We start from the raw sequence: 113663 nt of genomic DNA, 5'->3' as shown, positions 1-113663 counted from the left end.
TTCTGGCTGGTGCTGCTGTTCGTCACCCCCACCGGCTTCTGGGGCCAGTTCGCGGCGTTCCTGTGGTTCCGCCTGTTCGACATCGCCAAACCGGCGCCCATCGCCTACTACGACCGCACGCTCAAGGGCCCCGGCCTGCTCGGCGCGTTTGGCGTGATGTTCGACGACATCTTCGCGGCCTTCTACACCCTGCTCGTATTCGCGCTCTGGCGCTCGCTCTGAGCGGGCATCGCATCGTCTAATAAGGATTCGCCGATATGTCCGTCAGTCGCCTGCTTGACCAGCTCGCCATCCAGGCCGGTTCCGTCCTTGCGGAACATTCGCTGATGCTTGCCACGGCGGAATCGTGCACCGGCGGCCTCGTCGCGGCCGCGATCACCGATGTGGCCGGGTCGTCCGGCTGGTTCGAGCGCGGCTTCGTCACGTATTCCAACGAAGCCAAGTCCACCATGCTGGGGGTGCCGGCGAAGCTGATCCGCGATCACGGCGCGGTCAGCGAGGAAGTGGCCCACGCCATGGCCGAGGGCGCGCTGCTGAACAGCCGCGCGCAGGTGTCGCTGGCGATTACCGGCGTGGCCGGCCCGGGCGGCGGCACTGCCGACAAGCCCGTCGGCATGGTCTGCTTTGGCTGGAGCAACCGCGTCACCACGCTGACCGGGACGCAGCGGTTCAAGGGCGATCGCGCCCAGATCCGCCGCCAGGCTGCCGAGCACGCCATGCGCGGCCTGCTCGAACTGATCCGAAACGAGCAGTAAGCCGCCCGTTTCGGCCGCTGTCACGGTTTATCCGTGACGATAGCGGTTGATGGTCTCGCGCGTCTGCAACGCCACATTCCGGGCGGCCTTGGCGAAATCCTTGTCACGGCTCGCGTACAGGATGGCGCGCGAGGAATTGATCATCATGCCGGTGCCGTCGGCGGTACGGCCGGCCTTCACGGTCGCCTCGATGTCTCCGCCCTGCGCGCCAATGCCCGGGATCAGCAGCGGCATGTCCCCCACGATCTGGCGCACCTTGGCGATCTCATTGGGGAACGTCGCCCCCACCACCAGCCCCATCTGCCCGTTGGTGTTCCAGCGTTCGCGCGCGGCCTCGGCCACCACCTGGTAGAGCGGCTTGCCGTCCACCTGCAGGAACTGCACGTCCGAGCCGCCCGGGTTCGAGGTCCGGCACAGCACGATCACCCCACGGCCCGGATAGGCCAGGTAGGGCGACATCGAATCGAACCCCATGTACGGGCTGACCGTGACCGCATCGGCGCGGTAGCGCTCGAACGCCTCCAGGGCATAGTGCTCGGCCGTGGAGCCGATGTCGCCGCGCTTGGCGTCCAGGATCACCGGAATCCCCGGGTGGGCGTCGTGGATGTACTCGATCAGTTGCTCGAGCTGGTCCTCGGCGCGCTGCGAATGGAAATAGGCGATCTGCGGCTTGAAGGCGCAGACCAGGTCGGCCGTGGCGTCGACGATCTCGCGGCAGAACGAGAAGATCGCGCCGCCCGTGCTGGTCAGGGACAGCGGCAGCTTGGCCGGGTCCGGATCGAGTCCGACGCACAGCAGGGAATCGTTACGCTGCCATGCGGCGGACAGCTGCTCGGTGAAAGTCATGGGATGCTCGATATGGGTAAGGCCCCGGGGGCCGGACGTTATCCAAGGATAACGCGGCGGCGCGCCGGCTGGTTGTCGCGGGGCGCCGCCAGCGCGGTCCGGCGCACGATATATGGCGTTGGCGCAATTTTACCCGTTGCGTGCTATCGTTTTCGGGTTTTGCGCTTCCGCTTAATAAGAGCGACCCCGCCACGTCGCCAAATCCCGTCTCGCCTCCCATGTCCCTTGATCGCCGCGGTCTCGTCCTGCTCATCATCCTCACACTCGCCTGGGGCATCAACTGGCCCATCATGAAAGTGGGCGTGGCCCATTTCCCGGCCATGGGCTTCCGGCTGCTCTGCATGGCCGGCGGGCTGGTGGCGCTGGGGCTGGCGCTGAAGCTGCGCGGGGAGTCCCTCCACGTGCCGCGCGCCAGCTGGCCGATGGTGATCAAGCTGGCCATCCCGAACATGGTGATCTGGCACCTGTTCGCGATCTGCGCGGTCAAGATGCTGTCCTCGGGCCGCGCGGCCATCCTCGGCTACACCATGCCGATCTGGGCCGTGGTCTGGGGGCTGGTGCTGTTCCGGGACCGCATCGCCCTGTCCGCCTGGGTCGGCATTGCCTGCGCGCTGGCCGGCACGGTGCTGCTGCTCTCGGGCGAGATCGCTGCGCTGACCGGCAGCCCGGCCGGCACCCTGCTGATGCTGGTGGCGGCAGCCGGCTGGGGGCTGGGCACCCAGCTGATGAAGCGGACCCAGGTGGATATTCCCATCGGCGCGCTCACCTTCTGGATGCTGGCCATCACCCTGCCCTTCCTTGGCCTTGGCACGCTGCTGCTGGAGTCGGGCTGGCGCATGCCCACCGCCGTGGAATGGGGCGCCATCGCCTACAACGCGGTGGTGGTCTTTGCCTACTGCCACCTGGTCTGGTTCGCGCTGGCGCGCAGCCTGCCGCCGGTGGTGTCCAGCCTGTCGATCATGTTCATCCCCGTGGTGGGGGTCTTCTCGGGCATGTGGCTGCTCGGCGAGACGCCGCACTGGCAGGACTACGCGGCCATCTTGCTGATGTTCGCGGCGCTGTCTTCGGTGATGCTGGCCCCGCTGCTGCGCCGCCGCCTTTGAGCCGGCCTATTAGCCGGCCCATAAGCTGGCCCATAAGCCGGACCCATAAGCCAGCCTGTAAGCCAAACGTAGGCCGGCGTTCGCGGCGCGCAACGGGCGCCGCGCGGGATGAGATTTCGCTTAACAAGCCCCCCTGCGTTGGATTACACTCGCGGCCATCAGAATCCCGGAGAAAGTACGTGGGCAGTAGCATCGGGTGTTCGAGTTGCCGCGGTCGTGCCGCGACATCGTCGGATGCCATGTCACTGCGGGCTGCGTAACGACGATCCGCGGGGCCCTGCCCTTGCTTATCGCCGTCCTTGCCCGCAGACACCTGCGGGTGAGTGTCTTTCCGTTTCCCCCTGCGGCGGTCGCCCTGACTGCCGTGTCGCGCTTCGGAGCTTCCCTCTCCCGGCCAGCCAGCCAAACCCAGGCAAACGCCATCGCCTTGCCCGCGCGCCGCTTTGTTGCGGCCGCCCGCAGCGCGATCACGCTTGCCCGTGGCCGCGCCATGGTCACCCGGCTGGCTTGCCTTGCCTGCGCCTGTCTTCGATGCATCGACAACCGCGCCATCAGTAACAAGGAACCCAGGGATGATCAACCTGTTCGTCCTGCAGAAAGGCCGGCTTGCCCAGGAGCAGGTCGACGAGCGCAATGAGCTGCTGCAGCACAAGCCCATCTGGATCGACGTCGTCAGCCCCGACGACGAGGAGCTGGCATGGATCAAGGAAGCCTATAACGTCGTCCTGCCGGAACTCGAGGACCTCGGTGACCTGGAGGCGTCAGCCCGGTATTTCGAGGGCGAGGACGAGAACATCCACATCCGCACCGACTTCCTGCTGGCCGAGGACGAGGCGTCGCGCAACGTGCGCGTGGCCTTCGTGCTCACGCGCGACGTGCTGTTCTCCATCCACGACGAGGATCTGCCGGTGTTCCGGCTGGTGCGCCTGCGCGCGCGCATGCGGCCGGGTTCGGTGCGCAACGCCAAGGACGTGCTGATGGACCTGTACGCCACCGACGCCGAGTACTCCGCCGACTCCATCGAAGAGATCTACGAGCGGCTGGAGGAAGCCAGCCGCCGGGTGCTGGCCGAGAACGTGACCGATGCCGCCGCCGCCGACGTGCTGGAAACCATCGCCCGCGAGGAAGACTTGAACGGCCGCATCCGCCGCAACGTCATGGATACGCGCCGCGCGGTATCGTTCCTGATGCGCAGCCAGTTGCTGTCCGCCGAGCAGCAGGACGAGGCCCGCCAGATCCTGCGCGACATCGACTCCATCGAGAACCACACCGCGTTCCTGTTCGACAAGATCAACTTCCTGATGGACGCGACGGTCGGCTTCATCAACATCAACCAGAACAAGATCATCAAGCTGTTCTCGGTGGTGTCGGTGGCGCTGATGCCACCGACGCTGATCGCGAGCATCTACGGGATGAACTTCAAGCTGATGCCGGAGCTGGACTGGGCCGCCGGCTACCCGTGGGCCATCGCGCTGATGGCTGTGTCGGCGGCGATTCCGCTGATCTACTTCCGCCGCAAGGGCTGGCTGAGCTGAGGGCGGCACCAGCGCCCATTGCCGGACACCCTAGTCCGGCAGCGTGGCCGCGCCCATGCGGCGCGCGATGATCGACGCCTTGACGCGGAAGTTGACGTGCACGTTGGCGCAATATGTCTTCTTGTCGAAGCATTTCGGCGCCGGCAGCGCCGCCGCGAGGCGCGCGGCCTGCCCGACGCCTAGCTTGGCGGCCGAGGTGTGGAAGTAGTGCTGGGCGGCGGCCTCGGCACCGAAGACGCCCTCGCCCCACTCCACCGAATTCAGGTAAATCTCAAAGATCCGCTGCTTGTCGAGCCAGAACTCGAGCATCCACGTGATGGCCAGCTCCTGGCCCTTGCGCAGGTAGTGCTGCTCGGGCGCCAGGAACAGGTTCTTGGCCAGCTGCTGGGTGATGGTCGACCCGCCGCGCACGATGCGCCCGCGCTGCTTGTTGCGCTCCCAGGCGGTCAGCATCGCGTCGAGGTCGTAGCCGGGATGATTGACGAAATCCGCGTCCTCGCTGGCGATGACCGCGCGCTTCAGGTGCCGCGAGATGTCGTCGTAGCGCACCCACTCGCGCTCGACCCCGCAACTCCAGAAATTCACGCCGCAGAGCCGCCAGCGCTCGGCGCGCAGGAAGGTCGTGGACGACGGGTTCACGACCTGCCACGCGGCAATCTGGAGGAAGAAGTACAGCTGCATGGCCAGCACGCCCGCCACCAGGCAGCCGGCCAGATAGCCGAGCCAGCGCAGCGGATTGGCCGCGCTGCCGGCGCGCGCCGGCGATCGGGAGGAGGTCCGCTGGCGCGCCAAGCCGGGTGGCCTCAGCGGGCGGCTTCGGCCTGGAGCCCGGCTCGCAATTCAGCGAGAACAGGGACGGTGTTGGGCCGCACGCCGCGCCAGTTGTAGAACGCCTCGGCGGCCTGCTCCACGAGCATGCCCAGGCCGTCGCTGGTGCGCGCGCCGCACTGGGCGGCGTAGGCCAGGAACACGGTCGGCCGGGCGCCGTACATCATGTCGTAGGCCAGCACGCCCTCGCCCAGCAGGTACTCGGGCACGGGCGGCACTTCGCCCTGGAGGCTGCTCGACGAGGCGTTGATCACTACGTCGCAGCGCTCCTCCTCGCTCAGGGCGGACAGCGCGTCGAGCCCGCCGCCCCACAGTTCCACGTTGTACTGGTCGGCGGCCTCGACGAATTCCTCGAGCATGTCGCTCGCCCGGGAAGCGGTGCGATTGGCCACCACGATCCGCGCCGGACGGCACTCGATCAGCGGCAGCATCGCCCCCATGGCCGCGCCACCGGCGCCGAGCAGCAGGATGCGCTTGTCTTCCAGCAGCACGTCCAGGTTGTCCTGGATGTCGCGGACCAGACCCACGCCGTCGGTGTTGTCGCCATGGATCAGGCCGTCCTCGATCCACATCGTGTTGACCGCGCCCGCGGCCTCGGCGCGCGGGGTCAGGCGGTCCGCCAGGTCATACGCTTCCAGCTTGAACGGGGTGGTCACGTTGAAGCCGTGGCCACCTTCGGCCAGGAAACGGCGCACCGTGTCGGCGAAGGCGCCGAGCGGCGCCTCCAGGCGGTCGTACTGCACGGCCTCGCCGGTCTGGCGTGCGAAGGCGGCGTGGATGGCCGGCGAGCGGCTGTGCGAAACAGGGTTGCCCACCACCACGTAGCGGTCTGGCTGCACGGGCGGGTTAGGCTGGGAAGTCGGGTCTGTGGTCATCAACGGGGTTGCAGGCGGACGTCGAGCCCGCTCCGCGTGAACTTGAACGTGGAAATGACTTCCAGGATGTCCTGGCGCTGTTGCATTTCCGGGGTAAAGGCGCCGAACGGCGCGGCGGCGCGCACGATGGCCACGGCCTGGCGGTCCAGCGCGGGGTCGCCCGAACTCTTGGCCACGTCGATGGACTCGACGTTGTAGCCGTCGCGGTTATAGCCGAGCTTGCCGAGCCGGTTGACGTTGATCACCAGGATCAGCTGGCCGTACAGCGGCTTGCCGTTGCGCTGGGGGAAATCGCTCGTGCCGCGCGTCTCGATCTTGCGGCGCAGGCGGTCGTAATACTGGGCGTAGTCCACGCCCTGGGCGCTGGTCGCGGTCAGCTGCATGCGCTTGGGGCGCTTGGCGTACTGCTCCAGGTTGCGGCCGATCTCGGCCTCCAGCCGCGCCATCTCGGTCACGGAGGTGCGGTCGTCCTGGCCGCGCGTGGGGGCCGGCTGCTGCTGTTCGCCCGGCTTCACGGGCTGGCTGCGCACGCTCGGCGCGGCCTCGCGCGATTGCGTCATCAGCCGGCGCTGCTCTTCTTCCAGTTGCTCGATGCGGCGCTGCGTCAGCCGCATCAGGTCGCCATCCTTGGACTCGGTCTGCGCCGGCAGCGGCGTGGTGGCGCGCTGGGCGTCATGGTCGCCGCCGCCGTCCAGGTTGGCCTGGGCCAGCACCGTCGGGTCGCGCGGCCGCTCGGCGGACTTGGAATTGACCAGCACCACGTCAAGCTGCGGATCGGACCGCTTGATCTCGAAGACCTCGGGCGCGGCAATCCGCACCATCAGGAGCAGCGCGTGAATGACCACCGACACGGCCAGCGCCTTGGCCAGCGTGCCGCTGGAATGCCACCACTGCAGGGGATGGCGGGGAGCAACAAGAACGGCGTTCACGATGGCGGCGGGCGGAGAGTCCGGGCAGGGCAGACAGTAAAGACGAAGGGCGGCCGCCCCACCGCAGGCGGGGTTGGCCGGATCAGACTTCGATTGTAAGGGAGCGGATTGCTTTTCCGAAGGGGTCAGGCCGCCGGGCCAGCCCCGGTGTCGCGTGGCGCCGACGCCTCGTCGTCCGAAGCGGGCTCGGCATCCTCCCCGGCCGGGGTTTCCTGGCCTGCCGTACCCCCCTCGGCAGCCGCTTCCGCCGCATCTTCGGCCGCCGCCTCTGCGGCTGCCTCGGCCGACACTTCCGCCGCTTCCTCGTCGGTTTCCAGTTCCTCCTCGGGAACCTCGCCCTCGCCGGCAAAGACCTCAAGCACGCGGCACGACACTTCCAGCGAAATCTCGTCCGTCGAGGCAATCTCGAGCAGCACCTGGGTGCCCCGGGCCGCCTGCGCCAGTTCCGGCACGCGCGTCACCAGCGGAATCTCGGTAAAGCGCACCGCGCCTTCCTTGAGCACCGTCGCCATCAGCTTCTCGCGGCCTTCCTGGGCCAGCCAGCGCAGGCACCAGTAGCGTTCCATGGTGGACTGGTGCTCGGCATACGCCGCATAGGTGCCTTCGAAGTCCGCCACGGCAGCCAGCAGGTCGGCATCCTTGGGCTTGAACGGCGCCACCAGCTTGGCCGTGACGCCATGCTGCGCCACCGCCAGGATCTGCCACTGGTTCACCAGATCGACGTAGCGGCGCAGCGGCGAGGTGCTCCACGCGTACTGCGCCACGCCCAGCCCCTCGTGCGGCGCCGGGTAGGTCTGCATCCGCGTGCGGTGCATGCCCCACGCCTTCTGGGTGCGATAGATGCCCGGCACGCCGTGGTCGGCCAGCAGCTTGCCCCACGTGCTGTTGGCCAGGATCATCAACTCGGCCACGATCTTGTCCAGCGGGGAGCCCCGGCGGCGCTGCTCGATGCGCACGCGCTCGGCGCCGCCTTCGAGTTGATCGATATAGAAGTTGTAGTCGGCCCGGTTGTGCGACTCCGGCCGCAGCCCGCTGGCAAGGCGCGCGCGCTGGCGCTCGTCGTGCAGATGGTTGGCCAGGTGGAACAGGTGCGTCAGCGCGGCCCGGAACGGGTAGTCGCCGGTGCCGTTGGCCAGCGCGGCCTCGGTCACCACGTCCTCGAGCAGGTTGTGGCGCAGGTTGGCGGCAATCGGCACGCGCTCGGCGCGGGTCTCGCTGGCGGTGATGGCGATGCCGTCCGGCGTGTTCGGGTCCACCGTCACATACAGCGACAGCGCCGGGCAGGTGCGCCCTTCCTGGAGCGTGTAGCGCTCCACGATGGGGTCCGGCAGCATGGTGATCTTGTCGCCCGGGAAGTACACCGTGGACAGGCGCTGGCGCGCGATGGCGTCGAGCGCATCGCCACGCTTGATGCCCAGCGCCGGCGCGGCGATGTGGATGCCCACGCGCAGCTTGCCGCCATCGAGTTCGGTGACGGACAGCGCATCGTCGATCTCGGTGGTCGTCACATCGTCGATCGAGAACGCCTGCACGTCGGCCAGCGGCAGGTCGCCGCCCGGCTCGGGCACGTCCACGTCCGGGAAGCCGGTGCCCTTCGGGAAGCATTCGGAGAGGAACTTGGCCTCGTGCAGCGCGCGCGGGCTGGACACGCCGCCCACGGCCACCATCAGCCGCATCGGCGTCATGCCGAGCGCCGTGCAGGCGGCATCCATCGCCTTGAATTCGAGGCTGTTCTTGTCCGGCTTGAACAGCAGTTGCAGCACCTTGCCCCGGAACGCGTCCGGCAGCGTCAGCGCCTTGAGCTGGTCTTCATAGCCGGCCTGCACCAGCGCCTGCTGCTTCTTGCGTTCGACGGCGGCCAGCGCGGCCTGCAGCTGGTCTTCCGGCGCGCGCAGGTAGCGGCCACGGCCCTTGCGGCGGAAGTAGACCGGATTGCCATGCAGCACCATGGCCAGCGCGGCCTGCTGCACCGGGCCGGCATCTGCGCCGTAGTATTCGGCGGCCAGCTCGGCAAAGCCGAATTCCTCGGCCGGCGCGCATTCCCAGAGGAAGTCGAGGTCGATGTCGGCGGTCAGGTCGCCGGTCTGCCGCACCATTTCGATTGCCGACGGCTGGGCAAACTGCAGCAGCACGTCGCGCGCCTTCACCTTGGTGCGCTTGCCTGCCGGCAATTCCACCTGGTAGGCCTCACCCTGCTGGGCGAGCACGGTGCCGGCGCGAATTTCGCCGCCTTCTTCAAACAGCAACTGCATGGATCGGTACTTTCAGAAATGCCGGGCGCCGTCGCAGCGTGAGCGTGGGAGCGGGTTTCCGGGCAGAGTCGACGGACCGCCCGTGATGGATGGGCGCCGTGGGCCGCCATAAGGCAATGGTTCCGGCAGATGTGGCCGGTCGGACTCGGGATGATACCGCACCGCCGCCGGCGCGGGCCGTTGCAGCAGGTCGGGCAGGAAGACCTCGGTCACCAGCATGGCACCGCCGCCGCGCCGGAACACCGAGCGCCGCGCGGGCAGCATCGGCACGTCCCGCATGGCCGGCACCACGCGGGCCAGGGCCTGCCGCAGCGGATGGTCCGGATGCAACCGCGCGAACTGGAACGGCTCGCGCCGCACGCGCGGATCGACGAACAGCGCGCCGCCCAGCGGGCGCTCCCCCAGCCCGCGCAGGAACGGCCAGTCGCGCGGGGCATGATGCGGATCGACGATGCTATGGGCGAAGATGGCTGGCATATCGTCGCAGATGAGCAGCACTTCGCGCGTGATAGCCGGCACCGGGCGGATCAGGCCGATGGCCTGCCATTCATCGGCAAACGGCCGTTGGAGCGACTGGGCCAGCCGCTTGACACGGAACTGCGCGGAAGCGGCCATCAGCCGGGCGGTGAGCGAGCCCTCGCCAATCACCCAGCGGCGCAGGTTGGAGGGGATGTCGGCGTCGAACGGCAAATGCGCCCGCCACGCGCCGGTGCGCGGCGTCCGGTACAGCGCATCGCTCATGCCAGGTCCGGCCGGGAGGCGGAGGCAGGCAGCTTGCCGCCGGGACCATAGCCGCAGAAGGCGAGCACGTCGTCCACGTAGTCTTCGAACTCGCTGATACCGTGGTCGCTGCCTTCGATGATGCGGATGTTGGCGCCGGGGCAGGCCTGGACCATCTCGCGGTAGTCGAGCACCTCGTCGCCCGTGGCAGCCAGCAGGTAATAGCGCGCCGGTTTAGTGATCTGTTCGACACGCAAGTCGAGCAATTCCTGAAGGTGGCTACGCTCCACCACCACCGACCCGCCGCCGTGATACAGCGACTGCTCGCCCAGGTACTTCTCCAGATCGGTCCACGGATGGATTGCCGGATTGAGCAGCACCGCGCGGCAGCCATGGCGCTCGGCCAGCCAGCGCGCGTAGAACCCGCCCAGCGACGAACCGATGATGGCGATGTCCGTCTCGCCCCCGGCGCGGGCGCCCCGGATGGCGGCCTCGGCCTGGGCAATGGCCTGCGCCGGCGAGACATTGAGCGTGGGGCAGGCAAAGGACTTCTCCACGCCCCAGGCGCGCATCCGCTCCTGCACAAGCCGCGACTTGAACGATTGCGGCGAGGAGCGGAAACCGTGCAGATACAGCAGCATCGTCGGACCCTTGTCGATTCTTGATCAGGCGGCGAGCGCGTCGAGCAGCTTCTGATGCACGCCGCCGAATCCGCCATTGCTCATCACGAGCACATGGTCGCCGGGGCGGGCTGCGGCCGTGACAGCCGCGACCAGTTCGCCCAGTTCCTGATAAGCGGCAGCCTTGTCGCCAAGTGGCGCCAACGCCTCACCGAGGTTCCAGCCCAGCGCGTCCTTGCCCGACGGCGCGCCGTAGCCGAACACGAGATCGGCGCCTTCCAGGCTGGCCGGCAGTTGCGCGGCCATGACGCCGAGCTTCATCGTATTGGAGCGCGGCTCCAGCACCGCCAGGATGCGGGCGTTGCCCACCCGGCGGCGCAGGCCTTCGAGCGTGGTCTGGATGGCCGTGGGATGGTGCGCGAAGTCGTCATAGACCGTGATGCCGTTAGCCACGCCGCGCACCTCCATGCGGCGCTTGACGTTGGCAAAACGGCCCAGCGACTCGATCGCCTGTGCCGGCGGCACGCCCACGTGGCGGGCGGCGGCGATGGCGGCAATCGCGTTCATGCGGTTGTGGGTGCCTTGCAAGTCCCATACGACCGTGCCCTGCACCGCATCGCCGAACCAGACATCGAAGGCATCCTTGCCCGCCGGGGCGGGTGTCTGCGCATCGCTCTCTTTCCAGTCGCCCACGCCAAACTGCTCCACCTCGCTCCAGCAGCCGCGCTCCAGCACACGTGCCAGCGCCGGCTCCACGCCGTTCACGAGGATGCGGCCCTGACCCGGCACGGTACGCACCAGATGATGGAATTGCGTCTCGATGGCAGCAAGATCCGGGAAGATGTCGGCGTGATCGAACTCAAGGTTGTTCAGGATGGCCGTGCGGGGGCGGTAGTGGACGAACTTGCTGCGCTTGTCGAAGAAGGCGGTGTCGTATTCGTCCGCTTCGATGACGAAGAAGTCAGATGGCGTCAGTCGCGCGGAGATACCGAAATTCTGCGGCACGCCGCCGACCAGGAAGCCCGGGTTGTAGCCGGCGTCCTCGAGAATCCAGGACAACATCGACGTGGTGGTCGTCTTGCCGTGCGTACCGGCCACGGCCAGCACCCACTTGCCATTGAGCACGTGCTCGCCCAGCCATTGCGGGCCGGAGACGTACGGCAGGTTGCGGTCGAGAATGGCCTCCATCAACGGATTGCCGCGCGAGACCACGTTGCCGATCACGAACAGGTCCGGCTCCAGCGAGAGCTGCGACGGGTCGAAGCCTTCGATCAGGTCGATGCCCTGGGCTTCCAGCTGGGTGCTCATGGGCGGGTAGACGTTGGCGTCGCAGCCGGTCACGCGGTGACCCGCCTGCCGGGCGAGGACCGCAAGGCCGCCCATGAAAGTACCGCAGATGCCGAGGATGTGAATATGCATGGGATGCGTCGGGGGGAGATGGCTTGCGCCCGGGCGCCGGGCGGGATAGCGATCGATTGTACCCGAGCCCTCCGCCCCGACTGCGACACCTCGCCCCGGCACCACGACCAAGCAAGCGGCGTATCATCGCGGCATGTCCAGACGCAACATCCCCGACCCAACCCGCGTACGCGAGGAAATCGCCCAGGCCGCGGCCCGCATGATCGCCGAGGACGGTGCCGACTACGCCACCGCCAAGCGCAAGGCCGCCAGGCAGTTGCTCGGCGATATGCGCGTTGCGGGAGAATGGCTGCCCGATAACGACATGATCGAGGAAGAAGTCCGCGCGTACCAGGCACTGTTCCATGCGGACAGCCAGCCGCGCATCCTCGCGCTACTGCGCCGGCTGGCCGTGCTGGCAATGGAGGATCTGGCCAGTTTCCGGCCCTATCTGGTCGGCGCGGTGCTCAACGGCACGGCCACCGAGCATTCCGATGTCTATCTGCAATGCTTCTGTGACAGTCCCAAGGACGTCGCCCTGCATCTGCTGAACGCCGGCGTGGACTTCGACACCAGCGAAAGCCGGCACTTCGCCGGCCGGAGCGACGTGGAGACGCTGAGCTTCCTGTGGCGCGGCCAATGGCCGGCGGCGCGGGAATGCCGCACGCTGGCTGGCGAGGTCCGCGCGGAACTCGGCGCGCCGGTCGGCATTCATATTGCGCTGTACGATGCCATCGACGAGCGCGGCGCCGTGCGGGCGGATGCCAGCGGGCGCGTCGCGCGTGCCGACCTGGCCGCGGTGCGCGCCCTGAGCACCGCCGAGCCCGCCGAACCGCCCGGGCCCTGATCCTCCGATTCCTCTCTCTATATAGATACCGCCCCAGATGACCGCCTCCGCACCCGGCTCCGCCCCCATCCGCCGCTCCCGCCTGGGCCTGTGGCTCGTCGTTGCCATCGTGGCTGCCGCTGGCGGCGCCATCGTCGGTCATTTCGCGCTATCTCCCAAGCCGGTGGCCGACCAGGCCGTCGAGACCTTCTTCCAGACCAGGCTGCCGGACCCCGCCGGGGCGGAACTGGACCTGTCCAAACTGCGCGGCAAGACCCTGGTGGTGAACTTCTGGGCCCCGTGGTGCGGCCCGTGCGTGGAAGAAATGCCCGAGCTGACCGCCTTGCATGGCGAATATGCCCAGCGCAACGTGGAATTCGTGGGCATCGGCATCGATTCGGCCAGCAACATCCAGCAGTTCCTCAAGAAGGTGCCAGTGGCCTATCCGCTGGCCGTGGCCGGCTTCGCAGGCACCGAGTTGTCGCGCAGTTTCGGCAACGCGCAGGGTGGCCTGCCCTATACCGTGGTCATCAATCCCGACGGATCGGTGAAATATCGCAAGATGGGCCGCGTGCACGCCGAGGAACTGCGCAAGGTGCTACCCGGCGCGTGAAATCGGGCTTCTGGGCCGAAACACGGCCCAACTGCCCGGGATCTCCGGCCAATGGGGTGATTTCCACCCCGATCTGACCGCTGGAACACCAAAATCCGTGAGAACACTCTGAAAAGCGTCCGCCACGCCACGTGGCCTTGTATCGCACGCTAGACAAATCCCTCTAAGCTACGGTAATCTCCGCGCAATTTCGTTGATCTGGTCGAGCTACCGTGTCTTCAACTCCCGCCGCCAACGGCGCTGCACGCTACCGGAAGGTGCTGGTCCTGCATGGACCGAACCTCAATCTGCTGGGCACGCGCGAGCCGCAGACGTACGGGCACACGACGCTCGCCGATATCAACGATGCGCTGGCAAAACGCGCCGCCACGGCTGGCCTGGATCTTGATACGTTCCAGTCCAACCATGAAGGGGCGCTGGTGGATCGTATCCAGGCGGCACGCGGCGAGGGGGTGGACTTCATCCTCATCAACCCGGCGGCCTATACGCACACCAGCGTGGCGCTGCGCGATGCCCTGGCCGGCGTGGCGATCCCGTTCGTGGAAATACATCTGTCGAACGTGCATCGCCGCGAACCGTTCCGTCATCACTCGTATTTCTCGGATCAGGCCGTGGGCGTGATCTGCGGCCTGGGCTGGCAGGGTTACCTGCTGGCGCTGGAATACGTGCTGGGACAGACGGCGGCCCCGGGCAGTTGAAGGCTGCCCGCGCGCCGGCACAGCATCAGGAATGCCCGGACCCTGCCACGCGGCCAGCGCGGCAGACCAATCAATGACTCACCGCCGCCGTCTCCTTCCCGCGGAAGGAGACCGGACAACCCGATTCTGGAGGATAAGAAGATGGACCTGCGCAAGCTGAAGACGCTGATCGACCTGGTGGCCGAATCCGGCATCTCGGAACTGGAAGTCACCGAAGGTGACGGCAAGGTACGCATCGTCAAGGCGCCGCCCCAGGTGATCGCCGCCCCGATGGCCATGCCCCAGATGCAGGCCCTGCCGGGCGCTGCCCCCGTCGCCCCGGTGGCGCCGGCCGCTGCCGCGCCGGAAGCCGCCCAGGTGCCGTCGGGCCACGTGGTCACCTCGCCGATGGTGGGCACGTTCTACCGCGCGCCGTCGCCGGGCGCCGCTCCGTTCGTGAACGTGGGCGACACCGTCAAGGAAGGCCAGACCGTCTGCATCATCGAGGCCATGAAGCTGCTCAACGAAATCGAGTGCGACAAGGCCGGCGTAATCAAGGAAATCCTGGTCGAGAACGGCCAGGCCGTGGAATACGGCCAACCGCTGTTCGTGATCGGCTGATGCCAGCCTGCCCGCCGCGCCCCCGTCGCCCGCGCCCCAGCGGCCCCGGCACGGGGACCGGGGCGGGCCTGCATCGCCCCTGCTCCCCCATGCTTGGCATGCTTCAGGCCGCCGCGTGGCGCCCTGCTTTGCAACACCGGCCCCGCGCCGGGGCCCGACTTGCCGGGCTGGCACCCGTTCTCGCAGAGAGAGACCATGTTTGAAAAAATTCTGATCGCGAACCGGGGCGAAATCGCCCTTCGCATCCAGCGCGCCTGCCGCGAGCTGGGTATCAAGACCGTGGTGGTGTACTCGGAAGCCGACAAGGAGGCCAAGTACGTCAAGCTGGCCGACGAGGCCGTCTGTATCGGCCCGGCGCCGTCCCCGCTGTCGTACCTGAACATGCCGGCCATCATCTCGGCCGCCGAAGTCACCGACGCCCAGGCCATCCACCCGGGCTATGGCTTCCTGTCCGAGAACGCCGACTTCGCCGAGCGCGTGGAGAAGTCGGGCTTCGTCTTCATCGGCCCGACCTCGGACAGCATCCGCCTGATGGGCGACAAGGTGTCCGCCAAGCAGGCCATGATCAAGTCCGGCGTGCCGTGCGTGCCGGGCTCCGAAGGCGCCCTGCCCGACGACCCCAAGGAAATCCTGGCCACCGCGCGCCGCGTGGGCTATCCGGTCATCATCAAGGCCGCCGGCGGCGGCGGTGGCCGTGGCATGCGCGTGGTGCACACCGAGGCCGCCCTGATCAACGCCGTCAACATGACGCGCGAGGAAGCCGGCCGTGCCTTCGGCAACCCCGAGGTCTACATGGAGAAGTTCCTGGAGAATCCGCGCCACGTGGAAATCCAGATCCTGGCAGACCAGCATCGGCAAGCCATCTGGCTGGGCGAGCGTGACTGCTCGATGCAGCGCCGCCACCAGAAAGTGATCGAGGAAGCACCGGCACCGCACATCCCGCGCCGCCTGATCGAGCGCATCGGCGACCGCTGCGCCGATGCCTGCAAGAAGATCGGCTACCGGGGCGCCGGCACGTTCGAGTTCCTGTACGAGAACAACGAGTTCTACTTCATTGAGATGAACACGCGCGTGCAGGTGGAGCACCCGGTCACCGAGATGATCACGGGCATCGACATCGTGCAGGAACAGATCCGCATCGCCTACGGCGAGAAGCTGCGCTTCCGCCAGAAGGACGTGCAGATCCAGGGCCACGCCCTCGAATGCCGGATCAACGCCGAGGACCCGTTCAAGTTCACGCCGTCGCCGGGCCGCATCACCGCCTGGCACATGCCGGGCGGCCCCGGCGTGCGGGTGGACTCGCACGCGTATGATGGCTACTTCGTGCCGCCGAACTACGATTCGATGATCGGCAAGATCATCACGTACGGCGCCACGCGTGACCAGGCCATCGCCCGCATGCGCATCGCGCTGTCGGAGATGGTGGTGGACGGCATCCTGACCAATGTGCCGCTGCACCGCGAACTGATGCTCGATGCCAACTTCGTCGAAGGCGGCACCAGCATCCATTATCTTGAACACCGCCTGGCCCAGAAGGCCGTGGCCAAAGGCGAGAAGGCCTGAGGCCCCGCCTCGGCCGGCATCGTCGCAGCAAGGAATCACGTGGCTTTCCAGGAATGTGTGATCGAAATTGCGCAGGATCAGGCCGAGGCCTGGTCCGACGCATTGTTCGACCTCGGCGCGCTGTCGGTCTCGGTGGAAGACGCCGATGCCGACACGCCCGATGAGCAGCCGCTGTTCGGCGAGCCCGGGCTCGAGCCGACGCGGCTGGCCTGGAACCGCTCGCGCGTGGTGGCCCTGTTCGACGACGAGACCGACCCGGCGCTCGTGGTGGCTGCGGCCGCCAACGCGCTGAACGTCGATCCGGTGCCGGACTACGTGCTGCGCGCGGTGGAAGACCAGGACTGGGTGCGCCTGACGCAATCGCAGTTCGCGCCGATCCGCATTGGCGAACGGATCTGGGTGGTGCCATCGTGGCACGACGCCCCGGAGCCGGACGCCGTGGTGCTGGAGCTGGACCCCGGCCTGGCCTTCGGCACAGGCAGCCATCCGACCACGCGGCTGTGCATGCAGTGGCTCGAGCAGAACGTGCGGGCCGGCGAAACCGTGCTCGACTACGGCTGCGGCTCGGGCATCCTGGCCATCGTCGCCAAGAAGCTCGGTGCGGGCGATACGCTCGGCATCGACATCGATCCGAATGCCGTGGAGGCGTCGCGCTATAACGCCGAACGCAACCAGGTGGCGGCCACCTTCGCGCTGCCGGATTCCGTATCTGATGCCACCTACGATCTCGTGGTGGCCAATATCCTCTCCAATCCACTCAAGCTGATGGCGGCCATGCTCAGTGCGCGCGTGCGCCCGGGCGGCCGGCTGATCCTCTCGGGCGTGCTGGAACGGCAGGCGGACGAAGTGGCCGCCGCCTACGCGCCCTGGCTGGCCATGTCGGTCTGGCGCAGCGAGGAAGGCTGGGTCTGCCTGCATGGCACCCGCGCCGACGCCGCCAGCTCCCCCGCCACCCCTTCCTGATTCGACACCATGGCTGCCGCCAAGCTTGTCACGCGTTGTCCGGCCTGCCGCACCGCGTTCCGGCTTGTGGCGGACCAGTTGCGTCTGCGCCAGGGCCTGGTCCGCTGCGGACAGTGCGATACCGTCTTCGACGCACGCGAACACCTGATTGAAGTGCCGGTACCGGCCGCTGCGCCCACGGCATCTGCCGCGTCGACACCAGCGCCGGTGCCGACCACGGCCGGCCCGAGCGTGGCCGCCGCGCTGGCCCATGCCGAGCAGGCGCAGGCCAGCGCGCGCGCGCATGCACAGGAGTCGCCGTTCGACCCGGGCTTCGATCCCGGCTATGACGTGCCGGCGCTCGATTCGCCGACGATGATGATGCCGGAGGCCGAGCAGCCGCCGGTACGGGAAGAGCCAGCACCCGAGGTGCCGCCGGCGCCGCAGCCGGAAGTAGAACTGGGTCTGACGCCGGAACATGAGCGGGAAGCCGAGCCGGAGCCGGCGGTGGAGCCGGAACCTGAGCCCGAACCCGAGGCGGAAGTTGCGCCCGGACCCGAGCCGGAACCTGAACCCGAACCGGAGTCGGAGCCCATAGAGGCAGCGGCGGCACCCGCCCCCTCGGCACCGTGGCCGACCCTCGATCATTCGGCCTTCGGCGACCCGGTGCCGGCCTCGCCAGCACCCGCCCCGGCCGTGCCGGCGCACTCGTCACTCGACCCCGCAGCAGCATTCGCGCCGGCCTCGGCCAGCCCACCGCCGTTAGGCGCGTACAGCGCCAAGGCTGCGTGGCCGCCGGTGCCAGCATCGAACCCGCCCGCCAACACCGAGCCGGTACGCAGCGCGAGCGAATACCTGCGTGCCGCCGATCCCACCGTGGCGCCGGCCGAGGAATTCGCGCGCGATAACGACGACGTTGCCGCATGGGCCAGTGCCGATGCGATCGATACGTCGCGTGAAGGCACGCCGGATGCCATCGCACGCGAATCCACCACGCGCCACTGGATCCGCCGCGAAGTGCCGCCGGGCCCCGTCTTCGCCCCTGATTTCCTGCGCCACGCGCGCGACCGCGAACGCTCGCGCGCGCCGCGCGCCAAGGTGGTCGTGCCGGTCAGCAGGCGCGTCTGGGTACGCATCGCCGTGGTGCTGCTGGCCATCGGCGCGCTGCTGCAGGGCGCTTATCTCGGCCGCAGCCAGCTGGCTGGCCGTGTGCCAGTGCTGCGCCCGCTGCTTGAGGCCGCCTGCGCGCCACTTGGCTGCGAGGTGCCGCCCTGGCGCGACCTCGAAGCGCTGCGCATCGACAGCTCCCAGCTTCAGAAACAAGACGAAGCGACCGATGTTTACCAACTCGCCGTCACCATGCGGAACCAGGGCCGCGCCACCACCGCGCTGCCCGCGATCGAACTGGTGATGACCGACCTGCAAGACCAGCTGCTGCTGCGCCGCGTGCTGCAACCGGCCGAATACCTCGAGCCCGCGCAGCGCGCCTTCGCCACGCTGGGCCTGCGCGCGGGCAGCGAGCTGCCGGTTCGGGTACGATTCCGGACAGACCAGACAGCGGCCAACTACCGCGTGCTGATCTTCTACCCCTGATATCCAGCGCCCCGCCGCGCCGGCCCGGTCCGCACCGGACGGCGCGGACGAACATCCCATCCCAGTACAGGAGTGACCATGAGCAATGTGACCCTCGGCGGCAACGCCATCGAAGTTGGCGGCAAGTTTCCCCAGGCAGGCGACAAGGCCCCCGACTTTTCCCTCGTGGGCAAGGACCTGAAGGATGTGAAGCTGGCCGACTTCGCCGGCAAGCGCAAGGTGCTGAACATCGTGCCGAGCCTGGATACGCCGGTGTGCCAGGCATCCGCGCGCAAGTTCAATGAAGCCGCCAGCACGCTGGACAACACCGTGGTGCTGACCATCTCGGCCGACCTGCCGTTCGCCATGGGCCGCTTCTGCACGGCCGAGGGCCTGGCCAACGTGGTGACGCTCTCGACCATGCGCGGCGCCGAGTTCAAGAACGCCTATGGCGTGGACATCAAGACCGGCCCGCTGGCCGGCGTGACCGCGCGTGCCGTGGTCGTGCTCGATGAAAACAACGCCGTGAAGTACAGCGAACTCGTGCCCGAGATCAAGCAGGAACCGAACTACGACGCCGCCCTGGCCGCGTTGAAGTAAGCTGCCGGAGGCATTCGGCATCACCGGTATCTGACAAGTACGAACGCCGCCCGTCTCTGCACGGGCGGCGTCTTTTTCAACCGTATCAACCGTATTCGATTGCGAGGAAGAATGGCCAGCCTGATCTGTGGCTCCGTTGCCTACGACACCATCATGACGTTCGACGGGCGCTTCCGCGAACACATCCTGCCGGACCAGATCCACATGCTGAACGTGTCGTTCCTGGTGCCGGGCATGCGGCGCGAATTCGGCGGCTGCGCCGGCAACATCGCCTATACGCTCAAGATGCTCGGCGGCGAGCCGCTGATCATGGGCACCGTGGGCGAGGACGCCGGTCCGTACCTGGATTACCTGCGCAACCTCGGCATCGTCACGGATCACATCCGCACGCTGCCGGAGACGTTCACCGCGCAGGCGATGATCACCACCGATCTCGACAACAACCAGATCACCGCCTTCCACCCGGGCGCGATGAGCCAGTCGCAGCTGAACAGCGTGCAGGACGCGCTGACGGGCGGCCGCCAGCCCGCCCTGGGTATCGTGGCGCCGGACAGCCGCGAGGGCATGCTGCACCACGCGCAGCAGTTCGCCGACGCCGGCATTCCGTTCATCTTTGATCTGGGTCAGGCCATGCCGCTGTTCAACGGCGAGGACCTGCGCCAGTTCATTGAACTCGCCAGCTACGTGACGGTCAATGACTACGAAGCGCAGGTCCTGCTGTCCCGCACGGCCTGGACCAGCGCCGAAGTTGCCGCCAAGGTCCGCGCGTTCATCGTGACGCACGGCGAGCGCGGCGCCAGCATCTTTGCCGATGGCCAGCAGTACGCCATTCCGGCCGTGCCCGCCGAACAGGTCGTCGACCCTACCGGCTGCGGCGACGCCTTCCGCGGCGGCCTGCTCTTCGGCATCGAAAACGGGTTGGACTGGGAAACCACCGGCCGCCTCGCCTCGCTCATGGGCTCGCTCAAGATCGCCCGCCAGGGGCCGCAGAACCACTGGCTCTCGCGCGAGGACATCGGCAACCGGTTCCAGTCCGCATTCGGGTACCGCTACGCGTAACCCGGACGCTGCCCGGCGCCGCGCCCACCGGGCTGCGGTGTCCGGCCAGCCTCCGCGAACGTTGCGGACGCGCGGGTCTTTACGGGAAGGAAGTCAATCATGAGAAACATCGTGCCGAACATCGTCCGCACCGGCGGCGTGGCCGTCCTGGTGGCGGCAAGCCTGGTCTCCGGCTGCGCCAGCTGGTCGAACTCCAACAGCGTCTACACCTCGGGCCAGGCCCAGCGTGAGCAGACCGTGCGCTACGGCGTGGTGGAGGGCGTGCGCGAGGTGCTGATCCAGGGCGGGCAGACCGGCGCGGGCACGCTGGCCGGCGGCGCCATCGGCGGCATCGCGGCGGGCAGCACCATCGGCGGCGGCAACGGCGCGATTGCGGCGGGCCTGCTGGGCGCGGTAATTGGCGGCCTGGCCGGCAGCGCGGCGGAGAACAAGATCCAGCAGCGTCGCGGCCTGGAGATCACCGTCCGGCTGGACAACGGCGAGATGCGCGCCATCACCCAGGAAGCCGACGAGGCATTCCGCCCCGGCGAGCGCGTGCGCCTGCTGTCCTCGGGCGGCGTGACCCGCGTGACCCACTGATCGCACCACGCACCTGGACCGGGCACACCGTGCCCGACCCTAACGCCGCGCGCCTCCGGGCCGCGGCGTTTTTCTTTGGGCGATAAAAAACCCGCCGGGCGAATGCCATCGGCGGGTCGGCAAGACAGCTGTCTTGCGGACCGGATACGGCGTATCCGGTCAGTGCGGCACGCGATGCGTGCCCTGGCGCGTCCCAGTTGTGATCGTTCGCACGAGGCGAAGCGATTACGGACGGGTACCCGTCGGGAACGGCCAGGCCGCAGCCGGGTTCAGCGCGGTCTTTGCAGCAGCAGCGGGTGCAACGGCAGGTGCCGCGGCAGGCTTCGCAGCAGGCGCCTTCTTGGCAGCCGGCTTCTTCGCAGCAGCCTTCTTGGCGGCCGGCTTCTTGGCAGCGGTCTTCTTGACAGCAGCCTTCTTGGCCGGTGCAGCCTTCTTGGCCGGAGCGGCCTTCTTGGCTACAGCCTTCTTGGCGGCCGGCTTCTTGGCGGCAACGGCCTTCTTGGCCGGGGCCTTCTTGGCGGCTACCTTCTTGACCGCGGCCTTCTTGGCCGGCGCTGCCTTCTTGGCAACTACCTTCTTGGCGGCAACCTTCTTGGTCGCGACCTTCTTGGCGGCTACCTTCTTCACAGCGGCCTTCTTTGCCGGTGCCTTCTTGGCGGCTACCTTCTTGGCAGCAACCTTCTTGGTTGCGACCTTCTTGGCAGCAGCCTTCTTGGCGGCCGGAGCAGCCTTCTTGGCGGCGACCTTCTTCACGACGGCCTTCTTGGCGGCCGGCTTGGCGGCTTTCTTAGCCGCCGGCTTTTTCTTTGCAGCAGTTGCCATGGATAACTCCTTCACTAGCGTGAAATATCGAATGACCTAGGATGGCGACCCGACCGACCCGAAGCGCGATACCGCGTGACTCCAGTCGAGCGAGCGATTCATCGGCGCACGGCACAGCTTCGGTCGCACGCTAATGAATTCGGTGGCAGGGATGCCGCGACACGCGGCGTTCAAGCGGCAGCGCAACGGACCCCCGCGGGCGGCAAAGCCAGCCTGCAGGCGGGTGTCCGGGGCGTGCCGCGCCCTGGAATATTCGATTGGCCCGCGCCGCCCGTTACGTCGGCGCACGACCAGGAAAGAGGAGATATCGGTCAGCAGGCCTGCGGTGCGGGCATGGCCTCGCGCACGGCAGACGGCAATCATTCGGGGGTAGCTCGCCCATCCCGTCACTGGGCTACAGGAGACTGCACGCGTTTTGAGAAGCCGCATCGGCTTGGTCTGCGTCAAAGTTCTGGTGCTCCTCGGCTACCCGCATTCACTGCATCGAGTCATCGCCATCATCGTTGCTTCTGCTTGTTGCTTGTCGCTGCGATACGTCGATGCAATGAACTGAGACTCTTGTCAAGGCGAATCATAATTCGTTTGTTCGATGATGTTAAGAAAAAAGTGCAAAAAAACTTGCGTGCGCGAGCGAGTCGATCTACTTCGCTCGCGCATCGCGATGACGGCATCATCGACACGCTTGTTCATCTCGACTTCCACACGCCATCCGAAGTTCCTCCGCGAGGTCGACGCGCGTCGATTCGATGACGCCGCGCGCTGTGTCGCAAGCCCTCGCGTGACACCTCGGCGCCTCCGCTCACACGCCGCCGAAGCATGCCGTGCGCGCCGTCATCGCGCGCGGCCGCGCACCGCGCGATTCACCGGAAAGCCGCATGCACGCTGGCTTTCGCGGCGATCGCATCGACCATGCGTGGTCTCTCGCCATGGCATGCCGGCAGCGTACGCGCACGCCGTCATGACCTCGCGCGGCAACGCACCGGCGCTCGCTCGGCACGCGTCGCGCGCATCGATGCGCCTGGGTCCAATGCCATCGCGTCGGACATGCGCCGACATCGGTGTGCGTCGATCCGACAGTTGCGCGAGTACGACGAAAGAGTGATGCGTCAGCGCAACGGTTTGTCACCGCACGCGATGCGATGACGAGGTTTCGACACGCTTCGACACGTCATCGACATGCTCCGGCAGCGCGTGGCACCACCCCGCGACACGCCTGATACAGCGTCGCGCCGCGCGCCTGCGAGGCAGCGCTGCGTGGTCAGAGAACGCAGCGTGCCGAGATGGGTGTGGAAGGGGTGTCGATGGAATGCCAGACCGCGGTCCGCACGCCACCGGACGACCCCGGAGTTCCCCTTAGAGGAATGCTTCGGCCCCGCCGCGCAGCGCCGCATGCTGCACGGCATAATCCCGCAAACCCCCGTACGGCGGTCGATTGCGGGCAGCGGCGGCGTGCCGCTGGTGCGTACGCAAACGCGCGGCGGTGATTGCAGCGCGGCGCGTGCGCCAGTAGATTGGCGTCGCGACACCTTCGCACGATCCCGACACACTGAACCAGGAGACCCCCATGCGCATTTCCCTCCCACGCTCGCTGCGGCACGCCACCGTGTTCGCGGCCGCCTTCGCCGCCAGCGCCGTCGCGCTCGCGCAGGCCACGCCGGCTGGCACGTGGAAGACCATCGACGACGCCACCGGCAAGCCGCGCGGCGTGATCGAGATCAGCGAGAAGGACGGCATCTACAGCGGGCGCCTCGTGAAGAGCCTCGTCGAGACCGCCGAGAGCAAGCCCAAGGTCTGCGACAAGTGCACCGACGCCCGCAAGGACCAGCCGGTCATCGGCATGACGCTGCTGACCGGCCTGCGCAAGACCGGCGACAACGAGTACACCGGCGGCGAGATCCTCGACCCCGAGACCGGTAAGCTCTACAAGTGCAAGATGGCGCTGGCGGACGACGGCAAGAAGCTCAACGTGCGCGGCTTCATCGGCATCAGCCTGATCGGCCGCACCCAGACCTGGGAACGCGATCATTGACCGGTCATCGGTTCCCGCACGCCGTCCTCGCCGTCACACTGTGCACGGCATGAATAGCGCCGCCGCCCACCCCGGGCGCCGGCGGCCCCGCCTCCCGCTGCGCTGACCCACCGTCAGGCAATTGACAGCCGCCTTCGGTACCATCGACGTCGGTACCCACCACAACAGATACCGGAGACAAGCATGCGTATCCCCATCCATGGCGGGGCGATGGCCATCGCCCTCGCCACCGCCGCACTGTGCGGCGCCGCCCCGGCCCATGCCGCCGACGCCTGGCCCAACCATGTGATCAAGTTCGTCGTGCCGTTCACGGCGGGCGGCGCCAACGACCTCGTCGCGCGGGCGGGCGCCGAGGCGGTGAGCAAGCGGATCGGCCAGCCCGTGGTGATCGAGAACCGGCCGGGCGCCGGCGGCGTGGTCGGTGCCGACTATGTCGCCAAGAGCAAGCCGGACGGCTACACCTTCCTGGTGGGCGCCGTGGGCACGGTCACCAACAGCCTGATTCGCACGAAGATGCCGTATGCGCCCGATGACCTCGTGCCGGTTGGGCTGATCGCGGTCAGCCCGTCGGTCATCGTCGCGTCGCCGTCGCTGCCGGTGAACAACCTCAAGGATCTGATCGAGTACTCGAAGAAGCAGGGTGGCGCGCCGTTCGCCACCGCCGGCAGCGGCAGCACGCCCCACTTCGTCGAGGAGATGCTCAAGGAGAAAGGCGCGCAGCTGACGGTGGTGCCCTACAAGAGCGGCTCGGAGAGCATCACGGCGGTGATCGGCGGCCAGGTGGCGGCGACTTCGGAGGCCAGCGTGGTGGTATTGCCACAGATCAAGGCCGGCAAGCTCAAGGCGCTGGGCGCAACCTGGGACAAGCGCATGGCCGCGGCGCCCAACCTCCCCACCACGGCTGAGCAGGGCCTGCCCGAGGTGCGCATCGGCCATTGGGCCGGCATCTTCGCGCCGAAGGGCACGGATCCGGCGATCATCAAGCGGCTGAATGCGGAGTTGACCGCTGGCATGCAGACGCAGGAGATCCGCGAGCGGCTGCTGCCGAACGGCATCGAGCCGGCGGGCGGCTCGGTGGAGAGCTTCGTCGCCTTCATCCAGTCCGAGCGCGATCGGCTCGGTCTCCTGGCGAAGAACGCGCACATGACCGCCGAGTAATGCTTACAACGCTGTGATGACGCTGTGACGAGATAACGGCCCGCACGACGGGCCGTTTTTCGTTTTTCTGCTATGCCAGCGAGGCCGGGTACGGCGTTGCGGATCGACCAGTTTTCATTGAAGTGATGGTTGATCGTAGCGGCGAAGCATGTACAAAGTCAGACATACTTGCGTCGCTTGCGACGCATTTGTTCCGAATGGCAATAGCCCTCAGCCGCAATAGCCCTCAGCCGAGTTGCTCGCTTAGCGCGAGGCGCGCTTCGCCGATGAATTCGCTCTCGCCGCGCCGGGCGGGCAGCAGGTAGAACTCGGCATCGGGCAATGTCGGCAGGCGCCAGCGCGAGACGGCGGCGGCATCGAGCGGCGTTACGCCCGGCCCGATGGCCGACGCGTTGAGGCATGACACGCCGAGCCCCGCCGCCAGCGCGAGGTGCAGCCCCGCCACGCCGGACGCCGAGTGGGCAATGTCAAACGCGCGCTTCCGGCGCATCAGCAGCTGCACCACGAACTGGTGCATCGAGCAGGTATCGGGCAGCAGCACCAGCGGCAGCGTGGGCTGCGGCGACTCGGCGATCTCCGGCGCGGCCACCCAGGCCAGCCCTTCCCGCCGCAGCAGCGTGCCGGCACGGTCGGCGCGCTCTGCACGGTCGGCACGCGTGGCGCGAATCAGCCGCATGCTGAGCCCGATGTCGAAGGTGTCCAGGTCAGCGGCGGCCTCGATCGCGGCGCTCTTCATCACCGTGACGTGCAGTTTCAGATACGGATAGCGGTCGCGCAGCCGGCGCAGCATGCCGGCGATCTCGCCCGGCCGGAAGTAATCGGTCACGGCAAGCCGCAGTTCGCCATCCAGGGTGCGGCCGCGCAGCTCCTGCATTGCCATGTCGTTCAGCGACAGGATGCGGCGCGCGTACTCCAGCAGCCGCGCGCCGGCCGGCGTAACCGCCGCGCCCCTCTTGCCGCGTGTGAGCAGCGGCACGCCGGCGCGCTCCTCCAGCTTGCGCAACTGCTCGCTGACCGACGATTGCGACAGGAACAGGCGCGGCGCCGCCGCCGAGAGGCTGCCACTGTCGGCCACCGTCACGAATGTCTTCAGTTGATCGGTCTCGAATCCTCGCATCACGCCTGCTCCCGTCCCTAGTCACACCCCACTATCTCGCATTTTTACGATTCGGTGTTACCGATGGATGGTATCGCATATTCCTGCTTTTCCGATGTGATGGCGAACACTACGATAGGTTCCACGACACCGATTTCCGGTTCGCACCATCCAGAACAAGGAGCCAGCCATGCCCCACATCAACCTCCAGATCTCCGGCCAGCCCGACGCCGAACTGACCCGCCGTGCCGCCGCCACCGTGGCCGAACTGACCCAGCGCATCCTGCGCAAGGAGGAGAACGTGATCGCCGTGACCGTGGGCTACCTGCCGCGCGAGCAATGGATCATCGGCGGCAAGGCGCTGTCCGAGCGCAGCGATGGCCGCAACGCCTTCCAGCTCGACATCAGCGTGACCGACGAGACCAACACCAAGGCCGAGAAGGCGCAGTACCTGAAGGACACGTTCGCCGCGCTGTCCGAGGTGATTGGCGATGTGAACAAGGTGTCGTATATCCACGTCATCGACGCCCGCGCAGCCGCCTACGGCTATGGCGGGCTGAGCCAGGAATATCGGCACCAGCACGGTTGAGAGGTCCGGGGGACCCCGAGCGGCCCCCTGCCGGGCGCCCACCTTGTGCCGGCCGGCATTGTTAACTAGTGTGATGGAGCGCGGCGTGGCCACGCCGCCCCATCACACCGGAGCCAATCGATGAAGACCGTCACGCTGCCCGGCGGCGAGCGCGTGCCCGCGCTGGGCATGGGTACCTGGAATATCGGCGATCACCGCGACACGCGCGCCGAGGAGATCGCCACGCTGCGGCTCGGGCTGGACCTCGGGCTGCGGCTGATCGATACCGCTGAAATGTATGGCGAGGGGTTGTCCGAATCGCTGATCGGCGAGGCCATCGCGGGTCGGCGCGACGAGGTGTTTCTCGTCAGCAAGGTCTACCCGCACAACGCCAGCCGCGAAGGCGTGGTGGCCGCGTGCGAGCGCAGCCTGCGCCGGCTGGGCACCGACCGGCTCGACCTCTACCTGCTGCACTGGCGCGGCGGCGTGCCGCTCGAGGAGACCATGGCGGCGTTCCTGGCGCTGCGCGAAGCCGGCAAGATCCGGCATTTCGGCGTCAGCAACCTCGACCTGGGCGATATGGAGGAACTGTGGGAGGTGCCGGGCGGCGGCGAGGTAGCGGCGAACCAGCTGCTCTACAACCTGAGCCGGCGCGGCATCGAATTCGATTTGTTGCCTTGGCAGCGTGCACGCGGGGTGCCGGTCATGGCCTATTCCCCGATCGAGCAGGCCCGGCTGCTGCGCCACGCGGGGCTCCAGCGCTTTGCCAAGGCCCACGGCATGACGCCGGCCCAGGCGGCGCTGGCGTGGTTGCTGGCGTCGGACGATATCATCGCCATTCCCAAGACCGGCAGCCGTGACCGCCTGCGCGAAAACCTCGGCGCGCTGGCGCACCCGCTGACAGCAGAACAGCTTGCCGAACTCGACAAGCTGTTTCCGCCGCCGCGGCGGGCCGAGCCGCTGGCGATGCTCTGACTATATATATAGAGGGGGCGTGAATCGGCCCCGATCCGGGCCGATCCGGGCCGATCAGCGCTGGCTGGCCTTGTAGCGCTCCACTTCCACGTAGCGTGTCAGGTAGGTGCGCGCCTTCTCGCGGGTGTCGGTGGTCACGCGGTCGGCGGCCTGCCGGGCGCTGGTCTGGCCGTGCGCCGAGCTCATCTGGGCCGAGAGATAGGACTGGAAGGCGTCGTGCATCACGCCGAGCTGCGCCTTGCAGGCGTCGATGGCGCCGGCGGCCACGTCCTTCGAGGTGCCCTTCCCTTTCGCGCCGTCGTCGGCCTTGTCCTGCACGCATTCCATGTACTTGGCGCGTTCGGCCTGCCAGCCTGAGTTCAGCGTGGCGACTTCCTGCTTCTGGCTCGGGGTTTCCACGGAGGCCGGGGAGGCGCACGCCGCCAGCAGCACCACGGGCACGATCGAGCCCAGGGAAATGAAGGGAGAGAGGGGGGCAAATGTCTTTTTCATGCTCGACAGACCGCCCACACGGGCGGGCGGTTCCTAAAGTGCGCTGGCGCATTTGCAAGAAAGTATGTCAGACCGCGTGTCAGAGTCTCTCCTGCCCAGTGTCAGACAAAATCGCATTTGCCAATGTGCGCTTGACGCCTATGCTTTAGAGGCGGTTGCAACACACCACCCTCCTGGAGGAAATAATGAAACGTCGAACCTTCCTGTCCGCTGGCGGTGCCGGTCTTGTCACGGTTTCCGGTCTGTCCCTTGGCGCGCTCTCGCTCGCCGGCTGTACTACCACGGGCCCGGGCGACACGGGCGACAAGACCGCCAAACGGCGCGAGATTGACGCCGGCGCCACGGACACGCTGAATCGGCTGTATTCCACGGTCAAGGGGTCGCAGGATCTTGGCAACAAGGCACGCGGCATCCTGGTTTTCCCGAAACTGCTGTCGGCAGGCTTCGTCGTGGGCGGCGAGTATGGCGATGGGGTGCTGCGCTCCGGCGGCGCCAATCGTGGCTACTACCGTGCCATCTCGGGCTCCATCGGCTGGCAGATCGGCGCCCAGTCCAAGGCCTTCGTGCTGATGTTCCTGACCCAGGATTCGTACGACAAGTTCGTGCGCAGCAACGGCTGGCAGGTCGGGGCCGATGCCACCGTGGCCCTGGCCACGATCGGCGCCAACGGCCAGCTGGACACCAACACGGCCCAGCATCCGATTGTCGGCTTCGCCATGACCAACGCGGGCCTGATGGCCGGCCTGAGCCTCGAAGGCACCAAGATCTCTAAGCTCGATATTTGAGATTGCAGCATGGCGCGCACTGACGCGGAGGGGCTGACCTCCGCGCCGTGCGCGCCTTTTTCTTGCCCCGCCATTTCACGTCCCGTTTCCCGTCCCATTTCCCGCCATTTCTCGGCACCGCCCGCTCAACCAGATAGAATTCGACCCTTTCCGTTCTCGTGGCCGAATTCTCATGTGGTTTAAGAATCTCCAGATTCATCGCTTCACCGCCCCGTGGACCCTCAGCGCCGAAGACGTAGAGGCCAGCCTGGCGAAACACGCCTTCTTCCCGGGCACCAGCCTGGAGCCGCAGACCCAGGGCTGGGCATCCCCGCGCGACAACGGCCAGCTTGTGCACTGCGTCAACAAGCAGATGCTGCTGGTGCTCCGTACCGAAAAGAAGCTGCTGCCGGCCACCGTGGTCAACCAGGTGACCAAGGCGCGCGCCACCGAGCTGGAGGAGCAACAGGGCTTCAAGCCGGGCCGCAAGCAGCTCAAGGAACTGAAGGAACAGATCACCGAGGAACTACTGCCGCGCGCCTTCAGCATCCGCCGCGATACCCGGGTCTGGATCGACCCCGTGAATGGCTGGCTGGCCATCGATGCCGCCGCCACGGCCAAGGCCGACGAAGTGCGCGGCATGCTGTTCAAGGCCATCGATCCGCTGCCGGTGACGGGCCTGCACGTGAACCAGTCGCCGGTGGCGGCCATGACCGAATGGCTGTCCACGGACACCGCGCCCCCAGGCTTCACCGTGGACCAGGAAATCGAGCTGCAATCGAGCGCCGAGTCCAAGGCCACGGTGCGTTACGTGCGCCATCCGCTCGACCCTGAGGATCTGCGCCGCCATATCGCCGCCGGCAAGCGCTGCACGCGGCTGGCCATGACGTGGAACGACCGCGTCTCCTTCGTGCTGACCGAGAACCTGGCGGTCAAGCGCGTGGCGCCGCTGGACGTGATCAAGGAACAGGCCGACGGCACCCTGCATGACGAAGCCGAGCGCTTCGACGCTGACTTCGCGCTGATGGCTGGCGAGCTGGCCGGCCTGCTGGGCGACCTGACCGACGCGCTCGGCGGTGAACGCAAGGCCGACGGCGGCGCCAGCCAGCCCGAGGTACGCAAGGCCGCCTGAAGGCCCATAAAGGCAGCCTGAAGCCAGCCTGGAGGGGCCTGGGGCGGCCTCCTGCCCCGGGCAGCGCTGGCCCTCACCCTCAAGCCTCGCGCTCGTCCAGCGTCAGCACGATGCGCCGGTCCTGCCGCCCCGCCCGCTCCCATGCCTCGGCCACCTCGGCCATCGGCATGGTTTCCAGGTCGAGGCGCAGGTCGCCATCCAGTGCGTACATGAGGATGTCCTCGACGTAGGCTTTCACATAGTCCTCCGGCGGATAGCTGGCCGGCCCGTAGCCCATCAGCCTGAGTCGCGAGTCGCGCAGCGACTGGGCGGGCAGGACGATGTCGCCCCCGGGCCGCTCGGACACCGAGACCAGCCGCACGCCGCGATCGTCGGGAGACGGCATGGTGTGGTCCGAGCGGGCCAGCGCAGCCGCCAGCACCTCCACCGGCTCCCCCCAGATGTAGTCCAGGATCACGTCGATCCCCTCCTCCGCATAGGCCGAGAACGTGTGTTCAAGCGCGTTGCGCGGCATGCGCAGGTCGACCGTGGCATCCGCCTCCAGCGTGGCCAGTGCCTCCTGGCGGTGCCCGGCGGCGATGATCCGCTTGGCGCCTAGCAGCCGCGCCGCCTGGACCGCCATGCGCCCCGCCGCCGTGGTGGCGCCGAGCACCATCACCGTCTCGCCGGGCTCCAGTTCGGCGCGGTGCGCCAGCGGCAGCCACGCCAGCAGCGCCGGCCGCACCAGCGCCGCCGCGAACTCGCCCGGCAGGCCCGCCGGCAGCGGTACAACCCAGTCCGCCGGCGCGAACTCGGCCATGGCGCCGAACGGCCGCCGCGTGATGCTGAAATAGACGCGCTCGCCACCGGCCGTATGGCCGACGCCATCCACCCCGCAGACCACCGGCAGCGTGAGCGGGCTGCTGGCGTGCATCCCGGCGGCGGCCTGTCGGTCGATTGCATGGATGGCGGCGGCACTCACCCCCACCAGCCGCTCGCAGTGCGTGGTGTCGGGGTCGGGGAAGGACTCGAAGCGCGGAATATCGCCCAGGCGGTGCAGAACCACGGCTTGCATCGGAAAACTCCTAGTTGGAACGTCCATCGGACAGGGAAAGCGAACCTTTCTGTCGACGATGGTAGGGAGCATTCCAGCCCGGGTATGTGAGCCGATTCTGAAAAATTCGGCGGGCGGCCGTGGCCCGCGTGATCCATTGTGCGGGGCCGGGCGATGCGGACACTGAAGGTCCCAGTGGAATCGATGGCGAGGTGCCAGTCGATCCCTTTCCGCAAGGAGGATCCATGTCCGATCTCAGCAACCTGCGAGCCAGCCCGCCCGGGCCGCGCGCCATCTGGTTCGATACGCCCGCCACCCGGTGGGAGTCGGAAGCCCTGCCGATTGGCAATGGCCGCGCCGGCGCCATGCTGTTCGGGGATACCGGCAACGAGCGTATCCAGTTCAACGAGCAAAGCCTCTGGGGCGGGGTGAACGACTACGACAGCAGCAACTACGATACCGGCGAGCTGGGTTTCGGCAGCTATCTCGACTTCGGCGAGATCAACGTGGCGTTCGGCACGGACCCGGTCGTGACGTTCCCACAGGCCCATGGGACCATGGCGGGCAACGAGGGCGTCAGCAGTTCGGTCGATGCCAATCCGAACACCAAATGGTGTGTCGCCGGCCCGGGCACGTCTGTCATGTGGCAGGCGCAGCTGCCGTTGCCCCGGCGGATCACCGCCTACAGCCTCACCAGCGCCAATGACCGGCCGGAGCGGGACCCCCAGGAATGGATCCTCCACGGTTCCCACGATGGCGAGACCTGGACGCTCCTGGACGCCCGCAACCCGGGCATCCCGTTTGAATCGCGCAGGCAGACACAGACGTTTCCGTTCGAGAACGTGCAGGAATTCCTGCTGTACCGGTTCACCTTCGTGCCGCCGCCCGGGGCAACCCACTTCCAGGTTGCCGAAATATCGCTCGACGGCGTCGATCTCGTGCCGCCTCTCCGACTGTTCATTTCCTCGCCCAGCGGCGACGGCGACGGGTCGTCAACTGGCAACCAGGATGTCTCGCGCACCTGGGACAAGGACCACGGGACGAAATGGTGCGTGGAATCTCCGACGGAAGCCGTCGAATGGCAGGCGCATTTTCCGCAGCCGGCCGTGGTGACGGAATATTCCCTCACGAGCGCCAATGACGTGCCGGACCGCGATCCCCGGCAATGGACCCTGTCGGCGTCCGCCGATGGCGCGGCATGGACCGTGCTCGATACCCAGCATCTCGACGAGCCATTCGAGCATCGCCGGCAAACCAGGACGTTCCCGATCGGCAATACCAGCGCCTACCGCTACTATCGGTTTGCCTTTACGCCGACGCCGGGGGTGACCCATTTTCAGGTGGCGGAGATCGGATTATCGGGCGATGCGGCAACGGAGGCGGCGTATCGGACCATCGCCAATTATCGGCGCCTGCTCGACACCAGCACCGGAATTCATACCACGCGGTTCATGGCCGACGGGAATCTGGTGACGCGCGAAGCGTTCGCCAGCCATGCCGACGACGTATTGGTGTTCCACTACACCTCCGCCCTGCCAGCCGGGCTCACGGGGTCACTGACCCTGCAATCCGCGCACGGCGCCACGGCCAATGTCGAACATGGGCACCAGGTCAGCTTCGCCGGCGTGCTGAAGAACGATCTCCACCATGCCGCCGGCGTGCGCCTGCTGCATCAGGGCGGCACGTTGGTCATGCAGGGGAATTCGCTGCGCTTTGTCGGCTGCGACGCCGTCACGCTGTTCCTCGATGCGCGGACGAACTACCTGCCGTCGCGCGAGCATGGCTGGCGCACGCACCACAATCTCCCGGCCGTCATCAACCAGACGCTCCAGGCCGCCGAGCAGGCCGGTTTCGCGGCATTGCGAAAACGTCACATCGACGATTTCTCGCCCCTGATGTCCCGGGTGGCGGTGGATTGGGGCCAGAGCGCGCCGCATATCAGGAAGTGGGCGATCGACCGGCGGCTGGCGGCTTATCGGGCCAGCTTCGACGATCCGGAACTGGAGCAGACCCTGTTCCACTTCGGGCGCTACCTGCTGGCGAGCGCCTCGCGCGCCGGCGGACTGCCCGCCAACCTGCAAGGCTTGTGGAATAACTCGAACACCCCGGCCTGGGGCGGCGATTATCACAACAATATCAATGTGCAGATGAACTACTGGCATGCCGAGGTCACGAACCTCAGCGAATGCCATCAGCCCCTGATCGACTTCGTGGTCGATGCCGTGGAATCCTGCCGCGAAGCCTCGCGCAAGGCGTACGGCGCCACGGTGCCCGGCTGGACCGCGCGCACCTCCCAGAGCATTTTCGGCGGCAACGGCTGGGACTGGAATACCGTTGCCAGCGCCTGGTATATGCAGCATTTCATGGAGCGGTTCCATTTCACGCAGGACCGGGATTATCTGCGCGACACGGCCTATCCGATGATCAAGGAGGTATGCACGTTCTGGGAGCACCGGCTGAAGCGGCGCGCGGATGGCAAGCTGGTCTCGCCGGACGGCTGGTCGCCCGAACACGGGCCGCACGAGGATGGCGTGATGTACGACCAGCAGATCATCTGGGACCTGTTCCAGAACTACCTGGAAGCCGAGGACATTCTCGATCTCGATCCCGGCTACCGCGCCACCGTGCAGGTGTTGCAGGACCAGCTCGCGCCGAACCTGATCGGCCGCTGGAATCAGCTGCAGGAGTGGCAGGAAGATATCGACAATCCCGCAGACAGGCACCGGCACACCTCGCACCTGTTCGCGGTCTATCCGGGCCGCCAGATCACGCCGGACACGAGCCCGGCGTTCGCGGCGGCGGCGATGGTATCGCTGCGGGCGCGGTGCGGCGACCTGGGGGACATCCCGTTCACGCCGGCATCCGTCACGGGCGATAGCCGGCGTTCCTGGACCTGGCCGTGGCGCTGCGCGCTGTTCGCCCGCCTGCTGGATGGCGAGCGCGCGCTGGTCATGGTGCAGGGATTGCTGACCTACAACACGCTGACGAACCTGTTCTGCAACCATCCCCCGTTCCAGATCGACGGGAATTTCGGCTTCGGCGCCGGGGTCACGGAAATGCTGCTCCAGAGCCACAGCGACATGATCGAGCTGCTGCCGGCCTGCCCGGCCGCCTGGGGGGCACGCGGTTCCTTCAGCGGTCTGCGCGCGCGTGGCGGCTACCTCGTCGGGTGTTCATGGGTCAACGGCACGGTCGTGAACTATTCGGTCGTGGCGGACCGGGCGCCCAACAAGCACAAGGTACGGGTGAAAGTGAACGGCGTGGTGGAGGAGATCACGCCTGCCTGAAAGCAAACAGGCGATGCTCTCGCATCGCCTGTTCACGGGTTCTGCCGGTTTCAGCGGCTGCCGGGGCCGGCAGCCTGCTGTCGCCGCCTCAATCCCAGGACAGCGCCCCGCCGGTCTGGTACTCGATCACGCGCGTCTCGAAGAAGTTGCGCTCCTTCTTCAGGTCGATCATCTCGCTCATCCACGGGAACGGGTTTTCCTCGTTCGGGAACAGCTGCTCCAGGCCGATCTGCTGGCAGCGGCGGTTGCAGATGAAGCGCAGGTACGACTTGAACATCGGCGCGTTCAGGCCCAGCACGCCGCGCGGCATGGTGTCTTCGGCGTAGCGGTATTCCAGATCCACGGCCTGCTTGAACAGCTCCGTGATCTCGGCCTTGAAGTCGGCCGTCCACAGGTGCGGGTTCTCAAGCTTGATCTGGTTGATCAGGTCGATGCCGAAGTTGCAGTGCAGCGACTCGTCGCGCAGGATGTACTGGTACTGCTCGGCGGCGCCGGTCATCTTGTTCTGGCGGCCCATCGCCAGGATCTGCGTGAAGCCCACGTAGAAGAACAGGCCTTCCATGATGCAGGCGAACACGATCAGGCTCTTGAGCAGCTTCTGGTCGTTCTCGGGCGTGCCGGTCTTGAACGACGGATCGGTCAGCGTGTCGATGAACGGGATCAGGAACTCGTCCTTGTCGCGGATCGACTTCACCTCGTGGTACGCGTTGAAGATCTCGGCCTCGTTCAGGCCCAGCGACTCCACGATGTACTGGTAGGCGTGCGTGTGGATGGCCTCTTCGAAGGCCTGGCGCAGCAGGTACTGGCGGCATTCCGGCGCCGTGATCTGGCGGTAGGTGCCCAGCACGATGTTGTTCGCAGCCAGCGAGTCGGCCGTGACGAAGAAGCCCAGGTTGCGCTTGATGACGCGGCGCTCGTCCTCGGTCAGACCATTGGGGTCCTTCCACAGGGCGATGTCGCGCGACATGTTGATTTCCTGCGGCATCCAGTGGTTGGCGCAGCCGGCCAGGTACTTCTCCCACGCCCACTTGTACTTGAACGGCACCAGCTGGTTCACGTCGGTGGAACCGTTGATCACGCGCTTGTCGGCGGCGTTCACGCGGCGCTCGCTCTGTACGGCGGCGGCGTTCGGGTTGTTGCCCAGGATGCCCGGCTGCGTGGCGGCCGGCGGCAGCGCGCCCTGCTCGTCAGCGGCGGCCAGGGTGGCAGGTTGCAGCGCGGGCTGCGGGGCAGCCTGCGGCTTGGCTTGAACGTCGTCGTCCCAGCTCAGCATGTTATTTCTCCGTTGTTCGTCGATGGCTGGCGTTGGCCAGCACTGGCGCCCGCGTCATGGGGCGCCGGCCCTCTCCCCCGGCCCCTCTCCCGCGAGCGGGCGAGGGGTGCAAACCGTTGGGGGGCTTGTTACGTCTTGCTTACTGGCAGGCTTCGCACTCGTCGAAGCCGGGGTCGCCCGGGCGCATGGTGCAGACCGCGCCTTCGGCTTCCGGCATGGCCGGCGCCGAGGCGGCGGCGGCTTCCAGCGCCGACACACCACCGTCGCTGCCCGACGACACCGCGTTCAGCGAGCCGCGCGACACCGTGGACTTCTCCACGTGCGTGGCCGCCATCGTGCGCAGGTAGTACGTGGTCTTCAGGCCGCGCAGCCAGGCTTGCTTGTAGGTATCGTCCAGCTTCTTGCCCGACGCGCCAGCCATGTAGATGTTCAGCGACTGGGCCTGGTCGATCCACTTCTGGCGGCGGCTTGCGGCCTCTACCAGCCAGCTCGGCTCCACCTCGAAGGCCGTGGCGTAGATGTCGCGCAGGTCTTGCGGAATGCGGTCGATGCGGGCCAGCGAACCGTCGAAGTACTTCAGGTCCGCCACCATCACTTCGTCCCACAGGCCGCGCGCCTTGAGGTCGCGCACCAGGTAGTCGTTGACCACCGTGAATTCGCCCGAGAGGTTCGACTTCACGTACAGGTTCTGGAAGGTCGGTTCGATGCAGGCGGACACGCCGATGATGTTCGAAATGGTCGCGGTCGGGGCGATCGCGATGCAGTTCGAGTTACGCATGCCGTGCTGCTTGATGCGGGCGCGCAGGCTGTCCCAGTCCATCGACGAGGACATGTCCACCTCGAGGTAGCCGCCGCGCTCTTCGGCCAGCAGCTTGAGCGAGTCCTGCGGCAGGATGCCACGGTCCCACAGCGAACCCTCGTAGGTGCTGTAGCGGCCACGTTCCTGCGCCAGTTCGTTCGATGCCTCGTAGGCGTAGTAGCAGACCGCTTCCATCGACGTATCGGCGAACTTCACCGCGGCGTCGCTGGCGTACGGCGTGCGCAGCACGTGCAGGCAGTCCTGGAAGCCCATGATGCCCATGCCCACCGGGCGGTGGCGCAGGTTCGAATTGCGCGCCTTCTCCACCGCGTAGTAGTTGATGTCGATCACGTTGTCGAGCATGCGCATGGCGGTGCGGATGGTCTTCTGGAGCTTGGCGTGGTCGAGCACGTGGGTGCCGTCGGCCTGCTGCTTCAGGTGGGCCACCAGGTTCACCGAACCCAGGTTGCACACGGCGATTTCGCTCTCGTTCGTGTTCAGCGTGATTTCCGTGCACAGGTTGGAGCTGTGCACCACGCCCACGTGCTGCTGCGGGCTGCGGATGTTGCACGGGTCCTTGAACGTGATCCACGGATGGCCCGTCTCGAACAGCATGCCCAGCATCTTGCGCCAGAGCTGCACGGCCGGCACCTTCTTGAACAGCTTCAGTTCGCCGCTGGCGGCGCGGGCTTCATAGCCCAGGTAGGCCTGCTCGAACGCCTTGCCGACCTTGTCGTGCAGGTCCGGGCAGGTGGCGGGCGAGAACAGCGTCCATTCGGCGTTTTCCATCACGCGCTTCATGAACAGGTCCGGAATCCAGTTGGCCGTGTTCATGTCGTGGGTGCGGCGGCGGTCGTCGCCGGTGTTCTTGCGCAGTTCGAGGAATTCCTCGATGTCCAGGTGCCACGTCTCCAGGTAGGCGCAGACCGCGCCCTTGCGCTTGCCGCCCTGGTTCACGGCCACGGCCGTGTCGTTCACCACCTTCAGGAACGGCACCACGCCCTGGCTCTTGCCGTTGGTGCCCTTGATGTGGGAGCCCAGCGCGCGCACGTTGGTCCAGTCGTTGCCCAGGCCGCCGGCGAACTTCGACAGCAGCGCGTTTTCCTTGAGGGCTTCGTAGATGCCTTCCAGGTCGTCCGACACCGTGGTCAGGTAGCACGACGAGAGCTGCGAGCGGCGCGTGCCCGAGTTGAACAGCGTGGGCGTGGACGACATGAAGTCGAACGACGACAGCAGCTGGTAGAACTCGATGGCGCGGGCTTCGCGGTCGCGCTCTTCCAGCGCCAGGCCCATGGCCACGCGCATGAAGAAGGCCTGCGGCATTTCGATGCGCTGCTCTTCGATATGCAGGAAGTAGCGGTCGTACAGCGTCTGCAGGCCGAGGTAGTTGAACTGGAAGTCGCGCGAGGCGTCCAGCGCGGCGCCCAGGCGGGCCAGGTCATACGTGGCCAGCTTCTCGTCCAGCAGCTCGGCGGCGATACCGCGGGCGATGAATTTCGGGAAGTACTCGGCGTAGCGCGAGGACATTTCGGCCTGCGTCACTTCGCCGCCGAGGATTTCCTTGCGGATCGTGTGCAGCAGGATGCGCGCGGTGACCTGGCTGTAGTCCGGGTCCTTCTCGATCAGGGTACGCGCGGCCAGGATGGCGGAGTCGTACACCTGCGTCAGCGGCACGCCGTCATACAGGTTCTTGAGCGTTTCCTTCAGGATCGGCTCGGCGCTCACGCCCTTGCCCAGGCCGCTGCAGGCGGTGTCGATCAGCTCATGCAGCGCGGCCAGGTCCAGCACGCGGGTCACGCCGTTGTCGGTCACGTTGAACGCCACGCCCTGTTGCACGCGCGCCACGGTCTGCGCATTGGCCTGCGCGCGCTCCTGGGTGCGCTTCTCGCGGTACAGCACGTAGGCACGGGCCACTTCATGCTCGCCCGAGCGCATCAGCGCCAGTTCCACGTGGTCCTGCACGTCTTCGATATGGAAGGTGCCGCCATTCGGGCGGCTGCGCAGCAGCGCGCGCACCACGTTCTGGGTGACCTGCTCCACCAGCTCGCGCACACGCGCGGAGGCAGCGCCCTGGCCGCCGTTGACGGCCAGGAAGGCCTTGGTCACGGCGACGGCAATCTTGTTCGGCTCGAACGCCACCACGGCCCCATTGCGGCGGATGAGCTTGTAGTCCTGATAGTTGGCGGCAGCGGCGGGGGTCTGCTGCGACGTACCGGCGGCGCCGACAACGCCAGCCGATCCCGTGATTTGTTGTTCGTTCTGGGCCGTTTGCATGAGGTAACTCCTGTTTTAACCCTTGTAATGAAGTGACAAAGTCCCTAGCAAAATGCGCTTCAGAAGACACTCGACACCGGTTTTGCCGGGCGAGAACCAAACTGCACAGGCGTTCATTCTGCTAGGGACTCTTGCGATACCGCCAGCCGCGTCACTACTGTGGCGCCGGCGTCGCAATCCGTTGCGGCGCTGGCTTCACACCTCGGCCGGTTCCCCGGTAGTACCACTAGATATAGTGGTCACTGCGAAAAACTGGGCTAAGTATAGTGAAACGAATCGGAAAGACCAGTCTTGACAAGTCTGATGCCCCGCTGCGGACGAGGTGTGCGGCAGCGCCACATTCCCGCAAGCCGCGCTACGCCAAGGGATGGCGGCGGCCCGTGCGCCACCGCACAAATTTTCTAAAATTTTTTAATCGGGGCGAGTCGCCGATAGGCGGCCCAAGTGTGGGGATTTCACATCGCTGTCACGCGGGCGAATGCCTGAATATGAGGCATCGTGCACAAGGGGGTGGCGGTCAGGAACCCCGCCGATACGGCAGTAGCGCTGGCGTCACATCGGCCAGTCTGGCAAATCGGTCCCAGTCGAAATGGGGGCCGGGGTCGGTCTTGCGGCCCGGGGCGATGTCGCTGTGGCCGGCGATGCCGGTGATCGGGTAGGTCGTGCGCAGGGCGGCGACGATGCGTGCGGCGGTGTCGTACTGGCCCAGGGTGAAGGGCTGGTCGTCGGCGCCTTCGATCTCGATGCCGATGGAGAAGTCATTGCAGCGCTGGCGGCCGTAGTAGGCCGATTGGCCGGCGTGCCAGGCACGTTGCGTACACGCCACAAATTGCACCAGTTCGCCCTCGCGGGTGATCAGGAAGTGGGCGGAGACGCGCACGTCGCGGATGGTCTCGAAGAACGGGTGGCGGGCGATGTCGAGCCGGTTCTGGAAGAAGGCCTCGATGTCGCCCGTGCCGAACTGGCCCGGCGGCAGGCTGATGTTGTGCAGCACCACCACGTCCACGGGCATGCCGTCGGGGCGGGCGTCGAAGTTGGGCGATGGCACGCGGCGCGCGGCCGGCACCCAGCCGTCGGCGTCGGGCAGCCAGTCTGCGGCCACGTCAGCCATCTCGGCCCTCGCGGCCCTCGCCTTCCGCCATCGACTCGCTGTCGTCGCGCCCCTCCCGGCCATCGCGCCCTTCGCGCTCGTCGCGGATCTCCAGTTGCTGGATCCGGTAGCGCAGCTGGCGGAAGTTCAAACCCAGCAGCGGCGCGGCCGTGGTGCGGTTGAAGCCGGTCTGGCGCAGCGCGCGCAGGATCAGCTCGCGCTCCAGGGCCTCAAGCCGGGCAGGCAGGTCGATTGGGAACGTGACGTCGCGCAGCGCATCGACCATCGGATCGATGGATGGCTGGGGCAGGGGCTGCGGCGCCTCGGCAGCACCACCCGCCGCCTCCGGCGCCGTCAGGCTGGCCGCCGACCATGCGGGGCTGCCCCAGGTCTCGTAGCCGGTCGGCGCGGCGTTGGGCACGAGGGCCGCCACCGGCGCGGGCGCGCCTTGCAGCGGGCTGGCGCGATCCACGCCGGCTTCGAGCGGACCGAGGTCCGCTACCTCGATCTCGTCCGATTCGGCGAAGGCGTAAGCGCGTTCCAGCAGGTTTTCGAGTTCCCGCACGTTGCCGGGGAAGCGGTATGCCGCCAGCCGCGCCAGCGCCGGGCCGGACAGCCGGCGCGGCCGCGCATCGCCATAGCGCACGGCCAGGTGTTCGAGGATGACCTGCGCCAGCACCGGAATGTCCTCGCCACGCTCGCGCAGCGTCGGCATGCGCAGCTCCAGCACGTTCAGCCGGTAGTACAAGTCCTGGCGGAACGAGCCGGCGGCGACCATCGCGGCCAGATCCTTGTGGCTCGCGCACATCACGCGCACGTCCACGGTGTCTTCCCGACTGGCGCCGATCTTGCGCACGCGCCGCTCCTGCAACGCGCGCAGCAGCTTCACCTGCATGGTCAGCGGCAGGTCGGCCACCTCGTCCAGCAGCAGCGTGCCGCCGTGCGCGGCGTGGAAGAAACCGCCGCGCTCGGCGTCGGCGCCCGTGAACGCGCCCTTCACGTAGCCGAAGAATTCCGACTCCATCAGCGTCTCGGGAATCGCGCCGCAGTTCACGGCCACGAACGGGTGCGCGGCGCGGGCGCTCACGGCGTGGATGGCGCGCGCCGCGCGCTCCTTGCCGCTGCCCGATTCGCCGCTGATCACCACCGGCGCCATGCTGCGCGCCAGCCGCGACAGCGAGCGGCGCACCTCCTGCATGGCCGGGGACAGCCCCGGCAGCAGTCCGGCGGCGCGGTCGGCCGCTTCCGCGGCCTCGGCAGCCTCGGCGCTGCGCGCGCCGCCCTCGGCGGGGTTACGCTGCTGGCGGCCCAGCGCGTTCAGGATCAGGGTGCGCAGCTGGTCGAGCGAGACCGGCTTGGCGATGTAGTCGAACGCGCCGGCCTTGAGCGCATCGACGGCATTGTCGGCGCTGCCGTAGGCGGTGATCACGGCCACCGGCGTGCGCTCGGGCGAGGCCGACAGCTGCCGCACAACCTCGATGCCCAGCCCGTCGCCCAGCCGCATGTCGGTCAGCACCAGGCTGTAGCGGCGCTCCGCCAGCCGCAGCCGCGCCTCGGCCAGCGAGCCGGCCATCACCACGTCGTGACCCATGCGGCGCAGCGAGATGTCCAGCAGCTCGCGCAGGTCGGCCTCGTCGTCGATGACGAGTATCGGATCGGGAACGGGCGGTCTGGCGGACATGGCGTGGGGGTTGGGTTGCGGGGGCGGCGGATCAGGCCTGGGCGGCCGGGGCGGCCGGTACGACATCGGGCGTCTCGATCCGCATCGTCAGCACAAATGCCTTGGCCGGCAGTGTATCGCGAGCGCCGGGCCCGAGCAGCCCTGTGCGTTCCAGCAACGGTTCCAGCGCGATGGTGCCGTAGCGCACCTGGGCGTCATTGGCGCCGCACAGCTCGCGCGCCATGAACAGGCCCAGCCCGGTGCCCTGCGCGTTGCTGGTGAAGAACGGCTCGAACAGGCTGCGCTGCTGCTCGCGCGTGACCTCGGCGCCGTCGTTCCAGACGATCAGTTCGGCATGGTGCTGGTCCAGCGCATGGGCCAGCAGGCGGATGGCGCCGGGCAGCCGGCTGCAATAGCGCCAGGCATTGTCGAGCAGGTTGCCGAGCACCTGCTGCAACTGCGCGGCATCGAAGATCACCGGGCGTTGCAGGTCTACGGCGAGGCGGATCGCATTGACGTTGATGTCGGCGCGCGGGCCGCCGCGCGAGCGCATCTCCAGCCGCCAGCGCTCCACGATCTCGGGCAGCGCCTGGCCCAGCTCCACCGCGCTGTGGCCGGTGCGGGGGCGGCGCGAGAGCTGCAGCACATCGGACACCACCTGGTCGAGCCGGCGCACGTTGTCGCTGATGATGCGCAGCAGCCGGGCGTCGATATTGCCCTCGCCCGCCCCGGAATCGGCCAGCAGTTCGTTGGCCTGGCTGATGGCCGCGAGCGGGTTGCGGATCTGGTGCGCCACGCTGGCCACCAGCCGGCCCATGCCGGCAAGTTTCTCCTGCTGCACCTGCTCGGCAATCCGTTCCCAGCTTTCGATGTGGACCAGCACCGTGTCGCGCATCTCGCTGCGCAGCAGCGTCTCGTCCTCGGGGCTCCAGGCCATGGCCTCGTTCTGGGCGATGGCCAGGCGAAGCCGGGCCGCGCCTTCGGGCGACATGTCGTTCCAGCCGACGGTATCGAGCGCGCTGGGCGTGGTCAGGGCCCCGCCCAGCGTGGACCGCAGCCCGGCCAGCCCCGGCAGCACGAAGCGCAGCCGCAGGCGGGTGTGCAGCATCGGCCCGCCCAGCGCCGACGGGCGCGACGGCAGCGGCAGCAGCTGCAGGATGCGCGGCACATCGTCATTGGTCTGGATCCAGTCGCGCAGCATTTCCATCAGCGGCTGCAGGCGCGGAATGCGGCGCAGGTCGAACAGCACCTTGTCGCGCTCGCCGGCGCGCACCTGCCCTTCCCGGATCCGCTCGTGCGGCTGCACGCCCAGCAGCACCACGGCGGCGGGGTTGGCGGCCACCACCACGCCGTTGGCGCGCACCAGCATCACGCCGTCCTGCATGTCGTTGACCATGAGCCGGTTCACCAGCTGCTGCAGACGCAGCTCGCGCTCGCGCGCCAGCGCAATCTGCTCCTGGGCGATCTGCCGGTTGGCGAGCATGTACATCACCAGCGCGGCGATCATGAACACCAGGCCGAACAGGCCGGAACCGAGCAGGTTGGCATCGGCCTGGCGCACCAGCAGCGTCTGCACGAACGGCTGGCCCATCACCACCAGCGCCGACATCGCCGCCGCGAACAGCGCGAACATCAGGCTGGTCAGTGCCCCGGCCTCGAGCGCCGGCAGCAGGAAGATCATGGCGAGCCCCTCGCTGTGGCTGCCCAGCCGGCCCACCACCGCGAAGATCCCGGCCAGCAGCGCCAGGTCGACCATCACCTGCACGCGCACCCGCACATGGAAATGGCGGCGCCACAGCGTGCCCACCAGCGTGACCATGGCGATGCAGAGGTACGGCAGCACCACCGGCAGCGCGGCGGCCATGCGCGGATTGGCGGCCAGGGTGGCTGCAGCGCCGGCGGCCACGCCGGCATCCGGTGCGGCGCGCTCTAGCGGCAGCCACACGTAGCCCACCAGCAGCAGCGCCACGGCCGCGCGGGTCCAGCAGAAATAGCGCAGCAGGCGCCAGTGGAACTCGGGGGGCTCGGGCTGGCGCCAGAGCTCGACCAGCACGCGCCAGCCGTTCAGGCGGGACCAGGCCGAGCGGCGCGAGGTCATGGGCGCGCGTCGGTATCGCCGTGGCCGGACATCTCCGAGCCGTCCGGCAGATGGCTGCGCCGGCAGTAGTGCAGGCCGTTCCAGCCGATGGCCTCGCCGCGCGGCAGGTGCACGCCGCACTGGGCGCACTGGACCATCGGCTCGGACGCCGCCGCGCCATCGGCCTCGCGCTGCGCCGGGCCCGGGCGGGCGGGCGGCTCGTGCGCGTCGCGGGCGGCCGCGCGCTGGCGCAGCCACCAGATGATCGCCAGCACGACGGCCAGCAGGAGGAAGATTCTTGCCATGGGGCGATGACGATCAGGGGATCAGGAGGTCAGGAGGTCAGGAGAGGCGGTGCAGCACCACTTCGATCACGAAGCGGCTGCCCACGTAGGCCAGCAGCAGGATGCCGAACGAGGCGATGACCCACCGCAGGGCGGTGCGCCCGCGCCAGCCCCGGAAATGGCGGCCCGCCAGGATGCCGCCGAACATTACCCAGGACAGGATCGCGAACACGGTCTTGTGGTCCACGCGGAACGCCCGGGCGAACAGCTGCTCAGAGAACAGGAAGCCGGACAGGATGGTCAGCGTCAGCAGCACGAAGCCCGCCCCGATCAGCCGGAACAGCAGTTTTTCCAGCGTCAGCAGCGGCGGCAGCAGGTCCAGCCAGCGGCCCAGCCATTGCCCGGACGATGCTTCGGCGCTGGTCGGCCGGTTGAAGCCATGGAGCCGGCGCTCGGCCAGCAGCATCAGGAACGCATGGAACGCCGCCAGCGTGAACAGCCCGTAGGCCACGTTGGCGATGACAAAATGGAGCTTGAACAGCGGCCGCGCGGCGTAACCGAGGATCTGCGCGCCCGGGAAGGCCAGCGGCATCAGGCTGGCCAGCATCGCCACCGGAAAGACGATCAGGCCGAGCCCGGCCAGCGAGAAGAAGAAGCTTTCGATCCAGTAGATGCCCACGCCCAGCCACAGCATGGCGGAGAGCGCGAAGGCGAAGCCGAACATCATGCGGTCCGCCGGGAAGATGGTCTCGTGCAGCAGGATGCCGTGGCTGACCAGCGCGCCGAGCACCACGGCGTGCCACCATGCGGGCTGGCCGTCGGCGCGGCCCTCGCCGGGCGGCGCCATCAGCACGGCCGTGGCGGCGCCGGGGCGCCCGCCGGGGCCGGGATGGCCCGGATGGGCAGCCTCCCCGCCAGCGGCCGCCAGCCGGGGATTGCGCGTTGCCCAGCCGTGAAAGGCCAGGCCGCAATAGAGAAGTGCCGTCAAGGCATACAGTACAATGGCCATTTGCGCAGTTTACCCTAGGGCCTGTCCCTCGTGCCCTTGTCCGTGATGCCTCACGACAACGCCACGCGCGCACCCCATCCACGCCGATTCACGAGCCGAACTCCTCCCCACTGCCATGCTGGATAACCTCACACAACGCCTGGCGCGGGTCGTCAAGACCATGCGCGGCGAGGCCCGACTGACCGAGGCCAACACCGCCGAGATGCTGCGCGAAGTGCGCCTTGCCATGCTCGAAGCCGACGTGGCACTGCCCGTGGTGCGCGAGTTCGTCGCCCGCGTCAAGGAAAAGGCGCTCGGCGAGGAAGTCGTCAGCAGCCTCACCCCGGGCCAGGCCCTTGTTGGCGTGGTCCAGCGCGAGCTGACCGCGGTCATCGGCGGCGACGAAGCCGTCGACCCCAAGCCGGGCGAGCAGAAATCGGGCGAACTGAACCTGAACGTCCAGCCGCCGGCGATCATCCTGATGGCCGGCCTGCAGGGCGCGGGCAAGACCACCACCTCCGGCAAGCTCGCCAAGTGGCTCAAGGAGAACAAGAAGAAGAAGGTGCTGACGGTGTCGTGCGACGTGTATCGCCCCGCCGCCATCGCCCAGCTGCGTACGGTGTCCGAGCAGGTTGGCGCCGACTTCTTCCCGTCCGAGCCCGACCAGAAGCCCGTGGACATCGCCCGCGCGGCGCTGGACTGGGCCCGCAAGCACTACCACGACGTGCTGATCGTCGATACGGCCGGCCGGCTCGGTATCGACGAGGCGATGATGCAGGAAATCGCCGCGCTGCACGCCGAACTGAAACCGGTGGAAACGCTGTTCGTGGTGGACGCCATGCTCGGCCAGGATGCCGTGAACACCGCCAAGGCGTTCAACGACGCGCTGCCGCTGACCGGCGTGGTGCTGACCAAGCTCGATGGCGACGCGCGCGGCGGTGCCGCGTTGTCTGTACGTCACATTACGGGCCGTCCGATCAAGTTCGTGGGGGTGGGCGAGAAGCTCGACGGCCTGGAGCCGTTCTACCCCGACCGCATGGCCCAGCGCATCCTGGGCATGGGCGACATCCTCGCGCTGGTGGAAGAAGCCCAGCGCGGCGTGGACATGGACGCCGCCGAGAAGCTCGCCAAGAAGATCAAGAAGACCGGCGGGTTCGATCTCGAGGACTTCAAGGCGCAGATCGGCCAGATGAAGAAGATGGGCGGCATCGGCAGCCTGGTGGACAAGCTGCCGGCCCAGTTCGCCCAGCAGGCGCAGGGCGCCAACATGGATCAGGCCGAGAAGTCGGTGCGCCGCATGGAGGGCATCATCAACAGCATGACCGCCGCCGAGCGCGCCAAGCCGGAGCTGATCAAGGCCAGCCGCAAGCGCCGCATTGCGGCCGGCGCCGGCGTGCCGGTGCAGGAAGTGAACCGCCTGCTGAACCAGTTCGAGCAGATGCAGGGCATGATGAAGAAGCTCAAGGGCGGCGGCATGATGAAGATGATGCGCCAGATGGGCGCGATGAAGGGCGGCATGAAGGGCCTGTTCAACCGCTAGATCCCGCCCAAACCGCCCCACCCGCCCGGACCCACAGATAGATAAGGACAGAGACATCATGATGACCGCCGACCAGGCCCGCGAACTCTGGGCCAGCTCCGAGGAAATCGTCAGCGCCGCCGAAGTGCAGGAATCGCTGAACCGCATGGCCGACGACATCACCGCGCGCATGGGCGATGCCTTCCCGCTCGTGCTGTCAGTGATGGGCGGCGCGGTGGTCTTCACCGGCATGCTGCTGCCGAAGCTCCAGTTTCCGCTGGAATTCGACTACATCCACCTGTCGCGCTACAACAACAAGACGGTAGGCGGCGAGATGCAATGGCGCGTGGCGCCGCGCGAATCGGTCAAGGACCGGGTGGTGCTGGTGCTGGACGACATCCTCGACGAAGGCGAGACCATGGCGGCCATCCGCGAGCGCATCCTGGACATGGGCGCCAAGGAATTCCACGCCGCCGTGCTGTGCGAGAAGACCCTGGCCAAGGCCAAGCCGATGCATCCGGACTTCTGCGGCTTCAAGGTGCCGGACCGCTATGTCTTTGGCTGTGGCATGGATGTGAAGGGCTACTGGCGCAACCTCGGCGCCATCCGCGCGCTGGTCTGATTCCCGGACTGGCCTGATACGGCGCGCGGCCGTCCGTCGGACTCAGCTTCCGACCCGGTACGGCCGCTCGCGCAGCCACTTGGTGGCAATCCACTTCTCCCCCGACACCACCGGCATGCCGCCGTGCAGCGTGCGGTCGTCCAGCGTGCCGTCCGGCAGCCTGTAGCTGAAGAACACCGCATTGCCCTTGACCGGGGCCACATCCAGCCCGATACGCGGGAAGGTGGTGGCGCCGCCGGCGGGCGTGCTGTTCAGGTAGATCACCAGCGTGGCCACGCGCTGGCCGCCCACGGCCATCTGGCGCGCCTCGCCCGGATTCTTCGGATTGAAATAGTCGTAGTGCGGCTGGTATTCGGCGCCGGGCTTGTAGTTGAGCACCTGGAAGCCCTCGCCGTGCTCCATCGGCACGCCGGTCACGGCGGCGATGCGCGCCTCCAGCACTTCGAGCAGCGGGTGCTCGCCGACCTGGAACATCGCGCCGGTACTGGTGCGGGCCTCGTGGACGTTCTCGTCGCCCGTGGCGGGATTGACCACGGACGAGCGCTGCATGCGGTCACGCGAGAGCGCCACCATGGCGTCGCACTCGGCCTCGCTGAGCAGGCCCTGGAGCAGCATCACGCGCGGCGCCTCGATGCGGAACAGCACCGGGATGTCCCGGCCCGCGTCACGGATGGCGTTGCCGGCGGGGTCCGGGCCCACCATGTCCGACTTCGGCCGTGCCCTGGCGGCGGGCGCCTTGGTGGCACCGGCGGCATCGGCGGCGGCCGGGTGCGGCTGGCCCAGCGCGTCAGCCACCATCGCCCGGGCGAAGGTGGCATCGTAGCCGGCGCGCTGCATCGACAGCACCAGCGCATCGGCTTTGAATCCCTGCTTGATATGGCGGGCCAGCCAGCGCTCCAGCTCCGGCGAGGAGGCGTGGTAGCCCTGTTTCCCGGCGGCCCCGGCATCGGTGCGGGAGTCGAATGTCATGACGGATTGGCCAGTCGCTGCGGCGAAAACGGGTTGCGCGCGGGAGACTCCGGCGGCAGGCGGCGCGAGGCAGCCGGGGCCGGCACGGTGGCCGCGCCCGGGTCGCCGGCGATCGTCACCGTCGATTCCGAGTACTGCCAGCGCTTCCACGCCCCCAACACGGCGTTGGGGTACTCCGGGCGGCCACGGCTGCCGTTGTAGCGGCCGAGCGCCAGGAACAGGTCGCCGTTCTCGCGGTCCAGGTAGTGGCGCAGGATGGTGCAGCCGTAGCGCAGGTTGCTCTGGAGGTGGAACAGCTTGCGCACGTCGCCATCGCCGATGGTGCGCACCCAGAACGGCATGACCTGCATCAGCCCGCGTGCATCGGCCGAGCTGATCGCATATTTCCGGAATCCGCTTTCCACCTGGACCAGCCCCAGCACCAGCGACGGCTCCAGCCCGGCCCGCTTGGCCTCGTAGTAGACCGTCTCGATCAGTTCCACGCGGATCTGCGGCTCGGGAATCCGGGATTCGAGCCGGCGCGACATCTCGCCCAGCCATTTCAGGTAGCCGAGCCGCTCGCCGCCCGAGGCGAACGCCGGCCGGACCGGCCGGCCATCGGCAATGGCCGCCGCCAGCGCGCCGCGCACGGAGTCGGCCAGCGCCTCCTCCTTCTGCGCCCCCGCATGGGCCGTGGCCGCCGCAGCGGCCAGCAGCAGGCCGCCGGCCAGCGCGGGCCAGCGGCGGGGGGTGAACAGGCGTAACGCGCGCATCGGCTTCCTTTTCCTTACATCAACAGCGGATTTCAGCTGGCCAGCCGGCTGCGCACATGGCCCACCACGTCAGCCACGGCCACCGGGGTGGCCTGGGCGTCGCGGCGGCCCTGGTATTCGACCTTGCCTTCCTTCAGGCCACGGTCGCCCACCACCACGCGGTGCGGCACGCCAATCAGTTCCCAGTCGGCAAACATCACGCCGGGGCGCTCGCCACGGTCGTCCAGGATCACATCGACACCGGCCGCCAGCAGTTCGGCATGGATGCGGTCGGCTTCCGCGCGCACGGCTTCGTTGCGGTCGTAGCCGACCGGGCAGACCACCACCGCAAACGGGGCGATGGCGGCCGGCCAGATGATGCCGCGCTCATCGTAGTTCTGTTCGATGGCGGCGCCAAGAATCCGCGTCACGCCAATGCCGTAGCAGCCCATCTGCATCGGCTGGGTCTTGCCGTTCTCGTCGAGGTAGGTGGCGCTCATCGACTCCGAATACCGGGTGCCGAGCATGAACACGTGGCCCACCTCGATGCCCCGGCAGATTTCCAGCGTGCCCTTGCCGTCCGGGGAGGCGTCGCCGGCCACCACGTTGCGCAGGTCCGCCACCATCGGCTCGGGCAGATCGCGGCCCCAGTTCACGCCGGTGTAGTGGTAGTCGCGGTCATTGGCGCCACAGCAGAAATCGGCCATGTTGGCTACCGTGCGGTCCGCCACCAGCTTCACCGGCTTCTTCGTGCCGATCGGGCCGAGGTAGCCCGGGGGGCAGCCGAAGGTGTCGACGATCTCGTTTTCGGTCGCGAAGCGGAAATCGAGCAGGCCGGGCACCTTCGACGCCTTGACCTCGTTCAGTTCGTGGTCGCCACGCAACAGCAGCAGCCAGATCTCGGCGCCGGCGTCGGTGTCCTTGGCCAGCACGATCGACTTCACCGTGCGCGCCAGCGGAATATTCAGGAATTCCGCCACTTGCTCGCACTTGGCCTTGCCCGGCGTGTGGGTCTTGGCCATGGCCTCGGCCGGCGCGGGGCGGGCGGCGGCCAGCGGCAGGGCCTCGGCAGCCTCCATGTTGGCGGCGTAGTCCGAGGTGGGGCAGTAGACGATGGCGTCCTCGCCGGTATCGGCAATCACGTGGAATTCGTGCGAGCCCGAGCCGCCGATGGCGCCGTTATCGGCCGCCACGGCACGGAATTCCAGCCCGAAACGCTGGAAGATGCGCGTGTAGGTGTCGTACATGTTGCGGTACGACGCCTTCAGGCCGTCCAGGTCGCGGTCGAAGGAATAAGCGTCCTTCATGGTGAACTCGCGGCCGCGCATGATGCCGAAGCGGGGCCGGCGCTCGTCGCGGAACTTGGTCTGAATCTGATAGAAGTTGACCGGGAGCTGCTTGTAGCTGCGGATGTCGCTGCGGGCGATGTCCGTGACCACTTCCTCGGAGGTAGGCTGCATGACGAAATCGCGCTCGTGGCGGTCTTTCAGGCGCAGCAGCTCGGGGCCCATCTTGTCCCAGCGGCCGGTCTCCTGCCAGAGTTCGGCCGGCTGGATCACGGGCATCGACAGTTCCAGGGCGCCAGCGCGGTTCATTTCCTCGCGGACGATGTTCTCCACCTTGCGGATCACGCGCAGCCCCACCGGCATGTAGCTGTAGATGCCGGCGCCGACCTTTTTGATCATGCCAGCCCGCATCATGAGTTTGTGCGACACGATTTCCGCGTCGGCGGGGGCTTCCTTGAGGGTGGAAATGAAGAATTGCGAGGCTTTCATCCGTTGCTTTCTCGTGAGTCGGGCAGTGCCCGGCAGCGCCGGCCTGGCCAGGCGCGGCATTTCATTTGGCGGGACGCGCCGGAAACTGCCCTTCCCGCTCGGGGAAAACCAGCATTCCCGGCGTCAGGCCGACCCGCGCGCTTCCTTTATAATCGACGTAATTCTAAAGGATTCGAGGTGCAGTCATGCTCGATCGTGAAGGCTTTCGCCCGAACGTCGGCATCATCCTCATCAACGCACGTAACGAGGTTTTCTGGGGCAAGCGAATCGGCGAACACTCCTGGCAGTTTCCGCAGGGCGGCATCAAGTACGGCGAGACGCCGGAACAGGCCATGTACCGCGAGCTGCAGGAAGAAGTCGGCCTGCTTCCGGAGCACGTCAGGATCGTCGGTCGCACGCGCGACTGGTTGCGTTATGAGGTGCCGGACAAGTTCATCCGCCGCGAAATCCGCGGCCACTATAAGGGCCAGAAGCAGATCTGGTTCCTGTTGCGCATGGTCTGCCGCGATTGCGACATCCACCTGCGTGCCACGGACCATCCCGAATTCGACGCCTGGCGCTGGAGCCAGTACTGGGTGCCGCTGGACGCGGTCATCGAATTCAAGCGCGATGTCTACCAGATGGCGCTGACCGAGTTGTCGCGCTTCCTGAACCGTGGCCGCGCGCCGCTGAGCCCCTACGGCACCCATGGCCACCATGGTTTCCCCGGGAATCACGGCCACCCCGGCCACAACGGGCACCATGGCGGCGAAAGCCGGCATGGGGACGCGCCACGCCCGGAGCAGCCAGTGGCCGTGTCCGGTGCCGTGCCTGAGACCGCCGCCACGGCGATCCAGGAAGCCGTGCCCGCTTCGCCGGCCAGCCCGGCACCTACCCAACGGAGTTCCGATGACTAGTTTCACCGGCCGGCGCGTACGCGCCGGTCTGTTGCTTGCCGCAGCCTGCCTGGCGCTGGCCGGCTGCAAGACCACCAGCAAGGGCCTGCCCGAGGAAGAGTCGGGCTTTGTCAATCCGTTCGAGGAAAGGGCCTTCAAGGAATCCGAGATCGGCCTGCCGCCGCCGCCCAAGGATGCGGACCTGATTCCGTTCTCGGTCAACGGCAGCGGAGAATTCCGCTTCGCGGTGGACAGCAAGTCCATCAGCGTGGGGCCGGACCGGGTGGTGCGCTTCACCGTCGTCATCACCAGCCCGGGCGGCGCCCGCAACGTGAACTTCGAGGGCATGCGCTGCGACGCCTTCGAGCGCAAGCTCTACGCCACGCTGCCGCAGGGCGCCACCGAGTGGATTCCGAACCGCGCCGACGACCGCGACACCTGGTACCGGATGCAAACCCGCTCCCGCAACGCCTACTCGGCCACGCTGGCGACCGATTTCTTCTGCGAAGGCCGCACCGTGGCCGGCACCCCGGAGAAGATGATCAAGGACCTGCGCGCCTACGCGCCCAGCCGCTAGGCCGCTAAGCCGCTAGGCCGGCACCCCGGCAAGGCTGGAATGCAAAACGGCGAGGCCCCAGGGCCTCGCCGTTTTGTATGGTCTTGCTTGGTTTTGCTTGGGGCCTCGTAGAAATCAGACGAGTACGAGGTTGTCCCGGTGAATCAGCTCCGGCTCGTTCAGGTGGCCCAGCACCGATTCGATCTCGGACGACGGCTTGCGGGCAATCAGCCGCGCCTCGGCGCTCGAATAGTTGGTGATGCCGCGCGCCACCTCGTGGCCGGCCGGGCTCACGCAGGCGATCACTTCGCCACGCGCAAATTCGCCCTGCACTTCCACCACGCCAATCGGCAGCAGCGACTTGCCGCCACTGATCAGCTTCTCCACCGCACCATTGTCGATGACCACCCGGCCGCGCAGCTGCAAGTGATCTGCCATCCACTGCTTGCGCGCGGTCAGGCGGCCTGTCGGCGCCAGCAATTGGGTGCCGATGGCCTCGCCTTCGGCCAGCCGGCCCAGCACGTCGGCCTCGCGGCCCGAGGCGATGGTGGTGTGCGCGCCGGACTTCGCCGCGCGCTTGGCCGCCAGGATCTTGGTCAGCATGCCGCCCCTGCCGATCGACGACCCGGCGCCGCCCGCCATGGCTTCCAGCTCCGGCGTGCCGGCCAGCGCCTCGTCCACGAACGTGGCGTTCGGGTCCTTGCGCGGATCGGCGGAGTACAGCCCGCGCTGGTCGGTCAGGATGACCAGCGCATCGCCTTCGATCAGGTTGGTGACGAGCGCGCCCAGCGTGTCGTTGTCGCCGAACTTGATTTCGTCGGTCACGACCGTGTCGTTCTCGTTGATGATCGGCACCACGCCAAGCGAGAGCAGCGTCAGCAGCGTGGAGCGGGCGTTCAGGTAGCGTTCCCGGTCGGCCAGGTCGGCGTGAGTCAGCAGCACCTGGGCGGTGCGGATGCCGTAGCGCCCGAACTGGCTCTCGTAGACCTGGGCCAGCCCCATCTGCCCGACGGCGGCGGCGGCCTGCAACTCGTGGATTTCCTTGGGCCGGCGCACCCAGCCCAGGCGCTGCATGCCCTCGGCGATGGCGCCGGAGCTGACCAGCACCACCTCCTTGCCCGCGCCGCGCAGCTTGGCGATCTGGGCCGCCCAGCGCGCGATGGCGTCGTGGTCCAGCCCTTTCCCATCATTGGTGACCAGGCTCGAGCCTACCTTGACGACGATGCGTTTTGCCTGGGCGATGACCGATTGCATGGCGAGGATCCTGTCTCCGGGTGCCGGGTGTTCTGGTTATTCTGCGGTGCTGGCTGGCCCTCGCCGCGAGGCGTCAGGCCTGGTTGCCCTGGTCGCCGGCGCCGGCATCGGGCGCCACGTTGTGCAGGCGGTCGTCCAGGCGGATATCGGGCTCGGCCAGCGCGGCGGCCTCCTCGGCCTTGATCGCGGCCAGATGGTCCTTGATCGCGTAGATCAGTTCACGGCAGCCCTCGCCGGTCAGCGCCGAAATGTGGAATACCGGTCCCTTCCACTTGTAGCGCTTGACGAAGTCCTTCACGCGCGTGGCGCGCTCTTCGTCGGGCACCACGTCGAGCTTGTTCAGCACGAGCCAGCGCGGCTTCTCGTACAGCGTTTCGTCGTACTTCTTCAGCTCATTGACGATGGCGCGCGCCTCGGCCACCGGATCGACGTTCTCATCGAACGGGGCGATGTCCACAATGTGCAGCAAGAGGCCCGTGCGCTGGAGATGGCGCAGGAACTGGTGACCCAGGCCGGCGCCTTCGGCGGCGCCTTCGATCAGGCCGGGGATGTCCGCCACCACGAACGACTGCTCGTGATCCACGCGGACCACGCCCAGGTTCGGATGCAGCGTCGTGAACGGATAGTCGGCCACCTTGGGCCGCGCGTTCGAGATATGCGAGATGAACGTCGACTTGCCCGCGTTCGGCATGCCGAGCAGGCCCACGTCGGCCAGCACCTTGAGTTCGAGCCGCAGCATGCGGCGCTCGCCGGGCTTGCCGTCCACCTGCTGGCGCGGCGCGCGGTTGGTACTCGACTTGAAGTGGAGATTGCCCCAGCCGCCCATGCCGCCTTCGGCCAGGCACACGGTCTGGCCGTGCTCGGTCAGGTCGGCGATGACCTCGCCGGTGTCCATGTCCATGATCAGCGTGCCGACCGGCATGCGCAGCGTGACGTCCTCGCCGGCAGCGCCGTAGCAGTCCGAGCCACGGCCGTTCTCGCCGTTACGCGCCACGTGCTTCTTGGAATAGCGATAGTCGATCAGGGTATTGATATTGCGGTCGGCCTGCGCGAACACGCTGCCGCCCCGCCCGCCGTCACCGCCATCGGGGCCACCGAAGGGCACAAACTTCTCGCGCCGGAACGACGCACTCCCGTTGCCGCCATTGCCGGCAATCGCCTCGATTCGGGCTTCGTCGATGAACTTCATATTGGTCTTCCCAGATGGATCGGGCCGGCTTTATTCATGCCAGAAATGAAAAGGCCCCGCAAGTGTTGCGGGGCCTTCGGGCTGCAAAGGCTGTTATCAGGCCGCCGGAACGACGCTGACTTGCTGCTTCTTGGCAGCGCCCTTGACGGCGAACTGCACGTGGCCGTCCACCAGCGCGAACAGGGTGTGGTCCTTGCCGATACCCACGTTGTCACCAGCGTGCACGCGGGTGCCGCGTTGGCGAACGATGATGCCGCCGGCGTTGATGGCCTGGCCACCGTACACCTTCACGCCCAGACGCTTCGATTCCGAATCACGGCCGTTCCGCGTGGAACCGCCGCCTTTTTTCTGTGCCATGTCTTAACTCCTGTTTACCTGATTGCGTTGAATGCCTGATGTCCGAGCAATGCTCAGGCAACGATGGCTTCGATGCGCAGTTCGGTGTAATTCTGACGATGGCCCTGGCGCTTCTGGTAGTGCTTGCGACGGCGCATCTTGAAGATCTTCACCTTGTCGTGACGACCTTGGGAGATCACGGTAGCCTTGACGGAAGCCCCGCTCACCAGCGGCGTACCAAACTTGATTTGGTCGCCGGCGCCCACTGCGAGCACCTGGTCCAGCGTGATTTCTGCGCCAATGTCTGCCGGTATCTGTTCTACTTTAAGTTTTTCGCCAGCAGCAACCTTGTATTGCTTGCCGCCGGTTTTTACGACCGCGTACATTGTCGAACCTCTCGATGTGAATGAAACGTTGAATGCTGCCCCGGTATCTCACGGGACCGGCGCCGTTTCGTGCGCCGACTTGCTGCTTTGCCGTCCGGCGATTCGCCCGTATACAGCGCAAACCAACCGAAGGAACCGGCGATTGTAGACCAGTTTTCCCGAAAGCGCAAAGGGCGTGATACGGAAAGGTCAAAGAAAAGCCAACGGAAACAAATAGATAGCCCGCCGGAGCGTTGCGCAGCGGCGACTGACGCACTTCGCGCCGGGGATGCGGGTCAGGTCAGGTCGGCGAGCAGGAACCCGGCAAGGGCGGCAAACGCCACCCACCAGGCGGTGCGGCGGACCTGCCGACGGGTGGCAGGGGCCTTGTTCATGCCGTCATTATAGATAGGCGCCGCCCCTTCCGGGGCGTTCCGGCCGCATGCCAGCGGCCATGGCGACACCGCGATCGCATATAATCCTCCGGTTTTGCGAACCGGTGATTCCATCTTGTCCCAGTCTTCCGCCACTGCCTTGCTTGCCCCGGTCGCTGCCGACATGCGCGCCGTCGATGCCGTCATCCGGCGCCGCCTGTCCTCTGAAGTGCCCCTGATCGAGCAGATCGGCGAATACATCATCGGTGCTGGCGGCAAACGGCTGCGTCCAGTCATCCTGCTGCTTTCGGCGCGCGCGTTCGGCTACGACGGCCATCGCCATCACGAACTCGCCGCGGTGGTGGAGTTCATCCACACCGCCACGCTGCTCCACGACGACGTGGTGGACGAATCCGAGCTGCGCCGTGGCCGCCAGACCGCCAACGCGGTGTTCGGCAACGCGGCCAGCGTGCTGGTGGGCGACTTCCTCTATTCGCGCGCCTTCCAGATGATGGTGGAAGCCGGCAGCATGCGCATCATGGAGATCCTCTCCAATGCAACCAACGTGATTGCCGAGGGCGAGGTCCTGCAACTGCTGAACATGCACGACCCGGACGTGACCGTGGAGCGCTACCTCCAGGTCATCCGCTACAAGACCGCCAAGCTGTTCGAAGCCTCCGCGGAACTGGGCGCGGTGCTGGCCGGCGCGGATCCCGCCATGGAAGAAGCCGCAGCCGAGTACGGCCGCCGCATCGGCACGGCATTCCAGCTGATCGACGATATGCTCGACTACACGGCCAGCGCCGAGCAGATGGGCAAGAACGCCGGCGACGACCTGCGCGAAGGCAAGCCCACGCTGCCACTGCTGCACCTGCTCGAGCACGGCACGGCGGAACAGCGCGAACTCGCACGCGAGGCCATCGTCGAAGGCGGGACGGAACACTTTGATGCAGTCTTCTCGGCCATTCACGCCAGCGGCGCGCTGGAGGTGACGTTCGCCGCCGCCCAGCGCGAAGCGGAAGCCGCGGAAAAGGCAGCAATGCAATTTCCCTCTTCCCAACTGAAGGAAACGCTGATACACTTGTGTGCTTTCTCGCTGCAACGTCAGTCGTAACAACGCACCGACAAGTCAGCGCGAAAAAACCCTAGCAGTACCAAGAAATCGGGGTGTAGCTTAGCCTGGTAGAGCGCTACGTTCGGGACGTAGAGGCCGGAGGTTCGAATCCTCTCACCCCGACCAGATTTCGATGTCATGCGCCAGCGTGATGTCCACGAAAAAGCCGCACAGCAATGTGCGGCTTTTTTCGTTTCCCGCCCCCCTTCTCCTTCCCCCGCGCAAGTAGGGTTGCGGACGTGTCGCGCAAACGCCAACGCGCCCGCCCCGTCGCTTTACAAAAAGTGACCCCGACGGCAAACTGCCCCGGTCCGGGACCCTTTGCACCCGATCCCGCCGCAGTCAAACGCGCCGCCGGCCGGCTTCATCCGATCGTGCGCTTATCGCTCGTATTTCGCCATGACACTAGGCCTTGCGCTCGCCCAGAGCCGACGGATCGCCCCCGCGCTACTCGCGCAGCTTGAGCAATCGGCCCGGGAGAAGAAGTCGCAGCTGATTGACGAGATCATCGGCAGCGGCACCATGTCTGCCCACGACGTGGCCATCTTCGCCGCCGACAAGTACCAGTTGCCGCTGCTGGACCTGGCCCAGTACAACCTCAACCGCGTGCCGCCCGCGCTGGCCGGCAACCGCGAATTCCACGCCCACCGCCTGCTGCCGCTGGGCCGCCGTGAGAACCGGCTCATCGTGGCGCTGTCCGACCCGACCAACCAGGCCGGTGTGGACGCCATCAAGCAGAAGTTCAACCTGCCGGTGGAAACCGTGGTGGTAGAGCACGACAAGCTGATGAAGCACGTGCGCGCCGCCGGCGAGGCGCTCGGGACGATGAAGAACATCTCCCCCGTGACGCCCACCGCCACCAAGATGATCGAGTACGACCCGGTGGCCGCTGCGGCCGGCGCCCGCAAGGGCACGCCGGGCAACGAAATCGACGATGCCCCCGTGGTGCGCTTCCTCCAGAAGCTGCTGACCGAAGCCTTCCAGCGCGGCGCATCGGACTTGCACTTCGAGCCCTTCGAGTTCTTCTACCGCGTGCGCTTCCGCGTGGACGGCGTGCTGCAGGAAGTGGCGCGTCCGCCGCTCGATATCCGCGACAAGATCGCCACCCGGATCAAGGTGCTGTCGCGCCTGGACATCTCGGAAAAGCGCGTGCCGCAGGACGGCCGCATGAAGCTGCTGCTCTCGCTGCCCAAGGACAAGGACGCCAAGGAGGTCATCGAGAAAGCGATCGACTTCCGCGTCTCCACGCTGCCCACGCTGTTCGGCGAGAAGATCGTGATGCGGATTCTGGAATCCTCGTCCGACAAGCTCGACATCGACCAGCTCGGCTACGAGCCCGCGCAGAAGGCGCTGCTGCTGGAGGTGATCAAGCGGCCGTACGGGATGGTGCTGGTCACCGGCCCCACCGGCAGCGGCAAGACGGTGTCGCTCTATACGTTCCTGAACATGCTGAACCAGGGCGACATCAATATCTCCACGGCCGAGGATCCGGCGGAAATCCAACTGCCCGGCATCAACCAGGTGAACGTGAACGACAAGGCCGGCCTGACCTTCGCGGCGGCGCTGAAGTCGTTCCTGCGGCAGGATCCGGACATCATCATGGTCGGCGAAATCCGCGACCTGGAAACCGCCGATATCTCGATCAAGGCCGCCCAGACGGGCCACCTGGTGCTCTCCACGCTGCACACCAACGACGCCCCGACCACGCTCACGCGCCTGATGAACATGGGCGTGGCGCCGTTCAACATCGCGTCGTCGGTGCTGATGATCACGGCGCAGCGGCTGGCGCGCCGGCTCTGCACCTGCAAGCGTGCGGGCGACATTCCCAAGCCGGCCCTGCTCGACGCCGGCTTCACCGAGGCCGACACCGACGGCAGCTGGCAGCCCTACCACCCGGTGGGCTGCGAGCGCTGCAATGGCAGCGGCTACAAGGGCCGCTGCGGTATTTACCAGGTCATGCCGATTACGGAAGCCATGCAGCAGATCATTCTGTCGCACGGCACGGCGCTGCAAATCGCCGAGCAGGCGCGCCGGGACGGCGTGCTATCTTTGCGGGAATCTGGCCTGCTCAAGGTCAAACAGGGCGTCACGTCACTCGAAGAAGTGCTGGCGACCACCAATACGTAAAACAATAGTCAATAGACATTAGTCGGGGGTCAAATCATGGCGACGCGCGCACCAGCGGCGGGCGCCCGGACGGCAGCGCCGTCGCGGGCCAAATCAGGGCGGAAGGCGCCCACGCAATACATCTTCGAGTGGGAAGCCAAGGACCGGAAGGGCAAGGGCTTCAAGGGCGAGCAACGGGCCGAAAGCCAGGCGGAGGTCGTCGCCACGCTGCGCAAGCAGGGGCTGACCGTCGTCAAGATGAAGAAGCGCAAGGCGGCGCGCGGCAAGAAGATCACCGAGAAGGATATTGCGTACTTCACGCGCCAGCTCTCGACCATGCTCAAGGCCGGCATTCCGCTGCTGCAATCGATCGACATCATCGCGCGCGGCCACGCCAACCCCAATTTCACCCAGCTGCTGTCCGACATCCGCTTCGACATCGAGGCCGGCAGCAGCATGGCCACGGCGTTCCGGCGCCAGCCGAAGTACTTCGACACGCTGTACTGCAACCTGATCGACGCGGGTGAGCAGGGCGGTATTCTCGATGCCCTGCTGGAGCGCCTTTCGCTCTACATGGAAAAGACCATCGCGCTGAAGAGCCAGATCAAGTCCGCGATGATCTACCCGATCTCGGTGCTCTGCGTGGCCTTCGCCGTGACCGTGGTGCTGATGCTGTTCGTGATTCCGGCGTTCAAGGGCGTGTTCTCGAGCTTCGGCGCCGCCCTGCCTGCGCCGACGATGGTCGTGATCAACATGTCCGACTTCTTCGTCACGTACTGGTATCTGGTGATCGGGATACCGATTGCCTCGATCATCTTCTACATCCGGGCGCGCAAGACCTCCGAAAAGGTCCAGCGCTGGCACGACAAGGCACTGCTGAAGCTGCCGATCTTCGGCAGCCTGTTCCGCAAGGCCGTGATCGCACGCTGGACCCGCACGCTGGCCACGATGTTCGCCGCCGGCACGCCGCTGGTGGAGTCGATGGAATCCGTGGCCGGCGCCGCCGGTAACTGGCTGTATTACGATGCCACGCGGGAAATCGAACAGGCCGTGCGGATCGGTACCAGCCTGACCAACGCCATGCAGGCCACGCACGTGTTCGACAACATGGTGCTCCAGATGACGCAGATTGGCGAGGAGTCTGGCGCGCTGGACAACATGCTGCTCAAGGTGGCGGAATTCTACGAGCGCGAGGTCGATGACGCCGTGGCGGCCATCTCCAGCCTGATCGAGCCGCTGATCATCGTGATCCTGGGCGTGCTGATTGGCGGCATGGTGGTGGCGATGTACCTGCCGATCTTCAAGCTGGGCCAGGTGGTGTGACCGATGCAGGCTGTATCCGCGCTTGAAGCCGTGCCGCCGCTGTTCCTGATCGTGGCGGCCGGCCTGCTGGGCCTGCTGGTGGGCAGTTTCCTCAACGTGGTGATCCATCGCCTGCCCCGGATGATGGAGCACGACGAGGCCAACTATCTGGCCGAACTCCGAGACGAGCCGCTGCCCCACCCGGACCGCTACAACCTCATGGTGCCGCGCTCGGCCTGCCCGCACTGCGGCCACCAGATCGCCGCCTGGGAAAATGTGCCGGTGATCAGCTACCTGCTCCTGCGTGGGAAATGCTCGGCCTGCAAGGCGCCCATCGGTATCCGCTATCCGCTGGTGGAACTGGCCACGGCCGTGCTGAGCGCGCTGGCGATGTGGCATTTCGGCGCGACCGTGCAGGCGCTGGCCGCCATCGTCATGGTCTGGAGCCTGGTCGCGCTGACCATGATCGACGCCGACACCCAGTTGCTGCCGGACCAGATCACGCTGCCCCTGCTCTGGCTCGGGCTGCTGCTGAACCTGAACGGCGCCTTCGCGCCGCTGGCCGATGCCGTGATTGGCGCCGCCGCCGGCTACCTGCTGCTGTGGAGCGTCTACTGGCTGTTCAAGCTCGTGCGCGGCAAGGAGGGCATGGGTTATGGCGACTTCAAGCTGATGGGCGCGCTGGGCGCCTGGTTCGGCTGGCAGGCGCTGCCGGCGCTGGTGCTGCTGTCGTCGATCGTGGGCGCGGTGTTCGGCATCGTGCTGCTGGTCGTGCGGCGCCAGGGCCGCGAGACGCCGTTCCCGTTCGGGCCGTTCATCGCCGGCGCGGGGCTGATCGTGCTGTTCTTCGGCGCCGATGTGCTGCCGCTGGGGCTGACCTTCAGCCGCTGACGGGAAAACTGGTATCGTTGGCGCCATTCCTCCACGCTACCGACACGCTTCTCCATGCTGGAAATCGGACTCACGGGCGGCATCGGCTCCGGCAAGACCCGCGTTGCCGACATGTTTGCCGCACGCGGCGCCGCGCTGATCGATACCGACCTGCTCGCGCATGAAATCACCGCGCCCGGCGGCGCCGCCATCGGCCCGCTCGTGGCGGCGTTCGGCCCCGGGTGCCTGCGCCCGGACGGCGCCATGGACCGCGACGCCATGCGCGCCCTGGTCTTCTCGGACCCGACGGCCAAGGCCACGCTCGAGGGCATCACCCATCCGCTGATCCGTTCGCTGACGGAGTCCCGCGCCGCCGCCGTCCGCGCGGGCGGCCAGCATCCGTATCTGATCTATGTGGTGCCGCTGCTGGTGGAATCCGGCAGCTGGCGCGCCCGCGTGGGCCGCGTGCTGGTGGTCGACTGCCAGGAAGAGACCCAGATCGCCCGTGTGATGGCGCGCAACGGCTTCACGCGCGCGCAGGCGCTGGCGATCATGGCCCGGCAGGCCACGCGCGCCGCGCGGCTGGCCGTGGCCGACGATGTGATCGACAACGACGGCCCGCCCGAAGCCCTCGCGCCCCAGGTGGCGCGGCTCGACGCCAAGTATCGCCAGCACGCCGGCTAGCACGGCACGCCCCGAGTACGCCGCACGGGCAGATTGCATTTGTCCTCGGGGCGCGACTCGCATAGAATGCGCTGAACATGCCGGGAAAAGCGTGCTAACTGACGGATTTTCCGAAGTTCCGCCAGACCGCCGTCCTCCGGCACTCGATTGAAACTGCCCTTCGGCTTCCGGCCCCTCGGCGCGCAGCACGGATACCTCCCTTGATCCTGTACGAATATCCTTTCAACGAACGCATCAGGACGCTCCTGCGCCTGGAAGACCTGTTCGATCGGCTGGATTATTTCCTCGGGCAGGTTCACCCGCAGCAGCATCACGTGGCCATTACGACGATCTTCGAGATCATCGACGTGGCCGGCCGCGCCGACCTCAAGACCGACCTGATCAAGGAACTGGAGCGCCAGCGCCAGGCGCTCTCGCCGCTGCGCGCCAATCCGCAGATCGACCAGGACGCGCTGGCCAACGTCATTGCCGAGATCGAACAGGGCATTACCGCGCTGAACCAAACCGTGGGCAAGGCTGGCCAGCTGCTGGCCGACAACGAGTGGCTCACGAGCATCCGCAGCCGCGCCATCATCCCGGGCGGCACCTGCGAATTCGACCTGCCGGCCTATTTCGCGTGGCAGCACCGCCCTGCCGAGGACCGCCAGGCCGATATCCTCAAGTGGGCGCGCCCGCTCACGTCGCTGCGCATGGGCACGTCGATCGTGCTGCGGCTGCTGCGCGAGTCCGGCCAGAGCGGCAAGGTCATCGCCACGGGCGGCAGCTACCAGCAGATGCTGTCAGGCCGCAGCTACCAGCTGATGCAGGTCTACCTCGACGACTCGCTGCTGGCCTTCATCCCCGAGATGAGCGCCAACAAGTACATGCTCTGGGTCCGTTTCACCCAGCAGGACGGCGACATGCGACCGCGTTCGGTCGATGCCGACATCCCGTTCCTGCTCAAGCTCTGCAATTTCTGAAGTCTTCCCGATGCCAGCCGTCGTCAAATGTCCCACCTGCGGCAAGGATGTGCCGTGGGTGCAGGAAAACAAGTTCCGTCCCTTCTGCTCCGACCGCTGCAAGCAGATCGACCTGGGCGCCTGGGCGGCCGAGAAGTATGTGATTGGCGGCAAGCCCGACGAGACGCCCTCGGCGGACCTGCCCGAAGACGAGGACGACTGAGCGGCGCACCGCCGCCCGGCCTCTCCTGACTACCGCGCCGCCAGCACGCGCCGGTAGAATCCCACGCAGACCAGCACGAAGACCGCCAGCCCCAGCCACTCGGCTGTGGTGGCAAACCCTGCGTCGACCAGCGCCAGCGGCGCTTCCTTGCCGGACAGGCCGATGATGGCCGCCAGCGCCACGCCGACCAGACTCTCCCCGACGATCAGCCCCGACGCCAGCAGCGTGCCGCGCCGCTCGGCGTGCGCCACCGCCAGCGTCACGTCATCGCCACGTGCCTCGGCGCGGCGGCGCTCGCCCCGCAGCAGCCACCACGACAGCACCGCGCCCACCACCAGCGCAGAGCTGATGGTCGGCGGCAGGTAGATGCCGATGCCCACCGCCAGCACGGGCAGGCGCGCCACGCCGCCCCGGCGGCGCAGCATTTCGTCGATGGCAATCAGCACCACGCCCAGCGCCACGCCGATCAGGATCATGGTCCAGTTCAGCTGGTGCGTGAAAATGCCCGTGGCGATGGCCGTCATCAGCGTGGCCTGCGGCGCCGCGAGTGCCTGGCCGGGGTCCATGTCGGCCCGGGGCAGCGCGCCGGCAAAGCCGTACGCGTTGTAGAGCAGCTCCAGCACCGGCGGAATCACCGCCGCGCCCACGGCGCAGCCGATCAGCAGCGCCACCTGCTGGCGCCACGGCGTGGCGCCGACCAGCCAGCCCGTCTTCAGGTCCTGGAGGTTGTCGTTGGCAATCGACGCCACCGCCACTACCGCCGACGTGGTGAAGATGGCCAGCGCAATCGCGAACTTGCCGCCTTCCGGCGTGCCCATCAGCCCGTCGAGCGTGCCCACGCCGAGGATCAGCAGCGACACCAGGATCACGGCGATGATGCCGATGCCCGAGATCGGGCTGGCGGACGAGCCGACCAGCCCCGCCATATAGCCGCAGGCCGCCGCCACCAGGAAGCCGAACACGAAGGCAAACAGCACGGCGCAGGCCACCAGCCGCCACATCGCGCCGGCATCGAGCGGCGACGGGGCGAGGAAATGGCCAAACGTGACCGCCAGCACGGCCAGCAGCACCAGCGTGATGGCGCCGATCCAGACCGCCGGCAGGTCGCGCTGGGTCCGGGCCATCTCGCCGCCCTCCTCCGCGCCTTGGCCCCGGCCGTTCCCGCGCAGCGCGCCCATCGACGCCCGCACGCCCTCGACCATCGGCTTGAACAGCGTGGCGAGCGTCCAGATCGCGGCAATCCCGATGGTGCCGGCACCGATAAAGCGTGCCTGCGAGCTCCAGACCGAGGTACCGAAGCTCGCCAGCGTGGCCCCGGCCGGCATCGGCGTGATCGCGGTCAGCCACGGCACGGCGACGCCCCAGGTGAGCACAAGGCCCAGCAGCATGGCCAGCCCGCCGACGATGCCGACCAGATACCCGGCGCCGACCAACGCCAGCGAGAACCCCATCGACAGCCGCACCACCGATGCGCCCGCAGCCAGCCACGCATTGGCCCCTTCGGCCAGCACACGCAGCCCGCCCGCCGCGAAGCTGAACAGGCCCGCCGCCACGCCGCCGGCTAGCAGGTCGGCCAGTCCGGTGGCCTGCCGGGTCTCGCCGGGCGCCTGGCTGGCGCTGCCCACGCGCAGGATCTCGGCCGCCGCGACGCCCTCGGGATACGGCAGATCGCTCTTCACGACCATCGCGTGACGTAGCGGAATGCTGAAAATCACGCCAAGCATGCCGCCCGCCGCGCAGATCGACAGCGTCTGCCAGAACGGAAAGCCCTGCCAGTGGCCGAGCATCACCAGCCCCGGCAGGATGAAGATGATCGACGACAAGGTGCCCGCGGCGGACGCCTGCGTCTGCACCATGTTGTTCTCGAGGATATTGGCGCCCGGAAACAGCCGCAGCACGGCCATCGAGATCACGGCGGCCGGAATGGCGGAGGAGAAGGTCAGGCCGACTTTCAGGCCGAGGTAGATATTGGACGCAGTGAACACCACGGTGATCAGCGCGCCCAGGATGATGCCGCGTAGCGTCAGCTCGGGCAGGGAGATGGCATCGTCGATGCGGTCGACACGTTGCATTGGGCCTCCAGTGTTTATTGTTCAGCTTCTGGTGACGGGGGCGACGGGACTGGCATGCGGCCACTCAGGGCGTGGGGCGCTCCTCCGCGAGCCATGCCACGACCGGGATCGTCGCCGGCAATAGCGGGCCGACATCAACCGGGGCGTACTGCCATGAGAACGCCTGGCCTTCGCGGCCGACCGGCTGGCCAACCCAGTCGGTGACCTTGCAGAAATAGAGCCGCACATAGGCGTGCGGGTAGTCATGTTCGAGCGTATGCCAGCGCTCGCTGCGCGTGACGTCGAGGCCGAGTTCCTCGTGCAGCTCGCGCGTCAGCGCGGCCTCGACGGTCTCACCCGGCTCGAGCTTGCCGCCCGGGAATTCCCAGTAACCCTCGTACGGCTTGCCCGCCGGGCGTTGCGCCAGCAGGAAGCGGCCATCGGGCCGCACCAGCACGCCGACGGCCACCTCCGTGACCGGGCGCGCCTGGCCGTCCGCGGAGACCACCGTGCCAGCGCCGCTCATGCCTGGGGTCCCACGTCGGCCACGAACGGCTTGCCGTGCTTGCCACCCCAGTCGCGCGCAAACTGCCACGCCACCCGGCCCGAGCGCGAACCGCGCTCCAGCGCCCAGACCAGCGCATCGCCACGCGCGGCGGCAATGTCCTCGGCGCTGCAGCCGAAGTGCCCCAGCCAATGGCCGACGATGGCCAGGTACTCGTCCTGCTTGGGCGGATAAAACGACAGCCACAGCCCGAAGCGCTCGGACAGCGAGATCTTCTCCTCGACCACCTCGCCCGGATGGATTTCGCCATCGGCCGTGTGCTGGTAGGTCTCGTTGTCCTTCATGTACTCGGGCAGCAGGTGGCGGCGGTTGGACGTGGCGTAGATCAGCACGTTGTCCGACTGGGCGGCCACCGAGCCGTCCAGCGCGGACTTCAGCGACTTGTAGCCCGACTCGCCGTCCTCGAACGACAGGTCATCGCAGAAGATCACGAAGCGCTCGGGCCGCTGGGCCAGCTGTTCGACGATATCGCCGAGGTCGCCCAGGTCGTCCTTGTCCACCTCCACCAGCCGCAGCCCTTCCTTCACATACGCGTTCAGGCAAGCCTTGATCAGCGACGACTTGCCGGTACCGCGCGCGCCAGTCAGCAGCACGTTGTTGGCCGGCAGCTTCTGCACGAACTGGCGCGTATTGGCGACGATGGCGTCCTTCTGGCGCTCGATGTTCTTGAGATCGTCCAGATGGATCGGCGGAAGCTGCTTGATCGCCTGCAGATAGCCGATGTTGCCGAACAGGCTCTGACGCTTGCGCCAGCGGAACGCTACCGCCTCCTGCCAGTCCGCGTCGCTCAGTTGCGGCGGCAGCCATTGTTCCAGTCGGGCGAGAAAGCTATCGAGGCGGGCAGCAAGGTCAGACATGGCAGGGGCGAATTCAGGAAATTACGAACGATAGTCGGCGTTGATCGACACGTAGTCGTGCGAAAGGTCGCAGGTCCACACGGTGGCTTCGGCGTTGCCGCGGCCCAGCGCGATGCGCACGGTGATCTCGGCCTGCTTCATCACGCGCTGGCCGTCTTCCTCGCGGTAGTCGGGGTTGCGGCCGCCGTCGCGGGCCACCCAGACGTCATCGAGCCACAGGTTCACGCGATCGACATCAAGGTCGTTCACACCGGCATAGCCCACGGCGGCCAGGATGCGGCCCAGGTTGGGGTCCGAGGCGTAGAACGCGGTCTTGACCAGCGGCGAATGCGCCACCGCGTAGGCGATCTGGCGGCATTCGGCCACGTTGTTGCCGCCTTCCACGCGAATCGTCATCAGCTTGGTGGCACCCTCGCCGTCGCGCACGATCATCTGGGCCAGTTCCTGCGCCAGCGACGTCACGGCGTCGCGCAGCGCGGCGAAGGCCGGGCCGTCGGCGCGGTCGATGGATACCCCGGCCTTGCCCGTGGCAATCAGCACGAACGAGTCATTGGTGGACGTATCGCCATCGATCGTGATGCTGTTGAACGAGTGGTCGGCGGCGTGCGACACCAGCGCCTGGAGCACCGGCTGCGCCACGGCGGCGTCCAGCGCGATGAAGCCGAGCATGGTCGCCATGTTCGGGCGGATCATGCCGGCGCCCTTGCTGATGCCGGACATCGTGACCGTCTTGCCGTCGATCTGCACCGTGCGCGACGCGGCCTTGGGCTGTGTGTCGGTGGTCATGATCGACTCGGCGGCGGCCAGCCAGTTGTCGGCGCGTGCATTGGCGATGGCGGCCGGCAGCGCGGCAGTCAGGCGATCGACCGGCAGTTGCTCCAGGATCACGCCGGTCGAGAACGGCAGCACCTGGCTGGCGGCGATGCCAAGCTGAGCGGCCAGCGCGTCGCACGTGGCGCGCGCAGCCTTCAGGCCCGGCTCGCCGGTACCGGCGTTGGCATTGCCGGTGTTGACCACCAGCGCGCGGATGCCCGGGCCCGTGGCCAGGTGCTCGCGGCAGACCTGCACCGGCGCGGCGCAGAAGCGGTTCTGCGTGAACACGCCGGCCACGGTGCTGCCCTCGGCCACGCGGACCACGAGCACATCCTTGCGATTGGCCTTGCGGATGCCCGCCTCGGCCCAACCCAGCTCCACGCCGGCAACGGATTTCAAATTCTCTGCCTGGGGCAGCGGCAGGTTCACGGGCATGTGCGGCTCCTTGGTTGCATCTGACAAATATGCCCGCTTGCGCGGGCATTGTGCGGTCTGTGACTTCCCTCTCCCGGACGATGTCGCGGGAGAGGGAGAGGGTCCCCGGCTCAGCTAAGCTTGCCGTGGCACTGCTTGAACTTCTTGCCCGATCCGCACGGGCACGGATCGTTGCGGCCCACCTTCGGCATGCCGGCCACCGCCACGTCCGCGCCCATCGCGGCCATGGCAGCCTGCGCGGTACTGCGGCGCGCCAGCGAGGCGTCTTCCACCGGCTCGGCGCGCTCGGCAAACTCGTCGTGCTTGTATTGCACATTCTCCAGGTGCGCCAGCCCTTCCTCGATCTGCTCCGAAGCCTGCTCGAGCTGCTCCGGCGACTGGATCTGCACATTGAAGATCACGCGGGTGACTTCGCTCTTGATCACGTCCAGCAGGCGCGCGAACAGTTCGAACGACTCGCGCTTGTACTCCTGCTTCGGGTCCTTCTGCGCATAGCCGCGCAGGTGAATGCCCTGGCGCAGGTGGTCCAGCGCGGCCAAATGCTCGCGCCAGTGCGTGTCGATGCTCTGCAGCATGACCGAGCGCTCGAAGCCAGCGAACGATTCCCGGCCCACCTGATTGACCTTGGCGTCGTAGGTCTCGCGCGCCGTGGTCATCACCAGGTTCAGCAGTTCCTCGTCCTCGATGCTCTGGGCGCCCTCGATGGTCTTGGCCAGCGGCACGTCCAGGCCCCAGTCGTCGCGCAGGCGCGCTTCCAGGCTGGCGATGTCCCACTGCTCTTCCATGGTCTCGGCAGGCACGTGGTCGCGGAACAGCTCCACCAGCACGCTCTCGCGCAGGTTGCCCACCATCTCGCCGACGTCGTTGGATTCCAGCACGTCGTTGCGGAGCTTGTAGATCTCCTTGCGCTGGTCGTTGGCCACGTCGTCGTACTGGAGCAGCTGCTTGCGGATGTCGAAGTTGCGGCCTTCCACCTTGCGCTGCGCCGATTCGATCGAGCGTGTGACGATGCCAGCCTCGATCGGCTCGCCCTCGGGCATCTTCAGCCGTTCCATGATCGCGCGCACGCGGTCGCCGGCGAAAATGCGCAGCAGTTGGTCGTCCAGCGACAGGTAGAAGCGCGACGAACCCGGGTCGCCCTGGCGGCCGGCACGGCCACGCAGCTGGTTGTCGATCCGGCGCGACTCATGGCGCTCGGTGCCGACGATATGCAGGCCGCCGGCCGCCTTGACCTGGTCGTGCAGCGACTGCCATTCGTCTTTGAGCTGGGTGATGCGGGCGGCCTTGTCGGCATCCGACAGGCTTGCGTCGATCTCGATGAAGCCGGCCTGCTTCTCCACATTGCCGCCCAGCACGATGTCGGTACCGCGACCGGCCATGTTCGTGGCGATCGTGATCATCTTGGGACGGCCCGCCTGGGCCACGATCTCGGCCTCGCGCTCGTGCTGCTTGGCGTTCAGCACCTGGTGGGGCAGCTTTTCCTTGTTCAGCAGGTCCGACAGGTACTCGGACGTCTCGATCGACGTCGTGCCCACCAGCACCGGCTGGCCACGCTCGTAGCAGTCGCGGATGTCGCGCACCACGGCGTCGTAGCGTTCCTTCGACGTCTTGTAGATCTGGTCCTGCAGGTCCTTGCGCTGGGCCTGGCGGTTGGTCGGGATCACCACGACCTCGAGGCCGTAGATTTCCTGGAATTCGTACGCTTCCGTGTCCGCCGTGCCGGTCATGCCGGCCAGCTTCTCGTACATGCGGAAGTAGTTCTGGAAGGTGATGGTCGCCAGCGTCTGGTTTTCCTGCTGGACCGTCACGCCTTCCTTGGCTTCCACGGCCTGGTGCAGGCCGTCGGACCAGCGGCGGCCCGTCATCAGGCGGCCCGTGAATTCATCGACGATCACCACTTCGTCGTTCTGCACCACGTAGTGCTGGTCGCGGTGAAACAGGCTGTGCGCGCGCAGGGCTGCGTACAGGTGGTGCATCAGCGTGATGTTCTGCGGCGCGTAGAGCGATTCGCCCTCGCCGATCAGGCCCTGCTGGGCCAGGATCTCTTCCGCCTTCTCGTGGCCGGCCTCGGTCAGGTAGACCTGATGGCCCTTCTCGTCCACGTAGTAGTCGCCGGGCGTCTCCACGCCGGTGCCGTCGGCCTTTTCCTCGCCGATCTGGCGCACGAGCAGCTTGGGAATGCCGTTCATGCGCTGGTACAGGTCGGTCTGGTTCTCGGCCTGGCCCGAGATGATCAGCGGCGTACGCGCCTCATCGATCAGGATCGAGTCCACTTCGTCGACGATCGCGTAGTGCAGCGGGCGCTGCACGCGCTGCGACGGGTCGTAGACCATGTTGTCGCGCAGGTAGTCGAAGCCGAACTCGTTGTTCGTGCCGTAGGTGATGTCCGAGTTATAGGCGCGCTGCTTCTCGTCATGAGGCATCTGCGAGAGGTTGACCCCCACCGACAGCCCCAGGAAGTTGTACAGGCGGCCCATCCACTCGGCATCGCGCTGGGCCAGATAGTCGTTCACGGTCACCACGTGCACGCCCTTGCCGGTAATGGCATTGAGGTACACGGCCAGCGTGGCGGTCAGCGTCTTGCCCTCGCCGGTACGCATTTCGGCGATCTTGTTGTCGTTCAGGACCATGCCGCCGATCAGCTGCACGTCGAAGTGGCGCATCTTCATGACGCGCTTGCTGGCCTCGCGGCAGACAGCGAACGCCTCCGGCAGCAGCGCCTCGAGCGACTCCCCGCCCGCATGGCGCTGGCGGAAGGTCTCGGTCATGCCGCGCAGGTCGTCATCCGAAAGCTGTTCGAATTTCGGCTCGAGCGCGTTGATCTTCGCGACCATGCCGCGATATTGTTTGATCAGCCGTTCGTTGCGGCTGCCGAAGACTTTCTTGAGAAGGCCCGTGATCATCGAGTGCTTTCCCCTGCGCGCGCGGCCCGGATACGGCTTGGACGACGGCGAGGAATGGGTGGATTGGCGCAAAACGCCGAGTTTATCATGTGGCGGTGTCGTGGCCGGGGCCCAAACGGGCTCCTTCTGCGCTGGCGCAACAGCCGCCAGACCACCTTCGACAGGTTGGGACTATCCCGCCGCCTTCAATGTTCCGCGCCGTTAGCGGATGGCGGCGCGATCGGTCGGCACGGGCGCCGTGGCAATCGCCGGTGCCGGGTTCGGCGCGGCGGCGGTCAGGAACCCGATCGGGTTACGCGGCACGCCGTTGACATGGACCTCGAAGTGCAGATGCGCGCCGGTGGACCGGCCCGTGCTGCCCACGCGCGCCACCTCCTGCCCGGCGCGGACCAGATCGCCCACCTTCACCAGTGATTTCGACGCATGCGCATAGCGGGTCTTGAGCCCATTGCCATGGTCGATGTCGATCATGTTGCCGTACTCGGGGTGCCACTCGGCCGCCACGACCACCCCGCCGGCCGCCGCGACGATCGGCGTGCCGGTCGGGGCGACGAAATCCACGCCATCGTGCCGGGTGCGCCGGCCCGAGAACGGATCGATGCGGGTGCCGAAGCTCGAACCATCGTAGCCCACCGCCACCGGCATCACGCTCGGCGTGCGGCGCTCGCGCAGTTGGCGGTCGATGAGTGCCCCTTCGATCACATCAAAGAAATCCACGCGATGTTCGGCCTGCTTGCCAAGCCGCGCCAGTTCGTCACGCAGGTCGGGCAGCGTCAGCGCGGTGGATCGCTCGGCGCCGGCGGGGCCGCCCCGGGCTGGGCGATGGCGGAAGTCGAAGTCCTGGGGGGCGATGCCGGCCAGCCCGGACACGCGCTCGCCGAGCGCATCGAGCCGGACCATCTGGGCCTGGAGTTCACCGACGCGGGCGGCCAGCACGGCAAGGTTGGCGCGCAGGTAGGCGTTGTCGCGCGCCTGCCCGGAGGCCTCGCCGCCCGGCTGGGCACGGGCGACATACCAGGTGATGGCGGAAGATGCGGCGGCCACGAGCAGGCACACCACGATGGCAAGCAGCCCGGCGCGCAGCGGCGTGAGCTGAAGACGGAACACCCGCGGCGCGCGCGGATGCAGCACGATGATTTGCATGACCTACCCCTTCGCCGACAAAAAGAGGCCGACCGGCCTCGTCGCGCATGCGGGCGTGGCATCCCGGCTCTCGGTGGCCAGGATTGCGCGCTAGAATGCGCGCATGCGCATGTTCACTCACCACGCTCTCCAGACGCCGGTTGCCAAGCCACTCAACGATTGGCTGACCAAGTCCGGGCCGGTTTCGGCGCTGATGCAGACGGCGCGCGAACTGGCGTCACTGGAAACGGAAGTCCTGTCGCTCCTGCCACGCGGCCTGCAGGACGGAATCGCCGTGGCCGGTGTCAAGCATGACAACCGGGGCCCGCAGCCGGAAGCGACATTGCTGTTGCTGGCCGCGCATGGCGCGGCGGCCGCGCGGGTACGGCAAGTGGTGCCGACCCTGCTTACCCGGCTGCAACAGCGGGGCTCGCAGGTTACCGCAATCCGGGTACGGGTACAACCGGAGGTCGGGCGCGGGGATTGGGACACTGGCCCGGTCACGCGGCAGCCGCGCACGGCCAACCTGCCGCCGCTGGGGCTGACCAGCATGGATCAACTGGCGCAAAGCCTGGAATCCTCGCCGCTGAAGGAAGCGGTGGAGGCGCTGCTGGCGCGGCATCGCAACCGCTGACGCCGCGGTACTCAATAGAAACGGCCTCCCAAGGGAGGCCGTTGTCGTTTGCGCCGGGGGGGCGGATGCTCAGGCAAACGCCGGCTGCACCTGCGGCAGGAAGGCGGTGGGCGCTTCCTCCAGCTTGTCGAACGTCACGATTTCGTACGCTTCCTGGTCCGCCAGCAGCGCGCGCAGCAGCTGGTTGTTCAGGCCGTGGCCGGACTTGTTGGCCACATACGCGCCGATCAGCGGATGGCCGACCACGTACAGGTCGCCAATCGCGTCGAGGATCTTGTGGCGCACGAACTCGTCGCCGTAGCGCAGTTCCTCGTTGTTCAGCATGCGGTGCTCGTCCAGCACGATGGCGTTGTCCAGGCTGCCGCCACGGGCCAGGCCCATCTCGCGCAGCGCTTCCACCTCGTGGGCGAAACCGAAGGTGCGGGCCCGGGCGATCTCGCGCACGTAGCTCGTGTCGGCGAAATCGATCGAGAACGCCTGGCCGGTCTTGTCGACGGCCGGATGACGGAAGTCGATCGTGAACGAGAGCTTGAAGCCGAAATACGGCTCCAGGCGGGCCAGCTTGTCGCCGTCACGCACTTCCACGGCGCGCTTCACGCGGATGAAACGCTTGGCCGCCGACTGCTCCTCGATCCCCGCCGACTGCAGCAGGAACACGAACGACGCTGCGCTGCCGTCCATGATCGGGATTTCCTCGGCATCCACGTCGACATAGAGATTGTCGATCCCCAGGCCAGCGCAGGCCGACATCAGGTGTTCCACCGTCGAGACGCGCGCGCCGTTCTTCTGGAGCACGGACGCCAGGCGCGTGTCGCCGATGGCGCTGGCGGCCACGGGGATTTCCACCGGTTCCGGCAGATCGACACGGGTGAACACGATGCCTGCATCGACGGGGGCCGGTCGCAGGGTCAGCGTCACTTTGCGACCCGAGTGCAAACCGATGCCAACCGTCTTCACCAGGGATTTGATGGTGCGCTGTTTGAGCATGACAGCCTCAATCTCTTAGGTGGCCCACATTATAAAAAGCTATTGGGCACAAATTTTAATAACGCGATACTACCACCGCTTGGTGTATTGCGCCGCACCACTTTGTGTCGGGGTGTTAACCAGTGTTACCAAAGTCGACCAAACATCACTCCGATCGGGCCAATCCGTGTCAGGCGCGCAACGCCCCAAGAACGGCTTCGGCGCTGCTGACCTTGAATTCGCCAGGGGCTTCCACGAACAGGTGGGTGACCACGCCGTCATCCAGCACCATCGCGTAGCGCTTGGCGCGCACGCCCAGGCCGCGCTGGCTCAGGTCCTGGTCCAGCCCGAGCGCGCGAGCCCATTGTGCAGCGCCGTCGGCCATCATGCGGACTTTGCCGCCGGTCTGCTGCTCACGGCCCCAGGCGCCCATCACAAAGGCGTCATTGACCGCGTGGCACCAGATCTCGTCCACACCGGCTGCCTGGAACTGGTCGGCCAGTTGCACGAAGCCGGGCACGTGCTTGGCAGAGCAGGTCGGCGTGAACGCGCCGGGCAGGCCGAACACGACGATGCGGCGGCCCTTGACCAACTCGGCCACCGGGAAGGCATTGGGACCGAGCGCGCAACCGCCGGTCTCGGCTTCGAAGAATTCGTACAGGGTGGCGTCGGGGACGCGCTGGCCAACACTGATCATGGGGGCGATTTCCTAAAGACCGAACAGACGAAAGTCGGGGCTGGTGAAAACCCTGACTGCAATCATAGGCCACAAAAACGACTGCGCGGCGCACCGGTTCGGCACGCCGCGCGGACGACGAGGCATCCCGCCGCGGGAAGGCGGGAAACAGTCCGGGGAGGCGGCCGATGGCACGCCTGTCCCGGCAACGGGATGCGGGCGGAGACAGTGCCGACGCGGGCGCGGCGCAGCCGGGCGCGCTGACGGGCTACGTCAGTCCTGGCGAATGCCGAGCGGATAGGGAGCGCTCAGGCTTCGCGGATCAGACCACGTGCAACCCGCCAGGCGCACGGCCGCAGCCGCCGCCCTGCCGGCAGCCAACTCAGTCCGCCTGCTTGCGCAGGAAGGCCGGGATGTCGTACGTGTCCACACCCTTTTCCTGCAGCGCCGCCACGTGAGCCGATGCCGACTCACGCGAACTGCGCCACACGGCCGGCGTATCCAGGCCGCTGTAGTCCGGCGAGGCATGCGCCGGGGCAGCGGTCATGCCGCCCATCATCTGCATCGGGATGTTGTCCGTGCCAGTCTTCAGCAGCGTCATCGGCTGCTGCTTCTTGGCCGAACGGCCCAGGCCCGTTGCCACCACGGTCACGCGCAGCGCGTCGCCCATCGAGTCGTCGTACACCGTGCCGAAAATCACCGTGGCATCTTCCGCGGCGTAGCTGCGGATGGTGTTCATGACTTCCTTGGTTTCCGACAGCTTCAGCGAGCGGCTGGCCGTGATGTTGACCAGCACGCCGCGCGCGCCGGACAGGTCCACGCCTTCCAGCAGCGGGCTGGCGACGGCCTGCTCGGCAGCCAGGCGGGCGCGATCCACGCCGGATACGGTAGCCGTGCCCATCATGGCCTTGCCCTGCTCGCCCATCACCGTCTTCACGTCTTCGAAGTCGACGTTCACGAGGCCGTCAACGTTGATGATCTCGGCAATGCCGGCCACCGCGTTGTGCAGCACGTCGTCGGCGCACTGGAAGCACTTGTCCATCTCGGCGTCGTCGCCCATCACCTCGAACAGCTTCTCGTTGAGCACCACGATCAGCGAGTCCACCGACGATTCCAGCTCGCCCGAGCCATGTTCGGCCACCTTGGCGCGACGTGCGCCTTCGAAGTCGAACGGCTTGCTGACCACGCCCACGGTCAGGATGCCCATTTCCTTGGCCACCTGCGCCACGATCGGGGCAGCGCCGGTACCGGTGCCGCCGCCCATGCCGGCAGTGATGAAGACCATGTGCGCACCGCGCAGGGAATCGGCGATCTGCTCGCGCGCCTGTTCGGCGCAGTTGCGACCCACCTCCGGCTTGGCGCCGGCGCCCAGACCCGTGTTACCGAGTTGCAGCACGCGCGATGCCGTGGAGCGCTTGAGCGCCTGGGCATCGGTGTTCATGCAGATGAATTCCACGCCCTGCACGCCACGGCTGATCATGTGCTGCACGGCGTTGCCGCCCGCACCGCCCACGCCCACCACCTTGATGATGGTGCCGTCCTGCATCTCCGATTCGATCATGTCAAAGTCCATCACTGCCTCCGTGAAAAATCAGTCCCCAAACGCTGCAGCCTCCCCGCCGCAGCCCTTGGTTCCTGAACAAGAAACCAAAATAGAAGAAGAAACCTGCTCAACGTGCCATCGTGCGATTCGCTGACCGCGACGCATGGCTGACTCGTAAAACGCCTAAAAAAATCCCTAAAACAACCTGACCACATCCGGCGTCAGAAGTTGCCGACAAACCATTCCTTCATGCGCGTCCACACCTGCTTCACCGAGCCGCTCTGCACGGCCACCTTGCGGCCACGCATGCGCTGCACCCGGCCTTCCAGCAGCAGGCCCATCACCGTGGAGTAGCGCGGGCTCTTCACCACCTCGTGCAGGTTGCCGCGATACTCGGGCACGCCCACGCGCACCGGCTTCAGGAAGATGTCCTCGCCCAGCTCCACCATGCCCGGCATCATCGCCGTGCCGCCGGTGATCACCACGCCGGAGGACAGCAGTTCCTCGTAGCCGGACTCGCGCACCACCTGGTGCACCAGCGAATACAGTTCCTCGATGCGCGGCTCGATCACGGCCGCCAGCGCCTGGCGGCTCAGCGTGCGCGTGCCACGGTCGCCCACGCCCGGCACCTCGATCATGTCGTCCGGGTCGGCAATCGCCTGCTTGGCAATGCCGTACTGGATCTTGATGTCCTCGGCGTCCGGCGTCGGCGTGCGCAGGGCCATCGCAATATCGTTGGTAATCTGGTCCCCGGCGATCGGGATCACGGCCGTATGCCGGATCGCGCCCTCGCTGAAGATGGCGATATCCGTGGTGCCGCCGCCAATATCGACCAGCACCACGCCCAGTTCCTTCTCGTCCTCCGTCAGCACGGCCAGGCTCGACGCCAGCGGCTGCAGGATCAGGTCATGCACTTCCAGCCCGCAGCGGCGCACGCACTTGACGATGTTCTGCGCCGCGCTGACCGCGCCGGTGACGATATGGACCTTGACCTCCAGGCGGATGCCGCTCATGCCGATGGGCTCGCGCACGTCCTCCTGGCCGTCGATGATGAATTCCTGCGTCAGGATGTGCAGGATCTGCTGGTCGGTCGGGATGTTGACCGCCTTGGCGGTCTCGATCACCCGGGCCACGTCCGTCTGCGTGACCTCCTTGTCCTTGATGGCCACCATCCCGCTCGAGTTGAAGCTGCGGATATGGCTGCCGGCAATGCCGGTGAAGACCTCGGCGATCTTGCAGTCGGCCATCAGCTCGGCCTCCTCCAGCGCGCGCTGGATCGACTGCACGGTGGCCTCGATATTGACCACGACCCCCTTCTTCAGACCCTTGGACTCGGACTGGCCCATCCCGATCACTTCGTAGCTGCCGTCGGGGCGCAGTTCCGCGACCACCGCCGCCACCTTCGAGGTGCCGATGTCGAGACCGACCAGTAAGTCCTTGTATTCCTTGCTCATCGGGTTTTCTCCGCGTTCTTGCTCTTGAGTCGCGTCGGATTGTTATTGGGATTGCCTGCCGACGCCGCTGCCGGCGTCGTTCCCCCGGAGGCTTTGGCCGCCGCCGCGTTTGCCGCTTTTGCTGCCGCGGCAGCCTGGGCGTCGGTCAGGAACCTGACGTTGGCCGCGCGGATCGCGAAGCCGTTGGGATAGCGCAGGTCGGCGTACTCCACCTGCTTGCCCACCTGCTCGGTCACCTGCGGCCAGGCGGCCACGAAGCGCTTGACCCGCGCCTCCATGGCTGCCCGATCCTCATCGGTCTGCTCTCGGCCCAGCTCGATCACCATGCCGTTCGACAGCCGCGTGCGCCACGCATAGCGCGACGACAACGCCACCGACAGCGGCTCGGCCTTGAGCGGCTTGAACCATTGCCGCATGACTTCCAGCTTCTCGACCACATCGGCCTCGCTGTCCGGCGGCCCGTCGAGTGCCAGCAGCTGGGCATCTTCCTCGGCCTCGGCGGTGTTGGCCACGAACACCTCGCCATAGGTATTGAGGAGCCGGCCGCTTTCCGGGCTGCCCCAGGTACCCAGCGCCTCATGCTCCTCCACCTCCACCGCCAGCCCGTTCGGCCATTCGCGGCGCACGCTCGCGTGCCGCACCCACGGCACCGACTCGAACGCCTGACGCGCCGCGTTCAGGTCCAACGTAAAGAAATTGCCAGACAGTTTGCCCAGCGCGTTGGCGCGCACGCTCGGCCCGTTCACGTGGCGCAGCGCCTGGCCGTCCATGGCGTGCAGTTCCACATGGGTGATGGCGAACACCGGCCGCTGGGCCAGCCACAGCAGGCCCGCCCCGAGCGCCATCAGCGCCACCAGTGCGTAGAGCACGGAGGCGATCAGGTTGAGGAGGCGCGCGTTATGCCACATGGGTCGGGTTCAGGAGCTGTGTTTTCGTCGAATTACGGTTATCAGGGCTTCCAGTGCTCGTTCGGATGCAGGTCCAGCGTGGCCTGCGCCACCACCTGGATCACGAAGTCCTCATAGCTGATGCCCACCGCGCGCGCCGCCATCGGCACCAGCGAGTGGCCGGTCATGCCGGGGGACGTATTCATTTCCAGCAGGTAAGGCTTGCCGTCGCGGGTCAGCATCACGTCGGCGCGGGCCCAGCCACGGCAGCCGAGCACACGGAACGCTTCCACGGCCAGGGCGCGCACCTCGTTCTCGAGCGCCTCAGGCAAGGTCGAGGGGCACAGATATTGGGTAACGTCAGTAAAGTACTTATTTTGATAGTCGTAGTTCGACTCGGGCGCGACAATCTTGATGACCGGCAGCGCCTCGGCGGTCGCGCCCTCGCCCACGATGGGGCAAGTCAGCTCTGCGCCGTCGATAAAACTCTCGGCCAGCACGTCGTCATCCAGCACCGCCGCGCGCTCGAAGGCCTCGCGCATCTGGCTGGCATCAGTGACCTTGGTCAGCCCGATCGACGACCCTTCCCGGGCCGGCTTGACGATCAGCGGCAGGCCGAGATCCGCCACCACGGCGTTGAAATCGGTATCGGGGCGCAGCACCGCGAAGCGCGGCGTAGGCAGGCCGTGGGACATCCAGAGCCGCTTGGTGGCGGGCTTGTCCATGGCCAGCGCGGACGCCAGCACGCCACTGCCGGTGTACGGAATGCCCAGCATCTCGAGCATGCCCTGGATCGTGCCGTCCTCGCCGTAGCGGCCATGCAGCGCGATAAAGACGCGGTCGAAGCCGGCGGCGGCCAGTTCGGCCACCGGTTGCAGGGCCGGGTCGAACGGGTGGGCATCCACGCCGCGCGCGCGCAGCGCCGCCAGCACGCCGTTGCCGGACATCAGCGACACCTCGCGTTCGGCCGAACGGCCGCCCAGCAGCACGCCGACCTTACCCAGCGATTTCGGGTCGATATTGGGATGGGCGACGAAGCTCATGCCTGGCCTCCTGCCGGATTTGCCTGGGTTGTCTGTTGCGATACGAGCTGGCCGGGCACCGCGCCGATCGTGCCGGCGCCCATGGTCACGACCACGTCGCCGGGACGGACTGCGTTGAGGATGGCCTGCGGCATGTCCTCGATCTGCTCGACGAAGACCGGCTCCACCTTGTTGGCCACCCGCAGCGCGCGGGTCATCGCCCGGCCGTCGGCGGCCACGATGGGCGCCTCGCCGGCGGCGTAGACCTCGGCCAGCAGCAGCGCGTCCACGGTGCCAAGCACCTTCACGAAATCTTCAAAACAGTCGCGCGTCCGCGTGAAGCGGTGGGGCTGGAAGGCCAGCACCAGGCGGCGGCCCGGGAAGGCACCGCGCGCGGCGGCCAGCGTGGCGGCCATTTCCACCGGGTGATGGCCGTAGTCGTCCACCAGCGTGAAGGTGCCCTGGCCGTCGGCCGTGGCGACCTCGCCGTAGCGCTGGAAGCGGCGGCCCACGCCGTGGAACTCGCGCAGCGCCTTGACGATGGCGGCGTCCGGCACCTCCAGCTCGGTGGCAATGGCGATAGCGGCCAGCGCGTTCTGCACGTTATGCAGGCCGGGCAGGTTCAGCACCACGTCGAGCGGCGGCTCGGCATGGCCGTTCAGCTGGCGATGGACGGTGAAATGCATCTGGCCGTCCACCGGGCGCGCGTTGACCGCGCGGATCTGGGCGTCCTCGGCAAAGCCGTAGCGCACCACCGGCTTCGAGACGAACGGCAGGATCTCGCGCACATTCGGGTCATCGACACACAGCACCGCGATGCCGTAGAACGGCAGCCGCTGGGTGAACTCCACGAACGCCTGCTTGAGCCGGGCGAAATCATGCCCGTAGGTGTCCATGTGGTCGGCGTCGATGTTGGTGATGACTTCCATCACCGGGAACAGGTTCAGGAACGAGGCGTCCGACTCGTCCGCCTCGGCCACGATGAAATCGCCCGTGCCCAGCCGCGCGTTGGCGCCGGCCGAGTTCAGCCGCCCGCCGATCACGAAGGTCGGGTCGAGCCCGCCTTCGGCCAGCACGGAGGCCACCAGGCTCGTGGTGGTGGTCTTGCCGTGCGTGCCGGCAATGGCGATGCCCTGCTTCAGACGCATCAGTTCGGCCAGCATGATCGCGCGCGGCACCACGGGGATGCGGCGCGCCCGGGCGGCCAGCACCTCGGGGTTGTCATTGGTGACCGCCGTGGAGACCACGACAGCGTTGGCACCTTCCACATGGCCGGCATCGTGGCCATGGAAGACGCGCGCGCCCAGCGTGGCCAGCCGCCGCGTGGCGGCGTTGCTGCCCACGTCCGAGCCCGAGACCTTGTAGCCCAGGTTCAGCAGGACCTCGGCGATGCCGCTCATGCCGGCCCCGCCAATGCCTACGAAGTGGATGTTTTTGACGATGTGCTTCATTGATTCATATATGTCAGTGGCCCGCCATCTCTTGGCAAATCTCGGCGACACGCCGAGTTGCCTCAGGTTTGGCCAGGCCGCGCGCCAGGCGCGCCATGTCTTTCAGTTGTGACCGCGACAGGCTGGCCAGCGTCTGCGCCAGCCCCTCCGCGGTCAATGCGTTCTGTTGCACCAGCAATGCGGCGCCCTGCTTCGACAGGAACTTCGCGTTGGTGGTCTGGTGGTCGTCCACCGCGTGCGGAAACGGCACGAACAGGGCCGCCACACCGGCGGCGGCCACTTCGGAAACCGTCATCGCGCCTGCGCGGCAGATGACCAGGTCGGCGTCGGCATAGGCCGCCGCCATGTCGTCGATGAACGGCACGGTGTCGCCCGCCACGCCGGCTGCGGCGTAGTTGGCGCGCAGCGTGTCGATCTGCTTGGCACCGGCCTGATGCCGCACCACCGGGCGCTGGCCCTCGGGCAGCAGCGCGATGGCCTTCGGCACCACGTCGTTCAGCGCCGCCGCGCCCAGGCTGCCGCCCACCACCAGCACCCGCAGCGGGCCGGTGCGATGGTCGTAGCGCGCCTCGGGCGCCGGCAGGCTCGCCAGCTCCTCGCGCACCGGGTTGCCGGTCCATTCGCTGTTCGGCAGCGCGTCCGGGAACGCGCAGAGCACCCGGTCGGCCACCTTGGCCAGCACCTTGTTGGTCAGGCCGGCAATCGAGTTCTGCTCGTGCAGCACCAGCGGGCGGCCCAGCAGCGACGCCATCATGCCGGCCGGGAAGGTGATGTAGCCGCCCATGCCCAGCACCACGTCCGGGCGCACCCGGCGCAGCGCGCCGATGCTCTGCCAGAACGCGCGCAGCAGGTTCAGCGGCAGCAGCAGCTTGGTGACCAGCCCCTTGCCGCGCAGCCCGCCGAACTGGATGAATTCCATCGGGATGTCGTGCTTCGGCACCAGCGTGGCTTCCATGCCGGTACGGTTGCCGAGCCAGACCACGCGCCAGCCGGCGTCGCGCAGTGCATGCGCGACCGCCAGCCCCGGGAACACGTGGCCCCCGGTGCCGCCAGCCATCACGAGCAGCGTGCGCGGATCGCTCATACCTTGCCCCCACGCATCAAGACCCGGTTCTCGTAGTCGATCCGCAGCACAATCGCCAGCCCGATGCAGTTCATCAGGATGCCCGAGCCGCCATAGCTGACCAGCGGCAGCGTCAGCCCCTTGGTTGGCAGCAGGCCCAGGTTCACCCCCATGTTGATGAAGGTCTGCCAGCCGATCCACACGCCGATGCCCTTGGCGACCAGCCCGGCGAAGGTGCGGTCGAGCTGGAGCGCCGTGCGGCCGATGTCGAAGGCGCGGCGCACGAGCCAGTAGAACAGCACGATCATCACCAGCACGCCGACAAAGCCGAGTTCCTCGCCAATCACGGCCAGGATGAAGTCGGTATGCGCTTCGGGCAGGTAGTGCAGCTTCTCGATGCTGCCGCCCAGGCCCACCCCGGTCCACTCGCCCCGGCCGAACGCGATCAGCGAGTGCGTGAGCTGGTACGCCTTGCCCAGCGCGTTGCTCTCTTCCCACGGGCTCAGATAGGCAAAAATCCGCTCGCGACGCCATGGCGAGGCCGTGATCAGCAGCGCGAACGCGCCGATGGCCACGCCGACCAGCCCGGCGAACAGCTTGCCGTTGATGCCGCCGAGGAACAGGATGCCCATCGCCACGGCGGCGATCACCAGGAACGCGCCCATGTCCGGCTCGAGCAGCAGCAGCATGCCCACCAGGACCACGGCCACGCCCATCGGCAGGAAGCCCTTGGACACGGTCTGCATCCATTCCTGCTTGCGCACGGTGTAGTTGGCCGCGTACAGCACCACGGCCAGCTTCATCAACTCCGACGGCTGGAAATTCATCACGCCGAGCGGAATCCAGCGCCGCGCGCCGTTCACGCCCTTGCCGACGAACGGCACCAGCACGAGCACCAGCAGCACCAGCGCGATGATGAACAGCTTGGGCGCGTATTTATCCCAGACCTTGACCGGAATCTGGAAGGCCACCAGCCCCGCCGACAGCCCGATGAACAGCGCGAACGCGTGGCGCACCAGGAAGTGGCTCTCGCGGTAGTTGGCGTAGCGCGGCGAGTCCGGCAGCGCAATGGATGCCGAATAGACCATCACAAGGCCGAGCGTCAGCAGCACGATGGCCACCCAGAGCAGCGGCTGGTCGTACTCCATCATCCGGGAGCGCGTGGGCTTGACGCCGGACACGGCGTCGCGCAGCCCGCCCCAGGCGTTGCCGATGGTGGCGCCGATGAAACCGCTGCGCTTGACCTGCGTATCGCTCATGGCAGGATCCCCCGGGACAGGGCCAGTTCTTCCACCGCGCCACGGAACACTTCGGCGCGATGCACATAGTTGCGGAACATGTCGAGGCTGGCGCACGCGGGCGAGAGCAGCACCACGTCGCCGGTCTCGGCCAGATGGGACGATTTCTCGACCGCTTCCTCGAGCGTGGCGGCGTCCACCAGCTGCGTGCCGGTGTCAGCCAGCGCGGCGCGCAGCTCGGCGGCGTCCTTGCCGATCAGCACCACGGCCCGCGCGTACTGCGCCACCGGCGCCGCCAGCGGCGAGAAGTCCTGACCCTTGCCTTCGCCGCCGGCGATCAGGACCACGCGCTTGTCCAGCCCGGACAGCGCGGCCACCGTGGCACCCACGTTGGTGCCCTTGCTGTCGTCGAAATACTCGACCTCGTCGATCGTCGCCACCCACTCCACGCGGTGCGGCTCGCCGCGATACTCGCGCAGGCCGTGCAGCAGCGCGTTCATCGGCAGGTCGATGGCGCGGCACAGGGCCAGCGCCGCCATGGCGTTGGTGGCGTTGTGCATGCCGCGGATGTGCAGCGCGTCGGCCGGCATCAGGCGCTTGTGGCGCACCGGCACGGCTTCCTCGGCGACCTGCGCGCCCTTGCGGCGGCGCGGCTTCGGCTCGGCATCCGCCTCGGTGTCCGGCTCGGCCAGCACCAGCCAGGGCATGCCGCCTTCGCGCAGCACGCCGTAGCTGCCGGCCGTCTCGGGCAGATCGGTGCCAAAGGTGACGAGCGGCGCACTGGTGCGCACCATCGCCATCGTCGCGGCATCATTGCGGTTCAGCACCTGCACGCAGGCCTTGTCGGCCGGCCCGAAGATGCGCGCCTTGGCGGCGGCATAGGCTTGCATGCTGCCGTGCCAGTCGAGGTGGTCCTGCGAGACATTGAGCACGGTGGCCGCGTGCGGCGCCAGCGTGTGGGTGGTTTCCAGCTGGAAGCTCGACAGTTCGAGCACCCAGACGTCCGGCAGCGTGGCGCTGGCGATGCAGGCCGACAGCTTGTCCAGCGCGGACGGGCTGATATTGCCGGCCACGGCCACGGTCTTGCCGGCGCGCTCGACCAGCCGCCCGGCCAGCGCCGTGGTGGTGGTCTTGCCGTTCGTGCCGGTGATGGCCAGCACGCGCGGCGCGTAGCCGGACGTGCTTTCCAGATAGCCAAGCGCCTGGGCGAACAGTTCGATCTCGCCCCAGACCGGGATGCCGCGCGCGGCGGCGGCATCGAGTACGGCCTTCGTGCCCGATTCCAGCGGCGACAGTCCCGGGCTAATCGCCACCAGGCCGATGCCGTCGAGCAAGGACTCGGAAAACGGCCCGCCCACGAACTCGGCCGTGGTCAGTTCCGCCTGCAGGAAGGCGAGATTGGCGGGCGCCTCGCGGGTGTCGGCCACGCGCACGCGGCAGCCGTTCAGGCCGCACCAGCGTGACATGGCCAGCCCCGACTCGCCGAGGCCCAGTACCAGCACATGAGGTTTCTGCAACACGCCAAACACTTCGATTTCCCGCCTTACTAATTAGAGAGTGGATCCGGTCAACGCAGCTTCAGCGTCGACAGCCCGATCAGCACCAGCAGCATCGTGATGATCCAGAACCGCACGGTGACCTGCGTTTCCTTCCAGCCGCTCAGCTCGAAATGGTGGTGCAGCGGCGCCATGCGGAACAGCCGCCGGCCCTCGCCGTAGCGGCGCTTGGTGAACTTGAACCAGGTCACCTGGAGCATCACCGACACCGTTTCCACCACGAAGATGCCGCCCATCACGAACAGCACGATTTCCTGCCGCACGATCACGGCGATGGTGCCGAGCGCGCCGCCCAGCGCCAGCGCGCCCACGTCGCCCATGAACACCTTGGCCGGATGCGCGTTGAACCAGAGGAACGCCAGCCCCGCCCCGGCCATCGCCGAGCAGAAGATCAGCAGCTCGCCCGCGCCCGGGATGTGCGGGAACAGCAGGTACTTGCTGTAGACCGTGTTACCCATCACATAGGCAAACACGCCCAGGCCACCGCCCACCAGCACCACCGGCATGATCACCAGGCCGTCCAGGCCATCGGTCAGGTTCACGGCGTTGCTCGAGCCGACGATCACGAGATAGGTCAGCACGATGAAGCCCATCACGCCCAGCGGGTAGCTGACTTCCTTGAAGAAGGGCACGATCAGGTTGGTCTTGTACGGCACATCGGCCCACATGCCGCCCTCGATCCAGCTCAGGAACAGGCTCCATACGCGCACGTTGCTGGCCTCGGACACCGAGAACGCCAGATAGACCGCCGCCACCAGCCCGATCAGCGTCTGCCAGAAGAACTTCTCGCGGCTCGACATGCCGCGCGGGTCGCGATACACCACCTTGCGGTAGTCATCGACCCAGCCGATGGCGCCGTAGCCCACCGTCACCAGCAGCACCACCCAGATGAAGCGGTTGCCCCAGTCACACCAGAGCAGCGTGGAGATGCCGATCGAGAGCAGCACCAGCACCCCGCCCATGGTCGGCGTGCCCGACTTCACGAGGTGGGTCTGCGGGCCGATCGTGCGCACGGCCTGGCCGATCTTCAGCTCGGTCAGGCGACGGATCACCCACGGCCCGAAGCCGAGGCCGATCACCAGCGCGGTGAGGTTGGCCGCCACCGCGCGGAAAGTCAGGTAGTTGACGACCCGCAGGAAGCTGTAATCGTTTTGCAGCCACTGGGCCAGAGCCAATAACATCGTGTGTCTTCAGTTAGTGAGCGGAAGGTGTTGCGACCAGCGCATCGACCATCCGTTCCATGCGCATGAAGCGCGATCCCTTCACCAGCACGGCCGATGCCCCGGCTACCGTGCCCTCCTTGTCTTCGCCCAGCGCCTGCGCCAGGTCGTCCGCCTTGTCGAAATGGCGGCCCGCCGGCCCGTAGGCCTGCACCGCGTGCGTCGCCAGCTGGCCCGTGGCCCAGAGCGCCTCGATGCCGCGCGTGCGCGCGTAGTCGCCAATCTCGGCATGGAACGCCGGGCCCTGGTTGCCGACCTCGCCCATGTCGCCCAGCACCAGCAGGCGCGGCGCGGCAAACCCGGCCAGCACGTCGATGGCGGCGCGCATGGAATCCGGGTTCGCGTTGTAGGTGTCGTCGATCAGGACCGTGCCGCCCGCCGTGTGCCTGACCTGCAGCCGGCCCTTCACGGCCGTGAAGCCGGCGATGCCAGCCTGGATGGCGGCCACGTCCACGCCCGCCGCCAGCGCGCAGGCCGTGGCGGCCAGCGCGTTGCGCACGTTGTGAGCGCCCAGCAGCTGCAGGCGCAGGTCGAAAGTCTGGCCGGGCGCGGTCACGTGGAGCACCTGCACGCCGTCATCGAGCGACACCGTGGCACGCACGTCGGCCGACGGATCGGTCCCGAAAGCCATCACCCGCCGTCCGGCCGCTGCCTGGCGCCAGATCTGTGCATGCGCGCCGCCGCTCTCGGCATCCAGCGGGAACACCGCCACGCCATCGGCCGGCAGCGCGGCCAGCGCGCTGGCGTGCTCGTGCGCCACCGCCTCCACGCTGACCATGAATTCCTGGTGCTCGCGCTGGGCGTTGGTGATCACGGCCACAGTCGGCTGGGCGATGCCGGCCAGGTAGACCGTCTCGCCCGGATGGTTCATGCCGAGTTCCAGCACCGCCAGCTTGTGGTGCGCGCGCAGGCGCAGCACCGTCAGCGGCAGGCCGATATCGTTGTTCAGGTTGCCCCCCGTGGCCAGCCGGTCTGACTCGCCCACGGCGGCGGCGAAGATCGCCGCGATCATTTCCTTGACCGTGGTCTTGCCGTTGCTGCCGGTCACGGCCACGGTGGGCAGCGTGAACTGGCGGCGCCAGCCGGCGCCCAGTTCGCCCAGGCCGATGCGCGTGTCCGGTACGACGATGGCCGGCACGTCGAGGCCGGTCTCGCGGCTCACCAGCACGGCAGCCGCGCCGCGCGCGATCACATCGGCCAGGAAATCATGGGCGTCGAAGCGTTCGCCCTGGAGCGCGACAAACAGGTCGCCGGGCTCGACGGTACGGCTGTCGGTGTGCACGCGCGTGAACGTGCGCGAGGCATCACCCACCACACGGGCGCCGGCCATCCAGCCGGCGGCTTGCTGCAAATTGGTCATCGTGGTCTGGTTCATGCCGACACCCCCCGGGTGCCCAGCGTCAGGCGCACGTGCTCGCGGTCGGAGAACGGGCGCTTCTTGCCCTGGATCTCCTGCGTGGCCTCATGGCCCTTGCCGGCCACCAGCACCACGTCGGCCGTGGCCGCGTGCTTGATGGCATAGAGGATGGCGGCGGCGCGATCCTCGACCAGCCGGGCGCGGGCACGGTCCTGCATGCCGTCGGCGATGGCCTCGAGGATGTCGCGCGGATCTTCGCTGCGCGGGTTGTCGCTGGTCAGGATGATGTCGTCGGCAAGGCGCTCGGCCACGCCGCCCATCAGCGGGCGCTTGGTGGCGTCGCGGTCACCGCCGCAGCCGAACACGCACCAGAGCCGGCCCTGACGGGCCTCGGCCACCGGGCGCAGCGCGGCCAGCGTCTGCGCGAGGGCGTCCGGCGTGTGGGCATAGTCGACCACCGCCAGCGGGGCGTCCTGCCCGCCAAACAGTTCCATGCGGCCGTCCACCGGCGTCAGGGTGCGCAGCGCGGCGAGCGCAGCATCCCACGCCACGCCCTGCGCCAGCGCGGCGCCGAGCACGGCCAGCAGGTTGCTGACGTTGAAATTGCCGATCATCGGCGTGGTCACGTCGGCGCTGCCGAAGCTGCCGTCGAGGTGGAAGGCGGTGCCGCTGGCCGTGGCGCGCACCCCGGAGGCGCGCAGCCACTGGCCGCGGGCGGCGGAGGCGCCGGCGGCGCCGTCGATCCCATATTCGATCACCTGCGGCGCGGTCACGGCGGCGGCGTTGCCGGCCAGCAGACGGCGGCCCATGGCGTCATCGCGGTTGATCACGGCGGCGCGCAGGCCATCCCACTGGAACAGGCGCGCCTTGGCCGCCTCGTACTCGGCCATGGTGCCGTGGTAGTCCAGGTGGTCCTGCGTCAGGTTGGTCAGCACGGCCACGGCAAACCCGGTGCCGGCCACGCGGCCCTGTTCCAGGCCGTGCGACGACACTTCCATGGCGATGGCGCGCGCGCCGGCATCGTGGAGGTCGGCCAGGCTGGCCTGAAGCTGGACGGCGTCCGGCGTGGTGAAGCCGGTGGCCTGCAGGGCATCGGGGAAGCCGGTGCCGAGCGTACCGATGGTGGCGCAGCGCGTGCCGGTGGCCTGGAGCAGGCGGGCCAGCCATTGCGCGCACGAGGTCTTGCCGTTGGTCCCGGTGATGCCGGTCACGGTCAGGCCGCGTGCGGCCACGCCATGCCAGCCGGCGGCAATCGGGCCGGCCAGTTCGTGCAGTTGGGAGACCGCCAGGTGCGGCACGGCATCGCCATGCGTCCAGGCGTAGCCATCGGCTTCATGGACGATGGCCGAGGCGCCAGCGGCGATGGCCTTGTCGATATGGGGCCGGCCGTCCGTGGCCAGCCGATCGTTACCGAGCACGTAGGCGAAGAACACATCGCCGGGCTGCAGGCGGCGCGTATCGCCGGTGAGCCGGGCCGTGACCGGTGCGTGCGTACGCAGCCAGGCCAGCGCGTTGCTGGCCTGGACGGACACTTCGAGGGGGAGCAGCGGCTTGGCCGTCATGGCGTCGCGGCCCATGGTTCGCTCTCCTGCACCTTGTCCGTCACCATCAACTGGCGGATCGGCGAATCGGGCTGCACGTTCAGCGCCCGCAGCGCCCCGCCGGTGATCGCCGCGAAGACCGGGCCGGCCACCGCGCCGCCGTAGTGGCTGCCGACGGTCGGCTCGTCCACGCTGACCGCCACGATCACGCGCGGGTTGGACATCGGCGCCAGGCCGATGAACGACGCGCGGTACTTGCTGCGGTCGTAGCCGCGTCCCACGTGCTTGTACGCCGTACCGGTCTTGCCGCCCACGCGGTAGCCCATCACCTGGGCCTCGGGCGCGGTGCCGCCCGGCGCGGTCACGGTTTCCAGCATGCCGCGCACATCGCGCGCCACCTGCGGCTTGAGGATGCGCTCGCCGGTGGCCGGGCCGTTGGTCTTGAAGATCGACACCGGGATCAGCTCGCCGTCATGGGCGAAGATCGTGTAGGCGTGTGCTACCTGGAACAGTGACACCGACAGGCCGTAGCCGTACGACATCGTCGCCTGTTCGATCGGGCGCCAGCTCTTCCAGGGCCGCACGCGGCCGGCCACGGCGCCCGGGAAGCCGATCTTCGGCGCCTGCCCCAGGCCGAGGCTGGTATACATATCCCACATTTCCTGCGGCTTCATCAGCATCGCGATCTTGGTCGTGCCGATGTTGCTCGACTTCTGGATCACGCCCGACACCGTCAGCGCGCCGTAGTTGTGGGTGTCGCTGATCGTGGCGCCCTCGAACTGGTACTTGCCCGTGGTGGCCACCACCGTGGACGGCGTGACGCGGCCCAGCTGCAGCGCCAGCCCGATCGAGATCGGCTTCATCATCGAGCCGGGCTCGAAGGTATCGGTCAGCACCCGGTTGCGCAGTTGCTCGCCGGAGAGGCGCGTGCGGTCGTTCGGGTTGTAGGTAGGCCAGTTGGCCAGCGCCAGCACCTCGCCGGTCTGGGCGTCGAGCACCACGGCGCTGGCCGCCTTCGCCTTGCTGCGCTCGGCCACGGCCTTGACCTCGTTGTAGGCCAGGTACTGGATCTTGGCGTCGATGGACAGCTGCATGTCCTCGCCGTCGCGCGGGGTCTTCAGGATGCCGACGTCCTCCACCACCCGGCCGAGCCGGTCCTTGATGACCTGGCGCGCGCCCGAGCGGCCGGCCAGCACGCTTTCGCGCGCCAGTTCCACGCCTTCCTGGCCCTTGTCCTCGACATTGGTGAAGCCGACGATGTGCGCCATCGCCTCGCCTTCCGGGTAGAACCGCTTGTATTCGCGCGTCTGGTGCACGCCCTCGATCTTGAGCGCGGCGATCTTGTCGGCGGCGTCAGGCAGCACCTGCCGCTTCAGGTAGACGAAGCTCTTGTCTTCGGAAAGCTTGGCCTTGAGTTCCTTCTCGGACATCTCCAGCAGCTTCGCCAGCTGGCGGATGCGCTGCGGCTCGATGTCGCTAGAGACGTCCTCGGGCACGGCCCAGATCGCCTTGACCGGCAGGCTGGTGGCCAGCACCAGCCCGTTGCGGTCCAGGATCTTGCCGCGCGTGGCGGGCAGCTCGAGCGTGCGCTGGAAGCGCTTCTTGCCCTCGGCCTCATAGAACTGGTTGCCGGGGCCCTGGATCCACAGCGCGCGGGCGGCCAGCGCCAGGAACGCGGCGAACATCAGGAACACGACCAGCTTGGAGCGCCACATCGGCAGGCGCAGGCCCAGCACCGGGCTGGCGGAGAACTGGCCGGTGCGCGGGCGCGCGGCGCCCCCAGCCGCCTGGCGGCCAGTGCGGGCGCGGTTCAGCGAGGGGCGGGCCATGCTCATTTGGCGGCTCCCCCGGCGGCGGGTTTTTCGGCCGGCTTTTCCGCATCAGGCGGCGTGTTGGGCAGCACCACGCCCTGCAGGTACTGGGTACGGCCGGCCAGCGCCGGCGCCATCCTGAGCTGGGTGCGCGCGGCATCGGCAATGCGCGCGCTCTTGCCGAGCGCGCTCTGCTGGTACTGCAGGCGCGACCAGTCGATATCGAGCTGCTTCTCCTCGGACTGCGCGCGCTCCAGCGCCACGAACAGCGTGCGCGCCTGGTGCTGCGCGCTGACCAGGGACAGCGCGCAGAGCAGGAGGGCGGCAAGGAGGAAGAAGGTCAGGCGATTCATGCCGGGCGGGCCTCCGGCAGCTTTTCGGCCACGCGCATCACGGCGGAGCGGGCGCGGGGGTTCTCGGCCACCTCATCGGCGCCGGGCTTGAAGCGGCCCAGCAGCTTGAGCGTGGGCTGCGGCAGGTCGGCCGCACGCAGGGGCGCGCGGCGCAGCGCGGGGTCGGCGTCCTGCTGCGGACGCGCGTGCGCCTGCATGAACCGCTTGACGATGCGGTCCTCGAGCGAATGGAAACTGATCACCACGAGGCGGCCCCCCACCTGCAACAGCTCGTAAGCCGCCTTCAGCCCGGCCTCGAGGTCCGCAAGCTCTTGATTGATGTGAATCCGTAGAGCTTGAAAGGTGCGGGTCGCAGGGTCCTGACCCTTCTCGCGTGTTTTGACGGCTTTCGCCACGAGCGCGGCAAGGTCTGAAGTAGTGGCGAGTGCTCCGCCATCGCCGGGTTCGCTCCGGCGAGCAACAATCGCCTTTGCAATCTGTACAGCAAACCGTTCTTCCCCATAGTCTCGTATCACCCTGGCAATGTCTTGCTCGTCCGCCTGTGCAAGCCACTCGGCGGCAGTCATGCCGCGCGTGGTGTCCATGCGCATGTCCAGCGGGCCCTCGAAACGAAAGGAAAACCCCCTCGCCGCCTCGTCGATCTGGGGCGAGCTGATTCCCAGGTCGAGCAGCACGCCCGCCAGCGGACCACGGCCGGCCAGCCGCCCGGCCATGTCGCCAAAGCTCGCGTGCTCAATGGAGAAGCGGGCATCCCCGATGGTGCCCGCTTCTGCGATTGCTGCCGGATCCTTGTCGAACGCGACGAGGGTGCCGGCTGGCCCCAGCCGGGCCAGAATCGCCCGGCTGTGCCCGCCCCTGCCGAACGTGCCGTCCACGTAGGCGCCGTCGGGCCGCCAGACGAGCGCCTCGACGGCCTCGTCCAGCAACACGGTGCGATGGCGCAGGGTGGTGGACCCCGGCGTTCCGGTAGGGCTCATGACCTCTTCAGAAAGAGAAATTCTTCAATGCGTCCGGCATGCCTTGTGCCATCGCCTGCTGTTCCTTGGCGGCGTAGGTGGCGGCGTCCCAGACTTCGAAATGGCTGCCCATACCGAGCAGCATGACTTCCTTGTCGAGCATGGCGGCACTGCGCAGTTCCGGTGCAATCAGCACACGGCCCGCGCCATCCATTTCCACGTCGGCGGCGTTGCCCAGGAAGATCCGCTTCCACCAGTGCGCATCCATCGGCAGTGCCGCGATACGGCTACGGAAGGTCTCCCACTCGGGGCGGGGAAAGAGCAACAGGCATCCATCCGGGTGCTTGGTCAGCGTCACCCGGCCTTCGGCCTGCTGTTGCAGCGCTTCGCGGTGCCTGGCCGGAATTGACATCCGACCCTTGGCATCGAGCGACAGCGCCGATGCTCCCTGAAACAAGCTATGCCCCCCGATTGCCGACGGCTTACGCGCCGTGCGGCAGGTCGAACCACCCTGTCCGGTCTGTTCGAATCATCGCAGACGCGGGCCGGTTGATCACACAAAAATACACTTCCTCACACTATTTCCCACTTTAGAGGAAGCGGTATAGCGGGTCAAGGCTCGCCATCGGGCGAAAAACGGGGTTTTTTGAATCAGAACAAAGACTTAGCGCGTTGACTTCACGCACCACGAAAGTGAATCCTTAATGAAATGAAGATCTTAGGGAGCAAAGCAGAGAAACCACCTGAGAACTGCCGAGGGAGGGACTGCCGACAACGCTGGGCGAATTCCGTTCCGCGCTGTCGCGAAGGATACAACGTTTTGCCGCGAGCCCCGATTGCACAAGGGCTCACGGGACTTTTCCACAGGCCGGGCGGGCAGCCGATCAGGTCGGCCGCCGGGATTCAGATGCGATAGGCGGTAGTGGTCATCACGCGCGAGGCGGCACGCATCAGCGCGCGTACCGGGGCGGGCAGCGGCAGGCCGCCGGCATCGCGCGCGGCGTCGCCGTGGCGGATCTCGTCGTCGCGCATCTGTTCGAGGATGGCGCGGCTGCGGCCATCGGCGGGCGGCAGTTGGTCGAGGTGGCCGGTCAGGTGATGCTCGACCTGGCGCTCGGTCTCGGCGACGAAGCCCAGGCTCACGCGGTCACCGGCGCGACCGGCCAGGAAGCCGATGGCGAACGCGCCCGCGTACCAGACCGGGTTCAGCAGGCTCGGACGCGAGCCGAGTTCGCGCAGGCGCTCGGCGCACCAGGCGAGGTGGTCTTCCTCCTCGCGCGCGGCGGCATCCATCTGCGCCCGCACCGGCGCGGTGCGCGCCGTGATCTTCTGCGCCTGGTACAGGGCCTGGGCGCAGACCTCGCCGACATGGTTGATACGCATCAGCCCGGCCACATGCCGGCGCGCATCCGCGCTCAGTTCGTCCGTCTCCGGCGCGAGGCGGTCAGCCGGGTTCGGCCGGCCGGCCCGGGTCGCGCCCGCGATGGCGCGCAGCGCCACGTCGAATTCTCGGATCAGCGTATCCATGTCTGCGATGTCGTGTCGATTTCGGTCAATCAGTGATGCGTCAAGCTTCAAGCACCCGTTTGAGCGGCATTTCATGCCCCCGATCCGATCCCCCACCAATGGGGGAGACCGGGGCCGGCAGCGCCTCGGGATTTCCCCGCATTGTACCCGGCACCCGTCCGCACGCCCCCGGCGGCAAGCCGCGAGCAGCCCGCAACGCTACGCCGGGACTGGTTTTCCGTACCCAGAAACCCTGAGTTGTGAAAACAAGACAAGACGTTTACCTCAGGGTCAACAAAATGCGCGCTTTTGCTAGAGTGACCGACAGCTTCCATGGAAGTTAAGCGCAGAAGAGTGGAGAGAGGGCTCAGGAGGTTCTTCGGCGCTTCATCTAATAATTCTTAAGTGGAGATAACCCAGCATGAAAAAGTCGCTAATCGCGCTTGCCGCGATGGGCGCGTTTGCCAGCGCGGCAAACGCCCAGACGAGCGTGACGCTGTACGGCGTCGTGGACGTGCCGATCGAATATAACAACCACCTGGCACCGGGCTTCAACACCAATCCGGCGACGTGGGGCCCGAATGGCCGCCCGCCTTCGCTGGCCGGTGGCGGCAGCCGCGTCGGCCTGCAGACCGGCGGCGGCCTGTCCGGCTCGCGTTGGGGCCTGCGCGGCACCGAAGACCTGGGTGGCGGCCTGAAGGCGCTGTTCGTGCTGGAATCCGGTTTTGGCCTCGACGATGGCCGCTCGCAGCAAGGCGGCCGCCTGTTCGGTCGTCAGGCTTACGTGGGCATGCAGAGCGACAAGCTCGGCCGCCTGACCTTCGGTCGCCAGTACACGACGATGTTCGATATGTTCGCGAACTTCTCGCCGACCGGCTACGCCACGCTCTACGAACCGGTGGTGGCCCAGCTGGGTACCAACTTCCGTTCGGACAACACGGTCAAGTACACCGCCGTGTTCGGCCCGGTCACGGCCGAGGCGCACTGGAGCTTCGGCACCGGCGTGGCCGCCATCGGCCCCGTGCCGCTGGCCAACGCGGGGGCTGGCGAAGCCGCCGGCAACTTCAACAACAACGCGGGCGGCGGCGCCGGCCTGCTGTACCTGTCCGGCCCATTCGGCCTGACGGTGGCCTACGACGAATGGCGTCCCGCCACCACGATCGGCTCGGCGGGCAAGTCGCGCAAGATCGGCACGGCCGGCAGCTACACGTTCGGCCCGTTCAAGGCGATGCTGGGCTACCGCTACGGCCTGATCGAGGACAACGGCGGCAACACGCTCCAGCGCGACAACTACTACTGGGCCGGCCTGAACTACCAGGTCACCGCCCCGCTGGGCCTGACGCTGGCGTACTTCTATGACGACCTGAAGACGCTGCGCGCCTCCAACGCCTTCGTCGCCGACAACCCGGCCAACCCGTGGCAGGTCAGCTTCATCGCCGACTACAACTTCTCGAAGCGCACCGACGTCTACCTGACGGCCGGCTACGCCAAGAACTCGGGCCTGAACTTCGACACCTCGGCCGTGAGCTTCGCCAACGGCTACTTCATGCAACAGGGCAAGAACAGCCAGATCGGCGTGGCACTCGGTGTCCGCCACAAGTTCTGACCTGAGGCAGTTTGGGGAGGAAAGGCGCCTGCGGGCGCCTTTTTTCGTTTCCGTGGCATGGCGTGGCATGACCGGTAAGGGCTTCACCTCATCCGCGAAGTGGTGCTGGCAAGACTAGAATGGCCCCGAGACCGGAAGACCAGACAGCCGGCCGCCAACAGGAGACCCCTCATGCACCACCCCCGCCGGCGCGCCCTTGCGCTGCTGCTGTCCGCCGCCCTGGCTTCCCTCGCCCTGCCCGCGTCCACCGCGTTTGCCGCCGATCCGTACCCGAACAAGCCGATCCGCCTCGTGGTGCCCTTCCCGGCCGGCGGCACCACCGACATCCTCGCGCGGGCCGTGGCCGCCGAACTGTCCAAGCTGCCAGGCTGGAACGTGGTGGTCGACAACAAACCCGGCGCGGGCGGCAATATCGGCACGGACATCGTCGCCAAATCCGCCCCGGACGGCTACACCCTGCTGATGGGCACCGTCGGCACGCACGGCATCAACCAGTCGCTCTACGCCAAGCTGCCGTTCGATCCGATCAAGGATTTCGTGCCGATCACCGAGGTGGCGTCGGTGCCGAACGTGCTGGTGGTGAACCCGGCCTTCGCGCAGCAGAACAAGATCAACAGCGTGAATGACCTGATCGCCTACGCGCGCGCCAATCCGGGCAAGCTGAACATGGCCTCGAGCGGCAACGGCACGTCCATCCACCTGGCCGGCGAGCTGTTCAAGACCCAGACCAAGACCTTCATGGTCCACTTCCCGTACCGTGGCAGCGGCCCGGCGCTCACCGACCTGTCCGGCGGCACCATGCAGTTGATGTTCGACAACCTGCCCTCGTCGATGCAACTGATCAAGAGCGGCAAGCTCAAGGCACTGGCCGTGACCAGCGCCAAGCCGTCGCCGGCCCTGCCCGACCTGCCGACCGTGGCGGCGGCCGCCAAGCTGCCGAACTTCGAGGCCAGCTCGTGGTTCGGCCTGCTGGCGCCGGCTGGCACGCCAGGCGACATCGTCCACCGCATCCAGCAGGAAGTGGCCAAGAGCCTGGCCACGCCGGCCGTGCGGGAGCGCATGCTGGCCCAGGGCGCCGATCCGGTCGGCAACACGCCCGAGCAGTTCGCCGCGTTCATCCGGGCCGAAACGACCAAATGGGCGAAGGTGGTGAAGGACTCGGGCGCCAAGGTCGATTAAGGACGTCAACTGAGGGCGCCAACTAAGGGCGCCGATCCCCGGGGCATTGCACCAGCCCAGCGCATATACTTGAGGCATCAAACGTTTTGCCTGTCCTGGTATCGCAATGCCCACTTCGCCCACAGCCCACGCGGCGCCCCCGAGTGCCGACCTTGCGCCGGTAGATCTCGAGACCCGCGTCGGCGAGACCAGCCACGAGGCCTTGCGCCTCTGGCTGCGCCTGCTGACCTGCACCAACCTCGTGGAGGGCGACATCCGCTCGCGGCTGCGCCAGGAGTTCGCGGTCACGCTGCCGCGCTTCGACCTGATGTCCCAGCTCGACCGCCACCCCGAGGGCCTCAAGATGGGCGAGTTGTCCCGCCGGATGATGGTGACCGGCGGCAACGTCACCGGCATCACCGACCAGCTCCAGCAGGAGGGCCTGGTCACGCGCGAGGCGCTGCCCACGGACCGCCGCGCCTACCTGATCCGCCTGACCCCTGCCGGCCGCGAAGCGTTCTCGCGCATGGCCCGCGCGCACGAGGCCTGGGTGGAACAACTGTTTTCCGGACTGGCCGAGACGGACCGCCGCGCGCTGTTCCGCCTGCTGGGCCGGCTCAAGACCAGCCTTACCGGCTGAGATGCCATGAAAACCCTGTTCCGCCCGATCCTGACCCTTGCCACGGCCGCCGTGGCGGCAGCCTTGTCCGGCTGCGCCCCGACGTCACCAGCCGCCCCGCAGGTGGCGCCGCAGGTGACGCCCATAAACGCCACGATCAAGCTGGGCCGCGTGATCGAGAGGACGTACCTGACCCGTGTGGAGGTGCCCGATGGGGGCGGCTACCCCGGCTATGGCGTGGGCGTGGGAGCCGCCGGTGTCGGCGGCGGAGGCGGGCACGGCGGCGGCGCCGTGGGACTGGGATTTTCGATCGACCTGACGCAGCTGTTCAACCGCCGGCCGCCGCAGCAGATCGACCTGTTCCTGTACAAGGTGCAGGCCGCGGACGGCACTGTGGTGAACGTCAACGCGCCGGCGCTGGCCGGCCTGGAGCCGGGCGCCTGCGCCCGCGTGATCTATCCGGACGGCGCGCCCCAGCCGCTGATCGCGCCCTCGAACGAGTGCTGAGGGCGCCCGGCTGATGGAAGCGGATGACGCAGCGGCTTATGCAGCGGATTACGCCGCCTTGCGGCTGTCGCGCAGTTCGCGACGCAGGATCTTGCCGACGTTGGTCTTGGGCAGCTCGGTGCGGAACTCGACGTACTTCGGCCGCTTGTAGCCGGTGAGCCGTTCCTTGCAGAACGCGATGACATCGGCCTCGGACAGCGCCGGGTCCTTCTTCACCACGAACAGCTTCACCACCTCGCCCGAATGCTGGTCCGGCACCCCGACAGCAGCCACTTCCAGCACGCCCGGGCACTCCGCGACCACGCCTTCGACCTCGTTCGGATACACATTGAAGCCCGACACCAGGATCATGTCCTTCTTGCGATCGACGATCTTGGTGTAGCCGCGCTCGTCCATGATGCCGATGTCGCCGGTCTTGAAGAAGCCGTCCGGCGTCATGACCTTGGCCGTCTCGTCCGGGCGATTCCAGTAGCCGGCCATCACCTGCGGGCCACGCAGGCAGATCTCGCCCGGCTGGCCGAGCGGCAGTTCGTTGCCGTCGTCGTCGCGGATCGACACCTCGGTGGAAGGCAGCGGCAGGCCGATGGTGCCCGAGAAGATGTCCGTGTCCGTGGGGTTGCAGGTGGCCGACGGCGAGGTCTCGGACAGCCCGTAGCCCTCGATGACCGGGCAGCCGGTCTTGGCCAGCCAGTTCTTGGCCACCGCCTCCTGCACCGCCATGCCGCCACCGTTAGCCACGCGCAGGCCCGAGAAATCGACCTTGCCGATGTCCGGATGGTTCAGCAGCGCGTTGTAGAGCGTGTTCACTGCCGGGAACATGTTGAACTTGTACTTCTGGAGTTCCTTGACGAAGCCCGGGATGTCGCGCGGGTTCGGAATCAGGATGCTCAGCCCGCCGCTGCGCATGCCCAGCAGGCAGCAGACCGTCAGCGCGAAGATGTGATACAGCGGCAGCGCGGTGATCGTGATGACCTGGTCGATCGGTGCGCCCTTGGCCAGCGCCGGCTGCATCCAGGCTTCGGATTGCAACACGTTCGACACAATGTTCCGGTGCAGCAGCGTGGCGCCCTTCGAGATCCCCGTGGTGCCGCCCGTGTATTGCAGGAAGGCGATGTCGTCCGGGCCGGTGTCCACCGGCTTCAGCGTCATGTTGGCGCCCTCGGCCAGCACGTCGTTGAAGCGCACGCAGTGCGGCAGCTCCCACGCCGGCACCATCTTCTTGACGTTGCGCACGACGAAATTGACCACGGCGCCCTTCACGGTGCCGAGCATGTCGCCCATGCTGGCCACCACCACGTGCTTCACCGGCGTGGCCGGCAGCACGGCCTGGAGCGTGGCGGCAAAGTTCTCGAGGATGACGATGGCCTCGGCGCCGCTGTCCTTCAACTGGTGTTCCAGTTCACGCGGCGTGTAGAGCGGGTTGACGTTGACCACCACGTAGCCGGCGCGCAGCACGGCGGCCAGCACCACCGGGTACTGGAGCACGTTCGGCATCATGATGGCCACGCGCGCGCCGGGGCGCAGGCCGCGCGACTGGAGCCAGGCCGCGAAGTGCCTGGACAGCTGGTCCAGCTCGCCATAGGTAATGGCGCGGTCCATGCAGATGAAGGCGCGGCGGTCGGCGTAGGTACGGAACGATTCCTCGAGCAACTGGGCCAGCGAACGGAACTGACTGGCGTCGATCTCTGCCGGTACGCCCGCCGGATAATGTTTCAGCCACAGCTTTTCCATACCGTCTCCTGAATTTCTGAATGATCGTTCGATTTTTTGGGAATGCTAAACGTGCACGCCCCGCCAGACAACACGTTAGACGAAGTCCTCCACCCACCGGAATCGTGAAATCGTGAATTATGCGCCACTCGGCGCGAGCCGCGAGGGAATACCCCTAGCGCCCTGTCACCCAGCGACGCTGCTGGCTTCGGCTCGCCCTCAGCTCGGCAGCACCAGCTTCATCATGTTTGACGCCAGCTCCTGGGCGAGGGTTTCCTCGTCCATGCGCCCGGGCTCGTGCCAGGTGTACATGAAGCCGATCACGCCGCCCATGGAATGCGCGGTCACGCGGGCATCCCCGAACGCGAACACGCCGGTTGCGCGCCCTTCCTCGAGCAGGCCGTAGAGGTCGCGGTAGAAATCGCGCGCCATGGTGTTGAGCCACGCCACGGTGTCCGGCTTCAGGTACTGGTTGTCGCGGAAACTCAGCGCCGCCGCCACGTGGCAGCGCACGCAGCGCCGCGCCATCTCCAGCAGGCAGCCGTGCAGGCGCTCGCGCACGGGCAGTGCCGGGTCGGCTGTCTCGCGGATCACCGGCAGGCAGGTCTGGGCCGACTCGCGGCACAGGATGTCGAAGATCTCGTACTTGTCAGCGAAGTAGTAATAGACCGCCGGCTTGGTCACCCCGAGCGCCCGGCACAGGTCGTTCATGGTCATGCCGGGGTAGCCCTTGGTGTAGAAGAGCTGGGCGGCGGCATCCAGGATCTGGCGGCGGCGCGCTTCCTGGCGCTCGGCAACGTGCGAGCGCGCCGGACCGTCGTCGGCCAGCGTGGCGGCTTCATCGGCGCGCGGCACGGCGCCGGTTTTCCTGGAGGGGGGTGGCATAGGGCAATTTTCTCATGCGGCGCGCGCTCCACCATCGGGAAACACGCGGCTTGACGGATTGGGCGGGAAGGCGGCGGGTTCTACCGCCCGGTATCGCCCTTGTCTGGGGATTGTGCCGACAGGGGCTTGGGCGGCGGAGGCTGCGGCGGCGGCGTGACCTCGGTGGCCGGGGGCGCCAGCCGGCGCAGCGCGGCGTCGCGCTCGGCCGGCGGGAGGTCGCCCAGGCGGCGCGCCTCGGCGTAGAACCGGGTCCAGTCGCCGCCCGACCTGGCCAGCAGCGCCGTGAAGGCGGGCACCCATTGCTGGTAGGTGGCCACGGCGGCCAGGTGGGCGTTGGTCAGCGGCTGGTCGAACCAGCGGTCGTAGCCGCTGTAGTTGCCCCACGCGGCGCGCTTCTGCGCGTAGTCTTCGCGCAGTTCGGAGAAGATCCGTGCCTTGCCCTGGCGCTTGGCCTCCTCGTCCAGCGGGGCGCGGTACAGCGCCACGAGCTTGTCGCGCGTGTGCAGCAGCATGGCGCGGAAGTCGCGGCGGCGGCTGTCGTAGATCTGGTAGCTGGCGCGGGCGTCCGCCGAGGCGGCCTGCGCCAGCCATTGCTCCACCCCGGCCGTCTCCACGGCGGTGGCGAACGACTCGTTGAACGCGGTGTCGTTGCGCACGTAGACCACCTGATGGGCCAGTTCGTGGAAGATCAGCCGGGCCAGTTCGCCCTCGGGCTGGTAGACGAAGGTGTTGAGTAGCGGATCGTCGAAATAACCGAGCGTCGAATAGGCCGGGATGCCGGCCACGTAGGTCTCGAAGCCCTCCCGGCGCAGATCCTTCGCGTAGTGCTCGGCGTCCTGGGGATCGTAATAACCGCGATACGAGATGCAGCCGACGATCGGGAAGCACCACTTGCGCAGCTCCATCGACAATTCCGGCGTGGCGAACACGCTCCACACCACATAGGGCCGATGCAGGTTGGCGTAGCGGCGATAACTGCCGTTGTCCGGCAGCTTCAGCTCGCGCGAGGCGTAGTCGCGCATCTGCCGTGCCAGCGTGAGCCGCTGGGCCAGCCGGGTGTCGTTGGCGTTGCGGGCGGCGTCGATGGCGTCGTCGAGCGACTCGGCGCGGGCCATCACGCCCAGATGGCCGCCGACCGACTGATAGTAATAGCCGAGCGTGTCGCAGCCGGCCGCCAGCGCCGCGACGGCCAGCACCACCAGGGTGCCTGCCACGCGCCAGCGGGCCGGCCAGCGCGTCATGACGCCACGGCCTCCTCGGCCGGCGCGGGCGCCACCTCGACCAGGCAGTCGTAGAACACCGGCGCGCGGCCCAGGTCGGTCAGGCGCTGGCTGGTCAGTTCGTTGGCGTTCTTGCCATCGGAGGCCAGCTTCTTCCACCAGATCGACAAACCCACCACCAGGCCCTGCCGTGCGCGGTCCGTCACGCGGGCACGGGCGAGCATGCTGCCGCGGTCGTTGAAGGCGCGGACCATGGTGCCGTGGACGATGCCGCGCGCGGCGGCGTCCAGCGGATGGATGTCCAGGTGGGGCTCCCCCTCCGTGGCGCGCAGGCTGTCCACGTTCACGAACGAGCTATTGAGGAAATTGCGAGCCGGCGGCGAGATCATCGCCAGCGGATAGCGGGCGGCCAGCTCGGGCGCCGAAGCCGGCGCCTCGTAAGGCGGGACATAGGCCGGCACCGGATCGAGGCCGTCGCGGGCCATCGCCTCGGAGTAAAACTCGCATTTGCCCGATGCCGTGGGGAAGCCGCCCTCGGCGAACGGCGCGGCCGGCAGGTTCAGCTTCTGCCAGCCCTGCTCGCGCAGCGAATCCCAGCTGATGCCCTCGGCCCGCTTGTCCTGGCGCAGGATGGCCTGCGCGGCGATGGCCTCGTCGCTGTCGGCAAAACACGGCTCGGTAAAGCCCATGCGCGCGGCCAGCCGACGGAAGATCTCGGTGTTCGGCAGCGCCTGGCCCATCGGCGCCACGGCCTGGTTGTTGGCCAGGAAGTAGGTGTGGCCATAGGCCTTGTGGACGTCCACATGCTCGAGCTGGGTCGTGGCCGGCAGCACGATATCGGCGTAGTCCGCCGTATCGGTGCGGAAGTGCTCGAGCACCACGGTAAACAGATCCTCGCGCGCGAAGCCGGCCGCCACCTTGGCCGACTCCGGCGCCACGGCCACCGGGTTGCTGTTGTAAACCACCACGGCTTCGATCTTCGGGCCCTGGTCGCCGGTACCGTCGTCGAGCAGCGCATCGCCGATCGTGCTCATGTTCACGGTGCGCGGCACCTGCGGCCAGTTCGGCAGCAGGTCCGGCCGCTGGAGCGCGGCGTTGTCGATCGGGAAGAAACCCGAGGTCGACAGCTGCAAGCCGCCCGCCGGGTGGCGCCAGGCGCCGACCAGCGACGGCAGGCTCGCCACCGCGCGCACGGCCTGGCCGCCGCCGTGGGCGCGCTGCATGCCGTAGTTCAGGCGGATGGCCACCGGCTGGCGCTCACGCACCGCCAGCTGGCCGTAGAGGCCGGCGATCCATTCGATGTCATCCACCGGCACGCCGCAGATCTCGGCGGCGCGGGCCGGCGGGAATTCCATCGCCCGCTCGCGCAGCGCGGCGAAGCCGATCGTGTGCCGTTCGATGTAGTCGTGGTCGAGCAGGTCGTCGCGGATCAGCACGTGCATGATCGCCAGCGCCAGCGCGCCGTCGGTGCCGGGCATCGGCGCGATGTGGCGATGGCACTTCTCGGCCGTCAGCGAGCGGTACGGGTCGATGGCGACCAGCGTCGCGCCGCGGCGCTTGGCTTCCTGGGCGCGGGTCCAGAAATGGAGGTTCGAGGCGATCGGGTTGCCGCCCCAGATGATGACCAGCTTGGCATCGGCCACATATTCCATGTCCATGCCCACGCTGGCGCCATAGGTATAGCGCAGCGCCGTGGCGCCCGCGCTGGCACAGATCGTCCGGTCCAGCAGCGAGGCCCCGAGCTTGTGGAAGAAGCGCGCGGCCATGCTTTCGCCCTGCACCAGCCCCATGGTGCCGGCGTAGCTGTAGGGGATGATGGCCTGTGGGTCGCGCGCGGCGATGGCGCCGAGGCGGCGGGCCACCTCGTCGAGCGCCTCGTCCCAGGAAATCGGCGCGAACTTGCCCTCCCCCTTCTTGCCGACGCGGCGCAGCGGCGTCAGCAGCCGGTCAGGGTGATAGGTGCGTTCCGTATAGCGGGACACCTTGGTGCACAGCACGCCCTGGGTGGCCGGGTGGTCGGGGTCACCGGCCACCTTGATGGCGCGGCCGTCCTCGACGGTGACGAGCAGCGCACAGGTGTCGGGGCAATCGTGGGGGCAGGCGGCGCGGACGATACGGGTGGCCATGGTGGTGTCGGACGTGGGGCGGCGGGTGGCCTGGGGGCGGATGGATTCTGGCGGCGGAACGGGCCTGGCGGCCGTCATGTCTGCGGGCATGACTGTGGCGCAAGCGCCTCGCCGGAAGGTCCCGAACCGGGAGAAATTGTTTGGCTCCGATTGTATTCGATTATGATGTTCCGGCGCTGCCGGGCAAACCCGCCCGACCGTCCGGCCACCGTGCCGGGACCCCCTCACAGGCAACAGACCGGGCGGGGGCCGCGGGGTACAGAAGCACAAGAACACTTTGGATTTTTTGACGGGGATTCACATGGTTTTGCATTCTGGGGTCACGCGCCGGCGCTTTGCCGGCCTGCTGGCGGCATGCGCCGTCGTTGCATCCGGCGCGGCAAGCGCGGCCAACACCACGGCCGCCGAGACCGGCGTCACGGCCGACACCATCCTGCTCGGCCAGTCCGCCGCGCTGACCGGCTCCACGGCGGTGCTCGGCAAGCAGATGAACTCGGGCGCGCGGCTGTATTTCGACTACATCAACCAGCAAGGCGGCGTGTTCGGCCGCAAGATCGAACTCAAGGCGCTGGACGATGCCTACGAGCCGGACGATGCCATCAAGAACACCAAAAAGCTGATCGAGGAAGACCGCGTCTTCGCGCTGTTCGGCTACGTGGGCACGCCGACCAGCCAGGCCGCCGTGCCGCTGGCCAACCAGGCGCGCGTGCCGTTCTTCGCCCCGTTCACGGGTGCGCAGTCGCTGCGCGACCCGCGCAGCCGCTACGTCTTCCACGTGCGCGCCGGCTACGACGAGGAAACCGCCGCCATCGTGCGCCAGATCCGCACCACGGGCCTGAAGCGCGTGGCCGTGGTCTACAACGACGACGCCTACGGCAAGGCCGGCATCGCCGGGGTGGAGCAGGCGATCAAGTCGCTCCCGGCCGACAGCGGCGTGAAACTGGTCGCCCAGGAGTCGGTGATCCGCAACACGGTGGAGATCGGCGACGCGATGCAGGGCGCCATGAAGGCCAGCCCGGACGCCATCGTACTGATCAGCGCCTACCGCACCGTGGGCGCGTTCGTGAAGGAAGCGCTGCGGCGCGGCTACAGCGGCCAGTTCTACAACGTGTCCTTCGTCGGCACCCAGGCGCTGGCCAAGGAAGTGGGCCCGCAGGGCAGCGGCGTGATCATCTCGCAGGTGATGCCGCACCCCGGCAACGCCACGCTGCCGGTGGTGCGCGAGTACCTGCGCCTGCTGCAGGCGTCCGGCAAGCAGAACGAGTTCGACTACGCCAGTATCGAGGGCTTCATCGCCGCCAAGGCGTTCGTGGAAGGGCTGCGCCGCACCGGGCGCGATGTCACGCGCGAGAAGTTCATCACCGCCGTGGAAAGCATGCGCAATGTGGATCTGGGCGGCTTCATCGTCCAGTACTCGCCCGACAACCACGTGGGATCGAAATTCGTCGAAATGACGATCATCAATTCGCGCGGCGTGGTGATTCGCTAGTTTTCCTCCCCTCTCCCGCAGGCGGGAGAGGGGAGACTCCCATTTCAAGCCATATCGTTCAGATGGCACGCCGAGAAGCGTAGCGGCGCAATCTCCTTCAGCATCGGCTGTTCCTCCCGGCAACGCGGCATCGCGTGCGGGCAGCGCGGGTGGAAGTGGCAGCCCAACGGCGGGTTCAGCGGCGACGGGATCTCGCCCCGGATCGCCACATAGGTCTTCTTGCCCACCTCCAGCTTGGGCGCCTCGGCCAGCAGCGCCTGCGTGTACGGGTGGTTCGGCGCCGCGAACACGTCTTCGGTGGGGGCCGACTCCACCACCCTCCCCAGATACATGATGACCACGCGGTCGCTGATGTGCTTGACCACGCCCAGGTCATGGCTGATGAACAGGTAGGTCAGGTTCAGCTCTTCCCGCAGGCGCATGAACAGGTTCAGGACCTGGGCCTGGATCGAGACATCGAGCGCCGCCACCGATTCGTCGCAGACCAGGAATTCCGGCTTGACCGCCAGCGCCCGGGCGATGCCGATGCGCGCCCGCTGCCCGCCCGAGAACTGATGCGGAAAGCGGCGCAGCACGGTGGGGTCCATGCCCACGCGCACGAGCATGTCTTCCACGTAGGTCTTCTGGGCGCCCTTCTCGACCATGCCGTGCACCACGGGGGCCTCGCCGACAATATCGAGCACGCGCAGCCGGGGGTTCAGGGACGCATACGGGTCCTGGAAAATCATCTGGATGGCGAGCTGCTTCTCGCGGCGCTTGTCCGGCGGCAGGCGGTCCAGATCCACGCCGCGCCAGAATCGCTCCCCCTCGGTCAGCGAATGGAGCCCCACCGCCATGCGGCCCAGCGTGGACTTGCCGCAGCCGGACTCGCCCACCAGCCCGACCACCTCGCCCGCGCGGATCGCCAGGTCCACGCGATCCACCGCATGCACCACCTCCACGCGCTGCTTTGCGCCGAAGAGATTGGCGATCTTGGCCGCCACGTCGAGCGTCTTGACGAAGCGCTTGGACACCGCGCGCAGCTCCAGCAGCGGCGCGGGGGGCGTGGCGGGCTCAGCCTGCGTGGCGTTGGCAGCACTCGCCGGGGTATCGATCACGGACTGGCTCATGCGGCCTCCTGCTGGGCAAGTACCGGGTGGAAGCAGCGCAGCTCCCGGCCGTCTGGCGAGGTGCCGAGCGGCGGTTCGGTCTTGCAGATGTCGGTCGCGTAGGGGCAGCGCTCGCGGAACGAGCATCCGGCCGGCAGGTTCAGCAACGACGGCGTCATGCCCGGAATCTGCCGCAGCGGCGTGCCGCGCGGGTTGCGTGACGGCGCCGAACCGATCAGCCCGTGCGTGTACGGGTGCTCGGGATGCTCCAGCACCTGGCGCACATCGCCCGATTCCACGATCTTGCCGGCGTACATCACGCAGACCTTGTCCGCGAGACCGGCCACCACGGACAGGTCGTGCGTGATCCAGATCAGCGCGGTGCCCGATTCGCGGCACAGCGTCTGCATCTCATAGAGGATCTGGCCCTGGATGGTCACGTCCAGCGCCGTGGTCGGCTCGTCGGCAATGATCAGGTCCGGCTTGTTGAGCAGCGCGATGGCAATGGCCACGCGCTGGCGCATGCCGCCCGAGAACTGGTGCGGGTAGGCGGTCAGGCGCTCGTCCGGCGAGGGAATGCCGACGCGGGCCAGCGCATTGCGCGCCCGCTCGCGGGCGACCGGCTTGCTGACGTTGTCGTGCGCGCGCACGGCCTCGATCATCTGCGTGTCAATGCGCAGGACCGGGTTCAGCGTCATCATCGGGTCCTGGAAAATCATCGCGATGCGGTTGCCGCGCACGTCGCGCTGCTGGGCGGGGGTGAGCGCGCGGAGGTCGCGCGTCACACCGTCGCGGCTGGTCAGCGCGATCCGGCCGTCGACGACTTTGCCGGGCGCATCGATCAGGCCCATGATCGAGTAGCCGGTCATCGACTTGCCCGAGCCGGACTCCCCGACCAGGCCCATGATCTCGCCGCGGTTGACCGAGAACGACACGTCGTCCACGGCCTTGGCCACGCCGGCGCGCGTGAAGAACTGCGTTTTCAGGTGTTCGACCACCAGGGTGGGTTGGCTCATGCTCGCTCCTGGGGGGTCATTGCGTTTGCAGGCGCGGGTTCAGCACGTCGCGCAACTGGTCAGCCACGAGGTTCATCGACACGATGGTCACCACCAGCGCGATGCCCGGGAAGAAGCTGATCCAGTACTTGCCGGACAGCATGTATTGCTGGCCGTTCGAGATCAGCGAGCCCAGCGACGGCTCCGTGACCGGCACGCCAAGCCCGAGGAAGGACAGCGTGGCCTCCAGCGTGATGGCCGACGCCACCTGCAGCGCGGCGATCACGATCAGCGGCGGCAGGCAGTTCGGCAGCAGGTGGCGGAACATGATGCGCCCCGGCGGCAGGCCCAGGCAGGTGGCGGCCTCGATGTACTCCTTGCGCCGCTCCACCAGCGCCGCGCTGCGGGTGGTGCGCGCGTAGTAGGCCCATTGCACCGCCACCAGCGCGATGACGATGTTGCCGAGGCCCGGCCGCAGGAAGGCCAGCAGGATCAGCGCCAGCAGGATCGGCGGAAACGACAGCTGGAGATCGGCCACGCGCATGATTAACGCCTCGGTGCGGCCGCCGAGGAAGCCGGCCAGCAAGCCGAGCGTGGCGCCCAGCAGCAGCGCGATCACCGTGCTGAGCACGCCCACGCCGATGCTGATGCGCAGGCCGTACATTACGGCGGAGAGGATGTCGCGCCCCTGCTCGTCCGAACCCAGCAGGAACGTCATGCCGCTGCCGGCCTGCTCGCCCGGGGCCATGCGCGCGTCGAGCACGTCCAGCGTGGCCAGGTCGTACGGGTTCTGGGGCGCCAGCCATGGCGCGAAGATCGCAATCAGGATGATGAGGCCGAGCGTCACCAGCCCCACCACGGCCAGCTTGCTCTCCAGGAACTGCCGGGCGAAGCGGCGGAACGGCGTCTGCTCCCTCGCCGGCACGGCCGGGCTGGCCGTTTCCTTGGTTTGGGTCGGTACAGTGCTCGCGCTCATGGCTCAGCCCTTGTTGTCAGCAATGCGCACGCGCGGATCGAGCATGCTGTAGACGATGTCCACCACGAGGTTGATCAGGATGAACAGCGTCACAATCACCATCAGGTAGGCCACGATCACCGGGCGGTCCAGCAGCTGGATCGAGTCGATGATGAGCTTGCCCATGCCGGGCCAGGCGAAAATCGACTCGGTCACGATGGCGAACGCGATGATCGAGCCGAACTGGAGCGCAATCACGGTTACGATCGGGATCAGAATATTCTTAAGAACGTGCACCCCGACGATGCGGGAGTTGGACAAGCCCTTGGCCCGCGCGAACTTCACGTAGTCCTGCAGCATGGCCTCCTGCGTGCCGGCGCGCGTAAGCCGGATCACCATGGCGATGTTCAGCAGCGACAGCGTGACCGCCGGCAGGATCAGGTGGCGGATGCCATCCACGGTCAGGAAGCTGAGCGGAATACCCAGCACCCGCACGGTCTCGCCCCGGCCATTCGACGGCAGCCAGCCCAACTGCACCGCGAACACCATGATCAGCATCAGGCCGACCCAGAACGTGGGTAGCGAGAAGCCCAGGATCGATATCGTCATGATCGACTTTCCAGCCACGCCGGTGGGCCGGAGCCCGGCCCAGAGACCTAGCGGAATGCCGAGAACGATGGCCAGCAGGATGGCCGTAATGGCCAGTTCCATGGTCGCCGGCATGCGTTCGAAGATCAGCTTCAGCGCCGGCGTGCCATGCGCGAACGACGTGCCGAGGTTGCCGTGCAAGGCGTTCTGCAGAAAGATCCAGTACTGTTCCCAGAGCGGCTTGTCGAGCCCGAGCGCGGCGATGGTGCGCTTGATGTCCTCCTGGTCCGCCTGCGGACTGATGAGGATATCGACCGGGTTGCCGATCGCAAAAACGCCAAGAAAGACGAGCAGCGACATGACGAGGAGCACAACCACGCTCTGCATCAGGCGCCGGATGATGAAGACCAGCATGTTGGAGACACTATCCTTTCGCCGGCAACGGTCCCCAGGTCAGGGACCGTTGCGCGACGGCATCCGCTGCTAGCTTAGTGCAGCCGATTGACCCCAGCCGACTTATTGCGGCTTGAAGTTGTGCGCATAAGTGCGCTCGTCGGTACGCGGCACGTAGGTGATGCCCTTCTGCGTGGCCCACGTGGTCACTTGCTGGTGGATCGGGATGATGCCGCCGTCGTTGATGGCAATGGCGGTAGCCTCCTGCAGCAGCTTGGACCGCTCGGTGTCATCCACCGTGGCCAACGCCTTCTCCAGGATGACGTCCATTTTCGGATTGCAGTACTCGCCCCAGTTGGTCGTGCCGAAGCCCTTCTTCGAGTCCTCGCAGGCAAGCAGCGCACGCAGCGGCGAGCTGACTTCACCGGTCTGGGCGCCCCAGCCCAGCAGGCCGAACGACCACTCGTGCTTGATGCCCTTCGACGAATAAGTGGCCATCGGCATGCCTTCCACCTTGGTGGCAATGCCAATCCGCGTCAGGTTCTGGGCGATGGTCTGGGCAATCTTCTCATCGTTGACGTAACGGTTGTTCGGCGTGTGCAGCGTGACGCCAAAGCCGTTCGGGTAGCCCGCCTCCGCGAGCAGCTTCTTGGCGCCCTCGGGATCGTATTTCACCGTCTTCAGGGCCGGGTTGTAGCCAAACAGCGTCGGCGGCACAAGGTTGTTGGTCGGCTCGGACAGCCCTTCCATCAGCCGGTCCTTGATGCCCTGCCGGTTGATGGCCATGCTGATGGCGTTCCGCACGCGCGCATCCTTGAGCGGATTCTTATCCATCGGCTGGCCGTCCTTGGTGGTGACATACGGCGACTTGTCGCGCTTGGCATCGAAATACAGGTAGATCACGCGGTGCGAGATCTTGCTGAAGAACGACAGCTTCGGGTCCTGGCGCACCTTGGGCAGGTCCGGGGTGGGCACGTTCTCGATGGCCTGGACGTCCCCGGACAGCAGCGCGGCGAGGCGCGTGGCCGGGTTCGGGATGAAGCGCAGCGTGACCTTGTCCCAGGCCGGCTTCGGCCCCCAGTAGTCCGGGTTCTTGACCAGTTCGACCCGGTCGTCGCGGGCGTAGCTCACGAACTTGAACGGGCCGGTGCCGACCATGCCCTTGCCCTGCGCGAAGTCGTCGGACGTCAGGCCCTGCGTGGCCTTCTTCTGCACCATGAAGATCGACGTCAGGTCGTTCAGCATCAACGGATACGGCTGGTTGGTGGTCAGCTGGATCGTGTACTTGTCGATCACCTTCTTGTTGATGATCGCCTTGGTATAGACGTCGAACTTGCCCGGGCTGTTCAGGATCGTGGCGGGGCGGTCGAGCGACCAGACCACGTCCTCGGTGGTCAGTTCGGTGCCGTCGTGCCACTTCACGCCCTTGCGGATCTTGAATTCCCACGTGAGGTTGTTCACGAGCTTCCAGGACTCGGCCAGGCCCGGAATGATGCGGCTGTCCGGGTCGAGCTTCACCAGCGAGTCGAACACGTGTTCGGACACGTTGATGTTCGAGAACAGGTTATAGAAATGCGGATCCATCGAGGTCGGCGGCGAACTCATGGCGATCTTCAGGTCGGCCGCCTGGGCGGGCGCGGCCAGGCCAAGGCCGAGGGCGCCCGCCAGCAGCACGGCGGCGGCGGCGTTGCCGACCGTCTTGCCCATGGCGATCTTGACCTTGTTGACAGTGCGAAGGGACATCGCGCGTTTCTCCCTGTGGGAAGTCTGAAATGACAATAAGGAGCAGTCGTCGCCGGCGCAATAAGAAATCGCCGCATTTTGGTGCGGTCCATTCTGCATCGCGGACCCGGGCGCGACCGGCCAGGCACTTCAAGCATGAACTGTTCCAGCAGTGGAACGCCTGCGCCATGCGGGGAAACCCACCCGGCGGGGGGTGCGGGGTGACAGGAGATGCCGTGCTGCACTGCGCCAAGTCGGGGCGCCAAGTAGCGCCGAGGGGCGTCTTTGGCGCTTTGCGGGCGGACAGGTATGATCGGGGTATCCCACTGCCCGGTACGGCACCATGAAGCTCATCCCAGAAATCCTCCAGGCGCAAGCCGAAATCCGCACCCTCCGCCGCGACATCCACGCCCATCCCGAACTCTGCTTCGAAGAACAGCGCACCGCCAATCTGGTCGCAAAAAGCTTGGAATCGTGGGGCATCGAGGTCCATCGCGGGCTTGGCACGACGGGGCTCGTCGGCGTGATCCGCAACGGCAGCAGCGGCCGCTCGATCGGCCTGCGCGCCGACATGGACGCGCTGCCGCTGCAGGAAGCCAATACCTTCGGCCATCGCTCGCAACACGACGGCAAGATGCACGCCTGCGGCCATGACGGCCACACGGCGATGCTGCTGGGCGCGGCGCGTTACCTGGCCGAGCACCGCAATTTCGACGGCACCGTGAACCTGATCTTCCAGCCGGCCGAGGAAGGCGGCGGCGGCGCGCGCGAGATGATCAAGGATGGCCTGTTCAAGCGTTTTCCGTGCGACGCCGTGTTTGGCATGCACAACTGGCCGGGCATGCCGGTGGGCTCGTTCGGCACCACGGCCGGCCCGCTGATGGCATCGAGCAATGAATTCCGCATCGTCGTGAAGGGCAAGGGCGCGCACGCAGCCATGCCGCACAACGGTTTCGACCCGGTCTTCGCGGGCACGCAGATCGTCTCGGCCCTGCAGGGCATCATCACGCGCAACAAGCGGCCGATCGACACCGCTGTGATCTCGGTGACCCAGTTCCACGCCGGAGACGCCACCAACATCGTGCCGGACCAGGCATGGATCGGCGGCACGGTGCGGACTTTCACGGTGCCGGTGCTCGACCTGATCGAGCGGCGCATGGAAGAGGTGTCGCGCGCGGTGGCGTCTGCGTTCGACTGCACCATCGAGTTCGAATTCCGCCGCAACTACCCGCCGACGATCAACAGCGCCGCCGAGGCGGAGTTCGCGGTTGGCGTGGCCAGCGAGGTGGTGGGCGCGGATCATGTGGACGGCAACATCGAGCCGACCATGGGCGCCGAGGACTTCTCGTTCATGCTCCAGGAAAAGCCCGGCTGCTACCTGTTCATCGGCAATGGCGAGGGCAAGCACCGCGAGGCCGGCCATGGCATGGGACCGTGCATGCTGCACAACCCCAGCTACGACTTCAACGACGAATTGCTGCCTGTGGGCTCGACGTTCTTCGTGAAACTCGTGGAGAAATGGCTCGCGGCCGCCTGAGGCTAGCAACTTTTCAGAATCCGCTCATAGGAAAGACCGGCGATGACGCATACGCTGTTGGACGACAACACGGCGGAAGGCTTCGCCCGGGTGGCGCTGGATAACATCGTCCGTCCCTATCCGTACAAGCTAGACCACCTGATGACACGCGCCGGCGATCTTGCCGAGCCGGCGGTGGCGCATCCGGTCTTCTATGGCAGCTACGACTGGCATTCGTCGGTGCACATGCATTGGCTGCTGGTGCGACTGCTGGCGACGCGCCCGGGCCTGCCGATCGCGCCGCAAATCCGGCAGACGCTCGACGCGCAACTGCGGCCCGAGGCGTTGGCGACGGAACTGGCTTACTTCGAACGTCCAGGTTCGCGGACGTTCGAGCGCCCATATGGCTGGGCGTGGGTGCTAAGGCTCCAGTCGGAACTGACGCTGCTGGGCGCCGGCGACCCACAGGCGGCGCGATGGGCCGCGGCTTGCGCGCCGCTGGCCGATCACCTTGCGCTGCGCCTCATCGATACCATCGAAATCGCCGATTTCCCGGTACGGACCGGCACCCATTTCAACAGCGCGTTCGCACTGGTGATGGCGTTGCATTTTGCGCGAAGCACGCAGCATCTGGCGCTGCGCAAGGCGATCGTCCGACGCGCACATCGCTGGTTCGGACACGACCAGCGGTATCCCGCCCGCTACGAACCGGGCGGCGACGAGTTCCTGTCGGGTGGATTGATCGAAGCGGTTCTGATGCAGCAGGTGACCGACGACGACTGCTCGTTCGGCGACTGGTGGGAGATATTCTCGCCGGGGCAGGCCGAGCTGGCGACCTGGCTGACGCCGGTGACGGTGGCGGATCGCACGGACCCGAAGATGTCGCACCTGGACGGCCTGAACCTGTCTCGTGCATGGTGTTGGCGGCTGCTGGGCCCCGCCCTGCCCCCGACGCTCCAGCCGCTGGCGGTGCGGGCGTGGTCCGATCACCTGGAAGCGTCGCTTCCGCAGGCGGTGGGCGGCCACTATGTTGCCACCCATTGGCTGGCGACGTTCGCCCTGCTCGCGCTCGAGGACACGGCGCCAAGCCAGGCCGCCGCATGTTCACTCGACCCGAACTAGTCCCGGGTCAATCGAGGACAATATCACCGTACCAGGACTCGGCGCGGCTCTTGGTATTGTCCGTATCAGTCATCAGCCCTACGGCGATAACCTTGCCAGGATCGGTCCCAAACGCCTTGCGGTAGTCGGCGCGCAGATCCCGCTCATGGCAACGCCAGCTGTTGGCATGGCGCGTGCCGGAATCGACCACGATCATGCGGACGCGATCGGTATGGGGGTTGTTCAACACGGCGCCCGCGGGACGCCGACCGCCCCAGATGTACATCAGCGTGGCATACGGCATCTCGCGGCCGGTGGTGATGCGGGCCATCTCGTACATAAGCTGGTCCCGCAGTGGCAGTTTGGCCATGTCGCCATCGAAGGCGACGAAGATGCGCAGCGGCGCGTCTTCGCGCTGGCCCATCGCGTTGTCGGCGCTACGGATGACGTCACGGGTCTTCCACATCCAGCGAAGCATGCCAGGGTCGCGCTGTGTCAGTGGCACGTAGAGTCCCGATGCGGAGCTTTCGGCCTGGGCATGCAGCACCAGGCGTTGATCCATTTCGGTCAGCGTATAGCGCGTGGGAGTCTTGTTGCGGTTGATGGTCCAGGGCTGCCAGCCCGCAGGAAGATTCGCGAGCGACGCGGATGCTGAGAATGGGGGAAGCTCAGGTAGTGCCACAGGCGCGGCAGTACTGCTTTCGCCCTCACCTTCGGGGTCGCCGCCGGCCTCAGCATCGGCATTCCGCTGCGTGGCCAGTACGGTCGCGATATTCGCCGCCTCCAGTGCATCGACGTGAACAGCAGACTTCATGCCGGCTTTCACCGCGAACGTCTTGCAATCCACTTCGGCCACTGGGACCATTTTCGTCGGATCGATGGGAGGATTCCCCCCGCTCGATGCACATCCCGCCAACAACAACACGCTTGCCATGCTGGCAAGCGCGGGCCATAACTTCGTGGCCGCCATGTAACCCCCCAAAACCCAATTTCTCGTCGCTGCATCGCGCCTAGACCCGGCGCTTGTAGGGAACATATCAGATCGAAATCCGCGCAGGAATACTCCGGTACCCTGAAAACAACAGCGATACAACGCGGAAATGACGAGGACTTCGCGGCGGCAACATCAATCTGGCGCCGCAAAAGCAAAACCCCCAGCCTTTTGGGGCTGGGGGTTTTGGGTATAAGAGCCTGGCGATGACCTACTTTCACACGGGTAGTCCGCACTATCATCGGCGCAAAGTCGTTTCACGGTCCTGTTCGGGATGGGAAGGGGTGGTTCCGACTCGCTATGGTCACCAGGCATGAGGGGTTGCCGAGCTGACTCGTGTCAGCACGGCGAATCTGGGAGTAGTAAAGATTGGTTGTGTTTGTACCATCGTGGCACAAGGCGGCGAACCGCTACACCAGGTAAGACACACTGGTTATAGGATCAAGCCTTACGGGCAATTAGTACTGGTTAGCTTAACGCATTACTGCGCTTCCACAC

General features: G+C 67.0%; 100 protein-coding genes, 1 tRNA gene, 1 rRNA gene and 1 pseudogene (1 of these 103 running past the window's edge). 41 read left to right on the top strand and 62 right to left on the bottom strand.

Features of this window, described 5'->3' with window-relative positions; translation table 11 throughout:
• Both SB751_RS04660 and SB751_RS04655 read left to right on the top strand, forming a co-directional pair.
• Positions 1–222 carry the end of a phosphatidylglycerophosphatase A gene (locus SB751_RS04660; RefSeq protein WP_144201390.1) on the top strand. Its footprint begins 351 nt before the window's first position, so 222 of the gene's 573 nt are visible here — the last part of the coding sequence; its start codon lies beyond the left edge, outside the window; the stop codon is at positions 220–222.
• 35 nt (positions 223–257) lie between these two features.
• Complete coding sequence (locus tag SB751_RS04655; RefSeq protein WP_144201388.1) at positions 258–755, top strand: CinA family protein; 498 nt, start codon at positions 258–260, stop codon at positions 753–755.
• 27 nt (positions 756–782) lie between these two features.
• Here the strand turns inward: SB751_RS04655 and pyrF are convergent, their stop codons facing one another.
• Entirely contained in the window at positions 783–1601 is an 819-nt protein-coding gene (gene pyrF / locus SB751_RS04650; RefSeq protein ID WP_144201386.1) for an orotidine-5'-phosphate decarboxylase, read from the bottom strand.
• 218 nt (positions 1602–1819) lie between these two features.
• Here pyrF and SB751_RS04645 point away from each other — a divergent pair, with 218 nt between their 5' ends.
• Positions 1820–2704: a DMT family transporter gene (locus tag SB751_RS04645; protein WP_144201384.1), complete on the top strand. Its 885-nt coding sequence runs from the start codon at positions 1820–1822 to the stop codon at positions 2702–2704.
• Positions 2705–3276: 572 nt separating this feature from the next.
• Positions 3277–4239: a magnesium/cobalt transporter CorA gene (corA, locus tag SB751_RS04640; RefSeq protein ID WP_092298717.1), complete on the top strand. Its 963-nt coding sequence runs from the start codon at positions 3277–3279 to the stop codon at positions 4237–4239.
• Positions 4240–4269: 30 nt separating this feature from the next.
• On the opposite strand, the gene mtgA is transcribed toward corA, so the two are convergent.
• The 7 genes and pseudogenes from mtgA to mpl all read right to left on the bottom strand — a co-directional run bounded on the left by mtgA (position 4270) and on the right by mpl (position 11882).
• Entirely contained in the window at positions 4270–4971 is a 702-nt protein-coding gene (gene mtgA / locus SB751_RS04635; RefSeq protein ID WP_144201470.1) for a monofunctional biosynthetic peptidoglycan transglycosylase, read from the bottom strand.
• Positions 4972–5042: 71 nt separating this feature from the next.
• The gene (gene aroE / locus SB751_RS04630; RefSeq protein ID WP_144201381.1) at positions 5043–5942 is read right to left on the bottom strand and encodes a shikimate dehydrogenase; all 900 of its coding nucleotides are present in this window, start codon (positions 5940–5942) and stop codon (positions 5043–5045) included.
• Entirely contained in the window at positions 5942–6871 is a 930-nt protein-coding gene (locus SB751_RS04625; RefSeq protein ID WP_144201379.1) for an energy transducer TonB, read from the bottom strand. The genes aroE and SB751_RS04625 overlap by 1 nt, the downstream gene beginning before the upstream one ends.
• A gap of 125 nt (positions 6872–6996) precedes the next feature.
• Complete coding sequence (locus SB751_RS04620; RefSeq protein ID WP_410747831.1) at positions 6997–9123, bottom strand: ribonuclease catalytic domain-containing protein; 2127 nt, start codon at positions 9121–9123, stop codon at positions 6997–6999.
• Between the two features lie 168 nt (positions 9124–9291).
• Positions 9292–9864, bottom strand: a pseudogene (locus SB751_RS04615) (chorismate--pyruvate lyase family protein); the annotation flags it as partial.
• The gene (locus SB751_RS04610; RefSeq protein WP_144201373.1) at positions 9861–10484 is read right to left on the bottom strand and encodes a YqiA/YcfP family alpha/beta fold hydrolase; all 624 of its coding nucleotides are present in this window, start codon (positions 10482–10484) and stop codon (positions 9861–9863) included. The pseudogene SB751_RS04615 and the gene SB751_RS04610, both read right to left, overlap by 4 nt.
• Before the next feature lie 24 nt (positions 10485–10508).
• Positions 10509–11882: a UDP-N-acetylmuramate:L-alanyl-gamma-D-glutamyl-meso-diaminopimelate ligase gene (mpl, locus tag SB751_RS04605; protein ID WP_144201371.1), complete on the bottom strand. Its 1374-nt coding sequence runs from the start codon at positions 11880–11882 to the stop codon at positions 10509–10511.
• Between the two features lie 133 nt (positions 11883–12015).
• Between mpl and SB751_RS04600 the strand changes: the two genes are divergently transcribed.
• The 10 genes from SB751_RS04600 (at position 12016) to SB751_RS04555 (ending at position 20913) form a co-directional block, all read left to right on the top strand.
• Entirely contained in the window at positions 12016–12708 is a 693-nt protein-coding gene (locus SB751_RS04600; RefSeq protein WP_144201369.1) for a UDP-N-acetylmuramate--alanine ligase, read from the top strand.
• Positions 12709–12745: 37 nt separating this feature from the next.
• Positions 12746–13300, top strand: coding sequence for a TlpA family protein disulfide reductase (locus SB751_RS04595; protein WP_410747829.1), 555 nt, complete (start codon positions 12746–12748; stop codon positions 13298–13300).
• A 212-nt stretch (positions 13301–13512) separates the two neighbouring features.
• Positions 13513–13998 carry a type II 3-dehydroquinate dehydratase gene (aroQ, locus tag SB751_RS04590; protein WP_144201365.1) on the top strand — a complete coding sequence of 162 codons (486 nt, stop codon included), beginning with the start codon at positions 13513–13515 and terminating at the stop codon, positions 13996–13998.
• A gap of 141 nt (positions 13999–14139) precedes the next feature.
• Positions 14140–14598, top strand: a complete 459-nt coding sequence (accB, locus tag SB751_RS04585; RefSeq protein ID WP_144201363.1) for an acetyl-CoA carboxylase biotin carboxyl carrier protein — start codon at positions 14140–14142, stop codon at positions 14596–14598.
• Between the two features lie 195 nt (positions 14599–14793).
• Positions 14794–16161, top strand: coding sequence for an acetyl-CoA carboxylase biotin carboxylase subunit (gene accC / locus SB751_RS04580; RefSeq protein WP_144201361.1), 1368 nt, complete (start codon positions 14794–14796; stop codon positions 16159–16161).
• Between the two features lie 39 nt (positions 16162–16200).
• Positions 16201–17124, top strand: a complete 924-nt coding sequence (gene prmA, locus SB751_RS04575; RefSeq protein ID WP_144201359.1) for a 50S ribosomal protein L11 methyltransferase — start codon at positions 16201–16203, stop codon at positions 17122–17124.
• A gap of 9 nt (positions 17125–17133) precedes the next feature.
• Complete coding sequence (locus SB751_RS04570; protein ID WP_410747828.1) at positions 17134–18696, top strand: DUF3426 domain-containing protein; 1563 nt, start codon at positions 17134–17136, stop codon at positions 18694–18696.
• Between the two features lie 78 nt (positions 18697–18774).
• Positions 18775–19275, top strand: a complete 501-nt coding sequence (tpx, locus tag SB751_RS04565) for a thiol peroxidase (RefSeq protein ID WP_144201355.1) — start codon at positions 18775–18777, stop codon at positions 19273–19275.
• Between the two features lie 111 nt (positions 19276–19386).
• Entirely contained in the window at positions 19387–20334 is a 948-nt protein-coding gene (locus tag SB751_RS04560) for a carbohydrate kinase family protein (protein ID WP_144201353.1), read from the top strand.
• 99 nt (positions 20335–20433) lie between these two features.
• Positions 20434–20913 carry a hypothetical protein gene (locus tag SB751_RS04555; protein WP_377731995.1) on the top strand — a complete coding sequence of 160 codons (480 nt, stop codon included), beginning with the start codon at positions 20434–20436 and terminating at the stop codon, positions 20911–20913.
• Between the two features lie 225 nt (positions 20914–21138).
• Here the strand turns inward: SB751_RS04555 and SB751_RS04550 are convergent, their stop codons facing one another.
• Complete coding sequence (locus SB751_RS04550) at positions 21139–21735, bottom strand: histone H1-like DNA-binding protein (RefSeq protein ID WP_144201350.1); 597 nt, start codon at positions 21733–21735, stop codon at positions 21139–21141.
• A 1564-nt stretch (positions 21736–23299) separates the two neighbouring features.
• Here SB751_RS04550 and SB751_RS04545 point away from each other — a divergent pair.
• Together SB751_RS04545 and SB751_RS04540 are read left to right on the top strand one after the other, a co-directional pair.
• The gene (locus SB751_RS04545) at positions 23300–23764 is read left to right on the top strand and encodes a DUF2147 domain-containing protein (protein WP_144201346.1); all 465 of its coding nucleotides are present in this window, start codon (positions 23300–23302) and stop codon (positions 23762–23764) included.
• Between the two features lie 183 nt (positions 23765–23947).
• Positions 23948–24922 carry a tripartite tricarboxylate transporter substrate binding protein gene (locus SB751_RS04540; protein ID WP_144201344.1) on the top strand — a complete coding sequence of 325 codons (975 nt, stop codon included), beginning with the start codon at positions 23948–23950 and terminating at the stop codon, positions 24920–24922.
• 226 nt (positions 24923–25148) lie between these two features.
• On the opposite strand, the gene SB751_RS04535 is transcribed toward SB751_RS04540, so the two are convergent.
• Positions 25149–26039, bottom strand: a complete 891-nt coding sequence (locus tag SB751_RS04535) for a LysR family transcriptional regulator (protein WP_144201342.1) — start codon at positions 26037–26039, stop codon at positions 25149–25151.
• A gap of 169 nt (positions 26040–26208) precedes the next feature.
• On the opposite strand from SB751_RS04535, the gene SB751_RS04530 reads away from it, so the two are divergent.
• A complete protein-coding gene (locus SB751_RS04530) occupies positions 26209–26607 on the top strand; it encodes a tautomerase family protein (RefSeq protein ID WP_144201340.1) in 399 nt (132 codons plus the stop codon).
• Positions 26608–26727: 120 nt separating this feature from the next.
• Positions 26728–27561 (top strand): aldo/keto reductase, encoded by an 834-nt coding sequence (locus SB751_RS04525; protein WP_144201338.1) that lies wholly within the window; start codon positions 26728–26730, stop codon positions 27559–27561.
• A 54-nt stretch (positions 27562–27615) separates the two neighbouring features.
• Here SB751_RS04525 and SB751_RS04520 read toward each other — a convergent pair whose 3' ends face one another.
• Positions 27616–28053 carry a hypothetical protein gene (locus SB751_RS04520; protein WP_144201336.1) on the bottom strand — a complete coding sequence of 146 codons (438 nt, stop codon included), beginning with the start codon at positions 28051–28053 and terminating at the stop codon, positions 27616–27618.
• Between the two features lie 185 nt (positions 28054–28238).
• On the opposite strand from SB751_RS04520, the gene SB751_RS04515 reads away from it, so the two are divergent.
• Positions 28239–28838 carry a YSC84-related protein gene (locus SB751_RS04515; RefSeq protein ID WP_144201334.1) on the top strand — a complete coding sequence of 200 codons (600 nt, stop codon included), beginning with the start codon at positions 28239–28241 and terminating at the stop codon, positions 28836–28838.
• A gap of 172 nt (positions 28839–29010) precedes the next feature.
• Complete coding sequence (locus SB751_RS04510; RefSeq protein ID WP_211943648.1) at positions 29011–29949, top strand: recombination-associated protein RdgC; 939 nt, start codon at positions 29011–29013, stop codon at positions 29947–29949.
• A gap of 79 nt (positions 29950–30028) precedes the next feature.
• On the opposite strand, the gene SB751_RS04505 is transcribed toward SB751_RS04510, so the two are convergent.
• On the bottom strand, positions 30029–31003 hold the full coding sequence (locus tag SB751_RS04505; protein WP_211943649.1) for a zinc-binding alcohol dehydrogenase family protein: 975 nt from the start codon (positions 31001–31003) through the stop codon (positions 30029–30031).
• A 224-nt stretch (positions 31004–31227) separates the two neighbouring features.
• Between SB751_RS04505 and SB751_RS04500 the strand changes: the two genes are divergently transcribed.
• Positions 31228–34269: a glycosyl hydrolase family 95 catalytic domain-containing protein gene (locus SB751_RS04500; RefSeq protein ID WP_144201328.1), complete on the top strand. Its 3042-nt coding sequence runs from the start codon at positions 31228–31230 to the stop codon at positions 34267–34269.
• A gap of 88 nt (positions 34270–34357) precedes the next feature.
• On the opposite strand, the gene SB751_RS04495 is transcribed toward SB751_RS04500, so the two are convergent.
• From SB751_RS04495 to SB751_RS04465, 7 genes are all read right to left on the bottom strand, one after another.
• Positions 34358–35542, bottom strand: coding sequence for a ribonucleotide-diphosphate reductase subunit beta (locus SB751_RS04495; RefSeq protein WP_144201326.1), 1185 nt, complete (start codon positions 35540–35542; stop codon positions 34358–34360).
• A 139-nt stretch (positions 35543–35681) separates the two neighbouring features.
• The gene (locus tag SB751_RS04490; RefSeq protein ID WP_144201324.1) at positions 35682–38615 is read right to left on the bottom strand and encodes a ribonucleoside-diphosphate reductase subunit alpha; all 2934 of its coding nucleotides are present in this window, start codon (positions 38613–38615) and stop codon (positions 35682–35684) included.
• Between the two features lie 517 nt (positions 38616–39132).
• Positions 39133–39726 (bottom strand): 1,6-anhydro-N-acetylmuramyl-L-alanine amidase AmpD, encoded by a 594-nt coding sequence (ampD, locus tag SB751_RS04485; RefSeq protein WP_410747827.1) that lies wholly within the window; start codon positions 39724–39726, stop codon positions 39133–39135.
• A complete protein-coding gene (locus tag SB751_RS04480; RefSeq protein ID WP_211943651.1) occupies positions 39719–41386 on the bottom strand; it encodes a sigma-54-dependent transcriptional regulator in 1668 nt (555 codons plus the stop codon). Before SB751_RS04480 ends, ampD begins: the two co-directional genes overlap by 8 nt.
• Positions 41387–41417: 31 nt before the next feature.
• Positions 41418–43463, bottom strand: a complete 2046-nt coding sequence (locus SB751_RS04475; protein ID WP_144201318.1) for an ATP-binding protein — start codon at positions 43461–43463, stop codon at positions 41418–41420.
• Entirely contained in the window at positions 43460–43747 is a 288-nt protein-coding gene (locus SB751_RS04470) for a PP0621 family protein (protein ID WP_144201316.1), read from the bottom strand. The genes SB751_RS04475 and SB751_RS04470 overlap by 4 nt, the downstream gene beginning before the upstream one ends.
• A 37-nt stretch (positions 43748–43784) precedes the next feature.
• Positions 43785–44735 carry an inner membrane protein YpjD gene (locus SB751_RS04465; RefSeq protein ID WP_144201314.1) on the bottom strand — a complete coding sequence of 317 codons (951 nt, stop codon included), beginning with the start codon at positions 44733–44735 and terminating at the stop codon, positions 43785–43787.
• A 115-nt stretch (positions 44736–44850) separates the two neighbouring features.
• Here SB751_RS04465 and ffh point away from each other — a divergent pair, with 115 nt between their 5' ends.
• Positions 44851–46254, top strand: a complete 1404-nt coding sequence (gene ffh / locus SB751_RS04460) for a signal recognition particle protein (protein ID WP_144201312.1) — start codon at positions 44851–44853, stop codon at positions 46252–46254.
• 58 nt (positions 46255–46312) lie between these two features.
• Positions 46313–46855 carry a hypoxanthine-guanine phosphoribosyltransferase gene (locus tag SB751_RS04455; protein WP_144201310.1) on the top strand — a complete coding sequence of 181 codons (543 nt, stop codon included), beginning with the start codon at positions 46313–46315 and terminating at the stop codon, positions 46853–46855.
• A gap of 42 nt (positions 46856–46897) precedes the next feature.
• Here SB751_RS04455 and SB751_RS04450 read toward each other — a convergent pair whose 3' ends face one another.
• From SB751_RS04450 to SB751_RS04440, 3 genes are read right to left on the bottom strand one after another with little or no spacing between them, the layout of a single operon-like run.
• The gene (locus tag SB751_RS04450; protein WP_144201308.1) at positions 46898–47824 is read right to left on the bottom strand and encodes a 2OG-Fe(II) oxygenase; all 927 of its coding nucleotides are present in this window, start codon (positions 47822–47824) and stop codon (positions 46898–46900) included.
• Positions 47821–48576, bottom strand: a complete 756-nt coding sequence (locus SB751_RS04445; protein WP_144201306.1) for a lytic transglycosylase domain-containing protein — start codon at positions 48574–48576, stop codon at positions 47821–47823. Before SB751_RS04445 ends, SB751_RS04450 begins: the two co-directional genes overlap by 4 nt.
• A gap of 32 nt (positions 48577–48608) precedes the next feature.
• Positions 48609–50330: a proline--tRNA ligase gene (locus SB751_RS04440; protein ID WP_144201304.1), complete on the bottom strand. Its 1722-nt coding sequence runs from the start codon at positions 50328–50330 to the stop codon at positions 48609–48611.
• Between the two features lie 185 nt (positions 50331–50515).
• On the opposite strand from SB751_RS04440, the gene SB751_RS04435 reads away from it, so the two are divergent.
• Together SB751_RS04435 and SB751_RS04430 are read left to right on the top strand one after the other, a co-directional pair.
• Positions 50516–51226 carry an RNA pyrophosphohydrolase gene (locus SB751_RS04435; protein WP_144201302.1) on the top strand — a complete coding sequence of 237 codons (711 nt, stop codon included), beginning with the start codon at positions 50516–50518 and terminating at the stop codon, positions 51224–51226.
• A complete protein-coding gene (locus SB751_RS04430; RefSeq protein ID WP_144201300.1) occupies positions 51219–51782 on the top strand; it encodes a CNP1-like family protein in 564 nt (187 codons plus the stop codon). Before SB751_RS04435 ends, SB751_RS04430 begins: the two co-directional genes overlap by 8 nt.
• Before the next feature lie 114 nt (positions 51783–51896).
• On the opposite strand, the gene proB is transcribed toward SB751_RS04430, so the two are convergent.
• The 5 genes from proB to SB751_RS04405 form a co-directional block, all read right to left on the bottom strand.
• Positions 51897–53015, bottom strand: coding sequence for a glutamate 5-kinase (gene proB, locus SB751_RS04425; RefSeq protein WP_144201298.1), 1119 nt, complete (start codon positions 53013–53015; stop codon positions 51897–51899).
• 73 nt (positions 53016–53088) lie between these two features.
• On the bottom strand, positions 53089–54204 hold the full coding sequence (gene cgtA, locus SB751_RS04420) for an Obg family GTPase CgtA (protein WP_144201295.1): 1116 nt from the start codon (positions 54202–54204) through the stop codon (positions 53089–53091).
• 96 nt (positions 54205–54300) lie between these two features.
• Entirely contained in the window at positions 54301–54561 is a 261-nt protein-coding gene (gene rpmA / locus SB751_RS04415) for a 50S ribosomal protein L27 (RefSeq protein WP_061955320.1), read from the bottom strand.
• 53 nt (positions 54562–54614) lie between these two features.
• On the bottom strand, positions 54615–54926 hold the full coding sequence (gene rplU, locus SB751_RS04410) for a 50S ribosomal protein L21 (protein WP_006576525.1): 312 nt from the start codon (positions 54924–54926) through the stop codon (positions 54615–54617).
• A gap of 275 nt (positions 54927–55201) precedes the next feature.
• On the bottom strand, positions 55202–55486 hold the full coding sequence (locus SB751_RS04405; protein ID WP_144201293.1) for a hypothetical protein: 285 nt from the start codon (positions 55484–55486) through the stop codon (positions 55202–55204).
• On the opposite strand from SB751_RS04405, the gene SB751_RS04400 reads away from it, so the two are divergent.
• The 8 genes from SB751_RS04400 (at position 55464) to yacG (ending at position 62516) form a co-directional block, all read left to right on the top strand.
• On the top strand, positions 55464–56393 hold the full coding sequence (locus SB751_RS04400; RefSeq protein WP_144201291.1) for a polyprenyl synthetase family protein: 930 nt from the start codon (positions 55464–55466) through the stop codon (positions 56391–56393). The two genes, SB751_RS04405 and SB751_RS04400, sit on opposite strands and share 23 nt — an antisense overlap.
• A gap of 49 nt (positions 56394–56442) precedes the next feature.
• A tRNA-Pro gene (locus tag SB751_RS04395) sits at positions 56443–56519 on the top strand.
• Positions 56520–56792: 273 nt separating this feature from the next.
• Positions 56793–58520 (top strand): type IV-A pilus assembly ATPase PilB, encoded by a 1728-nt coding sequence (gene pilB, locus SB751_RS04390; protein WP_144201289.1) that lies wholly within the window; start codon positions 56793–56795, stop codon positions 58518–58520.
• Positions 58521–58556: 36 nt separating this feature from the next.
• Positions 58557–59822 (top strand): type II secretion system F family protein, encoded by a 1266-nt coding sequence (locus SB751_RS04385; RefSeq protein WP_144201287.1) that lies wholly within the window; start codon positions 58557–58559, stop codon positions 59820–59822.
• A gap of 3 nt (positions 59823–59825) precedes the next feature.
• Positions 59826–60692 carry a prepilin peptidase gene (locus SB751_RS04380; protein ID WP_144201285.1) on the top strand — a complete coding sequence of 289 codons (867 nt, stop codon included), beginning with the start codon at positions 59826–59828 and terminating at the stop codon, positions 60690–60692.
• Positions 60693–60746: 54 nt separating this feature from the next.
• Positions 60747–61355 carry a dephospho-CoA kinase gene (gene coaE / locus SB751_RS04375; protein ID WP_144201283.1) on the top strand — a complete coding sequence of 203 codons (609 nt, stop codon included), beginning with the start codon at positions 60747–60749 and terminating at the stop codon, positions 61353–61355.
• Positions 61356–61555: 200 nt separating this feature from the next.
• A complete protein-coding gene (zapD, locus tag SB751_RS04370; protein ID WP_144201281.1) occupies positions 61556–62314 on the top strand; it encodes a cell division protein ZapD in 759 nt (252 codons plus the stop codon).
• Positions 62315–62324: 10 nt separating this feature from the next.
• Positions 62325–62516, top strand: a complete 192-nt coding sequence (yacG, locus tag SB751_RS04365) for a DNA gyrase inhibitor YacG (RefSeq protein WP_410747825.1) — start codon at positions 62325–62327, stop codon at positions 62514–62516.
• Between the two features lie 29 nt (positions 62517–62545).
• Here the strand turns inward: yacG and SB751_RS04360 are convergent, their stop codons facing one another.
• The 6 genes from SB751_RS04360 to SB751_RS04335 all read right to left on the bottom strand — a co-directional run bounded on the left by SB751_RS04360 (position 62546) and on the right by SB751_RS04335 (position 71283).
• Positions 62546–64588 (bottom strand): OPT family oligopeptide transporter, encoded by a 2043-nt coding sequence (locus tag SB751_RS04360; RefSeq protein WP_410747824.1) that lies wholly within the window; start codon positions 64586–64588, stop codon positions 62546–62548.
• Positions 64589–64652: 64 nt separating this feature from the next.
• Entirely contained in the window at positions 64653–65093 is a 441-nt protein-coding gene (locus SB751_RS04355; protein ID WP_144201275.1) for an NUDIX domain-containing protein, read from the bottom strand.
• On the bottom strand, positions 65090–65989 hold the full coding sequence (locus SB751_RS04350; RefSeq protein ID WP_313819055.1) for an ATP-binding protein: 900 nt from the start codon (positions 65987–65989) through the stop codon (positions 65090–65092). Before SB751_RS04350 ends, SB751_RS04355 begins: the two co-directional genes overlap by 4 nt.
• 21 nt (positions 65990–66010) lie before the next feature.
• Positions 66011–67237: a bifunctional glutamate N-acetyltransferase/amino-acid acetyltransferase ArgJ gene (gene argJ, locus SB751_RS04345; RefSeq protein ID WP_144201271.1), complete on the bottom strand. Its 1227-nt coding sequence runs from the start codon at positions 67235–67237 to the stop codon at positions 66011–66013.
• Positions 67238–67347: 110 nt separating this feature from the next.
• Positions 67348–70140, bottom strand: a complete 2793-nt coding sequence (gene secA / locus SB751_RS04340; RefSeq protein WP_144201269.1) for a preprotein translocase subunit SecA — start codon at positions 70138–70140, stop codon at positions 67348–67350.
• Between the two features lie 201 nt (positions 70141–70341).
• Positions 70342–71283: a M23 family metallopeptidase gene (locus SB751_RS04335; RefSeq protein ID WP_313819053.1), complete on the bottom strand. Its 942-nt coding sequence runs from the start codon at positions 71281–71283 to the stop codon at positions 70342–70344.
• 103 nt (positions 71284–71386) lie between these two features.
• Here SB751_RS04335 and SB751_RS04330 point away from each other — a divergent pair, with 103 nt between their 5' ends.
• Positions 71387–71896 carry a DciA family protein gene (locus tag SB751_RS04330; RefSeq protein WP_144201265.1) on the top strand — a complete coding sequence of 170 codons (510 nt, stop codon included), beginning with the start codon at positions 71387–71389 and terminating at the stop codon, positions 71894–71896.
• Positions 71897–71965: 69 nt separating this feature from the next.
• Here SB751_RS04330 and lpxC read toward each other — a convergent pair whose 3' ends face one another.
• The 18 genes from lpxC to coq7 form a co-directional block, all read right to left on the bottom strand.
• Positions 71966–72883, bottom strand: a complete 918-nt coding sequence (gene lpxC, locus SB751_RS04325; protein WP_144201263.1) for a UDP-3-O-acyl-N-acetylglucosamine deacetylase — start codon at positions 72881–72883, stop codon at positions 71966–71968.
• Positions 72884–73052: 169 nt separating this feature from the next.
• On the bottom strand, positions 73053–73559 hold the full coding sequence (locus SB751_RS04320; protein ID WP_250024794.1) for a peroxiredoxin: 507 nt from the start codon (positions 73557–73559) through the stop codon (positions 73053–73055).
• A 361-nt stretch (positions 73560–73920) separates the two neighbouring features.
• Positions 73921–75111 carry a cell division protein FtsZ gene (gene ftsZ, locus SB751_RS04315; RefSeq protein WP_092298568.1) on the bottom strand — a complete coding sequence of 397 codons (1191 nt, stop codon included), beginning with the start codon at positions 75109–75111 and terminating at the stop codon, positions 73921–73923.
• Between the two features lie 191 nt (positions 75112–75302).
• A complete protein-coding gene (ftsA, locus tag SB751_RS04310; protein ID WP_092298565.1) occupies positions 75303–76535 on the bottom strand; it encodes a cell division protein FtsA in 1233 nt (410 codons plus the stop codon).
• Positions 76532–77443 carry a cell division protein FtsQ/DivIB gene (locus SB751_RS04305; protein ID WP_144201258.1) on the bottom strand — a complete coding sequence of 304 codons (912 nt, stop codon included), beginning with the start codon at positions 77441–77443 and terminating at the stop codon, positions 76532–76534. The genes ftsA and SB751_RS04305 overlap by 4 nt, the downstream gene beginning before the upstream one ends.
• Positions 77444–77484: 41 nt before the next feature.
• The gene (locus SB751_RS04300) at positions 77485–78465 is read right to left on the bottom strand and encodes a D-alanine--D-alanine ligase (RefSeq protein WP_144201256.1); all 981 of its coding nucleotides are present in this window, start codon (positions 78463–78465) and stop codon (positions 77485–77487) included.
• Complete coding sequence (gene murC, locus SB751_RS04295; RefSeq protein ID WP_144201254.1) at positions 78462–79895, bottom strand: UDP-N-acetylmuramate--L-alanine ligase; 1434 nt, start codon at positions 79893–79895, stop codon at positions 78462–78464. The genes SB751_RS04300 and murC overlap by 4 nt, the downstream gene beginning before the upstream one ends.
• A gap of 13 nt (positions 79896–79908) precedes the next feature.
• A complete protein-coding gene (gene murG, locus SB751_RS04290; RefSeq protein WP_144201252.1) occupies positions 79909–80979 on the bottom strand; it encodes an undecaprenyldiphospho-muramoylpentapeptide beta-N-acetylglucosaminyltransferase in 1071 nt (356 codons plus the stop codon).
• Positions 80976–82217 carry a putative lipid II flippase FtsW gene (gene ftsW / locus SB751_RS04285; protein WP_144201251.1) on the bottom strand — a complete coding sequence of 414 codons (1242 nt, stop codon included), beginning with the start codon at positions 82215–82217 and terminating at the stop codon, positions 80976–80978. Before ftsW ends, murG begins: the two co-directional genes overlap by 4 nt.
• Positions 82214–83725 carry a UDP-N-acetylmuramoyl-L-alanine--D-glutamate ligase gene (gene murD / locus SB751_RS04280; protein ID WP_144201249.1) on the bottom strand — a complete coding sequence of 504 codons (1512 nt, stop codon included), beginning with the start codon at positions 83723–83725 and terminating at the stop codon, positions 82214–82216. Before murD ends, ftsW begins: the two co-directional genes overlap by 4 nt.
• 38 nt (positions 83726–83763) lie before the next feature.
• Positions 83764–84933: a phospho-N-acetylmuramoyl-pentapeptide-transferase gene (gene mraY, locus SB751_RS04275; protein ID WP_092298544.1), complete on the bottom strand. Its 1170-nt coding sequence runs from the start codon at positions 84931–84933 to the stop codon at positions 83764–83766.
• A gap of 13 nt (positions 84934–84946) precedes the next feature.
• The gene (locus SB751_RS04270; RefSeq protein WP_144201247.1) at positions 84947–86347 is read right to left on the bottom strand and encodes a UDP-N-acetylmuramoyl-tripeptide--D-alanyl-D-alanine ligase; all 1401 of its coding nucleotides are present in this window, start codon (positions 86345–86347) and stop codon (positions 84947–84949) included.
• Positions 86344–87891: a UDP-N-acetylmuramoyl-L-alanyl-D-glutamate--2,6-diaminopimelate ligase gene (locus tag SB751_RS04265; protein WP_410747879.1), complete on the bottom strand. Its 1548-nt coding sequence runs from the start codon at positions 87889–87891 to the stop codon at positions 86344–86346. Before SB751_RS04265 ends, SB751_RS04270 begins: the two co-directional genes overlap by 4 nt.
• A complete protein-coding gene (locus SB751_RS04260; RefSeq protein WP_211943471.1) occupies positions 87888–89705 on the bottom strand; it encodes a peptidoglycan D,D-transpeptidase FtsI family protein in 1818 nt (605 codons plus the stop codon). Before SB751_RS04260 ends, SB751_RS04265 begins: the two co-directional genes overlap by 4 nt.
• Complete coding sequence (gene ftsL / locus SB751_RS04255; RefSeq protein WP_144201243.1) at positions 89702–90034, bottom strand: cell division protein FtsL; 333 nt, start codon at positions 90032–90034, stop codon at positions 89702–89704. The genes SB751_RS04260 and ftsL overlap by 4 nt, the downstream gene beginning before the upstream one ends.
• Positions 90031–91011 carry a 16S rRNA (cytosine(1402)-N(4))-methyltransferase RsmH gene (gene rsmH, locus SB751_RS04250; protein WP_144201241.1) on the bottom strand — a complete coding sequence of 327 codons (981 nt, stop codon included), beginning with the start codon at positions 91009–91011 and terminating at the stop codon, positions 90031–90033. The genes ftsL and rsmH overlap by 4 nt, the downstream gene beginning before the upstream one ends.
• A 7-nt stretch (positions 91012–91018) precedes the next feature.
• Positions 91019–91447 (bottom strand): division/cell wall cluster transcriptional repressor MraZ, encoded by a 429-nt coding sequence (gene mraZ, locus SB751_RS04245; RefSeq protein ID WP_144201239.1) that lies wholly within the window; start codon positions 91445–91447, stop codon positions 91019–91021.
• Positions 91448–91893: 446 nt separating this feature from the next.
• Positions 91894–92517 carry a 2-polyprenyl-3-methyl-6-methoxy-1,4-benzoquinone monooxygenase gene (gene coq7 / locus SB751_RS04240; protein ID WP_092298526.1) on the bottom strand — a complete coding sequence of 208 codons (624 nt, stop codon included), beginning with the start codon at positions 92515–92517 and terminating at the stop codon, positions 91894–91896.
• Positions 92518–92917: 400 nt separating this feature from the next.
• Here coq7 and SB751_RS04235 point away from each other — a divergent pair, with 400 nt between their 5' ends.
• From SB751_RS04235 to SB751_RS04220, 4 genes are all read left to right on the top strand, one after another.
• Positions 92918–94102, top strand: a complete 1185-nt coding sequence (locus SB751_RS04235) for a porin (RefSeq protein WP_144201237.1) — start codon at positions 92918–92920, stop codon at positions 94100–94102.
• A 171-nt stretch (positions 94103–94273) separates the two neighbouring features.
• A complete protein-coding gene (locus tag SB751_RS04230) occupies positions 94274–95281 on the top strand; it encodes a tripartite tricarboxylate transporter substrate binding protein (protein WP_144201235.1) in 1008 nt (335 codons plus the stop codon).
• A gap of 106 nt (positions 95282–95387) precedes the next feature.
• Entirely contained in the window at positions 95388–95900 is a 513-nt protein-coding gene (locus SB751_RS04225; RefSeq protein ID WP_144201233.1) for a MarR family winged helix-turn-helix transcriptional regulator, read from the top strand.
• 6 nt (positions 95901–95906) lie between these two features.
• Positions 95907–96386: a hypothetical protein gene (locus SB751_RS04220; RefSeq protein ID WP_144201231.1), complete on the top strand. Its 480-nt coding sequence runs from the start codon at positions 95907–95909 to the stop codon at positions 96384–96386.
• A gap of 48 nt (positions 96387–96434) precedes the next feature.
• Here SB751_RS04220 and SB751_RS04215 read toward each other — a convergent pair whose 3' ends face one another.
• From SB751_RS04215 to SB751_RS04200, 4 genes are all read right to left on the bottom strand, one after another.
• Positions 96435–98117, bottom strand: a complete 1683-nt coding sequence (locus SB751_RS04215) for a long-chain fatty acid--CoA ligase (RefSeq protein ID WP_144201229.1) — start codon at positions 98115–98117, stop codon at positions 96435–96437.
• 198 nt (positions 98118–98315) lie between these two features.
• Complete coding sequence (locus SB751_RS04210; protein WP_313819049.1) at positions 98316–98981, bottom strand: TetR/AcrR family transcriptional regulator; 666 nt, start codon at positions 98979–98981, stop codon at positions 98316–98318.
• An 80-nt stretch (positions 98982–99061) separates the two neighbouring features.
• Complete coding sequence (locus SB751_RS04205) at positions 99062–100222, bottom strand: aminopeptidase (RefSeq protein WP_144201225.1); 1161 nt, start codon at positions 100220–100222, stop codon at positions 99062–99064.
• Complete coding sequence (locus SB751_RS04200; protein ID WP_144201223.1) at positions 100219–102327, bottom strand: molybdopterin-dependent oxidoreductase; 2109 nt, start codon at positions 102325–102327, stop codon at positions 100219–100221. The genes SB751_RS04205 and SB751_RS04200 overlap by 4 nt, the downstream gene beginning before the upstream one ends.
• A gap of 301 nt (positions 102328–102628) precedes the next feature.
• Between SB751_RS04200 and SB751_RS04195 the strand changes: the two genes are divergently transcribed.
• Complete coding sequence (locus SB751_RS04195) at positions 102629–103816, top strand: ABC transporter substrate-binding protein (RefSeq protein ID WP_144201221.1); 1188 nt, start codon at positions 102629–102631, stop codon at positions 103814–103816.
• 44 nt (positions 103817–103860) lie between these two features.
• Here SB751_RS04195 and SB751_RS04190 read toward each other — a convergent pair whose 3' ends face one another.
• From SB751_RS04190 to SB751_RS04170, 5 genes are all read right to left on the bottom strand, one after another.
• Positions 103861–104925: an ABC transporter ATP-binding protein gene (locus SB751_RS04190; RefSeq protein ID WP_144201219.1), complete on the bottom strand. Its 1065-nt coding sequence runs from the start codon at positions 104923–104925 to the stop codon at positions 103861–103863.
• On the bottom strand, positions 104922–105920 hold the full coding sequence (locus SB751_RS04185; RefSeq protein WP_144201217.1) for an ABC transporter ATP-binding protein: 999 nt from the start codon (positions 105918–105920) through the stop codon (positions 104922–104924). Before SB751_RS04185 ends, SB751_RS04190 begins: the two co-directional genes overlap by 4 nt.
• Positions 105921–105936: 16 nt before the next feature.
• Positions 105937–106875: an ABC transporter permease gene (locus tag SB751_RS04180; protein WP_144201215.1), complete on the bottom strand. Its 939-nt coding sequence runs from the start codon at positions 106873–106875 to the stop codon at positions 105937–105939.
• Between the two features lie 3 nt (positions 106876–106878).
• Positions 106879–107856 (bottom strand): ABC transporter permease, encoded by a 978-nt coding sequence (locus SB751_RS04175; RefSeq protein ID WP_144201213.1) that lies wholly within the window; start codon positions 107854–107856, stop codon positions 106879–106881.
• Positions 107857–107958: 102 nt separating this feature from the next.
• Positions 107959–109578: an ABC transporter substrate-binding protein gene (locus SB751_RS04170; protein WP_377731957.1), complete on the bottom strand. Its 1620-nt coding sequence runs from the start codon at positions 109576–109578 to the stop codon at positions 107959–107961.
• A gap of 322 nt (positions 109579–109900) precedes the next feature.
• Between SB751_RS04170 and SB751_RS04165 the strand changes: the two genes are divergently transcribed.
• Positions 109901–111094: a M20 aminoacylase family protein gene (locus SB751_RS04165; RefSeq protein ID WP_144201211.1), complete on the top strand. Its 1194-nt coding sequence runs from the start codon at positions 109901–109903 to the stop codon at positions 111092–111094.
• Positions 111095–111136: 42 nt separating this feature from the next.
• Positions 111137–112195 (top strand): DUF2891 domain-containing protein, encoded by a 1059-nt coding sequence (locus tag SB751_RS04160; protein WP_144201209.1) that lies wholly within the window; start codon positions 111137–111139, stop codon positions 112193–112195.
• Positions 112196–112202: 7 nt separating this feature from the next.
• Here the strand turns inward: SB751_RS04160 and SB751_RS04155 are convergent, their stop codons facing one another.
• Together SB751_RS04155 and rrf are read right to left on the bottom strand one after the other, a co-directional pair.
• A complete protein-coding gene (locus SB751_RS04155) occupies positions 112203–113144 on the bottom strand; it encodes a DUF3047 domain-containing protein (RefSeq protein ID WP_409558933.1) in 942 nt (313 codons plus the stop codon).
• A 219-nt stretch (positions 113145–113363) separates the two neighbouring features.
• Positions 113364–113477, bottom strand: a 5S ribosomal RNA gene (rrf, locus tag SB751_RS04150).
• Positions 113478–113663: the final 186 nt, after the last annotated feature.

Origin of the sequence: Cupriavidus sp. SIMBA_020 (genome assembly GCF_046535395.1) — a bacterium.
GTDB lineage: Bacteria > Pseudomonadota > Gammaproteobacteria > Burkholderiales > Burkholderiaceae > Cupriavidus > Cupriavidus campinensis.
Note: the sequence above shows the minus strand (reverse complement) of the source record. Positions and strands in the feature narration are given on the sequence as shown.

What these genes read in the sequence shown, in the direction of transcription:
- SB751_RS04655 (WP_144201388.1), top strand. Translation starts at nt 258, where the DNA reads ATGTCCGTCAGTCGCCTGCTTGACCAGCTCGCCATCCAGGCCGGTTCC.
- pyrF (WP_144201386.1), bottom strand. Translation starts at nt 1,601, where the DNA reads ATGACTTTCACCGAGCAGCTGTCCGCCGCATGGCAGCGTAACGATTCC.
- SB751_RS04645 (WP_144201384.1), top strand. Translation starts at nt 1,820, where the DNA reads ATGTCCCTTGATCGCCGCGGTCTCGTCCTGCTCATCATCCTCACACTC.
- corA (WP_092298717.1), top strand. Translation starts at nt 3,277, where the DNA reads ATGATCAACCTGTTCGTCCTGCAGAAAGGCCGGCTTGCCCAGGAGCAG.
- aroE (WP_144201381.1), bottom strand. Translation starts at nt 5,942, where the DNA reads ATGACCACAGACCCGACTTCCCAGCCTAACCCGCCCGTGCAGCCAGAC.
- SB751_RS04620 (WP_410747831.1), bottom strand. Translation starts at nt 9,123, where the DNA reads ATGCAGTTGCTGTTTGAAGAAGGCGGCGAAATTCGCGCCGGCACCGTG.
- SB751_RS04610 (WP_144201373.1), bottom strand. Translation starts at nt 10,484, where the DNA reads ATGCTGCTGTATCTGCACGGTTTCCGCTCCTCGCCGCAATCGTTCAAG.
- mpl (WP_144201371.1), bottom strand. Translation starts at nt 11,882, where the DNA reads ATGCATATTCACATCCTCGGCATCTGCGGTACTTTCATGGGCGGCCTT.
- SB751_RS04600 (WP_144201369.1), top strand. Translation starts at nt 12,016, where the DNA reads ATGTCCAGACGCAACATCCCCGACCCAACCCGCGTACGCGAGGAAATC.
- SB751_RS04595 (WP_410747829.1), top strand. Translation starts at nt 12,746, where the DNA reads ATGACCGCCTCCGCACCCGGCTCCGCCCCCATCCGCCGCTCCCGCCTG.
- accB (WP_144201363.1), top strand. Translation starts at nt 14,140, where the DNA reads ATGGACCTGCGCAAGCTGAAGACGCTGATCGACCTGGTGGCCGAATCC.
- accC (WP_144201361.1), top strand. Translation starts at nt 14,794, where the DNA reads ATGTTTGAAAAAATTCTGATCGCGAACCGGGGCGAAATCGCCCTTCGC.
- SB751_RS04570 (WP_410747828.1), top strand. Translation starts at nt 17,134, where the DNA reads ATGGCTGCCGCCAAGCTTGTCACGCGTTGTCCGGCCTGCCGCACCGCG.
- tpx (WP_144201355.1), top strand. Translation starts at nt 18,775, where the DNA reads ATGAGCAATGTGACCCTCGGCGGCAACGCCATCGAAGTTGGCGGCAAG.
- SB751_RS04560 (WP_144201353.1), top strand. Translation starts at nt 19,387, where the DNA reads ATGGCCAGCCTGATCTGTGGCTCCGTTGCCTACGACACCATCATGACG.
- SB751_RS04555 (WP_377731995.1), top strand. Translation starts at nt 20,434, where the DNA reads ATGAGAAACATCGTGCCGAACATCGTCCGCACCGGCGGCGTGGCCGTC.
- SB751_RS04550 (WP_144201350.1), bottom strand. Translation starts at nt 21,735, where the DNA reads ATGGCAACTGCTGCAAAGAAAAAGCCGGCGGCTAAGAAAGCCGCCAAG.
- SB751_RS04545 (WP_144201346.1), top strand. Translation starts at nt 23,300, where the DNA reads ATGCGCATTTCCCTCCCACGCTCGCTGCGGCACGCCACCGTGTTCGCG.
- SB751_RS04540 (WP_144201344.1), top strand. Translation starts at nt 23,948, where the DNA reads ATGCGTATCCCCATCCATGGCGGGGCGATGGCCATCGCCCTCGCCACC.
- SB751_RS04535 (WP_144201342.1), bottom strand. Translation starts at nt 26,039, where the DNA reads ATGCGAGGATTCGAGACCGATCAACTGAAGACATTCGTGACGGTGGCC.
- SB751_RS04530 (WP_144201340.1), top strand. Translation starts at nt 26,209, where the DNA reads ATGCCCCACATCAACCTCCAGATCTCCGGCCAGCCCGACGCCGAACTG.
- SB751_RS04525 (WP_144201338.1), top strand. Translation starts at nt 26,728, where the DNA reads ATGAAGACCGTCACGCTGCCCGGCGGCGAGCGCGTGCCCGCGCTGGGC.
- SB751_RS04520 (WP_144201336.1), bottom strand. Translation starts at nt 28,053, where the DNA reads ATGAAAAAGACATTTGCCCCCCTCTCTCCCTTCATTTCCCTGGGCTCG.
- SB751_RS04515 (WP_144201334.1), top strand. Translation starts at nt 28,239, where the DNA reads ATGAAACGTCGAACCTTCCTGTCCGCTGGCGGTGCCGGTCTTGTCACG.
- SB751_RS04510 (WP_211943648.1), top strand. Translation starts at nt 29,011, where the DNA reads ATGTGGTTTAAGAATCTCCAGATTCATCGCTTCACCGCCCCGTGGACC.
- SB751_RS04505 (WP_211943649.1), bottom strand. Translation starts at nt 31,003, where the DNA reads ATGCAAGCCGTGGTTCTGCACCGCCTGGGCGATATTCCGCGCTTCGAG.
- SB751_RS04500 (WP_144201328.1), top strand. Translation starts at nt 31,228, where the DNA reads ATGTCCGATCTCAGCAACCTGCGAGCCAGCCCGCCCGGGCCGCGCGCC.
- SB751_RS04495 (WP_144201326.1), bottom strand. Translation starts at nt 35,542, where the DNA reads ATGCTGAGCTGGGACGACGACGTTCAAGCCAAGCCGCAGGCTGCCCCG.
- SB751_RS04490 (WP_144201324.1), bottom strand. Translation starts at nt 38,615, where the DNA reads ATGCAAACGGCCCAGAACGAACAACAAATCACGGGATCGGCTGGCGTT.
- ampD (WP_410747827.1), bottom strand. Translation starts at nt 39,726, where the DNA reads ATGGCTGACGTGGCCGCAGACTGGCTGCCCGACGCCGACGGCTGGGTG.
- SB751_RS04480 (WP_211943651.1), bottom strand. Translation starts at nt 41,386, where the DNA reads ATGTCCGCCAGACCGCCCGTTCCCGATCCGATACTCGTCATCGACGAC.
- SB751_RS04475 (WP_144201318.1), bottom strand. Translation starts at nt 43,463, where the DNA reads ATGACCTCGCGCCGCTCGGCCTGGTCCCGCCTGAACGGCTGGCGCGTG.
- SB751_RS04470 (WP_144201316.1), bottom strand. Translation starts at nt 43,747, where the DNA reads ATGGCAAGAATCTTCCTCCTGCTGGCCGTCGTGCTGGCGATCATCTGG.
- SB751_RS04465 (WP_144201314.1), bottom strand. Translation starts at nt 44,735, where the DNA reads ATGGCCATTGTACTGTATGCCTTGACGGCACTTCTCTATTGCGGCCTG.
- ffh (WP_144201312.1), top strand. Translation starts at nt 44,851, where the DNA reads ATGCTGGATAACCTCACACAACGCCTGGCGCGGGTCGTCAAGACCATG.
- SB751_RS04455 (WP_144201310.1), top strand. Translation starts at nt 46,313, where the DNA reads ATGATGACCGCCGACCAGGCCCGCGAACTCTGGGCCAGCTCCGAGGAA.
- SB751_RS04450 (WP_144201308.1), bottom strand. Translation starts at nt 47,824, where the DNA reads ATGACATTCGACTCCCGCACCGATGCCGGGGCCGCCGGGAAACAGGGC.
- SB751_RS04445 (WP_144201306.1), bottom strand. Translation starts at nt 48,576, where the DNA reads ATGCGCGCGTTACGCCTGTTCACCCCCCGCCGCTGGCCCGCGCTGGCC.
- SB751_RS04440 (WP_144201304.1), bottom strand. Translation starts at nt 50,330, where the DNA reads ATGAAAGCCTCGCAATTCTTCATTTCCACCCTCAAGGAAGCCCCCGCC.
- SB751_RS04435 (WP_144201302.1), top strand. Translation starts at nt 50,516, where the DNA reads ATGCTCGATCGTGAAGGCTTTCGCCCGAACGTCGGCATCATCCTCATC.
- SB751_RS04430 (WP_144201300.1), top strand. Translation starts at nt 51,219, where the DNA reads ATGACTAGTTTCACCGGCCGGCGCGTACGCGCCGGTCTGTTGCTTGCC.
- proB (WP_144201298.1), bottom strand. Translation starts at nt 53,015, where the DNA reads ATGCAATCGGTCATCGCCCAGGCAAAACGCATCGTCGTCAAGGTAGGC.
- cgtA (WP_144201295.1), bottom strand. Translation starts at nt 54,204, where the DNA reads ATGAAGTTCATCGACGAAGCCCGAATCGAGGCGATTGCCGGCAATGGC.
- rpmA (WP_061955320.1), bottom strand. Translation starts at nt 54,561, where the DNA reads ATGGCACAGAAAAAAGGCGGCGGTTCCACGCGGAACGGCCGTGATTCG.
- rplU (WP_006576525.1), bottom strand. Translation starts at nt 54,926, where the DNA reads ATGTACGCGGTCGTAAAAACCGGCGGCAAGCAATACAAGGTTGCTGCT.
- SB751_RS04400 (WP_144201291.1), top strand. Translation starts at nt 55,464, where the DNA reads ATGCGCGCCGTCGATGCCGTCATCCGGCGCCGCCTGTCCTCTGAAGTG.
- SB751_RS04405 (WP_144201293.1), bottom strand. Translation starts at nt 55,486, where the DNA reads ATGACGGCATCGACGGCGCGCATGTCGGCAGCGACCGGGGCAAGCAAG.
- pilB (WP_144201289.1), top strand. Translation starts at nt 56,793, where the DNA reads ATGACACTAGGCCTTGCGCTCGCCCAGAGCCGACGGATCGCCCCCGCG.
- SB751_RS04385 (WP_144201287.1), top strand. Translation starts at nt 58,557, where the DNA reads ATGGCGACGCGCGCACCAGCGGCGGGCGCCCGGACGGCAGCGCCGTCG.
- SB751_RS04380 (WP_144201285.1), top strand. Translation starts at nt 59,826, where the DNA reads ATGCAGGCTGTATCCGCGCTTGAAGCCGTGCCGCCGCTGTTCCTGATC.
- coaE (WP_144201283.1), top strand. Translation starts at nt 60,747, where the DNA reads ATGCTGGAAATCGGACTCACGGGCGGCATCGGCTCCGGCAAGACCCGC.
- yacG (WP_410747825.1), top strand. Translation starts at nt 62,325, where the DNA reads ATGCCAGCCGTCGTCAAATGTCCCACCTGCGGCAAGGATGTGCCGTGG.
- SB751_RS04360 (WP_410747824.1), bottom strand. Translation starts at nt 64,588, where the DNA reads ATGCAACGTGTCGACCGCATCGACGATGCCATCTCCCTGCCCGAGCTG.
- SB751_RS04355 (WP_144201275.1), bottom strand. Translation starts at nt 65,093, where the DNA reads ATGAGCGGCGCTGGCACGGTGGTCTCCGCGGACGGCCAGGCGCGCCCG.
- SB751_RS04350 (WP_313819055.1), bottom strand. Translation starts at nt 65,989, where the DNA reads ATGTCTGACCTTGCTGCCCGCCTCGATAGCTTTCTCGCCCGACTGGAA.
- argJ (WP_144201271.1), bottom strand. Translation starts at nt 67,237, where the DNA reads ATGCCCGTGAACCTGCCGCTGCCCCAGGCAGAGAATTTGAAATCCGTT.
- secA (WP_144201269.1), bottom strand. Translation starts at nt 70,140, where the DNA reads ATGATCACGGGCCTTCTCAAGAAAGTCTTCGGCAGCCGCAACGAACGG.
- SB751_RS04335 (WP_313819053.1), bottom strand. Translation starts at nt 71,283, where the DNA reads ATGCAAATCATCGTGCTGCATCCGCGCGCGCCGCGGGTGTTCCGTCTT.
- SB751_RS04330 (WP_144201265.1), top strand. Translation starts at nt 71,387, where the DNA reads ATGCGCATGTTCACTCACCACGCTCTCCAGACGCCGGTTGCCAAGCCA.
- lpxC (WP_144201263.1), bottom strand. Translation starts at nt 72,883, where the DNA reads ATGCTCAAACAGCGCACCATCAAATCCCTGGTGAAGACGGTTGGCATC.
- SB751_RS04320 (WP_250024794.1), bottom strand. Translation starts at nt 73,559, where the DNA reads ATGATCAGTGTTGGCCAGCGCGTCCCCGACGCCACCCTGTACGAATTC.
- ftsZ (WP_092298568.1), bottom strand. Translation starts at nt 75,111, where the DNA reads ATGGACTTTGACATGATCGAATCGGAGATGCAGGACGGCACCATCATC.
- ftsA (WP_092298565.1), bottom strand. Translation starts at nt 76,535, where the DNA reads ATGAGCAAGGAATACAAGGACTTACTGGTCGGTCTCGACATCGGCACC.
- SB751_RS04305 (WP_144201258.1), bottom strand. Translation starts at nt 77,443, where the DNA reads ATGTGGCATAACGCGCGCCTCCTCAACCTGATCGCCTCCGTGCTCTAC.
- SB751_RS04300 (WP_144201256.1), bottom strand. Translation starts at nt 78,465, where the DNA reads ATGAGCTTCGTCGCCCATCCCAATATCGACCCGAAATCGCTGGGTAAG.
- murC (WP_144201254.1), bottom strand. Translation starts at nt 79,895, where the DNA reads ATGAAGCACATCGTCAAAAACATCCACTTCGTAGGCATTGGCGGGGCC.
- murG (WP_144201252.1), bottom strand. Translation starts at nt 80,979, where the DNA reads ATGAGCGATCCGCGCACGCTGCTCGTGATGGCTGGCGGCACCGGGGGC.
- ftsW (WP_144201251.1), bottom strand. Translation starts at nt 82,217, where the DNA reads ATGAGCGATACGCAGGTCAAGCGCAGCGGTTTCATCGGCGCCACCATC.
- mraY (WP_092298544.1), bottom strand. Translation starts at nt 84,933, where the DNA reads ATGTTATTGGCTCTGGCCCAGTGGCTGCAAAACGATTACAGCTTCCTG.
- SB751_RS04270 (WP_144201247.1), bottom strand. Translation starts at nt 86,347, where the DNA reads ATGAACCAGACCACGATGACCAATTTGCAGCAAGCCGCCGGCTGGATG.
- SB751_RS04265 (WP_410747879.1), bottom strand. Translation starts at nt 87,891, where the DNA reads ATGACGGCCAAGCCGCTGCTCCCCCTCGAAGTGTCCGTCCAGGCCAGC.
- SB751_RS04260 (WP_211943471.1), bottom strand. Translation starts at nt 89,705, where the DNA reads ATGAGCATGGCCCGCCCCTCGCTGAACCGCGCCCGCACTGGCCGCCAG.
- ftsL (WP_144201243.1), bottom strand. Translation starts at nt 90,034, where the DNA reads ATGAATCGCCTGACCTTCTTCCTCCTTGCCGCCCTCCTGCTCTGCGCG.
- rsmH (WP_144201241.1), bottom strand. Translation starts at nt 91,011, where the DNA reads ATGAGCCCTACCGGAACGCCGGGGTCCACCACCCTGCGCCATCGCACC.
- coq7 (WP_092298526.1), bottom strand. Translation starts at nt 92,517, where the DNA reads ATGGATACGCTGATCCGAGAATTCGACGTGGCGCTGCGCGCCATCGCG.
- SB751_RS04235 (WP_144201237.1), top strand. Translation starts at nt 92,918, where the DNA reads ATGAAAAAGTCGCTAATCGCGCTTGCCGCGATGGGCGCGTTTGCCAGC.
- SB751_RS04230 (WP_144201235.1), top strand. Translation starts at nt 94,274, where the DNA reads ATGCACCACCCCCGCCGGCGCGCCCTTGCGCTGCTGCTGTCCGCCGCC.
- SB751_RS04225 (WP_144201233.1), top strand. Translation starts at nt 95,388, where the DNA reads ATGCCCACTTCGCCCACAGCCCACGCGGCGCCCCCGAGTGCCGACCTT.
- SB751_RS04220 (WP_144201231.1), top strand. Translation starts at nt 95,907, where the DNA reads ATGAAAACCCTGTTCCGCCCGATCCTGACCCTTGCCACGGCCGCCGTG.
- SB751_RS04215 (WP_144201229.1), bottom strand. Translation starts at nt 98,117, where the DNA reads ATGGAAAAGCTGTGGCTGAAACATTATCCGGCGGGCGTACCGGCAGAG.
- SB751_RS04210 (WP_313819049.1), bottom strand. Translation starts at nt 98,981, where the DNA reads ATGCCACCCCCCTCCAGGAAAACCGGCGCCGTGCCGCGCGCCGATGAA.
- SB751_RS04205 (WP_144201225.1), bottom strand. Translation starts at nt 100,222, where the DNA reads ATGACGCGCTGGCCGGCCCGCTGGCGCGTGGCAGGCACCCTGGTGGTG.
- SB751_RS04200 (WP_144201223.1), bottom strand. Translation starts at nt 102,327, where the DNA reads ATGGCCACCCGTATCGTCCGCGCCGCCTGCCCCCACGATTGCCCCGAC.
- SB751_RS04195 (WP_144201221.1), top strand. Translation starts at nt 102,629, where the DNA reads ATGGTTTTGCATTCTGGGGTCACGCGCCGGCGCTTTGCCGGCCTGCTG.
- SB751_RS04190 (WP_144201219.1), bottom strand. Translation starts at nt 104,925, where the DNA reads ATGAGCCAGTCCGTGATCGATACCCCGGCGAGTGCTGCCAACGCCACG.
- SB751_RS04185 (WP_144201217.1), bottom strand. Translation starts at nt 105,920, where the DNA reads ATGAGCCAACCCACCCTGGTGGTCGAACACCTGAAAACGCAGTTCTTC.
- SB751_RS04180 (WP_144201215.1), bottom strand. Translation starts at nt 106,875, where the DNA reads ATGAGCGCGAGCACTGTACCGACCCAAACCAAGGAAACGGCCAGCCCG.
- SB751_RS04175 (WP_144201213.1), bottom strand. Translation starts at nt 107,856, where the DNA reads ATGCTGGTCTTCATCATCCGGCGCCTGATGCAGAGCGTGGTTGTGCTC.
- SB751_RS04170 (WP_377731957.1), bottom strand. Translation starts at nt 109,578, where the DNA reads ATGTCCCTTCGCACTGTCAACAAGGTCAAGATCGCCATGGGCAAGACG.
- SB751_RS04165 (WP_144201211.1), top strand. Translation starts at nt 109,901, where the DNA reads ATGAAGCTCATCCCAGAAATCCTCCAGGCGCAAGCCGAAATCCGCACC.
- SB751_RS04160 (WP_144201209.1), top strand. Translation starts at nt 111,137, where the DNA reads ATGACGCATACGCTGTTGGACGACAACACGGCGGAAGGCTTCGCCCGG.
- SB751_RS04155 (WP_409558933.1), bottom strand. Translation starts at nt 113,144, where the DNA reads ATGGCGGCCACGAAGTTATGGCCCGCGCTTGCCAGCATGGCAAGCGTG.